This is a genomic window from Rhizobium sp. BR 249, from assembly GCF_047445895.1.
GTDB lineage: Bacteria > Pseudomonadota > Alphaproteobacteria > Rhizobiales > Rhizobiaceae > Rhizobium.
In genome coordinates this window covers 1-113,554 of the sequence record NZ_JARWKX010000016.1, presented here as the reverse complement: position 1 = coordinate 113,554, position 113,554 = coordinate 1, and the positions used below count along the sequence as shown (strand labels likewise).

Here is a 113,554-nt window from a genome sequence, read left to right as displayed (position 1 = left end):
GCCCTTCCGGAACTGGAGTCGGCGGGACGTTCCGTCGCCGCGGTGACGACCGCCACGTTCCCATCATTCTCATACCGACCGATGAGGATGCCACCTGTCTCCTTGTCAGTCGACGTAAGAGCCTCCGTCTCGATCAATCGCAGGGCGGTATCCGTCAGACGAACTTCGACAGTCGCATTCACAGCTTGAAATGCCACCATAATCTTCTCATCCATTGAGCCTCTCCACAGTGCCATCAAATCCCTGCCGGAAATATTGGCAGCGGCGTTTCGGCAATCTGATTGCCTCTAGGATGGTTGTTGTTGCCACAGCACCCCACATGCGGACATCTGCGGCCGTTGCCGGAAACACTGGATGCCAGCAGCCGATCCCTTCCATGTAGGCGTCGCCGAAATCGGTCGGTGGCACATTCATCTCGTTGAAGCTTTCCTTCGCATCGATTGCCGGGAATGTGGCCTCGGAGGCAGTGAACACGAGAAGTCCCTCGGCCCGCCAGGTCATCGCCAGACTGATGAAGATCTTCTCACCGCCCCAGTCGAACTCGGCCATGGCATCAAGGACCGCATCCGATCCGGTGCAGTCGATGATAACATCGAACGAACGCAGTTCCTCCGCGAGTTCATCCGTACCCGGAGGGAAGCGGGCAACTACACCTGTGACATTGGCATCTGGCATGGCCAGCGACAGAGCGTGCGCAAGCGCGGTAGCCTTGTCATGGCCGACCGCACCCATGCCAAGCACATGCCGCGTCAGGTTGCCGACATCCAACACGTCAGGATCGAGAATACCCATCCTTGTCACGCCCATGCGGACGAGATTTTCCGACACTGCGCCACCGAGTGACCCGGCACCGAGAACCAGCACCCTCTTGGAAACCATTCCGGTGCCAAAGCCGGAGCGCGTCCGGATCTGGTCGGGTTCCCAATTGACCGTCCGCAACCAAGTCAATGAAGAATTCGCTGTCGGTCGATTGCGATCGATGAGCCGATGCACCCGCTCGTTCGCGCGGAAGCCATTTTTCTTCGTCTTCCGATCCGACAGTTCGACCGAACCGACAGCGATCCAATGGTACTTCGAGGGAGCCTCGCCGATCAATTCCGCCGTCGGGAATCCGAGGAGCAGCGTGACCGTTCCGCGATCGTCCTTCCGACGCCGGCGATCGGCGCCAGCGAGCTCGAACACGTCAGCCAGCTGAACGCCCTGACCAGCGAGCTGAGCGGAAAGATCCGCCCACGTTCGTGGCAATTCCCAAGGCGCCAGCACTGGCAGGTTGTCGAGCGCGATCCAGAGGCCAGTTTTTGCCACGGCGGCTTGAGCTATTGTCCGCCCCCATGGCGACTCTCTGATCGGCGCAGATTGGTGGTCACGGAACGTCGTCATTGCATAGCTGGTTTTGGCCGCTGGAAGCTTGGCTAAATCGACCCATCCCCATTCATTGGTCCGGCCTTGCCAGAATGTCAGATCGTCGCCAGCGCCAATGAAGCCGACCACCGGAAAGTTTGTCTGCCCCGGCCCGGGCGGCAGCTCCAGTGGCTCGCCATCGATCGCCAGCTCGCCCATAGCGGCCGCGTCAATCCACATAAGCAGTCGTTCCAGATGCCAGATGATCTTCTCGTCGATCTCATCGGGCTGGCCATTCCACGAGGCGCGCCCGAATATGGCCGCCGGGCGATCAAGGCAGGGATTTCCCAGCCTCCACGGCAGCGAGCCACCTCCTTCGCTATTGAAGGACTGGTGCTGGAAGGTTGCCGAAACTCCACCGATCATCGCCGGGTAAACGGTGACGTCTTTCGTCCGCGGAATGAACACGACGTACCAAGCCGTCGCGGCCGAGATGAACTCGGTCGGATCGGCACTCAGGAGGGCCACGAAGGGCAGGAACCAGCGACCCTTCGAATCCGATGACCAGGCGTTGGTACATCGGAGTCGAGGATGATCCGCAAGTCGGTCGGCAATGCTCTGAAGTACCTCAGGGACAAACAACTAGAAGTACCTCACGCGAACCGATCAGTCCTCCGTGGCTCAGCAGGCTGTGATGGAGGAATGAAGAAGCCAGGCTTACGATCGCCACCGTTCGGTCCGGGAAGCGGGAACTTCGTTCCGAACAGCTTTTGCCACAACTGGCCGCTCTTCTGCGCATCGTCCGAATCCAGCGCCTCTCGCGCCTGTCCGGCCGCGGTCGTGATTGCAGCATGGAAAGACTTGAAGTCGTCCGCGGAGAGTCGTTTCAAGACATTGTGCTCTGGCACGCCGTGGTCAGGCAGTTCTGGAACTTGCTCGATCATTGCGTGAATCCGCCAATCGTCCCTCATGGATTCCAGTGCCTGGACGAAGCCGGTGGCAACCGAGGTGGTTCCGTTTTTGAGAACGTGCCCGATCATGTGTTCAAGCGGATAGCCCTTCGGATATTTCGGCACGATAAGCGCATTCTGCCGCCACCACTTGGTAGCTCGTACCAGGTTCACGTAGTGGCCATTGCATGCTCGGTTCTTCGCCGCCGTCCACTGGATCTGGGCGAGAGGATGGGTGCGGCCCCAGGTTCCGACATCGCGGTCTGGCAGAAACAGCGGATTCGGACGCCAGTTGCCTGTCGGCGCGTCCTCCATTTCCAGCGGCTGTGAACCGAATGGCGTTGGCTTCCAGCTCTCGTTGAGGCGCCAACTCGTGTCTTCTTCCAGGGTATCTGTCGTGAGAACCGACTGTGATCGATACAATTTCTCCATCGCCTGCCGGGACGCGGGATCGGTCGGCAGCGCTGTGATGACCAGGTCAATATCGACGTAGGTCAGTTCGATGCCAAACGATCGTCCCTGCGGACGCCATTTGCCCGGGTAGTGGCGTTCGAGAAATGGAACAAACTTGTCCATCGCTTGCTTTGGTGTCGTCGCGTGATAGTCGATATCAGTCACCACAACGATATCAACATCGGGCCGCTTGTCTCCGGTCGGCCGGATCGCGGTCGAGCGCCGAATGCTTCCTTGTAGGAAGGTGGCGACGACTATCTTGCTCAAGGCCTCGTCAGCCGCGAGGCGCGAGCGGAGCGTGCTCGCTCCCGCTTTCCAACTTTCCTTCTGCCGATCCGTAGGACGGATCTCGCGGAGAAACTCTGTGAATTGCGATTTAAGTTCCATTACTCAACCAATCCTGAAAGAGGGGTGGTAGCTGCCATCTACGACACCCTTGAAATCGAACTCGTACAGCGTGACTGGCCCCATCGAGTCCCGATGCTGGCCCATAAAGAAGGTGAATGCGTTCGGCCCCGATATGAAGAAATGGCGCCGGGCACCGAAGGCCGGACGAAGGGCTTTCACGGCTCCTGCTATCTGGTCTGCAAGGTCCGCCGCGTGCTCGCCGCCGACCAAGGACTTTTGGCTGGTACCGTTTTCCGGGACGACATGAAGAATACGTCCAATGTCTGGAACCTTTGCCCTAACGTATTCCTCTACATCCGCGATGGCATCACGAGAGAAGCTGACGGCGACCGCGACGTCCGGGCCATCGCCAATATCGATAACCGAAGTCACCGCGCGGGGACCGGTCTTGTCGTCATCAGCCCGCCAGACCGTCGTCGGCCCGCGCCCTTTCTGATTCAGCTCCACATGCGTGTTCGTCTTGAAGCCGAGCAAGGCGCCCGCAAGGAAGGCGACCGAGGAATGGCTGTCGAGGAACAGGCGGATGTTTTTGTCGGTTTCGCGAACACGGAAAATGAATTCTTCCACCGCAGGCCGGACATCCGTGTTCCAGTCCGCGCCCGGCTGGAGATGCCGTACGTCGAACATGTGGTGCAGCGACAAGGTGTTTTCTGGCGCGGCATCAAGGTAGTCGGTCGGGCCGTCGCTGAATGAGCGGATGGAGATGTTCTTCCTGTTGTCCGCCAGCGGAGGCTTGATCCAACCCTGCTCGACGCAAATTTCCTCGAATGTCTGCCTTGTGAGGACATTGCGTTGCGTAGCCTTGAGCTTTCTGGCCGCGCCGTCGTATTTATACTCAAGGCTGTTGCCGCCAGCGGCGAGGCCGACGAGCTTGAAATAGAGGTCGACGTTCTCCCGCATCGCCTCGAGCGAGTGATAGCAATCGATGATGTGAAACGTCTCAACGATAGCCTTCAGTTCGTCGTTGTCGTTGAGGCCAAGATGCTCACGCCACAGTTTACGGATCTTGCCCATTGCACTGCGGTCAGTAGTGCCATCGAACAGCTTGTCCGTGTTAAGCGCTTTATCACTTTGCCGAATTAGCCCATTCAGAGGATCGTCGTCGAAAATGCGATCGGTGGTCACCAATGTGAACGTCGAGCCGGCAGGCGCCTTTTTTACTGCGTCGCGGAGTCGCTCCAGGATAGAGATCTTCTCCGCCCCAATGAAATCAGGTTCGATCAGATCGGCGTAGCCGAAGCGGCCAGCTTGGTTGACGTGAAACTTGACCTGGTGATGCGCTGTCATAATCCTGAACGGGCGGCGGCTCTCCATCCCGGGGTCGTAGCGCACGACAACGTCATCGAAACCCTTCGGCCCGTCGGCCTCGTATGAGACCTCAACGACATGGGCCTTCTCCGGGTCGCGCAGACCGGAAGCATGTATCCAGAAGAAGCGGGCCTGATAGTCGTGCCCGTCCCAGTTTGCAATCACTGCGTCTGCCATACTCGAATTCCGTGCCTGTCTAGTTGATTCCTGTTTTGTTCCTTAAGGCATTTTCCGGGCACCGAGATGCCCGGAAGGTTTTGCGCTTTGACCAAAATGGCCGACTTAATGTCATTCTCAGCGGCGCAATGAAGAACTCAATGGCGCGCTACATCATCGCCAAACTTTCCTCAGCTGCACCCACTCGTAGCCCCACAAGTATCGCACTTCTCGCAAGTCCCGTTCCGCACCATCGTGAAGTTCTGGCACTCCGAGCACATGTTGCCCGTGTAACCCTGCATGATCGAGCGCTGGCGGCGTTCGGCTTCCATTTTCTTGGCTTCCGTCTTGGCCGAGGCGGCGTCGGCTGCGGCCTTGTCGGAGAAGAGGGCGGTCGCGTCGCTGGTGATTTCCTCGGTCACCTCTTCGGCGATCTCTTCCGCCAATTCCTTGGCGCGTTCCTCGTAATCGCGCTTGAAGGCGACGATTTCGGAGGTGGAGATGGCAACCGTCGGCTCCAGCTTGCGGGCAGCGCTGCCGGCAAAGGCGGTCACGGTGCCGGTGGAGGCGGCGCGGGCAGGGGCTGCGGTGGCGGCACCCTTGGGTTCGCCCGCCTGGCGCTCGCCGCCAGTGCCGGATACCAGCGTCGGCTTGTAGCCGCGGGTCCAGCCGGTGGAGAGCAGGTTGGTCTTGCCTTCCTGGATGCCCTTGCCGAGTGCCGTGTTCGAGAAATCAGACGTATCGACATGCGCGAGATCGTGCCGGCCGAGATAGGAGACGGCGAGTTCGCGGAAGACGTAGTCGAGGATCGAGGTGGCGTTCTTGATCGCATCATTGCCGATGACCATGCCGGCCGGCTCGAACTTGGTGAAGGTGAAGGCCTCGACATATTCTTCGAGCGGCACGCCATATTGCAGGCCGAGCGAGATGGCGATGGCGAAGTTGTTCATCATCGCACGGAAGGCAGCACCTTCCTTGTGCATGTCGATGAAGATCTCGCCGAGGCGGCCGTCGCCGAATTCGCCGGTTCTGAGATAGACCTTGTGTCCGCCGACGGCGGCCTTCTGGGTGTAGCCCTGGCGGCGGTTCGGCAGCTTCTCGCGTTCACGCGAAACACGCTCGATCACCCGTTCGATGATCTTCTCGGTGACGGTGACGGCCTGGGCGGCGACGGGCGCCTGCAGCAGTTCCTCCAGCGCATCCTCGTCGTTCTCGTCTTCGATCAGCGAGGCGTTGAGCGGCTGCGAGAGCTTCGAGCCGTCACGGTAGAGGGCGTTCGCCTTCAGGCCGAGCTTCCAGGAGAGCATATAGGCGTTCTTGCAATCCTCGACGGTCGCCTCGTTCGGCATGTTGATCGTCTTGGAAATCGCACCCGAGATGAAGGGCTGGGCAGCCGCCATCATGCGGATATGGCTTTCTACCGAGAGGTAGCGCTTGCCGATCTTGCCGCAGGGATTGGCGCAATCGAAGACCGGCAGATGCTCGGCCTTGAGGAAGGGCGCGCCTTCCAGCGTCATCGCGCCGCAGACATGGATGTTGGCGGCTTCGATGTCCTTCTTCGAGAAGCCCATATGGTCGAGCAGGTTGAAGCTCATGTCGGAGAGCTGCTCGTCGGAAACCTTCAGCGTCTCCTTCAGGAAGTCGGCGCCGAGCGTCCACTGGTTGAAGACGAACTTGATGTCGAAGGCGCTCTTCAGCGCGGCGTTGACGGCTTCCACCTTCTCGTCGGTCAGGCCCTTGGCCTTCAGCGTCGACGGGTTGATCGCCGGCGCCTGGTTCAGGTTGCCATGGCCGACGGCATAGGCTTCGATCTCGGCGATTTGGCTTTCCGAATAGCCGAGTGTGCGCAGCGCTTCCGGCACGGCGCGGTTGATGATCTTGAAGTAGCCGCCGCCGGCGAGCTTCTTGAACTTGACGAGGGCGAAGTCAGGCTCGATGCCCGTGGTGTCGCAATCCATGACGAGGCCGATCGTGCCGGTGGGGGCGATGACCGAAACCTGGGCATTGCGGTAGCCGTGCTTTTCGCCGAGCTCGAGAGCCTTGTCCCAGGCCGATTTGGCATGGGCGGCAAGATCCTGGTCCGGGTTTTCCGAATGGATCAGCGCGACCGGATCGATCGACAGCGCCTCATAGCCGGAGGTTTCGCCGTAAGCGGCGCGGCGATGGTTGCGGATGACCCGCAGCATGCTTTCGCGGTTCGGTGCGAAGTTCGGGAAGGGGCCGAGTTCGCCGGCGATTTCGGCCGAGGTCGCATAGCAGATGCCGGTCATGATCGCCGTCAGCGAACCGGCGATGGCGCGGGCCTCGGTGGAGTCGTAGGGAATGCCCGACGACATCAGCAGGCCGCCGATATTGGCGTAGCCGAGGCCGAGCGTGCGGTATTCGTAGGAGAGTTCGGCAATGCGCTTCGACGGGAACTGCGCCATCATGACCGAGATTTCGAGCACGACGGTCCACAGGCGAACGGCATGTTCGTAGTCGCCGATATTGATGCGCTTGGTGGCCTTGTCCTTGAACTGCAAGAGGTTCAGCGAAGCGAGGTTGCAGGCCGTGTCGTCGAGGAACATGTATTCCGAGCACGGGTTCGAGCCGCGGATCGGGCCGCCGGCCGGCGAGGTGTGCCAGTCGTTCATCGTCGTGTTGAAGTGGATGCCCGGATCGGCCGAAGCCCAGGCGGCATAGGAAATCGTTTCCCAGAGGTCGCGCGCCTTCAGCGTCTTCATCACCCGGCCGTCCTTGCGGGCGGTCAGCTTCCATTCGCCGTCATTCTCGACCGCGCGCAGGAAGTCGTCCTTGATCGAGACGGAGTTGTTGGAGTTCTGGCCCGATACCGTGAGGTAAGCTTCCGAATCCCAGTCCGTGTCGTAGGTCTTGAATTCGAGATCCTTGTAGCCCTGGCGGGCGAACTGGATGACGCGCTGGACGTAGTTTTCCGGAACCTGGTCCTTCTTGGCGGCGCGGATCTCGCGCTTCAGGGCAGGGTTCTTGGCCGGGTCGAAGCAATCGCCGCTATCGCCGCCTTCGCAATTGAAGCAGGCCTTCATGATCGCCTTCAGGTGCCTGGCGACGATCTTGGAGCCGGTGACGAGGGCGGCGACCTTCTGCTCTTCCTTGACCTTCCAGTTGATGTATTCCTCGATATCGGGATGGTCGATGTCGACGACAACCATCTTGGCGGCGCGGCGCGTCGTGCCGCCCGATTTGATGGCGCCGGCGGCGCGGTCGCCGATCTTCAGGAAGCTCATCAGGCCGGAGGAGCGGCCGCCGCCGGAAAGCTTTTCGCCTTCGCCGCGCAGCATGGAGAAGTTGGAGCCGGTGCCGGAGCCGTATTTGAAGAGGCGGGCTTCACGCACCCAGAGATCCATGATGCCGCCTTCGTTGACGAGGTCGTCTTCGACGGACTGGATGAAGCAGGCATGCGGCTGCGGATGTTCGTAGGCGGACTTCGACTTGGTCAGCTTGCCGGTGAAGGGGTCGACGTAAAAATGGCCCTGGCCCGGGCCGTCGATGCCATAGGCCCAGTGCAGGCCGGTGTTGAACCACTGCGGGGAGTTCGGCGCGACGCGCTGGGTGGCGAGCATATAGGCAAGCTCGTCCTTGAAGGCTGCCGCATCTTCTTCCGAAGAGAAATAGCCGCCCTTCCAGCCCCAATAGGTCCAGGTGCCGGCGAGACGATCGAAGACCTGGCGCGCATCGATTTCGGAGCCGGTCTGCTCCTCCTTCGGCAGGTTCTTCAGCGCGGCATCATCGGGAACGGAGCGCCACAGGAAGGAAGGAACGTCGTTTTCCTCGACCTTCTTCAGACGGGTGGGAACGCCGGCCTTGCGGAAATACTTCTGCGCCAGAACGTCGGTGGCGACCTGCGAGAACTGCGCGGGGACATCGATATTCTCGAGGCGGAAGACGATCGACCCATCCGGGTTCTTGATCTCGCTCGTCGCCTTGCGGAATTCGATATCCGCATAGGCGCCTTGGCCGGCCTTCGTGAAACGACGTTCGATGCGCATAGTCTTGACCTCGCGTTGGCGCCCGTCCCCGGGGCGCAAATTTCCTATCCGGCGGCAGATTATCGTCGTGCAGCCAGCCTCGTTTCCGTATTGTGACAGGGGTGTCATCCGGAGAGATGTCTTCCTGTATCTTGTGGTGATGGTGGCTGCAAACGCTAAATATAGTATTAACAGCTTATTATCGCCAGTCCCGACGCCGCTTTTTTTGGAGGCTGAAAACCGCGCAAAAATCCTGTCGGGCCTGAACCGCTCCCGGTGCAAAACCCTGATTCTGCGTCCTGTTTTTCAAAAGGGAACCGGGCTCGTTACCTCCGGTCCTGTCGCCGCCGCAACATCAGTCACAATAAAGTTTGAAACAGGTGATTCCGTCAAGGGCTGGCTCTTAATTGAATGGTAACCACAACATATTGTGGATGCGCCTGTGGAGATTGGGGAAAGCCGGGGAATGTTGAAATTACAATGGCTTGCAGGTGCTGCCGGCTAAGGAAAACGGCGCGGCGGCAAAAAAGCGCCTTGCGGCAAATCTTGTGATGGCATTTTCGATGCAAATGCGCATACCGATTCGCCCCGCCTGCGAGCGCCCTCAGAGCGCATCGATGGCGATGGTGACGATCGCCACGCCGATCGGCCTGTCCGCTTCGTCGAGGACGACGAAGCTCGCCTGGGTTTCGAGCATCTGCGTGGATTCGTTGCGTTCCGCCCGGTCGATGAAGATCTCGCGGGAGCCGTTGGCGAAGGTTTTGAGGTATTTCTCCTCGTCGCCCTGCCAGTAGTCGGCGGTGATGATGCTCTGCCCGACATTCAGCCCATGCGCGTCGGTGACGAAAAATTCGACGATCGCCCCTTGCGAAGCGTCCTGCCTGGCCTTCAGGTAGTGCGAGACCGATTTGTCGAGCAGCAGCTTGACCATCTGCAGGTGGTCCTGACCGATCTCCGACCGGTAGGCTTCGTCGAGAACCCGCATATCCATTTCGCTGACATTGACGAACTTCGCATTCTGCTCGGCAATGGCGCTCAGCACCAGCGGCGTCTCGACCAAGGGCCTGATCCGCTGTTCGACATAGTCGCGCACGAGGGGCACATAGGCAGATTCGGCGTGGGCGGGAAAAACACATGCCGCCAGCCCGACCGACAGAATTGCTCCGAGATGCCCCCACCGCGCCATTTTGCTTCCCCGTATCGCATCATCAGTTTGCACGTTTTAAGCGCAACCTGACACGATTCTCAAACCACCGCGTCTATGAGAAGAAAATAAAATAGGTGTGGGAATCCCGGTAGCGGAATCAGGCAACCCCGCGGACAAAATCTGGAACAATTTCAAGTGGTAATTGCGAGGATCACGCGCCGCTGCCGGCGGCGGTCAGCGTGCGCCCTTGGCGATCGGCTCCTGATAGGTGAAGCCCATGTCCCAGGGGAAATAGATCCAGGTATCCTGGCTGACCTCGGTGACGAAGGTGTCGACGGTCGGCACGCCCTTCGGCTTGGCGTAGACGCAGGCGAAATGCGCCTTCGGCAGCATGGCGCGCACCTGTGCCGCGGTCTTGCCGGTATCGGTCAGGTCGTCGATGACGAGCACGCCTTCGCCGTCATTTTCGGTCAGCTCGGGCGTGATCCCCTTGAGCAGCACCATGTCGCCCTGGTTCACATAGTCATGATAGGAGGCGACGCAGACAGTCTCGATCAGCCGGATGTTCAGTTCGCGCGAAATGATCGCGGCCGGAACGAGGCCGCCGCGAGTGATGCAGACGATCGCCTTGAAGGTTTGGCCGAGGCCGGCAAGGCGCCAGGCAAGCGCACGCGCATCGCGGTGGAACTGATCCCAGGAAACGGGAAAGGCTTTATCGGGAAGGGACATCGGGCTGCTCCGCGGCATGATGGAAACGACACGCCGTTTACCGGCGACCGGACGGGCTTGACGCGGCGATCGGCAAAACGGGAAATCGCGCAAGATGCTGCTGCGCGAGATCGCGAGCTGCAGCGCGCGAGCTGTGCCGAGGCGCGAAGCCGTCATCGGTCGCCGCTATTAGCGGGATTTGCCGGCAAAACGCAAGAGCAACGGTTATCGCGACAACAGGGTCAGCGCCGTCATCGATTGCAGCACGGTTTTCGTCGTGCCCCCGAAGATCGTCTGCCAGAGCCAGGAATGCGTGTAGGCGCCCATGACGAGAAGATCGATGCTGCTGTCGGAAAGCCGGTTCTCGATGACATCAGACGTGTGCTTGTCGATACTCTCCGCCGTGGAAAGCGTCGCCTTTACCCCGTGACGGGCAAGCGTGGCGGCGATCTCGGCGCCTGCCGTCAACGGCGATTGCAGCGCCGTGTCGGCCGGATCGACCGAAAAGATTTCCACCTCGTCGGCCGCTTTCAGGATCGGCAGCGCGTCGAAGGTCGCGCGCGCCGCCTCCTTCGAGCCGTTCCAGGCGATCAGCACACGCTTGATCGGCTTGGGCTGGCGAATGATATAGGGGATCATCAGCACCGGCCGGCCGGTCTCGAAGAGGAAGCTGTTGACGTCGACGTGGCTGTCGGAGGGTTTGGCGGGATCGGCCTGCGAGGCGATCAGCAGATCGGCACTGCGGGCGCTTTCGAGCAGCGGTGAGGAGCCGTAGCCGGTTGATGTGGCGAAGCTGCGCCACTCGAAAGAGCCGCCGGCTGCGGCCGCTTTCTCCCGGAAGATGCGCTCCACCGCGACTGTTTCGCTGTGCGCCATGTCCTGCAGCGCCTGCACGGCGACGGGGTCGGGAATTTCCATCGGCGCTACAAGCGGCACGGCGGAGATGGTTTCGGCATGAAGGCCGATCACATGGGCGCCGCTTTCGGCGGCGATGGCAAAGGCGAAATCGGCAACGGCGCCGCTATTGTCCGCCGTATCGAGAATGGCGAGAATGGTTTTGTAGGACATATCAATTCTCCTTGCGCTGAAATGGTTTGCGCGAGGAAAGGAATGCACCGGACCCTTCTCCAGTTCCTTGATGTCAATCAAGGATGGTCGGCTCTCCTAAGCCTCGGCGGAATGATTTTCGGCGATATCCTTCCTCCGGCGGATGGTCTCGATCATCGCCTGCACCTCGGCGCCGGCCGCATCGATCACCGCCTGCGAACGGCCGCGCACGACGATCTCGGTGAAGAATTTCTGGCCGACATATCGGGGGTAGGAACCGATGCTGGTTTCCGGATGCGCTTTCTGGATCGCCGTCAGCGGCGTGCCGATCTCGCCTTCGCCGTAAGGGCAGGCGATCGCCAGCGAAAGCACGGGCGTGCCGGTCCGAAGCGTCGGCAGCACGTTGTCGACCATCGCCTGGAAGACCTGCGGCACGCCGGCCATGACATAGACATTGCCGATGATGAAGCCCGGCGCCGTCGAGACGGGATTGGCGATATGAGCTGCACCCCGCGGCATGCGCGCCATGCGCTGGCGCGCCTCGGTGAACTCCATCTCGCGGCGCTTGTACATATCGGCAAGCAGCGCCATTGCCGCTTCGTCATATTCGCAGGGCACGCCGAAAGCCTTGGAGATGGCATCGGCCGTGATGTCGTCATGCGTCGGCCCGATGCCGCCTGACGTGAAGACGTAGTCGTATCTGCCGCGAAGCGCGTTCAGCGCCTCGACGATCGCCTCCTCTTCGTCGGCGACGATGCGCACCTCCTTGAGGTCGATGCCGGAAAGGGTGAGCAGATCGGCGAGATGGCCGATATTCTTGTCCTTGGTGCGCCCGGAAAGAAGCTCGTCGCCGATGGCGAGCATGGCGGCGGTGACGATGTCGTGGCTCATGGGATGTTCCGTGATGTGAAGCTCGCAAATAGGTAGCGTCCTTCGGCCGCTTTGCAAACAGCCGCCCAATGCGTTCGAATGAGGCATGATTTTTACGCCTCGCGGCTCTTCCCATCGCCAATGACGCAAGATATTGAAAACGCAGCAAGCGGGCGTGGCGAAACTGGTAGACGCAAGGGACTTAAAATCCCTCGGCCTTGGCTGTACGGGTTCGATCCCCGTCGCCCGCACCACCTTCGTAATCCCATTTGAATAGGCTGCTATTGAATATGCCTGTATATTGTGCATAAAGGCGGGTTATCGCTTGACAAAGGCATTTTCGGTGCAAGCATTGCGCCGCGACGGTTGAGTAAGTGTTGTCTTGTGGGGAGTAAGGCGATGGTTTACGATTGGAGTGGGACTAAGACTCGGCGCATCCGGATCTTCAAAACCAGTGCCGCGCTTGTTCTGGGAACTGCGATGGCCGCGATATCGCTGTTCTTCTGGGCGGTTCAACTGCGCGGTTTCTAGATCGTCCTTAGCGCATCCCAGGAAGACGCGCTAAGGACGATCTATCACGTTTCAATCCGCACATCCCGAATTCGATCTTCGGGATTGTGCGTGCTCCGTCGCTGACGATAATTACTGTTCTGCCAGCGGAAGCGCTCTCGCCTCGCGCCATTTGTTGATCACCCAGCCGGCCACGAGCCCGATGGCGGCGCCCACTGCCTTGATGCCGGCATCATGCAGGCGCGCATGGCGGGTCGGCGCGAAATATTGCAGATATTCAATGGCGACAGCGCCGACGATCAGTAGCGCCGCCACCGTTTTCCATTGTTTCGGATAGGCAAGCGCAAAGGCGAGCCCGAGGACCACATAGGCGCCGGCGCGGTCGGTATTGACGGTCGTCACGGTTTCCGGCCTCAACCCGATGGGCGAGACGGTCATGAAGATGATCGAGGCGAGCAGGAGCCAGGCGAGCGGTCTTGCGAATTTGAGTGTCGTCATGGCCTCATATTAATGGCCGGCCCTTTCATTGACAGTTAAAATCAGTTCATGTGCCGCCAATTTCGCGATTGGTTTAAGAAAGCCTTTCGGCGAGTGAGATCGCTCCGGGGCGGGAACCGGTCGCGAACGAACCGCAAGCGGGTGAAACGGGCTTTCTTTTGCCGGCCGGGCTGTGCGATAGCGGGGTGGCTAAATGTAAGATTGGACCACGCCCGTGACGAGACTTGATGTCGAAAGCGCCGAACAGGCAATGCGCAGCCTCTTTCCGGCAACGCCGCTGCAGCTCAACGATCATCTCTCTGCCCGTTACGGGGCCGATATCTGGCTGAAGCGGGAAGACCTGTCGCCGGTACGCTCCTACAAGATCCGCGGCGCCTTCAACTTCTTCCGCAAGGCGATCGGGCAGGGGGCTTCGGCCAAGACCTTCGTCTGCGCCTCGGCCGGCAATCATGCCCAGGGCTTTGCCTATGTCTGCCGCCATTTCGGCGTGCCGGGCGTTGTCTTCATGCCGGTGACGACACCGCAGCAGAAGATCGACAAGACCCGCATGTTCGGCGCCGAATTCATCACCATCCGGTTGTTCGGCGACTTTTTCGACCAGTGCTACCAGGCGGCGCGCGAGCACGTGGAGGCGGTCGGCGGCGTCATGGTGCCGCCCTTCGACCATGCCGATATCATCGAGGGACAGGCGACGGTCGCAGCCGAAATCATGCAGCAATTGCCGCAGGGAACAGTGCCCGACATGGTCGTCCTGCCGGTCGGCGGCGGTGGCCTTGCCGCCGGCATCACCGGTTATCTCGACGGCACCGTGCCGAAATCCGCCTTCGTCTTCGCCGAGCCCGCTGGTGCGCCGAGCTTGAGGCGCAGCATCGAGGCGGGGGAGGTGACGACGCTTGCCAAGGTCGATAATTTCGTCGATGGCGCCGCGGTGGCGCGCATCGGCGACCTGAACTTTGCGGCACTCCGCGATTTTCCGGCCGAGCAGGTGCGGCTGATGCCGGAAAATGCCATCTGCGTCACCATTCAGGAGATGCTGAACGTCGAGGGTGTCGTGCTGGAGCCGGCAGGCGCGCTGTCGCTGACGGCGATCGCCGCGATGGACGCCCAAGCGATCCGCGGCAGGACGATCGTCGCCGTCGTCTCCGGCGGCAATTTCGATTTCGAGCGTCTGCCTGACGTGAAGGAAAGAGCCATGCGTTACGCAGGGCTGAAGAAATACTTCATCCTGCGGCTTGCCCAGCGTCCCGGCGCGCTTCGGGATTTCCTCAATCTGCTCGGCCCCGACGACGATATCGCCCGTTTCGAATATCTGAAGAAATCGGCGCGCAATTTCGGCTCGATCCTGATCGGCATCGAAACCAAGGCGCCGGACAATTTCGCCCGGCTGGTCGCAAATTTCGAAGCTGCGGGCATGGGTTACGAGGATATCACCGAAAACGAGATCCTCGCCAACCTGATCATTTGACTTGGCGACTGCGCCGCCGCCGTGCTAGAGACGGCTCATGGCTTCGTTCATTTCAAATATCATTTCGATGTTCTCCGGCGGCGGCAAACCGGCTGCGGAAGCGGCAGGCCCTTCCGGCGAGCCGCAGCTTTACGCCGATTGCACGATCTATGCCGAACCGCGCAAGGAAGGTGGCCAGTATCGCCTTGCCGGCCGCATCGAAAAGAAGGTCGGCGACGAGGTGCTGGTGCGCAATTTCATCCGCGCCGACATGTTTTCCTCCTCCGATGATGCGATCGAATGCACGGTGCGCAAGGCGCAGCAGATCATCGATCAGCACGGTTCGTCGCTTTTTGGCGACGGCGAGAAGGTTCGCCAGGTCTGAAATCGGGTTCCGGATAGGATCGGGATCGTACCGGCCGGAAATTTCCTTGCTTTTCAAGCCTATGAGCCGGCTGCTCATCCGAGCCGCGTGATCTTGCATACCTAATCTTAAAGGATTGCGGTGAAAGATGCCGCCTGCAGGATTTGCAGGGCTGCCCTCGTGTTTCACTTTTTCGGACGATCGACCACAGGAACCGCCGCCGCGATCGCCACGCCGGCAGGGGGCTGGCAGCGCCCGCCGGAAGCCGGGGTGTCGTAATGGCGACGCTCAACCTCGCTCTCTTCGTCGTCGAAGCGGTCGCCTATTTCGTGCTGATGGTGACGCTGCTGCATTTTCGCCACCGGCTCGGCCTCGGGGTTTTCCTGACGGCGCTCGGCGTCATGCATTTCATGGAAACCTATCTGGCGGCGGTCTTCTACGTCTCGCTGCCGTTCGGAAACGTGTCGCCCGGCTCATCCGTCTTCTTCTCCGGCAAGCTGATGATGATCCTGATGCTCTATCTGCAGGAGGATGCCGCGACGGTGCGCCAGCCGATCTACGGCCTCTTCCTCGGCAATCTCCTGACGGTCGGGATCGCCTGGGTGCTGCAGATACATCAGCCGCTGCAGATGTCGGCGGGCCACACGCCCGACGTCGATTTCCTCAAGGAGATGGGCTGGCTGATGATCTGGGGCACGGCGCTGCTCTATATCGATTCGCTCGGCATCATCCTGCTCTACGAAAAGCTCGGGGATTTTTTCCGCCGGCGTGTCGTTCTGCGTTTCATGATCTCGGGCTTTGCGCTGCTGACCTTCGATCAGGTCGGCTTTTTCGCCGCGCTGCATTACTTCCTGGACGTGCCGGCCGCCGTATTCTGGGGCGGCTGGAAGGCGAAGATGCTTGCCGTCTGCCTCTATGCGGCAATGTTTGCGATCTACGAATATCACATCCGTCGCGTCGGCGCGGACGCCTCCGCCCGATCCATCAGCGACGTGTTCGGCGACCTGACCTTCCGCGAGCGCTACAACGATCTTCTGGAACGCACCGGCCGCGACATGCTCACCGGCGTCTACGATCGTACCCGCATGGAGCTGGAGGCGCCGTTGATGGTCGGCGAGGCGTTGAGGCAGGGACTATCCGCCACCGTCCTCATCATCGATGCCGACCACTTCAAGGACGTCAATGACGGCTACGGTCATCTCCAGGGCGATGAGGTGCTGAAGGCGATCGCCACTCGGCTGGGCACGACGCTGCGCTCCAGCGACCGTATCTTCCGCTTCGGCGGCGAAGAGTTCGTCGCCGTCTGCCCCGGTACGAACCATGAGGAAGGGCTGCTGCTTGCCGAGCGCCTGCGCTGGACGATCGCGACCAGCGTCAAGACGCCGGATGACAAGCCGGTGACGGTCAGCATCGGCGTTGCCACCGCCGATGAGGACGGTAGCAGCTTCACCACGGTGCTCTCGGCGGCCGACGGCAGGCTCTATGCAGCCAAGAAGAGCGGCCGCAACTGCGTCGTCGGCCGTTCCGGCGTGGTGAGGCTCGGTTAGCCCGGGCAAGCTCGTCTTGCCCAGGCAAGTTTGTCTTGCCCAGGCAAGCTCGTCTTGCCCGTGCAAGCTTGCCTTGCCCCGGTAAGCTTCCCATTTGGCAGCAACCCCGCCAGCCCATAGATATTCTTCCAAGTACGGCGCGCCGCCCCAGCAAGGGAGCGGACGAGTCGCCCCTCCAGCATGTCGATCGGATGGAGTGCTCGCCATGGTGTTGACGATGTTGAGTAAACAGAAATTTTCTCCTTAGGAATGTCGTCTTTTCAATAGGTTACGGGTACTATGAAAACGGCTTGTTAGGAAAATACAAACGTGATCTCCATTGCCGCACATTCCGATGAATTGTCTTGCGAGGGGCTTGGAAACATGAGTGATGCGGTTGCACAGCAGCGGGTCGATGGCGGCGAATTTGCCGTTTTGTGTATCGGAGGGTTTCTCCTTTCGATCGCCTATGGCGTAACCTTCCTGATCCCCATGCTGGTGGGCCAGCGGGGCGGGGACGAGGCGCTGGCCGGTCTGATCATCTCGGCGGCGACCGTCAGCACCGTCATTCTCGTCATCCTGTCCGGTCACATCGCGGATGCCATCGGCTCTGCGCGGGCAGTGGCGTTTTCCGGGCTGTTTCTTGCTGCATCCGGCTTGGGATTTGCCATGGTCCCGTCAGCGGGATTGAGCCTGATGGCCGTCGGTTTCATTCTCGGGATAGGCTGGGGCACATTCTATGCGCTCGGCCCCTTGCTGGTCGCCGCGATCGTCGAGCCGGAGCACCGGATCAGGTTTTTTGCGCTGCTTTCCGGATCGATGATGTCGGGCATCGGCGCTGGCCCGATCATCGGCCGTTTTGCTACCGGCTGGTCCATGCCGATCGAGACGGCCTTCATGTTTGCGTCCCTTTCCAGCCTTGCCGGCGGCGCACTTTACTTCCTGCTCCACATCAGGCTGACCAATGCCGGCAAGATTTTGCCCCATGTCAATAAGATCTCGTTTGGCGCGGCGCGCCAGGTGATCGCTTCTCGGGCTATGTACTCCATCGTCATGGTCGGCATCGGCGGCGCGATTTTCGGCGGATTGTCCAGCTTTCAGACCAGCTACGCCAAGGCGCATGGGTTCGACTACTCGCTTTTCTTCATTGGTTTCATGTCCTCCGCCATCTTGAGCCGGTTGTTCGTGGCGGGATATGTGGTCAAGAGAGACCCGTTCTATTCGCTTCTGGTTCTGACGAGCCTGACGCTGGCATCGATCGCGCTGTTCCTGACGGTGACATCGAGTCATCTGGTCTATCTGGGGGCGGCGGCGATGCTGGGGCTGGGATATGGGCTGACCTATTCCGTCATCAACGGCCTTGCCGCAAATGAAGCGCCGGCCGGCCTCATGCCGCAATCGCTGCTGCTATTCTCGCTGGCCTATTTCATCGGCGTCTTCGGTTTTCCGCTGATCGCCGGCAAACTCATCGTTTCATCAGGCATTCAGACCATGCTGTACGTGTTGCTCCTGCTTGCCATGCTGAATTTTGGGATCGTCCTGTTTCGGGTTGCCCATCGTGCAATCCATGTAAGCTAAGGCGGAGCATTCGCGGGGCCGGACAGGTTCGACTTGCCCGGCCCTGCTTGTTCAGGCAGCGCGGAAGATCTTGGCGCCGGAGGGCGCGCTCGTCATGCCGCCGTCGACAGTGATTTCGATGCCGGTGACATTGGCTGAATCGTCAGAGGCCAGATAGAGCGCTGCCTTGGCGATTTCGTCGGCTTCGCTCATGCGGCCAAGCGGGCTGAGGCCGCCCATACGGGTCTCGAGCACCGACATTGCGTCTTCCGTTGGCGCCATCGGCGACCAGATCGGCGTCTTCGTGGCGCCTGGAGTGACCTGGTTGACGCGGATGCCGCGCGGCGCGAGTTCTGACGCCATGTTGCGCGTCATCGCCCGGACCGCCGCCTTGGTGGCCGCATAGGCGGACCAGCCGGGAGCTCCGAGCACGGCATGCACCGAACCGTTGAGGATGACGGAACCGCCGTCATTGAGATACGGCAGGGCCGCCTGCACGGTGAAGAAGACCGCTGTCAGATTGGTGGTGATGATCCGGTTGAACTGCTCCGGCGAGGTGTCACCGAGCGGTGTCGCGCCGCCGATGCCGGCATTGGCGAAGACGATGTCGAACTTGCCGACCTTTGCGGCGGCTTCCGCGAAGGCCTTTTCGGTGGCGGCGGCATCGGTGACATCGACCTGCAACGCCAAAACGCCGGCGCCGAGCGTCTTTTCGGCGGCAGCGAGCGTTTCCGGATTGCGGCCGGTGATGACGACCCTGGCGCCCTCATCGATGAAGACCTTGGCGGTCGCAAGACCGATGCCGCTGTTACCGCCGGTAATCAGGGCGACCTTGTTTCTTAGACGCATGATTCATGCTCCTCTTGGAAATGACAACGATCTGGATTATGATCGTTATCTATAAGGATTATGACTGTAATCTTTTTGAGTCAAGAGGCACTCCCAGGAGAATTGCGATGGGTCGTTCGCAGCTGGAAAAACAGAAGACGCATGAGAAGATCGTCGAAACCGCATCAAAGCGGCTGCGCGAGGAGGGGCTTGAGGGCATCGGCGTCGCCGACCTGATGAAGGAAGCCGGGCTGACCGTCGGCGGCTTCTACAAGCACTTTGCCTCCCGTGACGATCTGGTCGCCGAGGCGATCGGGTCCGCCTTCGATTCGTGGGGGCGCGGGCTGGAAGCCGAGGGCGTGGACCCGGCGAAGATGACGGCTGCCGATGTGGCCGATCGCTATGTCAGCGCCTATCACCGCGACAATCCCGGCGAAGGCTGCCCCTTTGCCGCGCTGACCTCTGATATCGCTCGCAGCGGCGAGAAGGCGCGGGGCATTGCGACGGAGCGGCTCGAACGCAATTTCGAGGCTTTGGCCAGCAAGGCTGCGGGAACGGATGAGGGGGAAAGACGACGAAAGGCGATCATGGCTTTCGCGATGATGGCAGGTGGCGTCGGCCTTGCCAGGATTTCCCTGGACGAAGCTCTCTCGGCCGAAATCCTGGCGACGATCCGGGATTTTGTCGCCAATATCGATAAATGACAACGGCCGGCGAAAGCCGGCCGTTCCACAAAAGATTCGAAAGCCGATCAGGCGGCGAGCGCGATTTCCTGGACGCGCGACTTGGCTGCGTCGATGGCCTTTTCAGCGGCTTCCGGACCGAAGGCGAGGCCCTCGACATAGATGGTTTCGACATCGGTGATGCCGAGGAAGCCGAGAACCGACTTCAGGTACGGAACGGCGTGGTTCAGAGGAGCGGCCGGTCCCTGCGAGTAGACGCCGCCCGAGGTGAGCACGACATAAACCTTCTTGCCGGTCAGGAGGCCGACCGGGCCGCTTTCCGTGTACTTGAAGGTCACGCCGGCGCGAGCGACGTTATCGATCCAGGTCTTCAGCGACGAATAGATGTTGAAGTTGATAAGGCCGGTGCTGATGACGATCGTGTCGGCAGCAAACAGTTCGGCGACGAGTTCGTCGGAGGTCTTGATGGCTGCGATTTCTTCGGCGGTGCGAGCTTCGGCCGGCTTGCGGATCGCGCCGGTGAAGAGGTCGTCGATATGCGGCAGCGGGTTGGCGGCGAGGTCGCGGCGGACGAGAGCGCTGCCCGGCTTCTGGTTTTTCAGCTTTTCGGCGAGATCGGCGGCGATCGGCGTCGAGAGCGATTCGGCACGCGGGCTGGACGTCAGAAGAAGGATGGACGACATGGTGCATTTCCTTTCGAATTGAACGGGACGGCCCGGTGTTGGGAGGTGAGCCGCAGTGTCGAGGAGGAAAATAAGGCTGGCCAGCTATCGAAAAAACGGAGATAATGTCGATCAAAATTATCGATGGAATGGATGGAAGATGCTTCCGAACCCGACTCTGGATCAATTGCAGGTGTTTCTGACCGTTGCCGAGACCGGCAGCTTCTCGGCCGCTTCGCGCGTGCTGAACCGCGCGCAGTCGGTCGTCAGCTATACGATCGCCAATCTGGAAGCCCAGCTTGAGATGCCGCTTTTCGAGCGTTCCGGCGCCCGACAGCCGAAGCTGACGGAAGCGGGCAAGGCGATGCTGGAAGATGCGCGCCGAATTCTCGGCGACCTGCAGGTCATGCGGGCGCGGGTCAAGAGCCTGAAGGAAGGGCTCGAAGCCGAGGTTTCCGTCGCCATCAGCGTCATGGTGCCGTCAAAAGCCGTGGTGGATGTGCTCCACGAATTCCGCGAGATGTTTCCGTCCGTTTCCCTGAACCTCAACGTCGGCGAGCTCGGAATGGTGATGGATCTGGTTTTGAGCGGCAAGGCGACGATCGGGATCGGCGGCGCGGTCCTGAAGCAGGACGATTCGGTCGTCACCGAGCGGATCGGTCATTCCTTCATGCTGCCGGTTGCCGCCAGCAATCACCCGCTGGCCGGGCTCGGCCGGCCGCTGACGCTCGGTGATGTGCGCGAGGAAGTGCAGCTCGTCGTCACCGACGCGTCGGGCCTGACGAAGGGGCGGGATTTCAACGTCCTGTCCTACAAGACATGGCGCGTCAGCGATATCGCCACGAAGCATCAGCTCATCAAGGCTGGCCTCGGCTGGGGCGGCCTTCCGGCCTCCCTGATCCATGACGATCTCCTCAGCGGCGCGCTCGTCCATCTCGATCTGGATGCCTATGAGCAGGGAGAATATGCCATCTATTCGATGCGCCGGCTCGCCAATCCGCCCGGACCTGCCGCCACCTGGATGATCGACGCGTTCCGCTCGCGGCTTACCCATTGCCCGAGCCAAGCGGATTTCCACGCCCGCATCGCCGAACTGCGTGAGCCCGCAATCCCGCTTGCGGCCGAATGAGGAAGGCGCGAGTGCGCCTTCCTCGAAATTGCCTTGCCCTTACAGGACGAGCCTGAACTTCGAGAAGCCGTCGGCTCCTTCGCCGGCTTCCTCGATCTTGACGCTCTTGACCGCGGCAAGGAACTGCTTTGCCTTCGGGCCGCTCTCGAACGTCGCCGTCGTGCCCGGCAGCGGCTTGAAGGTCCAGTTCGCGTCCGCCGACGGATTGATCGTGCCCTGGTCGTGGACATAGCGGACGATGACGTCGCGGTTGGTATCCGGCGCCTGGAAGATTACCTTGTCCGCGGCAATCTCCGGGAAATTACCGCCGCCGCCGGCGCGGTAATTGTTGGTGACGACGACGAATTTCTGGGCGGGATCGATCGGCTTGCCGCCGAAGGCCAGATTCTGGATGCGGTTGGCATCCGGATTGATCGGCTTGCCGGATGAGTCATATTTCGGCGGCTGCGACAGGTCGATCTGGTAGGTCACGCCGTCGATGACATCGAAGTTGTAGGACGGGAAGTCGTTGTTGAGCAGCGCCGCATCCTTCGAGCCGGCTGCGATGTGATTGAACATGCCGGCCGACATTTCCAGCCAGTTCTTCACCTGCACGCCGGTGATGACAACGGCCTGCACCGTGTTCGGATAGAGATAGAGATCGGCGACGTTCTTGATGGCGATGTCGCCGGCCGGAACGTCGGTATAGTAGTCCGCGCCGCCGCGTCCGCCGGCCTTGAAGGGAGCAGCGGCCGAAAGCACCGGCAGGTCCTTGTACTCGGTGTCGGCGAGCATCTGCTTGATGTACCAGGTCTGGGCCTGGCTGACGACCTGCACGGAAGGATCGTCGGCGACGAGGGCGAAGTAGGAGTAGAGCGGCGCGGAGGTCTTGCCGACGGGCGTGCGAACATAGGCGAGCGTCGCCTCGTGTTCTGACTTGGCAGCCTCGACCACTTCCTTCTTGTCGGCGTAGTCGGCAACGACTTTCTTCTTGTCGTCGCGATGATAGATCGGCCGCGCTTCCGAGGTGAAGTCGACGATCTTCCAGCTGTTGCCGTCCTTTTCGAGCAGCAGGTCGATGAGGCCGAGATGCGAGCCCCAGAAGCCGGCCATCACAGCGGGCTTGCCATGCAGCGTGCCCTTGACGGGATCCGCATTGGCGATGCCGTCCCAGCTCTTCGGGCCGGGGAAGACGAGATGCTGGTGGCCGGTGAAGATCGCATCGATCCCCTCGACGGCGGCCAGATGCAGCGATGCGTTTTCCATCTTTTCGGACGGCGTGGCTCCGTCGATGCCGGAATGGGAGAGGGCGATGACGATATCGGCGCCGGCTTCCTTCATGGCGGGAACCCAGGCCTTGGCGGCTTCGACGATGTCACGCGTCTGCGCCTTGCCCTCGAGGTTCTTGATGTCCCAGAGCATGATCTGCGGCGGCACGAAGCCGATGAAGCCGATCTTGACCGGGCTCTCCTTGCCGGCGCCGTCCTTGATCTGCTTTTCCACGATGACATAGGGTTTGAAGAAGAGCTCGTCCTGCTTCGGGTCGGAAGCGAGCTGGCCCTTGGTCAGGTTGGCGCAGACGAAGGGGAAGTTCGCGCCCGACAGGACCTTGAACATGAAGTCGAGGCCGTAGTTGAACTCGTGATTGCCGAGCGTCCCGACGGTATAGCCGAGCGTGTTCATCGCCTTGATCACCGGATGGACGTCGCCGTCCTTCATCCCGTGCTGGTAGGCCATGTAGTCGCCCATCGGATTGCCCTGCAGCACGTCGCCATTGTCGATCAGCAGCGAGTTGGCAGCTTCCGCACGGATATTGTCGATGATCGTCCCGGTGCGCGAAAGGCCCATCGTGTCGTTCGGCTTGTCGGCATAATAGTCATAGGGGAAGACGTTGACGTGAATGTCAGTCGTTTCCATCAGCCGGAGATGCGCCTGATTGGCATTGGCGCGCGCGCTGAAAGGGTGCAGCAGAACCAGGGCGGAGGTGGCGGCGAGACCGCCGAGCAGCGAGCGGCGGCTCATGACGCCGACATCGAAAATGGAAGACATGGAAAGCTCTCCTTCAAAGATCATGCATCGTCCGGCGCATCAGAATTAGGACGATTTCGCGAGGAGTACACGTCAAAAATGACGGGACGGCAAAACAATCCGAGGGAAAGGCCGCGTGGTTTTAAAATACAATTTATGGTAAAGTGGCGCGACTGAGATCGATAGGGGGATCGGGATCATGAGCAGGGTCGTCATCGCAATGGTCGGAGGTTTCGGAGGCACGGCGCCCAGTCTGGTCGACAAGGCGCAGGCGCTCTATAGCGGCGACGTGGAGAAATGGCTGACGACGACGGCAAATCCGTGGATCTCAGTTGCCTGCGCGGTCGGCGCCATCGCGGTCTTCTTCATCATCGGCGCCGCAATCGCCCTGATCTATCGCGAACAACAGCTGCAAAAGGCGCTTCTTCTCGGCATCGGCGCGCCGGCCCTCATCATGGCGGCCGCGCAAGGCAGCTCAACCAGCCCGAGGCCGATCGAGGTCAAACCGCCGGTCTCCGGCCTTTTTTCCATCGTCGGCGCCGCTTATGCCCAGGACCGCTCGCTGCCGCCGCGTGTCGAACTGAAGGTCAATCCCGGCTGGACGCAGGGCGAATGCCAGACCTGCGATATCAAGTTCCTCGGCCGAGACGGCCAGCTCATATCAAGCGAGCCGCTCTCGGCGAGCCCCGCGCCCGGCGGTGTCAACGTGCCCTTGGGCACGGAGACGATCGTACTGTCGGGCGCCAACGCCAACAGCGCTGCCATCGACGTCAAGGATCTGGGCGCCAGGCTGCCGGAGAGGCAAGGCCCCGTCACCCTCGACGTCAACGTCAACCGCAGCTACTGGAACGATCTCAGTCGCTCCTTCGGCGCCAAGGCGGTGCAGCCTTATGATTTCAGCGTCGATGTCGCCAGGTGAGGTCTGTTGTTGCCGCTCGGATGGGCTGTGACCAGCTGGCGTACCGCCAGCACCGGCCGTATTTCCTTATGGAAAAAGCGGAAATAGGAGGAGACCTGCGCCCGCGCATTCGAGTTCACGTCGAACTGAATGCCGATACGGCCGTTATGTTTCCAGCGGATGATGCCTTCGAGCATGCCGAGGTTCTCGGCCTCGATCCGCACCTTGCTGCCGGAGGCGGCATGGACAGGCCCCTTCGTCTCCAGCGCGGCGCCGGTTGCCGACAGGTTGAGAATGCGGACATCCACCTGGGTGTTCAGATATTTCATGTTGCCGAAGACACGACAGTTTTTGCGGTCGGCCTTTCGGGCCGTAATATTCAGGTTGCGCGTCATATTGTCTCCCTTGGACATCGCCGGAGAAACATAGCAGCCGAAAATTGAAATGGTTTTAGGAGCTTGGCTAAAATTGCAATGAAACGTCAGCTGGTTTTAGCGTTTCTGCGCCCCACCACATGCTCGCGCCAGACGGTGAAGATGCCGGCTCCAACCACGATGACCGAGCCGACGATCATGTTGAAGCTCAGCGTTTCTCCATAGATCGTCACGCCGATGATCGAGGCGTAGACAAGCGACAGATAGGTCAGCGGCTGGACGGCTGCGGCATCGAGAATGTCGTAGGCGCGGATCAGGAAATAATGGCTGGAAATGCTGGTCACGCAGACGAGCGCCATCCAGCCCCAGTCGCCTGGTGACATCCAGCTCCAGTAGAACGGCCCGATCAGCGTCATCGTCACGGCGCCGACGACGCCGGTATAGAAGAAGCTGGTCGTCGAGGAATCGTCGCGGCTGACGAGACGGGTGATGATGACGTAGAAGGCGAAGTTGAAGCAGGAAAGGACGGCGAGAAGCAGCTTCACGTCGAAAAAATCGCCTTCCGGCTTCAGGATCAGCAACACGCCGAAAAGTCCGGCGCCGATCGCCGTCCATCGCCGCCATCCGACCCGCTCTCCGAGGATCGGCATCGCCAGCAGCGCGATCAGGATCGGTGTGGCGGAAAAGATCGCCTGCGAACGGGCAAGGCCGATCAGGGCAAAACAGGTGATGGCCAGCACCACCTGCACCGCAAGCAGAACGCCGCGCGCCACTTGCAGGGCGGGGCGCTTGGTGCGGGCCGTCGCCTTGAGGCCGCCGCGCATCTTCGAAGCGAGAATGATCGTGAAGAGCCCGAAGGCCCAATAGCGGATCATCGTCACGAAGATCGGCGGATAGGCGGATGCCAGGTGTTTGGAGATGGCGTCCTGCAGCGAAAAGATGGTGAGCGCCAGCAGGGCGAAAATATAGCCTTGGGACTTCGATTTCATCACATGCCAATAAGCGGGAAACGCCCGCGCGCGACCGAAGTCTGGTCAGGCTTTCCGTGAATATGCAAGGCCTCAAAGCCCGACATTCGGCCTGTCGATGATTTCTCGGAGCGCAAAACTGGAATTGATCTTGAAGACGTGGGGAAGGGCCGACAGCCAGTCGCGGTGGATGCGCTCGTAATCTTCCAGGTCGCGGGCGGCGACCCTGAGGATATAGTCGTATTCGCCCGACATCAGGTAGCAAACGAGCACGTTCGGGCAGAGCTTTACCGCCGCCTCGAATTCCGCGAGCGTCTTGGCGAACTGGCCGGAGAGCGAGATATGTACGATGGCGATCATCTTGTAGTCGAGCGCCTTGTGCGAAAGCCGCGCATGATAGCCGCCGATGACGCCGCTTCGCTCGAGGATGTCGAGCCGGCGCGAACAGGCCGAAGGCGACAATCCGATCTTTTCGGCAAGCTCGGCATTGGTGATGCGGGCATTGGCCTGCAGCACCTTGAGAATCGCAAGATCGATGGTATCGAGATCGGCCATTCGCAGAACCTTCGAAAAAGGGCGGAAGATACGCAATAATCTCCGAAAAGTGGCCTTCTGGCAAATCGTCTTTGCAAGGACATTTCGCGGTCTTGGTGGTTGGATTCATCGTCAGAGGAGATCCGCGACCGCGGAGACAAAATGAGAGGAACGCCAATGCGTGTCGGTTGCCCGAAGGAAATCAAGAATCATGAATATCGCGTCGGTCTGACGCCGGCTTCTGTGCGCGAATATGTGGCCCACGGCCACGAGGTCTGGGTGGAGACCAAGGCGGGCGCCGGCATCGGCGCCGATGACGCCGCCTATGCCGCGGCTGGCGCGAAGATCGCCACCTCCGCCAAGGATATTTTCGAAAAGTGCGACATGGTCGTCAAGGTGAAGGAGCCGCAGCCTTCCGAATGGGCGCAGCTTCGCGACGGCCAGCTTCTCTACACCTATCTGCACCTGGCGCCCGATCCCGATCAGACCAAGGGGCTTCTCGCCTCCGGCGTCACCGCGATCGCTTATGAGACGGTGACCGACGAGCGTGGCGGCTTGCCGCTGCTGGCGCCGATGTCGGAAGTGGCTGGACGCCTGTCGATCCAGGCGGGAGCGACCGCGCTGCAGAAGGCCAATGGCGGTCTCGGCGTCCTGCTTGGCGGCGTGCCTGGCGTATTGCCGGCTAAGGTTGCGATCATCGGTGGCGGCGTCGTCGGCCTGCATGCCGCCCGGATGGCCGCCGGCCTCGGCGCCGATGTCAGCATTCTCGACAGGTCGCTGCCGCGCCTGCGACAACTCGACGACATTTTCGCGGGCCGCGTCCATACCCGCTATTCCAGCATCCAGGCGCTGGAGGAGGAGGTCTTCTCGGCCGACCTCGTCATCGGCGCCGTGCTGATCCCCGGTGCCGCCGCTCCGAAGCTCGTCACCCGCGAGATGCTGTCCGGCATGAAGAAGGGTTCCGTCATCGTCGACGTCGCCATCGACCAGGGCGGCTGTTTCGAGACCTCGCATGCGACCACCCATTCCGATCCGACCTATGAGGTCGACGGCGTGGTGCATTATTGCGTCGCCAACATGCCGGGTGCAGTGCCGGTTACTTCGGCGCACGCGCTGAACAACGCCACGTTGGTCCACGGCCTCGCGCTTGCCGATCGCGGCCTGCGCGCCATCGCCGAAGACAAGCATCTGAGGAACGGCCTCAACGTTCACAAGGGCCGCATCACCAACAAGCCGGTCGCCGAAGCGCTCGGCTACGAAGCCTTCGCGCCGGAGAGCGTGCTGAACGTAGCGTAAGTTCGCTGACTCTAGGTTAGGCGCCGGTCTCCACGAGGGCCGGCGCCTTTATCTTGTCGATCCGGCACTGGAAGCAGTTGTTGCGCGCGGAGCGCACATGCACATAGGCAATGTCCCGCCGCGCCAGCAGCTTTTCCCCATAGGCCGCAATCTCGCCGATGAGGGTTACGGCACCAGTGCCATAGACGATGCGGTTGTTCTCATTGTAGCCGCGGACGATGAAGTCGCGGCTCGTCGTCAGCACCGGCGGCAGGATCTCTTCGGCGGCATAGCGCCGGCAGGGCTGCTTATGCAGGAAGATCGGCCCGGTTTCGGCATAGGGCTGCAGTTCCGGAAAGGGGCGGTAGGCAAAGACCAGCATCTCCTCGCCCTCTTCGATATTCTGCAGGCAATGGCGGCAGGGGTTGCCGTCACCATCTGATATCATCGTCTCGGGCAGTCTGTCATAGGCGTCGCGGCCGCCGTTCCAGAGGTGTTCGGCGTCGGCAGTCGGCATAGCGGTAAAACGAATGGCGGTCATGGCAGATCTCCTTTGTGATCGCCATGAAATTGCACTCGGACCATCGGCCAAGCCACCCGTTTCTTGCGCTTATTGCTTGCCGGGATCGCGGCTGCAAACTCGCTTCTCACGACGGCAGGCATGCCAACGTATTGAGAGAAATTCCACCTCTCTTCCCTCATTCTGTGCTTGTCACAGGAATCCAGTGCGCCCAAGTCATTCACCGCGCCGACGCGCGGTGGCTGGATTCCTGTGACAGGCACAGGAATGAGGGAGGCGAAAAAGGGACGTTTCACCGCATCGCCTGACATACCTGACGTGGACACGCAGACAGCGCCCGGACGAGGAAACGAACCCGTCAGCTTTTCCGCGCAAGCTCCAGCAACTCCTTGTCACTCAGCGGCCGGACGATGCCGGTGCCCGTGGACACGGGAGAGAAGCCGAACATCTGGTAGAGCTGCAGCGCGCGGGGATGGTCGAGATTGTTGGTGGTGGTGGTGACGCGCTGCGGATTGAGCGTCCAGATGGCGTAGAGCGCCTGCAGCAGAAACCATTTGCCGATGCCGAGGCCGAGTGCGTGTTCGATCAGGCCGAAATGGCTGAGCTCGATCGTGTCCTCGTCCTCGCAGAAATATTCATAGAAACCGGCGGGTGCGCCGTTCACGTAGAGGACGCTGATATTGTTGCGCTTGTCGTTCAGCGTGCCGGCAAGCTGCTCATCGCTCATGCGCAGCCGGTCCACCCATTGCCAGCGCGCGCCCACCTGCCGGTAGAGGTAGCGGTAGAAGGGCAGCGGTATTTCAGGCGCGCGCATGATCGCGGTCTGGATGTTGACGGGCACCGGCAGGCTCGCCTTCGGCGGCGCCGTCATTTCGAGCCGGGTGATATGAGCTTTCAGCGAAGCGGGCGTCTTCCCCATGGCGATCAGGCTTTATCAGGCGTCGGCGGGCCGGTGACGATGGGCGTATCCTCGCGGCTGCCCCATTCGCTCCATGAGCCGTCGTAAAGCTTGTTGTCGTGATGGCCGAGGGATTCCAGCGCCAGCGTGATGATCGCGGCTGTTATGCCCGAGCCGCAGGATGTCACGACGGGCTTGGAAAGATCGATGCCGGCATCCTCGATCGTCTGCCTGAGTTCAGGCAGCGACTTGAACCGGCCCTGGTTGGCGAATGTACCGGAAGGCAGGCTGCGGGCGCCGGGCATATGGCCGGAGCGCATGCCGGCACGCGGCTCAGGCTCGGTGGCGGCAAAGCGGCCGGCGCTGCGGGCATCGGCGATCTGCATCGCGCCGCTCGAGACGATTTCGCGCATCGTTTCGAGCGTCACCACGCGGCTCTCGTCGAAGTCAGGCGTGAAGGTCGCCGGCGCATGGTTGGGCGCGGTGGTTTCCAGCGGCCGGCCCTCGGCCTTCCAGCCGTCGAGACCGCCGTCGAGCACGAAGACGTTCTTCGCGCCCATCACCCGGAACAGCCACCAGACGCGCGGCGAGGCGAACATGCCGATGCCGTCATAGACGACGATGCGGTCGTTCTCGCCGATGCCGAGCTTGCCGACCTCGGTGGCGAAATCATCGGGCGAGGGGATCGTGTGCGGCAGCGACGTCGAATGATCGGCGATCTTGTCCTGGTCGAAGCGGATGGCGCCGGGAATGTGGCCGGCCGCATATTCGGCATCGGCATCGCGCTTCTGCGCCGGCAGATAGAAGGAGGCGTCCAGCACGCGCAAATCCGGCTTGCCGAGTTCGGCCTGCAGCCAGTCGGCCGAGACGACGAAACGGCTCTTGGTCTCACTCATTATGGTCTCCCTTGATGGTCAGGCTTCGTCGCCGGGCGTACCGAAGCGGATGCGGAAGCGCCGGTTCTCCTTGCCCTTCTTCTCGATCTTGGCGATGTGAATCTGGCCGACTTCCTGTGTCTCGGAAACATGTGTGCCGCCGCAGGGCTGGCTGTCAATCGAGGAGTTCTCGCCGATGCAGACGAGGCTCACGCGCCCGAGCCCGATCGGCGGCCGCACGTTCTTCGATTTGACGATATCGGGGTTGGCCGCAAGCTCGTCGTCGGTGATCCACTGGAGATAAACTGGATGGTTCTGGCCGACCAGTTCCATCAGCTTTGATGTCACCTCGTCCTTGTCGATCGTCTCGCTCATGTCGAAATCGACGCGGCTTTCCTCCTCGCCGACGGCTGCTCCCGTTATCGGATAGGAGCAGACGACGGATAGCAGGTGGCAGGCCGTGTGCATGCGCATCAGCCTGTAGCGGCGCGGCCAGTCGACATGCAGCACCAGCGTCTCGCCGATTTCAGGCCGCGCCTCGCCGTCGCGCGGCACATGGATGATGATATCCTTGCTCGCACCGTGCTTGGTATGGCCGAGCGCGATCTTGCTGCCGTCGGCGCGCTCCAGCTCTCCGGTATCTCCCGGCTGACCGCCTGACGTCGCATAGAAACAGGTTTGATCCAGTTCGATGCCCCCGTCCTCGTGAATGGCGGTGACGACCGCCTCGCATGTCGAGAGATAGAAATCGTCACGATAGAGGGCATTGACGGGCATGGGGTCTCACGCGGGTTCGTAAGGAACGTCTATCTCAGGTGACTTCGCCATCCAGCCCGGAACGGGCAGGCCCTTCGACACCAGGAAATCCGGGTTGAAGAGCTTCGACTGATAGCGGTTGCCGTAATCGCAGAGGATCGTCACGACCGTATGGCCGGGTCCGAGATCCCGGGCGAGCTTGACTGCGCCGGCGATGTTGATCGCCGTCGAGCCGCCGAGGCACAGGCCTTCGTTCTCGACGAGGTCGAAAAGATAGGGAAGCGCTTCGGCATCGGAGACACGATAGGAGAAATCAGGCGTGAAGCCTTCGAGATTGGCGGTGATGCGGCCCTGGCCGATGCCCTCGGTGATTGAGGAGCCCTCGGATTTCAGCGTGCCGTTCTGGTAGAATTCAAAGAGAGCCGCGCCATCGGGATCGGCGATGCCGATCTTGACGTCTGCATTGAAAGCCTTGAGGCCGGCGGCAACGCCCGCCAGAGTGCCGCCGGAGCCGACGGAGCAAATGAAGCCGTCGATCTTGCCGTCGGTGTCTTTCCAGATTTCCCTGGCGGTCGTTTCGATATGCGCCTGGCGATTGGCGACGTTGTCGAACTGGTTTGCCCAGATCGCGCCGTTCGGCTCGGTCTTCGCCATCTGCTCGGCGAGCCGCCCGGATACCTTCACGTAGTTGTTCGGGTTCTTGTAGGGAACGGCGGGCACTTCGACGAGTTCGGCGCCGAGCAGCTTCAGCGCGTCCTTCTTTTCCTGGCTCTGCGTTTCCGGGATGACGATGACGGTGCGGTAGCCGAGCGCCTTGGCCACCAAGGTCAGCCCGATGCCGGTATTGCCGGCCGTGCCTTCGACGATGACGCCGCCGGGCCGAAGCAGGCCCTTCCGCTCCGCGTCGCGGATGATGTAGAGCGCGGCGCGATCCTTGACCGACTGGCCGGGGTTCAGGAACTCCGCCTTGCCGAGAATGGTGCAGCCTGTCGCCGCGGAAGCGCCCTTCAGTTTGATCAGGGGCGTATTGCCGATGGCTTCGAGGACGGAGGGGTGGAAGGTCATGGAATCTGCCTCTATTCGAACTCTTACTTTAGGAACGGTCTTTTCCCTTCACAAGGCTGTGTTGGCAAGAAATGCTATTCCATGCCTTTGGCGCACGCGATAAAATTTCGCTTTCCTTCCCTGAAATGCGTGGGGCCTGCAATAAGCCTCCGTCCGGGTGATCCGAAGATTGACTTTCCCCGTACGGATGACGACAAAGCCAAGCGGGGCGGCAACAGGGCGTGACCGAAACACAGATGGTTCACGGGCATATCGACACGATCGATGCATTGATGGCGCATTATGTGGCCGGCACTTTGCCTGAGCCGGCGCGTGTGCTCGTTCGGTCCCATCTCGAAATGAAAGCGCACAATCGCAGCTTTGTGAACGGCCTGGAACTGCTGGCCGGAGAGGCGCTGGAAAACGCTGCTGGAATTGCCATTGCCGAGCGGGACAAGCGGCTTCAGGCGATTTTTGCTTCCGCTTCTCCCATTCCCGAACCACCTACCTCCGCACGGCCGAAACCTGCGCTGTTTCCACGGGCATTGCGTGATCTCGTCGGCTTCGAAGCCGAGGACGTGCCCTGGCGGAAACGGCTGCCGGGCTTCAAGGAATATTCTCTCGACAGGGACGGCTGCGAGGTCAATCTGATGTGGATCCGCCCGGGCCGCGCCTTGCCGGCCCATACCCACAAAGGCATGGAGCTGATCCTCATCCTCGACGGCGCCTTCAACGATGAACGCGGCCATTTCGGCCCCGGCGACATCTCCATTGCCGACGAGACGGTCGAACACCGGCCGGTCGCCGAAGCGGACAGGCCCTGCATCGCCTTCGCCGTTTCGGATGGCCCGGTCAGGCTCACGGGATCATTTCGTCAGATGATGATCGACCTCATCGGCTGAAAGCAGCCACAATGGTGTGATAGAGCCATAAATCCGGGAGATGAGAGAACTTCCGGACCTGTTTTCGTGTTGATCAAGCAGAGCAGGAGGAACATGTCATGCGTGATTTCATCGCCCGTCCCGAACATGGAATCGTCTGGATCTCGGGCGCGAGTTCCGGCATCGGCCGGGCGCTCGCGCTGACGCTCGCCGCCGAAGGATACAAGGTCGCCGTCACCGCGCGGAGACATGAGGAGTTGGTCGAGCTGCAGGCCGAGGCCAGCGGCCTTTCCGGCAGCATCATCGTGCTCGACGGCGACGTTACCGATGCCGAGGACATGGAACATGTCATGGCCTCCATCGAATACGAGCATGGCACGCTCGCCATGGCGATCTTCAATGCCGGCGTCTATGTGCCTGTTCATGCCGAGGATTTGCACCGCGCCGATTTCGAAAGGAGCTTCGCCGTCAATCTTTCCGGCGTCGTCAACTGCCTGTTGCCGGCGATCCGCCATATGAAGGCGAAAGGGCAGGGACAGATCGCCATCGTCTCCTCCGTCACAGGCTATGGCGGCCTGCCGACGGGTGCTGCCTATGGCGCCACCAAGGCGGCGCTGATCAACATGACCGAGAGCCTGAAATTCGATCTCGACAAGATGGGCATCCGCATCCAGCTCGTCAGCCCGGGTTTCGTCGACACGCCGGCGATGAGGAAAAAAAACGCTTTTCCCATGCCGGCCCTGATATCGGCCGAAGAAGCCGCCCGGCAGATTGCCGCCGGATTGAAATCGCAGGCCTTCGAGATCAGTTTCCCCAAGCGCTTCACCACGCCGCTGAAGCTGGCGCGGCTGCTTCCCTACGGTGCTTACTTCGCGCTCGTGAACCGTATGACCGGCTGGCGGGAACGGCCGGCGGCGACTGGTCGCCATCCGGCGACACCGCATCCGGTGAAATGATCAACGGCGCGAGAACACGACCTGGCGCACATCGATGTTGCGGGCGCGGAAGCCGGCTTCGCAATAGAACAGATAGAATTCCCAGAGCCGCTTGAAGCGATCGTCGAAGCCCATCGGGCGGATGCGTTCCCAGACCGACCAGAACCGCTCGCGCCATTCGGCCAGCGTCCGGGCATAATCGAGCCCGAAGCTGAAGTCCCTGACCAGTGACAGGTCGACCTTGCCGGCGAGGTCGGCGAGATGGTTGCGCGTCGGCAGCATGCCGCCGGGGAAGACATATTTCTGGATGAAATCGGGATTGCTGCGATACTGGTCGAAGGATTCTGCGCTGATCGTGATGATCTGCAGGCCGGCCTTGCCGCCCGGCTTCAGACATTGCCGGAGCTTGGAGAAATAGGACGGCCAGTATTTTTCACCGACCGCCTCGAACATCTCGATCGAAACGATCCGGTCGTAAAGCCCAGCCTCGTCACGATAGTCCTGGAAACGGAATTCGACGCGATCCTCGAGGCCGGCTTTACGGATGCGCTCTTCGGCGAAGGAGAGCTGCTCGCGGCTGATGGTCAGCCCCGTTACCTTGCAGTTCAGCTCGCCGGCGGCGAATTCGGCAAAACCGCCCCAGCCGCAGCCGATCTCCAGCACGTGATCCCCGGGCCTGATGCCGGTCGCCTCGGCGAGCGCGCGGTACTTGGCGTTCTGCGCCGATTGCAGGTCGTTGGCGCCTGTGGAGTAGAGCGCGGAGGAGTACGTCATGCTCGGGTCGAGCCATTGCTTGTAGAAATCGTTGCCGAGATCGTAATGGGCCGAGATGTTGCGCTTGGAGCCCGTCTTGGTGTTGGCGTTCATCCAGTGGCGCACACGCTCGACGAGGCGGCCGACGCCATGCTTGCCATGCGCATAGCTGAACGCGGCCTCGCCGTTGACGAGGAAGAGTTCGAGGAAGGCGGTGATGTCGGGACTGTCCCAGTCGCCGTCCATATAGGTCTCGGCGACCCCGATCGTCCCGCTCGTCAGCGCCCGGTAGGCAAGGTTCCAGTTGTGGAGGCTGAGTGCCGCCTTCGGCCCGGCCTTCTTTCCTTCGATCAGCAGCCTGCGGCCGTCGGGCAGGGTCACGGCAAGCGAACCGTGCTGCATGCGCAGAAGCCCGCGTAGCGCCAGCTTTGCTTTGAACGGCAGACCCTTCACGAGACGGGATATGTTTTCGGCCGTGAGCGTCACCGCGTCCCGGGCCAGCAGATTCCAGTCCTGCGCCTTGCTCATCTTCCTCCTCCAGCATTTTTTGCCGGTTAAGGACGATGACACATCCCTGACGATGTGCTCGGGCGGCCTCCGGCCATTACTTGAACGTTAATGTTATTCCGCTGCGTCCGCAAGTATATGGGGCCGGAGCCGATGACGGTGATCTTCAGCCGAGGCGGAGCGGGACGAAAATTGCTTCATGCGGCATCCCTCGTGGCTTTATAGGCCGCGAGCGCCCGGTCGCGGGCGCGGGCATGATCGACGATCGGTTCAGGATAGGTCTGGCCGAGGATGATGCCGGCCTCGTCGAGTACGCTCTTCGGCGCCTCGAAGGGCCGGTGAATGTATTTTGCCGCAAGTCCTCGAAGTTCCGGCACGTGAGCCCTGACATAATCGCCGGCGGGATCGAATTTTTCCCCCTGCAGCACCGGATTGAAGATGCGGAAGAAAGGCGAGGCGTCCGCTCCCGAGCCCGCCACCCATTGCCAGCTTGCCGCATTGTTAGCCGGGTCGGCATCGACAAGCGTATCCCGAAACCAGGCTTCGCCCCGGCGCCAGTCGATCATCAGGTCCTTGATGAGAAAGGAAGCAGCGATCATGCGCACGCGATTGTGCATCCAGCCGTGGCGCCAGAGCTGGCGCATGCCGGCATCGACGATCGGATAGCCGGTCATGCCGCGCCGCCATGCTTCGAAACCCTCGCCATCATCGCGCCATTCGAAGCCGTCGAAGCGATCGTTCCAGTTGGCCGAGGCAAGTCGCGGGAAATGGAAGAGCAGGTGATAGGAAAATTCGCGCCAGGCGATCTCCTTGCGGAAGTGCACGATGTCGGATGCCGGCACGCGTCTCGACAGGCCGCGCGTCGCATCCCATATGCGGGCAGGGGAAATCTCGCCGAGCGCCAGATGCGGCGACAGCATTGAAGTCGCTTGCTTGGCAGGATAGTCGCGGTTTTCTTTGTAACCGTCGAGAGCTTCCTCCACGAAAGAGCCGAGCCTCTCCTGCGCGCCTTCTTCGCCTGGCGTCCATAGATCGACGAAATCTCTTGCCCAATCCGGCTTCGTCGGCAGCAGCTTCCAGCTTGCCAGGCTTTCCGACGCCGGAAGTTTTGATGCCAGCCGCAGCTTTGATGGCGCGTCCAGCGGCGGCTTCGGTTCGCCGGTCTTCTCCAGCGCCCGCCAGAACGGCGTGTAGACGCGATAGGGGGCGCCGCTGCCGGTCATCAGCCTGGAGGGTTCATGCAGCAACTGACCGCCGAAGCTCCTTGCATCTATCGCCTGCTTTTCCAGCTCGTGCTTGATGCGGATGTCGACGGCGATCCCCGGCGGATCGTAACGCCGGTTCCAAAAGACGGCTTCGGCACCGCTATCCCTGATGATGGTGCAGAGCACCTCCAGCGCCTGGCCGCTTGCAAGGAGCAGTCGTCCGCCCCGCTTGAGCAGCGACCCGTCGAGTGCTTCGAGCGAATGGTGCAGCCACCATGCCTGGGCAGCGCCGAGCGGAGCGGCGCCTGTTTCGGCTTCTCTGATAAAAAGCGGGATGACCGGCCGCCCCGAGAGGTGGGCAGCGTTGAGAGCTTGGTTGTCGTCAAGGCGCAAGTCATTGCGAAACCAGAGAATAACCGGTTTTGACCCGTCCTTTGCCAATGAAGCCGTTCCCCCTATTTGTGCGACATCCTACGGATGTACGGAACGCCCGGATCAAAAGTTTCATCCGGAACGACGTTCTTCATCACCGTCACGACGGAAAAAAGGCCGGCGTGAACCGGCCTTTTACGCAAGCGAAGGTCGGCTTGCTCAGTTGTCGTATTCGCGGCAGGCTTCGCTGATCGATGCGCCGCTCTGGCCGCCGCGCGTGTCGACGCCCGACATCTGCTGGGGCATGCCAGGGCATTCCATCGCCTGCGGTCGGCCGATGCTCTGTGTCGTCATCGGATCGACCGGGGCGACACGCACCGGATACATGCCGTTGTCATCATTGGTGTAATCGGATGAATAGTTACCCGAACTCGGATCGGTCGAGCCGCCATTCGTCGGCCCGATGGGATCCGGGTTCGACTGGGCAAAGGCTGACGATGCCATGCCGATCGCGAGCAGCGAAGCGGCAATAAGGGATTTGGTCATAAGGATATCCTCCTTTGATTTTCATCTGGGATGACCTTTGGGTAACTGCCCCTCGGAATCATTGTTCCGAAATTTCTGAAAAACCTGCGCTGGTGCCCGCATGCCGGCGCATGGTTAGGCGTAAACCTTAACGGGTGAAGCCGCTGGATCGGCGCTGTCGCCTGCCTTAGTGGCATGACAGAACCCAATCCGCAGCATGAGGCCGCAATGTTCGTTTCCCTGCGCGAGGCCGCAGATCTCTGTCTCCAGATCGCCCTTGCCATCGCCTTTACGGCAAGCGGCATGGCGATCGCCTCATGTGCCTTGGGCGGCGAAAAGGCCGGCATATCGGCGCTCGATGTCAGCCGCCCCTCGCTTTGGACCGCCGTCCCCATGCGTGTCGATCCGGTCGCGCAGGCCTATCTGCGCGCCGATGCTCCCGCCGAACTGGAACTTGCCGCTGGCGCCGATGAACTGTGTCACGACCAGATTGGCTTGCGCCTCTCCTGCGACCTGATCGCCACCGGCACAGCCTTTTAGGCGCCCTCAGCGCCACAGCTATAGCGACTATGAGGCGTTGGGCTCGCCGGCCCGACGAAGTGGGTACGCTCGCTGACGGGTTCGCTGAAGCTGCTGCGTTGATGAATGTCTCCGGATGGAGATATGGCTGGCATCTCCGGGCGAAAGCTTGCAAACGGCAATGATTTACCGTTTGATCGGGCGATAGTGACATTCATCCGATGCTCTTCCCTAAAAAGGATCCGCCTTTGTCCCTGCCGATGCCCCGCGGCTTCGAGAAGCCTTATGCCGCCTTCCTGTTCGATATGGACGGCACCATCCTCAACTCGATCCGTGCGGCTGAACGCGTGTGGAGCGACTGGGCAAGACGCCATGGCCTCGATGTCGTGGACTTTTTGCCGAAGATGCACGGCTCGCGCGGCATCGATACGATCACCCGGCTGAACCTGCCCGGGGTCGATCCCGAACACGAAGCAAGACTGGTGACAGAGGCTGAGATCGCCGATGTCGGCGATGTCGTTGCCATTCCGGGGGCAGCGGCATTCCTGAGTTCGCTGCCGCCGGATCGCTGGGCGATTGTCACGTCCTCGCCCTTGCGCCTTGCCCGCCGGCGGCTGGAAGCGGCAGGCCTGCCGCAGCCGAAATTCATGGTGACGGCGGAGGACGTGAAGGCCGGAAAACCCGATCCGCAATGTTACATTCTGGGCGCTGAACGCCTGGGTGTCAGGACGCGCGATTGCCTGGTGTTCGAAGACGTCGCCGCCGGAATTGCAGCCGGCGAGGCGGCCGGCGCCGATGTCATGGTCGTCACGGCAACCCATCAGCACGAGATGGAGACGGCCCATCCGACCCTCTCGTCCTATGACAAGTTTTCCGTCCGCATTGACGCCGATCGTAAAATGCTGATCGTCTCGAACGCGGCCTGACGGCAGGCCGCGCGGTTTCACTCCGCGGCCGCGGCAAGACAGCGATCGATGATCCTGCCGATTTCGCTGCGGCAGGAGCCGCAATTGGTTCCAGCGCTCGTTTCCTTGCCGACCGCTTCGACGCTGTGGCATCCGCCGCGCACGGCGGCGGCGATCTGATTGACCCCGACGCTGAAGCACGAGCAGACGGTCGCACCCGGATCCGGCCTGCCGGCCCCGGGACGGCCTGCGACGAGCGCGAAGCGCTTCCTGAGGTCGCCATGAGAGATGGTAAGCTGCGAGATCGCCCAGTTGCGCGCGACGGCGACCGGTTCGCGTGCGAGGAACAGCGCGGCAAGCAGGGTCTCGCCATCGAAGAAGGCAAGCCTGAGGTCGCCGGATTGCCGATCGGCATAGCCGAGCGGCTCGATTTCATCAGGAATGGCAAAGACCGCGCGGCACCAGGCTACCCAGTCTTCGACGGCTTCGCTGAAAGCAAGCTCCAGCCGCCAGCCGCCGACAGCTTTGGCCAGCGCCCAATAGCCGGCGTCGGACATAGCAGGTTTTACGGCCGAGACGGCGAAACCGTAATGGGTGGCGCCAAAGGGGCGAATGGCGACGGCGACGTTCTTCGAGGCCGGCTGACCGGAAAAGGGGTCGGTGATCGGTGCGACCAAAGCGTCGATCCGCGCTTTTGCCGCGAACTGATCGTTCCAGTGCATCGGCGTAAAGATGCCGCCACGCGCCTGGCGATCGGTCACTAGGGCGCGGACGACAGCCTTGCCATGGGAGCTTTCGATCTCGACGAGACCGGCGCTTGATATGCCGTTCTCCATCGCGTCGCGAGGATGGATTTCCGCGAAAGGCTCGGCGATATGGGCCGAGAGCCGCGCGCTCTTTCCGGTCCGCGTCATCGTGTGCCACTGATCGCGGATGCGCCCGGTATTCATCGTGAAGGGGAAATCGGCATTGGTGCGATCTGTTGCGGGCGGCTGCACCGCGACGAAGCGCGCCTTGCGGTCGGGATGGAAGAAGCCGCCTTCGGCGAAGAAACGGGTGACGCCGGGTGCGGCTCCTGCCGGCTGCGGCCACTGGAAAGGTGAAAGCTCGTCATAGGCGCCGCCGGCAATATCGGCGCGGGCGCCGATGTCGAAATCGCGGCTGCCGTCATTTTCGAAGGCGGAGAGGGCGGCATGTTCCGCAAAGATCCCGACCGGCGCATCGAAGTCGAAGGCGTCGGCGAATCCCATGCGGCGGGCGACTTCCGCAAGCTGCCACCAATCGGCCTTTGCATCGCCGGGGACGTCAAGGAATGGCCGCTGCCGTGAGATGCGCCGCTCGGAATTGGTGACGGTGCCGTCCTTCTCGCCCCAGCCGAGCGAGGGTAGAAGCACATGCGCGTGCCGGGTCGTATCCGTCTCTTTCAGGATGTCGGATACGACGACGAAGGGACAGGCGGCGATCGCGCTTTCGACGCTGTCGGCATCCGGCATCGAGACGACGGGATTGGTGGCCATGACCCAGAGCGCCTTGATGCGCCCGTCGGCGACCGCGCGGAACATGTCGACCGCCTTCAGGCCGGGCTTGGCGGCGATGACCGGCGAGTTCCAGAAGCGCTGCACACGGTCGCGATCCTCAGGATTCTCGATCGCCATATGGGCGGCGAGCATGTTGGCAAGGCCGCCGACCTCGCGGCCGCCCATGGCGTTCGGCTGGCCGGTCAGCGAGAACGGTCCCATGCCCGGCCGGCCGATGCGGCCGGTCGCGAGATGACAGTTGAGGATCGCATTGACCTTGTCGGTGCCGGAGGAGGACTGGTTGACGCCCTGGCTGTAGCAGGTCACGACTTTCTCGGTCGTCTCGAACAGCCGGAAAAATTCCCGGATCTGCATGGCCGGCAGGCCGGTCCGTTCCAGGAGATCGTTGATATCGAGCGTTGTGGCGGCCGCAAAAGCTTCGGCGAAACCTTCCGTATGGGCAGCGATATAGTTCTGGTCGATGGCCGGGCTCGTTGCGAGATGGGCAAGCAGTCCCATGAACAGCGCGACGTCGCCATCCGGGCGGATTGCCAGATGCAGGTCAGCGATATCGCATGTCATCGTTCGGCGCGGATCGATGACGACGATCCGCATGCTTGGCCGCGCCGCCTTTGCGGCTGCAAGCCGCTGGTAGATGACGGGATGGCACCAGGCAAGGTTGGAACCGGTCAGGACCACCAGATCCGCCAGTTCGATATCCTCATAGGTGCCGGGCACCGTATCGGCGCCGAAGGCGCGGCGATGCCCCGCCACGGAGGAGGACATGCAGAGCCGCGAGTTGGTGTCGATGTTGGCCGAGCCGATGAAACCCTTCATCAGCTTGTTGGCGAGGTAATAATCTTCGGTCAGCAACTGGCCCGAGACGTAGAAGGCAACCGAATCCGGCCCGTATTTGGCGATCGTTTCGGAAAAACGCCGGGCAACGAGATCAAGCGCCTCGTCCCAGCCGCTCTTTTCGCCTGATATTTCGGGGTAGAGAAGCCGGCCGTCGAGATCGATCGTCTCGGCAAGCGCCGAGCCCTTCGAGCAGAGCCGGCCGAAATTCGACGGATGCTCGGGATCGCCCTTGACGCTGACCGTGCCGGCCTCGTCGACCGTGGCGAGCACGCCGCATCCGACGCCGCAGTAGGGACAGGTGGTCTTGACCTCTGTCGTCATCTATTCCGCCGCCATCATCAGGCTTTCGAGCGCGATGAAGAGGGCGCCGTCTTCATTGCGGATCGGTATGGTCCGCACCGCGCCCTCGTCGGCGCCGAGCGCCTTGCCGGTTTCGAGAGAGATCACCCAGTTGTGCAGCGGGCAGGTGACGGCCTTGGCATGCACGATGCCCTGGGAGAGCGGGCCGCCCTTGTGCGGGCAGTGATCCTCAATGGCGAAGACCTCGTTTTCGGCCGTGCGGAAGACGGCGATCTTGCCCTGCGGCGTCTTCACGCAGCGCGCGCCGCGCAGCGGGATGTCGGAGATGTCACCGATCGGATGCCAGTTTTCATTGGGCCAGGTCATATCAATCTCCTTACTCGGCAGCCTGCGGATAGCCGACCGTCGCCATCGGCTTGAATTCATGCTTGTCCTTGCCGGAAACGCGCTCCGACCAGGGATCGACCTGTGCGAATTTCTGGCTGAAGACGAAGCGGTCGTAATAGGCTTTGCGCTTCTCGCCGTCGTCCATGATCTGGCGGCGGATTTCATCGAGGCCGACGCGCTTGGCCCACTTGTAGATGCGCTCGAGGTAGCGGGCCTGCTCGCGGTACATCTGCGTCAAAGCCACGATATGCTCCAGCGCTTCGTCCTCGCTCTTCACGAGGCCGAGCACCTCAGTGCCCTTGATGTCGAGACCGGCAGCGCCTGCGAAATGGATCTCGAAACCGGAATCGACGCAAATGACCCCGATATCCTTGCAGGTGGCCTCGGCGCAGTTTCGCGGACAGCCGGAGACGGCCATCTTGAGCTTGGCCGGCGTCCAGGAACCCCACATGAATTTCTCGATGCGGATGCCGAGCCCGGTGGAATCCTGCGTGCCGAAGCGGCACCAGTCGGAGCCGACACAGGTCTTCACCGTGCGCAGGCCCTTGGCATAGGCTTGCCCTGAGATGAAGCCAGCCTTGCCGAGGTCGGCCCAGACGGCGGGCAGATCTTCCTTCTCGATGCCGAGCAGGTCGATGCGCTGGCCGCCCGTCACCTTGACCAGCGGGATCTCGAACTTGTCGACGACATCGGCGATGGCGCGAAGCTCGTTCGAATTGGTGACGCCGCCCCACATGCGGGGAACGACGGAATAGGTGCCGTCCTTCTGAATGTTGGCATGCACACGCTCATTGATGAAGCGCGACTGGTAGTCGTCGGCATATTCGTCCGGCCAGTCGCAGACGAGGTAATAGTTGAGCGCCGGCCGGCATTTGGCGCAGCCGCAGGAGGTCTTCCATTCCAGCTCCTGCATGACGGCCGGAATGGTCTTCAGCCCCTTCGCCTTGATCAGCCGGCGGACATCGTCATGGCCGAGTTCGGTGCAGTTGCACATCGGCTGCACGGCAGCCGGATTGTAGCTGTCGCCGAGCGTCAGCGCCATCAACTGCTCGACGAGGCCGGTGCAGGAGCCGCACGAGGCGGATGCCTTGGTATGGGCGCGCACGTCATCGAGCGACGTCAGCCCCTTGCTGGTGATGGTCGAGGTGATCTTACCCTTGCAGACGCCGTTGCAGCCACAGATCTCCGCGTCATCCGGCAAGGCTGCAACGGCCGCCATAGGGTCCAGCGGCGACCCTCCCTGATAGGCCTGTCCGAAGATAAGCGTCTCGCGCATCTCGGAAATGTCGGTGGCCTTCTTCTTCAGATCGTTGAACCAGGCGCCATCGGCGGTTTCGCCGTAAAGCACGGTGCCGATGATCTTGTTGTCCTTCAGCACCAGGCGCTTGTAGACGCCGGCGCTGGCATCGCGCAGCACGATCTCCTCGCGGTCGTCGCCATCGGCGAAATCGCCGAGCGAATAGAGCTCGATGCCGGTGACCTTGAGTTTGGTTGGCGTGTCCGCGTGGACGAAGGCCGGCGAGCGATCGCCGGAGAGATGCGCGGCGGCGATACGGGCCATTTCATAGAGCGGCGCGACGAGGCCGTAGACCATGCCGCCCACCTCGGCGCATTCGCCGAGCGCCAGGATATCGCCATCCGAAGTCTGCATGCCGGCATCGACGACGATGCCGCGATTGACCGCAAGGCCGGCGTCTTTCGCCAGGCCGACACTCGGGCGAATGCCGACTGCCATCACGACGAGCGTTGCCGGGATGATGCGGCCGTCGTCGAGTTCGATGCCCTCGACCTTGCCGTTGCCGATGATCGCCTTGGTGTTGGCCTTGCAGATCACCTTGATGCCGCGTTCCTCGACCGCTTTCTGCAGGAGATAGCCGGCTGCCGGATCGAGCTGGCGCTCCATCAGCGTCGGCATGACGTGCAGTACGGTGACGTCCATGCCGCGCTGGGCAAGGCCGGCCGCCGCCTCAAGGCCGAGCAGGCCGCCGCCGATGACGACTGCCTTTTCACGCGACTGGGCGGCAAGCAGCATGGCCTGCACGTCGTCGAGGTCGCGATAGGTGATGACGCCGGGCAGGTCCTTGCCGGGAACCGGGATGATGAAGGGCACGGAGCCGGTGGCGATCACCAGCTTGTCGTAGCTTTCGGTGACGCCATGGTCTGACGTGACGGTCTTGGCGTCACGGTCGATGTTGATGATCCTATGGCCTTTGTAGAGCGTGATGCCGTGCTTGATATACCAGCCGTCACCATGAATGATGATCTGCTCGTAGTCCTTTTCGCCCGAGAGAACAGGCGACAGCATGATGCGGTCGTAGTTGACGCGCGGCTCGGCATTGAAGATCGTAACTTCATAGCGACCGGGCGACTGCTCGAAGAGGTGCTCCAGCATGCGCCCCGGGGCCATGCCATTGCCGATGATGACGAGTTTTTCAGTCATATGTCCAAGTCCTTGGATTAGGTTGCAGCCACGGGCGCCGAGTGCGCCCGGCGCGACAGTTGCTTGACGGACAGGTGCATCCAGATGAGCGAGATGGCGACGATTGCGAAGAGCAGCAGGAAGCAGCTGGACCAGAGGCCGGTCATGTCCTTCAGGAGGCCGAAGGCGATCGGCAGGATGAAGCCGCCGAGGCCGCCCATCATCCCGACGACGCCGCCGACGGCGCCGACGCTTTCAGGGTAGTAGGCCGGAATGTGCTTGTAGACGGCAGCCTTGCCGAGGCTCATGAAGAAGCCGAGCACGAAGATGACGACGATGAAGACCACAGGCGTGATGGTCGAAGCCGGCAGCGACAGGACGAGCGTGGCGACCGCCGACACGGCAAACATCGCATACATGACGCTGCGCGCGCCCTTCTTGTCCGACAGCACGCCGCCGAAGGCGCGGAAGATGCTGCCCGGAATGGAGTAGGCGGCTGCGACCATGCCGGCGGTTTCCAGGTTGAAGCCGTAGACGCCGACCAGATAGCGCGGCAGCCACAAGGACAGGGCGACGAAGCCTCCGAAGGCGAAGAAATAGTAGAGCGAGAAGCGCCAGACCTGAACGTTCTGCAGCGGTGCGAATTCCTGGGCAAGGCTCTTGGAAGCGGCGCCGCGTTCGCGGCGAAGACGGAAAGCCGGATCATCGGTCGTGGTGAACCAGAAGACGATCGCCATCAGCGCGAGGCCAACGGCCCAGATCTGCGCGACCGCCTGCCAGCCCCATGCGATCAGCACGAAGGGAGCGGCGAATTTGGTCACGGCTGCGCCGACATTGCCGGCGCCGAAGACGCCGAGCGCGGTTCCCTGCTTCTCCGCAGGGAAGAAGGGCGAGACATAGGCGACGCCGACTGCAAAGGAGCCGCCGGCAAGGCCGACGCCGAGGCCGGCGATCAGCATCTGCGGATAGGTTTGAGCGTAGGAGAGAAGAAAGGTCGCCAGGGCGGCGGAAAGCATGGTCAGCGTGTAGACGAGACGGCCGCCGTAGCGCCCCGTCCAGATGCCGAGGACGATGCGCACGAGCGAACCGGTCAGCACGGGTGTGCCGACCAGCAATCCGAATTCGGCTTCGTTCAAACCGAGGTCCTGCTTGATGCGAATGCCGATGATCGCGAAGATCGTCCAGACGGCAAAACAGAGGGTGAAAGCAAGAGTGGAGATCCACAATGCTTTGGCTGGTTCGCCGGCAGACATGGGCTGCGCTTTCTCGATGACAGACATGGCTTCTCCGTGGCCCGACAAGGTCGTGCCGATCCATTGCTGAGGGTTAAAACAAAAAGCCGCTGATCAGGATGCGCTTGCACGAGGCGCGCGAATTATCCTGATCAGCGGCTTTGCTGGTGGCGCCCGCCGTTGGGCGCCCAATCATTGGCCTTCCGGCCTATCTATCTCAATGCAATCCCGATGCCGGGTTGCCGAACATTTGATCCATTGCGACTTACCTTCGCGTCGCAGCGTAACTCCCGTGTCCCTTATGGGCGCTTTCGCGTGCCCATTCTGCGCCGATCGCCGTTGATCCGTGCAGTATTATCAAAGCAAGCCCCGTGCCAATTCTCTTGAATTTTTGCAATCAATTGAAATCAAAGGATTTTCTGGCAAACTGCTTCCTGCCTGTTTTTCATGCTGGCGGTAGGTGTGCAAATCTTTTGTGCGCCGCGGTAGGGCGAGTGCCGATCGTTGCTGGCGTTTTGTGCAGACCGGCCCGGCATCAGATTTCGTCGCTGCCGGGGGTGAAGGACAGGGCGCTCCTGACGGCAAAGCCTGCGACGTAACCCGGCAGCTCTGTGGGATCGAAGACCTTGCCGTCCATGAAGCGGTCGCCCTCTTCGCTGCCCTCGATGCGGATATCGGCGTCATCGGGTGCGTTCTTGTCGCCGAGAGCTGCACGGTAGAGATCCGGACGGTAGGCGGACGTCGCGGCCCGTGCCTTGTTGAGGCTGGTCTCCGCCTGTCCCCAGCGGATCATCTGACTGTAGATCCACAAGGCATGGCTCGGTCTTGGATAATTGGCGAAGCCGGCATGGAACTGGAAATAATCCGGGATGACGCGCCGGTTGCTCTTGGCGTCGAGGCTGAATTCGCCGGCGAGCACGCGGCGGATGATGTCGACCGGGGCGGCGATATAGCGGGGGTCGGCAAGCGCTGCCGCCAGCGCGTCGTGATTCTCCGACCGGTCGCACCAGCGGGCCGCCGCATCGAGCGCCACGATCAGCCGGGAAACGGTTTCCGGATGGCTTTCCGTCCAATCCGGCCGCATTCCGATCACCTTTTCCGGAGCCGAAGGCCAGATGTCCTGTTTGGCGGCGACGATACGGCCGAGGCCCCGCTCCGAGGCGACCATGTTCCACGGAGCGCCGACGCAGAATCCGTCGATCGCGCCGGCCGCCAGCGCATCCGAAGTCATGGGCGGCGGTACGACGACCAGCTTGACGTCCCTGTCGGGATCGATGCCGCCGGCTGCCAGCCAGTAACGGAATTCGTAATTGTGCGAGGAGAAGGGATACGTAACCCCGAAGGTCGGCATCGGCTCTCCGCGCGCCTTCATTGCCGCCAGTACCGTTGCCAGCGCACGGGCATTGTCGAGGGCGTTTGCCGCTTCCGCCAATCCGGCCTCATTCCGCATCCGATCGAAAAGCCGCGCCGACAGCGTGATCGCGTTACCGCCGCGGCCCAGCGAGAAGGGCGTAATCGTCGGCGAGGGATTGGAGCCGAGGCCAAGCATGGAAGCGACGGGCATCGGCGACAGCATATGAGCGATATCGAATTGACGGAACGCCAGCCGATCGCGAACATTCGCCCAGGAGACGTCCTTGACGAGATCGAGCGTCAGGCCTTCCTTCCTGATAAATCCGAATTCCACCGCAGCGATCAGCACCGATGCATCGACGAGCGGAATGAAGCCCGCCCGCAGCACTTTCGACCCTTCACTGTTCACACGTGCGGGCGAGGGCAGCCCGCCGCTGAAATTGGCGGTATTAGTCATCATATCCACTCCGGTTTCCTCCGGAAATTCGCCAGTTCGGTCATCACATCAGAAGTCCCGCGGCGGTGACGACGCTCTGGGCAATTTCCGACATCTTCTTCTTTTCGTTCATCGCCGTCTGGCGCAGCAGGGCGAAGGCCTCCTCTTCGGACAGGCCGCGCATCTTCATGAGTATGCCCTTGGCGCGCTCGATCAGCTTGCGTTCCTCAAGCGCCGAGCGGGCATCTGCGAGTTCCCGCCGCAGCCGGCTGAAGGCGTTGAAGCGGCTGACGGCCATGTCGAGGATCGGCTTGACGCGTTCCTTCTTCAAGCCGTCGACGATATAGGCCGAGACACCGGCATCGACGGCGGCCTCGATCGAGGCCGTATCGGAGCGATCGACGAACATGGCGATCGGCCGGCTGACCGTGCGCGTCAGCTGGAACAGATGCTCCATCATGTCGCGGTTGGGGTTCTCGATATCGATGATGATCACGTCGGGCATCAGCGTTTCGATGATTCGAGCGATCCCGTTTACCTCGTGCACCACGGTGACGCGCACATGCCCTGCCTCGCGCAGTCCTTCCTCGATGATGGAAGCGCGGATGGCATTTTCGTCGATCACCAGTATTGTCAGATCGCGGTGCGTCATCGTCTATTTATGACGCGCTGCAGCAATTTTGGCAAGGCATAAGCCTGAAAATTGTGCACAAATAGATATGCCTAAAAATTAATCGATATGCCGCAGTTTCAGGCGCACGGCAAAGCCGGAATTCTTCACCGTGCTGTCGGCACTTGTCCTGAGCTTGGCGTGATGGCGGTGCTAAGTTGCCTCTTCGATCGCGCATCTGCCGGAAAAATAATGCCGCAGCAGCCCGGAAATCGAAAGAGCATGCCTTCGGTTATCGTGATATATAATCTAGTTAAAATCCTGGAATGGGAAGTTTAACCGTCGGTTGGCGCTTGCCTTGATGATTGCATCCTCGCGACCGCTTCCGGCGGATGGTCCCATGGCCTCGATTTGAGATGAACGAGATTTAACACAAGGCTTTGGAGGGCCGACCATGAGCTTGCGTATCAACGATATTGCCCCCGATTTTACCGCCGACACCACGCAGGGACCAATCAGCTTCCACGATTGGATCGGCAACGGCTGGGCCGTCCTGTTCTCCCACCCGAAGAATTTCACGCCCGTCTGCACGACGGAGCTCGGCGCGATGGCCGGCCTTGCGGGGGAATTTTCCAAGCGTGGCGCCAAGATCATCGGCATCTCCGTCGATCCCGTCGAAAGCCATGCCAAGTGGAAGGGCGACATCAAGACGGCAACCGGCTTCGACGTCGAATATCCGCTGATCGGCGACAAGGACCTCAAGGTCGCCAAGCTCTACGACATGCTGCCGGCCGGCGCCGGCGACAGCTCCGAAGGCCGCACGCCTGCCGACAATGCGACGGTGCGTTCGGTTTTCATCATCGGCCCGGATAAGAAGATCAAGCTGATCCTGACCTACCCGATGACGACGGGCCGGAATTTCAACGAGATCCTGCGCGCCATCGATTCCATCCAGCTGACGGCCAAGCATCAGGTGGCGACGCCGGCGAACTGGAACCAGGGCGAGGACGTCATCATCACTGCCGCCGTTTCCAACGAAGACGCGATCACGCGGTTCGGCTCCTTCGATACGGTTCTGCCCTATCTCAGGAAGACGAAGCAGCCGACGGCCTGATCGTTGGTTCAAGCTGTTCCTCAAGCCGCCGCGGCCATATGGTCCGGCGGCTTTTTCGTATCAGCTTGAATTCAGGCGCAGATATGGAATTGGGGAAGCGTCGAGACGTCATCGATGCTATCTAGGATTCAGCGTCGCGATGGAAGGTCGAACCTGCTGAGATCCGATGAGAGGGCGAAAGCGTCAGTCCGGCATTGGGAGAAGATCGGCGAAGGCCCTGCTTTCGCTCTGCCTCCTATTTTCTCAGGACACGGGAAAGGCCCAGCCGGAAGGCGGCGATGCGTCGCCGGCCTGTCTCTATTCGGGGCCTTCGGCGTCGGCATCGGGCGAGACGCTCTGTATCCGCAAGGAGAGCTTCAATTACGATCTCTGCGTGGCGATCGAGCATTTCGCCGAGGCCAATCAATTGCCGCCGGATTATTTTGCCCGTCTCATCTGGCGGGAGAGCACCTTTCGCCCCGATGCGGTCAGCATCAAAGGCGCGCAGGGGATTGCACAGTTCATGCCGGGAACGGCAAAGCTCCGCGGCCTCGAAGACAGCTATCAGGTGTTGGAAGCGCTCAGGAAATCGGCGCAATATCTCGATGAATTGCGCAACCGTTTCGGCAATCTCGGCCTTGCCGCCGCTGCTTACAATGCCGGCGAAAGCGGTCTCGCCTCCTATCTTACGTCAGGAAGATTACCTTACGAGACGCGCAGCTATGTCGTGGCGATCACGGCGCACACGGTCGAGGAATGGAAGGATAACCCGCCGGAAGAAGCGGCTGCCCCGCTCGACAAGGACAAGTCCTTCCTCGACAGCTGCGTGGCGCTTGCCGAAAGGCGGACTTTGAGAGACGCGCCCTGGCGTCCGGAAGGCGATTGGGCTCCGTGGGGCGTCCAGCTTGCGGCGCATGCCGATGTCGCGATGGCCCGGCGCCTGTTCCTCGATGCCGTGCAGGATCTGCCCGCGCCCTTGAATGCGGAGCAGCCGCTGATTCTCCGCCAGCGCGACCGCAGCTTCGGTTTTCGCCCGCGTTATGTTGCCCGCATCGCCAGGCAGACACGCGTGGAAGCCAATGACGTCTGCACCCAGATCCGCAAGCGTGGCGGCACCTGCCTCGTATTTAAGAATAGATAGCGCTGCCGTTCCACCCGTTTCCGATGACGAAATGTCTCCTTGCAGAACCGCGCAGCCACGCCACATATTCGACGCGGATCATGCCAAGGGAGGAATGGTGATGCGGGTTTTGGTAATCGGAGCGACGGGCCATGTCGGCACCTATCTCGTGCCCCGCCTGGTCGAGGCAGGTCACGAGGTCATCACCATCAGCCGCGGCGCGGCGAAGCCCTATACGGCAAACCGCGCCTGGGCCTCTGTCGATCAGCGGCAGATGGATCGGGCGGCAATGGAGCGGACCGGTGAATTTGGCCCGGCCGTACGCGGAGTGAAAGCCGATATCGTCATCGACATGATCTGCTTCACGCTGGAAAGCGCAAAACAGCTGGTGACGGCGCTGTCAGGCCATGTTGGCCATTTCCTGCATACCGGCACGATCTGGACGCATGGCTACCCCGTGGCCGTGCCGACGAGGGAAGATGCGCCGAAGTCTCCCTTCGGTGACTATGGCGTTCAGAAGGCGGCGATCGAGGCCTATCTGCTGCAGCAGGCAAGACTTCAGGCATTTCCCGCGACCATCATTCATCCCGGCCACATCGTCGGCCCCGGATGGGCGCCGCTCAATCCGGCCGGCAATTTCAACCTGCAGGTTTTTTCCACCCTTGCCCGGGGCGAGACGCTGGCTCTGCCCAATTTCGGCCTGGAGACCGTTCATCACGTCCATGCCGACGACGTGGCCGCCATGTTCATGGGTGCGATCGCCAATTGGAATGCCTCGACCGGCGAGAGTTTCCATGCGGTTTCGGAGCAGGCGCTGACACTTCGCGGCTACGCGGAGGCCATGTCGCGATGGTTCGGGCACGAGCCGAAGCTCACCTTCTCGCCATTCGATCACTGGGCCGAAGGCCAGGTGGCCGAGGATGCGGAAGCGACATGGGAGCATATCGCCCGCAGCCCGAATTGCTCGATTGCCAAAGCCGGCCGCTTGTTAGGCTATACCCCGAGATATACATCCCTGCAGGCGGTGCAGGAGTCGGTCGGCTGGCTCGTCGGGCAGGGGCGGATCGAGACCTAAAGCATGTCGCGCAAAAGTGTGCAGCGGTTTTGCGGCAACGACATGCGTAAAACAAGGACCTAAAGCGCAAGGAGCGAATCAGAAAGATCGCGATGCGCTTTAGCGGATCAGGATCACCCTGAAATCATTGACGTTGGTTCCTGTCGGCCCGGTCTCGAAGAGATCGCCGATGGCCTTGAAACCGGAATAGCTGTCATTGCCGTCGAGCAGGCGGCGGGGATCGAGGCCGGCGGCGCGCAGGCGCTTCACGGTGCCGCCATCGGCAAAAGCGCCGGCATTGTCCTCCGATCCGTCGATGCCGTCCGTATCGGCCGCCAGGAGATGAATGTTCTCATGCCCGTCGATCGCGAGCGCCGCAGCGAGCGTGAATTCGCCGTTGCGTCCGCCCTTGCCGCCCTTGGCTCTCAGCGTCACCGTGGTCTCTCCGCCGGAGAGGATGACGACGGGCTTCGAAAACGGCCGGTCTCGGCCCAGAACTTCGCGCGCGATCGCCGCATGCACCAGCGCCACCTCACGCGCTTCTCCCTCGATAGCATCCGAAAGGATGACTGCTTCGAGCCCCTGCGCCTTCGCCACGGCAGCCGCCGCCTCTAGTGAGACGCCGGCCGAGGCGATGATGTGATGTTCGTGCCGCGAAAAGACCGGATCGTCCGGTTGTGGTGCATCTGCCTTCGGTGAGTTCAGATGGTCGAGCGCTGCCTGCGGCAGCTGCAATCCGTATTGCCTGATAATCTCAAGCGCATCGTACCGCGTCGAACCGTCAGGCACCGTCGGCCCGGAGGCGACATGGGCAGGATCGTCTCCCGGAATGTCGGAGACGATCAGGCTGACGACCCTCGCTTTGGTCGCCGCCGCAAGTCTGCCGCCCTTGATGGTGGAGAGATGCTTGCGCACGACGTTCATTGCCGAAATCGGTGCGCCGGAGGCAAGCAGCATTTCGTTGAGCGCGATTTCGTCTTCGAGCGTCAATCTCTCCGGCGGGGAGGGCAGCAGCGCCGAGCCGCCGCCGCAGATCAGCGCGATGACCAGATCGTCTTCGGAAAGGCCGCGCACGGTTTCCATCAGCCGCCTTGCTGCGACAAGTCCTGCGGCATCCGGCACCGGATGCGCCGCCTCGATGATCTCGATGTCGCGGGTCTCGCAGCCATAGCCGTAGCGGGTGACGACAAGCCCTTCGAGCTTTTCGTCCCAGGCGCTTTCCAGCGCCTGCGCCATCTGCGCCGCGCCCTTGCCGGCGCCGATCACCACGGTCCTTCCTTTCGGCTTGGCAGGCAGATGCGCCTTGATGCCCGTCAGTGGATCGGCGGCGCGAACCGCCGCGTCGAACAGGCTTCTCAGGAAATCACGGGGAGCGGTTATCGTCATCGGCGGTCTCTGCAGCTTCAAATATCGATCGTGACTCGAACTGTCGGCGCATCGGCGTGCCCGCGTCAAGGTCGAAGAGGGTGCAGATTGACAGTGCGGGCGTTCTTGAGCAGTCGCAGATGCGACACGAATAGAAAGCCTTAACCATACTCCCGTAGACATCGAATAGAATCAGAGGAACCTGTGTTCGATGGCTACTGACATGACCCGCCGCCCCGCCTCCAATGAAGGCAGGATTATTGCTTTTCCCTCCGCAACCGGACCGGCCAATATCGAGCGCTGCGCCCGTGAACTTGGCCGGCGACATGGCGCGGATGCACTGGAGTTCTGGAAGGCCGAATGCCGCAGGTTCGCCGATCAGCTTCTGACGGCCGGAATGCCGGAGAACGATGTCCGGCAGCGGGTGATGCAGTTTCAGGAAGATGTGCAGACCGAACTCGTCCTCAGCCACGAGAAGCGGGCCATCGCAAAATCGCAAAAGCGATAATGGCAATCGCGCCGGTTAATGAAAGAGCCGGACTTATTGTGGCCGCCATGAAAGGCGCGGGCCTTGGGTCCGCGCCCAAGCCCCATCCTAACGCCGCGAGGCAACGATCAGGTCTTCCTCTTCATCACGCTGCGATCCGCCAAGGGCTGCGGCGGCGGAGGCGATGAACGCTCCGATCAGAAGCGACAGCGAGCCGAGCAGAGCTGTGGTAGAGGCGGTCTTGCGCGCCTCGTCGGCCGCTTTCTGAGCGGCGACCTTGGCATCGTCTATGCGCTTGAGCACCGTATCGACGCGAGTGCGGGCATCCGCTTCGGAAAGGCCGGTCCGGGACGATATGATGGTAGCAAGATAGGCCTTGTCGTCGTCGGGGACTTGCCCCTCGGCAGCGCCGTTGAGCAGGATGCGGGATACTTCCGACGTAGCCGCAGCATTGTTGTCGGTTGCCTGCGCGCGAGCCTGTTCCGGACGCAACAACGCGTCGGTGAAATAGGCCGTGGACAGATCCACAGGCGAGGTTGCCGATGATGCGGCCGCCGCACCGGCGACGGTGGCGGTCGAGCCGACAGCCTGTGCTGCCGAACCCACGGCTTGCGCGCCTGCGCCGGCGAGCGATGTCAGCGATGACGTGAGAAATCCGGCGACGAATATCGTTGCCAGCGCCCAGCTTATGAAACCATGTGCTGTGTCGCGGAAGAAGACCTCGTCGGTGTGGACGGCCGCCCATTTCGTGCGCAGCCGACCCGTAATATAACCGCCGAGCGCTGAAGAGAGCCATTGCACGACGACAAGCCAGATCGCTGCCGTCACGCCGAGCGTGCCGAGCGAACTGCTTTCTCCCGACCAGGGAGACACCATCGTCAAGCCGACGCCGGAGCCCAGAAGCAAAAGGATGAGCGTCACTGCGATGGCGGCGGCCGCGCCTGCGAAGATCGGCCCCCATGTCATGGCGGATTTAGAGGATTCGACCGGAGCGACGACCTCTCCGGAACCTGTCATTGAAACCGACATGATCCGATCCTATCGCATAAACAGAGCCAGAAGGATGATGATTGGCAGTGGAACGCCAAGCAGCCAAAGTAGAATACCGCGACCCATGAGAGACCTCCTGTCAAAGCCGACGTTACGTGGTTGAGGCCATTTAACTTTTAACCCCGGCGTTTGTTCCCGACCGGTGTGGAGCGACCAAAGACGGCACGATCTCTTTAATCGCGCGGAAGCTTCCCGAGCAGAAGCAGATTGCCGGACCGGTTGCCGCATCCTCGGCACTTGAGGCGCTTGGCCAAGGTGGCGAGAGACAGCTCATCGCCGCAGCGCCGGGTAACGTCCCGCCGGTCGATCGGCGTTTGGTGACGACATGCCCGGCAGCGGGCATGAACGACGAACCATTGCGGCAGGGTCGCCAGGGTCTGCCTTTCGATTTCGATGGCATAACCAGCAGGGGGCTGAAGCTCGATACTGCGACGATGCTTCATCTTCGTTCGAAGGCCGGTGTCCACCCCCGCGTCATGCCGCGGCTCATCGCCCCCTCCGTCAGGGCAAGCTGAAGCCTGAGGTGGCGGCAATCGAGCAGCAAAGTCGTGATCGCGGCACGGACGTTCCCATCGTGAAAGGCGACGACTGCGTCGACCTCTCCTCTCAGCGCTTCGTCTGCCAGTTTTTCGGTAATCTCGGCGCGCACGGCCTCGCTCTCCTTCCAGAGTTTTCCTTACGCAAGTTTTCAGATTGGCGGCCGCCACGCCGAATGTTCTTATTATGTTCCGTTCGGCATTCGAGTCAAGAGTGGAGACACCCGCACGCTGCCCATCCCGTTATCGTCCTCGACGAAGCAGCGGAGCCGTTGCGGGAAAGCTGCGCAAAAGCGGGGAATCGTGCTGAAGATGAGAGATCGCGCAGAATGTGGGTGGGTGTGTGCGGAGACAGGAGGCTCCGTCCGCGCGATCTCCTCGATATCAACGATCGTCGGCAACCAAGGTTCCCGTAGGTTTGCAAACTGAAACAATCTCGAAAGCCGCTTGTCCGCCAGCAGTCAGCAACGCGGCAGCGAGGAGGCAAAGGCTCGTTCGAGCGGTGCTTCGTAGAGGCAAGAATTTTGCGCTTTGGGTGCTGACGCCGACCGAGGAGAGCGCATATATGTTCAGACGGAAGGTGATCGGCGCGCTCCATCCCCTCATTGGGAGGCTGCATCACCTGGCCGCAGTGTAATTGGAGACGCATTGATGAGCAGATTACGGGCATTTGTAGCAGTCGGCGCAATCGCTTTTGCCGCCATTACCTCGGCCTGCTCGACGCCTCCGAACTCCTATGGCTCGGCATCGGGATATGTGCCGGGCGATTCCATGAACCCGGCCTGTGCCGATGGCTTCCGGCCCCGGGAGGGCCGTGCGTGCAGCTACTAGAGCCGGCTGCCGGGCGACGCGTCCTGGGAACACTTAGCCCTCGTCTCCGTTCCTCCATTCCAACGATAGGAGGAAATACCCATGGATTGGAACCGTGTTGAAGGCAATTGGAAGCAGATGAAAGGCAAGGTGAAGGAGCAGTGGGGCAAGCTCACTGATGACGACCTTGATATCATCGACGGCAAGCGCGACCAGCTCGAAGGCAAGATCCAGGAGCGTTACGGCTACGAGAAAGACCGGGCCAGGAGAGACATCGACGACTGGTACGGCCGCCAGACGTGGTAATGGCAGCGCCTTGCACACGACGAGCCGTCGGCATTTGGCCGGCGGCTATGTGATGGTAGGGCGCCGATACGCGCTCGATCGCGTCTTGCGGCGACTGGGACCGGAGCGCTCACCGAACACCATAGGCCGGCGCGAGCACCACCAGCGGCACGCCGGCCGGCGTTTCTGGGATGCGCGGAGCCGTTCATCGGAGGTTAATCCTCATTAACCCAGAATCGCAGCCTGAAAGGATGCGCCGATGAAAATGCTTTTTTCCTCACTTGCAGCCATTGTCTTGTCTGCATCTTTCGCCCTGCCGCTGAACGCCAGGCCGATCGTCGTGCCGAACGCAGCGCAACTGCACACCTCAGACGTCGAGCAGGTCAAACACCGTCGTCACGGTCATGGACATGCGTATGGCCACTGGAAGAAACACCGGTACGCTCACCGCGACTGCCGGTATTACGGCTCGTGCTATCGTCCGCGGTATTACGGCAGTCGCGACTATTACGGCTATCGCGATGATTACTCCTATCGTCGTCGATCAGGTGTGACCGTCTATTTCGATTTTTAGTCGGCAGCGCCAGGGAACACCGACCTGGGAACTCAACAAGCGCACCGCCGGACTTACCGGCCGGCGCCAGAACGGTGTTGGATGAAAAGAAAGGGTCGGTGCGAAAATTCGCCCGACCCTTCTTTGATCGCATCAGCGCGGTGCCAGTACATCCGTGGTCACCAGCAAAAGCCATGTGATAGATTAATTTATGCGCCTCGCGGATTTGCGCAAGGAGTAGGACGGTGCTGATTTGGGGCTAGGCGAGGGGGCGGCCGGGTGGTTTTGCCGCCACAGCGACCCGTCGGCCTCACCAGTTGAGGTGGCAAACCTTTTAGGCCGTACGATTATCCACAGGAGTCGAACCGTAGAAAGGGCACTTCAAAAGTGGGGAGGGAAAGCGGAGAACTAAGTGCCTGCCTTCGGATTTCTCAACAAAAACAGGCACTTATTTCTAGAACTGGCTCCCCGGGCCGGATTCGAACCGGCGACCTGTCGATTAACAGTCGAATGCTCTACCGCTGAGCTACCAGGGATCACTGCTTGGCGCGGTGTGAGTGGGCTAATACAAATGCTTGCCCGATTTGCCAAGCGGTTTTTTCAAAAAAATGAAATGAACTTGTATTTGGGTCGCCTGTGCCCATCTGTGATGCATGACGAATGGGAATGATTGTGGACAGACGCGGGGCGGCGCGGAGCGCAAGGAGCGGGCAGGGCGCTTCGGTATCGATCACGCAAGCGGCAGGCTCGTGCTCGGTTCCTTCAGTTTCGGCATGCCGCGCTCGCGCCTTGCGCGGATGGCAATCGGCATTGCCCTGATTTTCTGCGGACTGCTGGGCTTCCTGCCCATCCTCGGTTTCTGGATGCTGCCGCTTGGCTTCCTGGTGCTCTCGCACGATCTGCCGCTCGCGCGCCGGCTTCGGCGGCGGCTGGCGGTCTGGTGGCACAGGCGGCGGAAACCGGCAGGCTGACGGTTATCCCCGCGGAACAGTGGATGGCTTTCCGCATTCATGGTTTATGGATGATAAAAAGCAAAGCTGCGCCAAGATGGTTCAGGTGAGGAAATGAAGGCATTTTTTGTTGCAGTGCTGTCAGCGGCGGCGATTCTCTCGAGCGTTCCCGCCGAAGCTCAGGTCGACAGCCGTGGTTTTGACGCTCGCGGCATCTGCCGCCGTCCCGAAGGCTGCGTCGTCGATCACGGTCAAGGCGGCAGCTATAACGGGCCTCGCAACTATCGCAATTTCAACGGCCGTAACGACCGAGACCAGAATGACCGCGACCGGGACAACCGCCGCTATCGCTCCCAAAACAGAAGCGACAATCTCGGCGATGATCGCGCCCCGCATGTCCGCTTGGCAATGACTGTCGGCTGATGTCGCAGCGGCGGCCGATTCGATGGAAATCCTGATCGCGTTTTCATTCTGTGGCGACGGCCTATGCGAATTCGTCTCTAGTTGGGCCTCAATTCGCTCGCCTCGAAAACTCCGTCATTGCCGGGATCGATTGTGGTGGCCATCAAAAGGCTGCAGGCGGCAATGAGGAAGGCGAGCTTCAGCCCGTAAGACGCCATGGAGCCACGCCGCCGGTGCCCCGGCGATACCCGGCAGGGCGCGATGTAATATTTATAGTAGAAGTGGGGATCGCTCGTTTCGAGCAGGTTCTGGTAGACGTGCGGCGGAATATCCGCATGTTTCACCGATCGGGAGCCAGGGAATTTTACCAGCAGATCCCGAGTTTCGGCATCGTATGCCGCGTGCATGTGCTTCGATTTGAGGGCGGCCCAATCCATCGCGGCTCCTACGCAGCTTTCATGCCCTCCCGATGAAATAAGATGTCCGGACGACGGTCGAAGTCAAGCTTAGGATTTGTGTCAAATATGATCCTTGGCCGGAAATGGAGCATCGTCACCTTATGGAAACCTTGGTTCGCGACGGATCGCTCCGGGATGGGAAAACGACCTTTTCGGCAGCAACTGAACGCCGTTTTTCCGAAATGCCCTCTTGCGATTTCCTTACGATCATTCTAAACGCTCGCCACGGCTCGGATAACGAGCGGGTGAGGCCTCGTGGCGGAGTGGTGACGCAGAGGACTGCAAATCCTTGTACCCCGGTTCAATTCCGGGCGAGGCCTCCAATATCTTCCACATGATACAATTTGGCTTTGAGACGCGGCACACGCGGGGATCTGCATCTGCCGATATGGCAGACGCCGTGCGGAGAATATGTTGAGGCGCTCGGCGCACTCGCTCTCAGGTCGCTTCGCCGTCCAGCAGCCCGCAGCAGAAGATACCGATCAGTGCTGCGAGGATGAAGAAATCGAACAGCGTCAGATATTCGAAAATCGCAGACATGGCCTGCTCCTCCTATTCCTCCATGAAAAATCATAGCACGAAGGGGCAGACGGTTCCACGCTGGAGTTGCAGCATGCCCATGCCTCCTGTGGCGCGGAAGAAGCGCGCGCCGGATTCTTTTCGCAGGCGGCTGGCAAGCCTTGAAAGCATTCGTGGCGGGGATTAAGAGACGGGGGACAGGAACCGCTTTCAAAGAGCGAGAGGACATGATGGATTTCGAAGCAGCGCGCGCAAAGATGGTCGACAACCAGGTTCGCACGACGGACGTTACCTCGCATTCCGTGCTGACGGCGTTTCTCACGGTGCCGCGCGAGGCTTTCGTGCCGGAAAAGGCGAAGGTGCTGGCTTATATCGATAACGACGTCGAGATCTCCGCCGCCGCGCCTGGAAAGCCGGCCCGCTTCCTGATGGAGGCGTCGCCGCTTGCCAAGCTGCTGCAGCTCGCCGCCATCACCAAGGATGATTTCGTCCTCGAAGTCGGCTGCGGCACGGGTTACACCTCGGCGCTGCTGTCGGTCGTCGCCGGTTCCGTTATCGCGCTCGAATGCGATGAGGCGCTGGCCGCCGAGGCGAAGGCGCAGCTTGCCGGCTACGGCAAGGTCGAAGTCGTGACCGGCCCGCTCGAAAAGGGCTACGCGGCCGGTGCTCCCTATGATCTGATCTTCGTCAACGGCGCTGTCGAAGAGGTTCCCGCAGCCCTTCTCGATCAATTGCGCGACGGCGGCCGTCTGGTCACGGTCGAGGGCTACGGCAATGCCGCCCGCGCCAAGGTCTTCGTCGCCGAACGCGGCGCCGTTTCGGAAAACGTCTTCTTCAACGCCTCCGTCAAGCCTCTGCCGGGTTTCGCCAAGGCGCGCGAATTCGTTTTCTGAGGCCGTCTTCATCGATGAAATTCTTAAGCGGGCGCCATCGGCGCCCGCTTTTTTGTCAGCGCCGTCGGAAAGCCTTCACAAACGCCGCCTATCCTGAATCCTCCGCGTCGAGCCGGATGGAATAGGGTGCGTTTCAGCTCTGTTTTACCCCTGTCGTCGCCGGGAAAATCATCATCGGCTTTCCGGCGGCAAACATTGGGTAACAAAACTGTGCATGGCCCCATTCATTTGATTCGCGATGATTTTTTTCACGCCTGGGGTATTCTAAGGTCGTGGTGATTCGGATGACCGCTCCACACCATCCGGTCGTTGTTTTGGGATAACGGGGATAGATATGGCTCAGCCAAGTGTAGCGCGTGAACCGTCCATGGAAGAAATTCTGGCCTCCATCCGCCAGATCATCGAAAGCAATGAGCCCGGCGCCGGCAAGGCGATTTCCGCATCTCTGCCGCCGGTCTACGGCGCCGACGAGGATGAGAACGGCTCCGAAATCCATCTGACGGTTGATGATACCTATGCCGGCGTCGAATTCCCCGAGCCGGTCGCACGCTCTTCTTCCGATCCGCGCTTCGTCGCCGCCAATTCGGCCGGCACCGCCCCCGAGCCTGAAGTGCCTGCCCGCGCGCTGTCGCTCGCCGATGTCGCCGCCCGCGTGCGCGCCGCCTCCGAGCGCAGTGCTGCGCAGGCCGGTCAGGCGCTGCGCGAAATTCCGAGCGCCTTCCGTCAGCCCGAACCGCAGCCGGCCGTGATGCCGGAGCCGCCGCGCGCCGCCGCGCCGCAGCCGCAGCCGCAACCGGTTCCGCCCGTTTTCCCGGTTGCTCCGGCGCCTGTTCAATATGCTCCGGTCCAACAGCAGCCGGCCGAGCCGGTGTTTGCGGAAGCGCCGAGAGTAGCCGTCGCCGAGCCGGAAGCTACCGTCGAAGTTGCGCCGCCGGCGCTGGAGCCTGCCGCAGAATCGTCGACCGAGCGTTTCCTTCCGAGCGTCATGGAAGAGGTCCAGCCGACGCTGCTCTCTGAGGATGCCGGCCTGCAGATCAGCCGCTCTTTCGAGGAACTCGCCGCCGCCATCGACGGCGCCGAGCGCCGCTCGCTGGATGAGATCGCAGAAGACATGCTGCGCCCGATGCTGCGCGAATGGCTGGATGATAATCTGCCGACGCTGGTCGAACGGCTGGTGCGTGAGGAAATCGAGCGCGTGGCGCGCGGCCCGCGCCGCTGATCGGATTGCTTTTTCCTGAAAAGCCGCTCCGGTCTCCGGGGCGGCTTTTTTATTGACTTGGCCGTGCCCATCCTATTTACAAAACCCCACCCTCGAACCTCGAAATTGGCCAGAAAATGCTCGACAAGACCTATGATTCCGCTGCCGTCGAACCGAAAATCGCCGCGAAATGGGATGAGGCGGACGCCTTCCGCGCCGGCGCGAACGCCAAGCCCGGGGCCGAGACCTTCACCATCGTGATCCCGCCGCCGAATGTCACCGGCTCGCTGCATATGGGCCACGCGCTCAACAACACGCTGCAGGACATCATGGTGCGCTTCGAGCGCATGCGCGGCAAGGACGTGCTCTGGCAGCCCGGCATGGACCATGCCGGCATCGCCACGCAGATGGTCGTTGAGCGCAAGCTGATGGAACAGCAGCTGCCGGGCCGCCGCGAGATGGGCCGCGAAGCCTTCATCGACAAGATCTGGGAGTGGAAGGCTGAATCGGGCGGGCTGATCTTCAACCAGTTGAAGCGTCTGGGCGCCTCATGTGACTGGTCGCGTGAACGCTTCACCATGGATGAGGGCCTGTCGAAAGCGGTCGTCGAGGTTTTCGTCGCGCTCTACAAGGAAGGCCTGATCTACAAGGACAAGCGCCTCGTCAACTGGGATCCGAAGCTCTTGACGGCGATCTCGGATCTCGAAGTCGAACAGCATGAGATCAAGGGCAATCTCTGGCATCTTCGTTATCCGCTGGAGCCGGGCGTCACCTATCAATACCCGGTTGCTTTCGACGAAGAAGGCAAGCCGACCGAATGGGAAACGCGGGACTATCTGGTCGTCGCCACCACGCGTCCGGAAACCATGCTGGGCGATACCGGTATTGCGGTCAATCCGGAGGATGAGCGTTACAAGTCGATCGTCGGCAAGCATGTCATCCTGCCGATCGTCGGCCGCCGTATTCCGATCGTTGCCGACAACTACGCCGATCCGACCGCCGGCACCGGCGCCGTCAAGGTCACGCCTGCGCATGACTTCAACGACTTCGACGTCGGCAAGCGAGCCGGCCTGCGTGCGATCAACATCATGAATATCGACGGCACGATCGCCATCAAGGACAATGAGGACTTCCTCGAAGGCCTCGACCATCCGGCCGCCCTGCACGGCGCCTGGGACCGCCTGGAAGGGCAGGACCGTTTCTACGCGCGCAAGGTCATCGTCGAAATCTTCGAAGAGGCAGGCCTGCTCGATAAGATCGAGCCGCACAAGCACATGGTCCCGCACGGCGACCGCGGCGGCGTGCCGATCGAGCCGCGGCTGACCGAACAATGGTATGTCGACGCCAAGACGCTCGCCGAACCGGCGATCGCCTCCGTGCGCGAAGGCCGCACCAGGATGGTGCCGAAGAGCTGGGACAAGACCTATTACGAATGGATGGAAAACATCCAGCCCTGGTGCGTCTCCCGCCAGCTCTGGTGGGGCCACCAGATTCCGGCCTGGTACGGCCCGGACGGCCAGGTCTTCGTCGAAAAGACCGAGGAAGAGGCGCTGCAGGCGGCGATCCAGCATTACCTCTCGCACGAAGGGCCGATGAAGGCCTATGTCGAGGACCTGCTGGAAAACTTCAAGCCGGGCGAGATCCTGACGCGCGACGAGGACGTGCTCGACACATGGTTCTCCTCCGCCCTCTGGCCGTTCTCGACACTCGGCTGGCCGGACGAGACGCCGGAGCTTGCACGTTATTATCCGACCAACGTTCTCGTCACCGGCTTCGACATCATCTTCTTCTGGGTCGCCCGCATGATGATGATGGGCCTGCACTTCATGAAGGACGAAGACGGCCAGCCCGTCGAACCCTTCAATACCGTCTATGTCCATGCGCTGGTGCGCGATAAGAACGGGCAGAAGATGTCGAAGTCGAAGGGCAACGTCATCGATCCCCTTGAACTGATCGACGAATACGGCGCCGATGCGCTGCGCTTCACCCTAGCGATCATGGCCGCGCAGGGTCGCGACGTGAAGCTTGATCCGGCCCGCATCGCCGGCTACCGCAACTTCGGCACCAAGCTCTGGAACGCCACGCGCTTCGCCGAGATGAACGGGGCGAAGAGCGACCCGCATTTCGTGCCTGAAGCCGCCGAGCTCACCATCAACCGCTGGATCCTGACGGAACTTGCCCGTACGGAACGTGACGTTACGGAAGCGCTCGAAGCCTTCCGCTTCAACGATGCGGCCGGCGCGCTCTACCGCTTCGTCTGGAACGAGGTCTGCGACTGGTATCTCGAGCTGTTGAAGCCGGTCTTCAACGGTGAGGACGAGGGCGCCAAGGCCGAAGCTCAGGCCTGCAGCGCCTATATTCTCGAAGAGATCTACAAGCTCTTGCATCCGTTCATGCCCTTCATGACCGAAGAGCTCTGGGCGCATACCGCAGGGGAAGGCAAGGAACGCGACACGCTGGTCTGCCATGCCGAATGGCCCGCACCCTCCTATGCCGATGACGCGGCCGCCGACGAGATCAACTGGCTGATCGACCTCGTCTCAGGCATCCGCTCGGTGCGCGCGGAAATGAACGTGCCGCCATCGGCGACCGCGCCGCTCGTCGTCGTCAAGGCCAACAACCTGACCCGCGAAAGGCTGTTCCGCCACGACGCCGCCATCAAGCGGCTTGCGCGCGTCGAGACGATATCGCTGGCCGATGATGCGCCGAAGGGTGCTGCACAGATCGTCGTCGCCGAGGCCACCATCTGCCTGCCGCTCGGCAAGCTGATTGACCTCTCCGCGGAAAAGGCTCGGCTTGAAAAGGCGATCGCCAAGATGGAAGGCGAGATCGCGCGCATCAACGGCAAGCTCTCCAACGAGAAGTTCGTCGCCAATGCCAACCCCGAAGTGGTCGAGGCCGAGCGCGAGCGTCTCGAGGAGCTGGAAGGTCAGATAGCGAGCTTGAGGATCGCTCTCTCCAGGGTCAGCGAAGCCGGGTAAGTTTCAGCAGTCATTTTGGCAAGATATTTCAAAGACGCGTCCTCGCGGGCGCGTCTTTTTTGCTGCTGGCTTGCGTGCGATTCGGCCTTGAAAGCGGCCAATTTCCGGCTTCCGCCCTGTGGATTGTGGCTTTATGGGCATGCCGCAGGCGAAAACTCGAACTGTTGTCGGATTGATACAGCTTTCACAATGTTTGGAATGAATGCCCCAAAAGCGCACTAAAATGGCGCCATCGGCGGAATAAAATTTTATTAACCAGATTTTTTGACGTGTCCGTCAATTTCTTTACGTAAATTAGCCGTTGCAGTGACTGGAGGCGCCGCCGTTGGGCGCGTTGCCATTTCCGGCGAACACTTACACAGTGTCGCCACATCAATTGCTGGAGTGGGGGAGACACAATGGCACCGCGTATGTTTTCCAAGGGCGTAACGTCGCTCGTTCTTCTTTCGTCGCTTGCCTCGCCGTCCTTTGCCGGTGGCCTGGAGCGTGGCGGATACAATATCGATCAGCTGTTCGACACGTCGCCTTTCTCGTTTCAGTCTGGTGTGATCTACGTCACGCCGCAGCGCAAGCTGAAGGACGTCCGAGACACGGATACGTCGGCAGCTCCAGGCGGGGGCAATCTGAACAGCCGTCCAGACACGGCTGACGATACCTCGAATTACACCATCCCCTATATCGGCTTTAAGGCCGGTTTCGCCGACACGATCGACTGCCTCGTCGACTATTCGGAGCCCTTCGGCGGGCATACCGACCCCGGGCTGAACTGGGCTGGCGCCAACAACAACATCGAGACGGAGATCAAGACCCGCAACTATGGCGGCACCTGCTCCTATCGTTTCGACGTCGGCCCTGGGCAGCTTCGCTTCATTGGCGGCGCCTTCTATCAGGAAGTCGAGGGCTTCAAGGAACGTCTGGTTTCAACGGTTCCGCTTCTGATCGGTACCGGAACCGGCGTCGGTCGCCTGGATCTCGAAGACAGCGGTTGGGGCTGGCGCGCCGGTCTCGCCTATGAGATCCCAGAATATGCGATGCGGGCGAGCCTCGTCTATAACAGCCGCGTAAAATACGACAATCTCACAGGTACGGTCGATCTGACGCAGGTGACTGCACCGTTCGCACCGCTGAATGGCGCGCCCTACGGAAGGGTCACGTCGGTCTTCGGCTCGGCCGAAGCGCCGGATTCGCTGGAGCTGAAGCTGCAAAGCGGCATTGCTCCGGATTGGCTTGCCTTCGGATCGGTCAAGTGGACGAACTGGAGTGTCCTCCAGTCTGTGCCTTTCTGCCCGACGTCGACGAAGGGCCTCGTCGCCTGCAGATCCGGCGGCGCCACGGAGCTGACCTCGCTCGATCTTCTTTATCGTGACGGCTGGACGATCAGCGGCGGTGTCGGCCACAAGTTCAACGATCAATGGGCCGGTGCGGTTAGCCTGACATGGGACCGCGGCACCAGTCACGGCTACGGCGCGCAGACCGATAGCTGGACGGTGGGCCTCGGTGCAGCCTACACGCCGACCGAACATATCGAATGGCGTTTTGCTGGTGCCGTGGGCGTGTTGACGAGTGGTTCGTCTGGCGCTGTGACCCAGAATGGGATCACCTACGGAGATGATGTCTCCTATTCCTTTGATAACGATCTGATCGCTGCACTGTCGACAAGCATAAAGATCAAGTTCTAATTCCACGATCTGAAGAATTGAGGAGCCCGGCACTGCCGGGCTCTTCTTTATGCGCGCCCGTTAATCATGTCATTTCCTGGCCCGTTTTGTGACGATTCAGCAACACTTTTTTACGACGGATGGCGTATGGTGGCGATGGGGCGAATTTGTCCATTTCCCGCCACAAAGAGAGCGCACCGATATTTGCGGGCGAGGTGATGGCAGACTTACGGTGCGTGTAATCAGTAGCATGGGTCGATTTTTTTCCGGTAACAGCAGATCGTACGGCGCAATTGGCGACAGCCGCCTGATTGCGCCCGTTTCTCTTTCCGGGCAGGGCTGTTCCGGCCGTAAATTCGATCTCACGATCATGCCGTCGATTCATTCAACGTCGTCGTTTTTTGCCCGTTCGCATAGGCAAGCGAGCTTCACCGGAGCTGTCGATACCGGTTTGGTCACATTTGCTATTTACGAATGCGATAAAGGCGGGAAGGCGGATGCCGCGCCCGCCGCAAGAGTGCCGGGAAGATTGCAGTCGGGCCGTGCCGCAAGCCGGGTGGTCCTGAATGATGCGCTGAAAATTCGGCCTTTGAAAAAAGGCCAGTGGGCTGGATGCGACGCGGGCAAAGGAGCCATGGAGCTCGCCGCGGGATCGCTCGCCTCGACGGGATACATCCGCGGGATGCACGGCCTGAGCGCCGTCACCTGCCAGGGATGAACGAGAGAAATCGGTTGAAATGGTGACGTCCGAGTTCAAACTGTTCAAATTCATGCTGATGGGCATGTCGGTGGCCGTTGCGCTGGCCATGACGTGTCCGGCTCGCGCCTTCGACATCAAGGCCGGCGTCAGCAAGGAATCCGGTCCTTTCGATCTCTTCAAGTTCGGCTTCAAGGCCTATAAGAACGGACAGAAGGAAGAGGCGGTCGAGGCCTATAAATACGCCGCCGAAAAAGGCCATACCGGTTCGCGCTGGGCGCTCGCCAACATGTATGCCGATGGCGACGGCGTCACGCAGGATGATTTCGAGGCCTTCAAGATCTATAGCGAGATCGCTCAGCAGGGCGTGGAACCCGGATCTGAAGATACCGGCTTCTTCGTCAACGCGCTGCTTTCGCTCGCCAACTATTACAAGCACGGCATATCGGGCAGCCCCGTCAAGATCGACCTGACCCAGGCGCGTCAGCTCTATTTCCAGGTGGCCTCCACCTTCGGCGTTCCCGAGGCGCAGTTCCAGCTGGCGCAGATGATGCTGGCCGGCGAGGGCGGCAGCGCCAGCCCGCAGCAGGCGAAGAAATGGCTGAACCAGGCCCGCAAGAGCGGCCATCCAGGCGCCATGGCCGTCTTCGGCAATATTCTTTTCGACGAAGGCCAGACGGCCCGTGGCCTGGCCCTGATGACGGCGGCGCTCGACCGCTGCAAGCCGAAGGATTGCAACTGGATGGAAGCGCTGCAGGAGCAGGCTTTCTCGGTTGCCAACGAAGCCGATCGGCGCACTGCGGTATCGCTGTCGCACGCCATTGCGAGCGGTTCCGACGATTGAGGTAAAGCCTCAGGCCGCGAAATCGAAATAGGCGATCACCGGCACGTGGTCCGACGGCTTCTCCCAGGCCCGCACATGTTTTTCCACCGCAGCCGACGTCATCCGGTCGGCCGCTTCCGGTGACAGCAGCAGGTGGTCGATCCGGATGCCGTTGTTCTTCGGCCATGCTCCGGCCTGATAATCCCAGAAGGAATAGAGCTGCGTCGCATCCGTCGTCGCCCGCACCGCATCGGTCAGGCCGAGATTTTCGAGCCTGCGGAACGCCTCCCGCGTCTGCGGCAGAAACAGCGCGTCATTTTCCCAGACCTTCGGATCGAAGCAGTCGTGCGGTTCGGGGATGACGTTGTAGTCGCCGGCAAGGATCAGCATCTCCTCATAGGCGAGCCGTTCGGCGGCAAAGGCCCGCAGACGTTCCATCCAGGCGAGCTTGTAGGGATATTTCTCGGTGTCGACAGGATTGCCGTTCGGCAGGTAGAGGCAGCAGACGCGCAGGATGCGCGTATCGGCGAGCGTGAACACCGCTTCGAGGAAGCGCGCCTGTTCGTCCAGCGGATCGCCGGGCAGGCCGCGATTGACTTCGAAAGGCGAGCTCTTGGAGAGGATCGCGACGCCGTTGAAGCCTTTCTGGCCGTGTGTTTCGATGTGATAGCCGAGCGCCTCGATCTCCAGCCGCGGAAAACCCTCGTCGACCGTCTTGATCTCCTGCAGGCAGACGATATCTGGATCGGAATCCTTGAGCCATTGCGTAAGATTATCGATGCGCGCCTTGACGCCGTTGATGTTCCAAGTCGCGATCTTCATCTCTTCGTCCTGTTGGCTCTCAGCATGTCGCGCAAAAGTGTGCCGCGATTTTGCGATGACGACATGCCGCAAAACCAAGGAGCTAAACCGCAGGCCAAGCGAATCTGAAAGATCGCGACGCGTTTTAGCGCGCTTCTTTTATCGCGGTCTTTCACCGGCGGACAAGACGGTAAACCGGCCGGAAGCAATTCTTCGGCCGGTTCGATGGGGACAATGCAATGGGTTGGAAGCTCAGATCGAGAAGCTGGTGCCGCAGCCGCAGCTTGCAACCGCGTTCGGGTTCTTGATCTGGAAAGATTGGCCAAGCAGATTATCGACGAAGTCGATCTCCGAACCCGCCATGTAGACGAGCGACAGGCTGTCGATCAGCACTTTGGCATCGTTCTTTTCGACGACGACGTCGTCGTCACCGGCGCCGTCGGCAAGGTCGAACTTATAGGAAAAACCCGAACAGCCGCCGCCTTCGACGGAAACGCGCAACGCGCTCTTGCCGGCCTCTGCACCGACGATCGCAGCGATGCGCTTTGCTGCGGCATCTGAAAGGGTTACACTCGTATCCGTCATGTTTCCTCCTGCCGGGGTCAAGATCCGGAGAGAATGGGTTTCGGCACTCGAATGTTCAAATGCCTGATATCAAAGAAACTTACCATGATCTTCGTTAAAAGGCCATGATGCGCCGAAGCGGTTGGGAACACGCCTCTTTGCCGTTTCATCGGGCTATAGGTATGAAGAGCGCAAAGCGGCGTCAATGGGCAGATGCGGCAACGGACAGAATGACGGTGAAGAATGACGATTGACAGACGTGCTTTGGGTTTCGGCGGTAGCGAGCGGGCGGTCTATGCGGCGGATCCCTGGACGACGCGCGGGCGCTTCTACCATGAGGATGGAAGTCCGACGCGTTCGGATTTCCAGCGCGACCGCGACCGCATCGTCCACACCACCGCCTTCCGCAGGCTCAAGCACAAGACCCAGGTCTTCATCGCCCAGGACGGCGATCATTACCGAACCCGCCTGACGCATACGATCGAGGTGGCGCAGATCGCCCGCGCGCTTGCCCGCGCCCTGAAGCTCGACGAGGACCTGGCCGAAGGCGTGGCGCTCGTCCATGATTTCGGCCATACGCCGTTCGGTCATACGGGTGAGGATGCGCTGCACGAGGTTCTGCTGCCCTATGGCGGCTTCGACCACAATGCCCAATCGCTGCGCATCGTGACCAAGCTGGAGCGGCGTTATGCCGAATTCGACGGCATCAACCTGACATGGGAAAGCCTCGAAGGCCTCGTCAAGCACAATGGTCCGCTGCTGACGGCGGAAGGGGTCGGCACGCGCGGCCCCGTTCCGCAGCCTATCCTCGATTATTGCGAATTGCACGATCTCGAACTCGCGACTTATGCCAGCCTGGAAGCCCAGGTCGCGGCGATCGCCGACGACATCGCTTATAACACTCACGATATCGACGACGGCCTGCGCTCGGGCTACCTGAATTTCGACATGCTGGAGGAAATTCCGTTCCTTGCCGGGCTGATGGCCGAGGTGAGGGAGCGATATCCCCATCTGGAGCCGAGCCGCTTCACCCATGAAATCATGCGCCGCCAGATCACCCGCATGGTCGAAGACGTGATCGGCGTCGCGCAACAGCGCCTTTCCCTGATCCGCCCGCAGAGCGCAGGCGACATCCGCGCGGCCGACCGGGTCATCGCCACCTTTTCCGAGGGGATGGCCGAAACCGACAGGCAAATCAAGGCGATGCTCTTCAAGCGCATCTACCGCAATCCCGACATCATGCGCATCCGCGCGGGTGCGGCCCAGATCGTCACTGATCTCTTTGCCGCCTACATGGCCAACCCGAAGGAGATGCAGAGCCATTACTGGGTCGATCATATCGCCGGTCTCTCCGACGCGCCGAAAGCCCGTCATGTCGGCGACTATTTGGCCGGCATGACGGATACCTATGCGATCAGCGCCCACAGGCGATTGTTTGACCACACTCCGGATTTGCGATAGGCAGCGGTCGCCCCGCCGAGGGCCGATTTGAGCCTTTGGCACAGCCTATGCATGGAAGAGTGCGATGAACCTTTTTACCGACTTCGAAGCCAGGATCAAAACCGCCCTTGAACAGATCGATCTGGTCAGGGAAAAGCGATCCGAGCTCGATTTCGGCCGCATCACCGTCGAGCCGCCGCGCGATGCGAGCCACGGCGACGTTGCGACCAATGCCGCGATGGTGCTGGCAAAACCGCTCGGAAGCAATCCGCGGGCGCTGGCCGACGTCATCATTGCCAAGCTGAAAGAGGATGCCGACGTCGCCGATGTCTCGGTCGCGGGCCCCGGTTTCATCAATATCCGTCTCTCCGTCGGCTACTGGCAGCGGGTCCTTGCCTCGATGATCGGCGCCGGCACGGATTACGGCCGTTCGACGCTCGGCGAGGGCCGCAAGGTCAATGTCGAATATGTCTCGGCCAATCCGACCGGCCCGATGCATGTCGGCCATTGCCGCGGCGCCGTGGTCGGCGACGCGCTCGCCAACCTGCTCGCTTTTGCCGGCTACGGCGTCGAGAAGGAATATTACATCAACGATGCGGGCTCGCAGATCGACGTGCTCGCTCGTTCCGTCTTCCTGCGTTATCGCGAAGCGCTCGGCGAAAAGATCGGCGAGATCCCCTCGGGTCTTTACCCGGGTGACTATCTCGTGCCGGTCGGCCAGTCGCTGGCCGCCGATTACGGCGTGCGGCTGCACAACATGCCGGAAGACCAATGGATGCCGATCGTCAAGGACCGCACGATCGATGCGATGATGGTCATGATCCGCGAGGATCTGGCGGCGCTGAACGTCCACCACGATATCTTCTTTTCCGAGCGCACCCTGCATGCCAATGGAGCGGCGGCCATCCGCACGGCGATCAACGACCTTACCTTCAAGGGTTACGTCTACAAGGGCACGCTGCCGCCGCCGAAGGGTCAGCTTCCCGAGGACTGGGAAGACCGCGAGCAGACGCTGTTCCGCTCGACCGAGGTAGGCGACGACATGGACCGGCCGCTGATCAAGTCGGACGGCTCCTACACCTATTTCGCCGCCGACGTCGCTTACTTCAAGAACAAGTTCGACCGCGGTTTCGACGAGATGATCTATGTGCTCGGCGCCGATCATGGCGGTTACGTCAAGCGCCTGGAAGCGGTTGCACGCGGCGTCTCGGAGGGTAAGGCGAAGCTGACGGTGCTGCTCTGCCAGCTCGTCAAGCTCTATCGCAACGGCGAGCCCGTGAAGATGTCGAAGCGCTCCGGCGATTTCGTCACGCTTCGGGACGTCGTCGAGGAAGTCGGCCGTGATTCGGTCCGCTTCATGATGCTTTACCGCAAGAATTCCGAACCGCTCGACTTCGATTTCGCCAAAGTGACGGAACAGTCGAAGGATAATCCCGTCTTCTACGTGCAGTACGCGCATGCCCGCTGCATGTCGGTCTTCCGGCAGGCGAGGGAGGCTTTTCCGGACCTCGATGTTTCGCCCGAGGATCTCGCGAAAACCGTTGCTGGCATTGGTGATCCGGCCGAATTGCAGCTTGTCGCCAAGCTTGCCGAATTCCCGCGTGTGGTCGAGGCGGCGGCCCAGTCGCAGGAGCCGCATCGCCTTGCTTTTTACCTCTACGACCTCGCCAGTTCGTTCCACGCGCACTGGAACAAAGGTAAAGATCAGCCGGAATTACGATTTGTTAATGATAAAAACCGAGAATCAAGTATTGCCAGACTTGGGCTGGTGTACGCCGTCGCGTCGGTTTTGAAGTCGGGACTCGCCATTACAGGCACTGCCGCACCTGACGAAATGCGATAACGTCACCATTTCCCCACAATGCGCTGGCATTTGAGCGTTGGCGTTTGCGAGTGGGATAGGCATGGCTGAGAAACAACTTGCGTATGATACGCGCGGAAAAGACGATCTGTTTGCTGACGACGATCCGTTGGCCGAACTTGCCCGTATCGTCGGTTTCGAACCGCGTGTTGCAGCGAATACGGTGACCGAGGCCACTCGGCGCGAGCCTGCCCTCGATCTCGAGGACGAGCTTGTGCGCGAGTTCGACCGTTACGATTCGCCGCGTCCGCTTGGCGAACTCGACCGGCCGGCTGAGCCGGTCGCTGGGGATATCGAGCCTGAGGATTATGTCGAGCCCGTTCTCGACACGGCCCCTGTTGCTGAAATCGCACCGGCTCCCGAGCCGGTTTCCGTCGCTTCCGTCGAAGAGGCGGCACCCGCCGCACAGGGCTGGGACGAGCAGGCTGTCGATTGGGCAACCGGTCCGCAGCAGCTTGCCGTCGATCCCGCTTTCGAAGCGCCGGTGCAATCGGCCTTTGGCGGTGCACGCGACCTGATCGAGGAGCTCGAGCTGTCGATCGGCGCAGCACCCGTTTCGTCAGTGCCGCAGCCTGCCAAGGCGCCGCAATGGTCGGCCGCCAGCATCAGGCTGCCGCTTGCCAATTTCCATGCGGCCAAACGCGAGGAACCGGTCGTTCAGCCGGAGCCGGCGGCCGAACCGGAGGTCGAGCCCGTGGCCGAGGCGTCGCTCGCGGATATTCCCGAGGTCGAGCCGCAGCCCGTAATCGAGCAGCCGGCGCCCGTCGCCGCTGTCGAGCCTTCCGAGGAATTCGAATCCGCGGCTCCGTCGCTTGGCTTTCCCGCCGAACTCGATCGCCATGAAGAGATGGCAGCGCCGGAAGTGACCGGCGAGGCCGAGGAATTCGTCGAGATCGAGGAAGAGCTTGAGGATTTCGAATCCGATGCCGGTTTCGATCTGATAGCCGCTGCCGTCGAAGGCGAGATCCAGGCCGATGCCGCGCTGACGGAAGTCGTTCCGGAAGTACCGCACACTGCCGGCACTTTCGATCTTGACGATCTGCTCGCCGACGTCTCGCGCTATCCCGTGCCAAACCCGGTAATGAAGCGTGCCAATCCGGTGGCGGTTGCGCCGCAGCCGGCGCCGATCGAGGCCGCGCCCGTTGTCGCCGTCGCACCTGTTGAGCCCGAGCCGATCATGTTTGCTCCGGTCGAGCCGCCTCCAGCCTATGTTGCTGAAGCCCCAAGGCCTATTGCGCCGCAGCTTGCCGAGGTCGCTCCGCAGCAGCCTGCCGCGCCTGTTTATTCCCGGGCGCCGCAGCCGGTACAGGAAGCCGACGATCCCTTCGCCGGCCATGATTTCGAGCTGGATCTTGCCGGCATCGAACTGGAACTCTCCGATCTCGATTTTTCCGAGCCGGTCGAGCCCGCGCCGCAGCCAGAACCTCAGGCGTCGGTGACAGCGCCCCAGCCGATCACGCGTCCGCAGGCTGCTGCCGCGTCTGCGCAGCCCGCGCCAGTCTTCAATCCGGAGCCGCCGGCTCCAGCTCCGGCTCCGGCCTTCAACTGGGCGGCGCCGGTTGCCGATACGACCGAAGACCTGCCGTTCGATCCGGCGATGATCTCCGATCCGGAGGATCGTCCCGAGACCGTCGACGACATGCACGTGCCGGCCTTGCCGCCGGTCGAGCAGCCTGCGCCTGTTGCGAAAACCGCGGATTTCGACTTCGATCTCGATGCAGAAATCGCGAGCTTTTTCGAACCCGCCAAGCCGCGCGAAACGCCGGCGCCGGTGCGCGATACGGCCGCCGCCGCGGCAAAGCCGGTCAAGCCCACCATCGCCGATGGCCTCGATGACTTCGAGCGGGCGCTGGAGGAGGATTTCCGCCGCAGCGTGCGCGAACCCGTCGAGCGTCGTGAGAATGTTTCCGAAGTCCACATCGAATCGGCAAGCCAGGCCGCTGATTTCAGCCGCGCCCGTTCGATGCGCCGCCTGCTTGCCGGCGCCGTCGTGCTCGTGGTCTTCGCCGGCGTCGGTTATGGCGTCTATTCCTCCGTATGGAACGGGGAAGGGCTCGGCATCGTCGCATCGGGCGAACCGCGCGTGATCGTTGCCGATAAGGAGCCGGTCAAGGTCGTTCCGGAAAACCCGGGTGGCAAGACCGTGCCGAACCAGGACAAGGCCGTCTACGACCGCGTTGCGGGTTCTGCCGAGGAGCCGAAGCAGAAAGCGCTCGTTTCCTCCGATGAAGCGCCCGTCGATGTCGTCCAGCGCACGCTGACACCGGAAGCGCTGCCGGAGGACGACGAGACCGCCGGCGCCAACGATCAGATCACGCCGACCGCAGTCGGCGAGACGGAGGATCCGCGTCTGCTGCCGAACCAGGACAGCGCCGACAGCGGTTCCGCAAGCGATGCCGACAAGGCGCCGTCGGTTTCGCCGCGCAAGGTCCGCACGATGATCGTCAAGCCGGATGGTACCTTGGTTGCCCGCGAGGAACTCGCGCCCGCCGATCAGCCGACGCAGCCCGCCCAGGCGGCACCGCAGGCTCAGCCGGCCTTGGCCGCCCAGTCGACCCCGGCTGCGCCGTCGGTTCCGGCCGTGCCTCCGGTCGGCGGATCGGCCGCAAGCTTCCCGGCAAGCGCCGAGGTTGCTTCCGCCGATGCTCGTTCCGCGGCACCTGCCGAAGCCGCGCCGGCACAGCCGACGCCCGTAGCAACGGTCGATACGCCGGCCGCAAATGCTGCCCCGGCCGATGCGCCTGTCCGTCCGGTCAAGACCACTGAGATCACCGATACCGCTCCGGTTCCGATCGCCCGCCCGGCCGAACAGCCTGTCAACATCGTCGGCACCGTGACCGAGAAGGGCAATGTCCGCCCGTCCGCACAGCAGCCGAAGACGACTGAGGTCGCGGCCGCTACACCGGCTGCCGCAAAGCCGCAGCAGGCGGCGTCCGCCGGCGGCTACGGCATCCAGATCGCCTCGCTGCCATCGGAAGACGAAGCGAACAAATCCTACGCCAGCCTGTCGAAGAAGTTCGCCGGCGTGCTTGGTGGCCGCGCTCATGAGATCCGCAAGGCCGATATCGCCGGCAAGGGCACTTTCTACCGTGTCCGCATCCCGGCCGGCTCCAAGGATGAGGCCGTGGCACTCTGCGAACAATATCGCGCGGCTGGCGGAAGCTGCCTGATTTCCAAGTAACGGCAGATCGTTGAACAAAAAGAGCGGCGGGCCGGATAGGTCCGCCGCTCTTTTTTGTGCATCGCGCGTGACCTTGCTCGCATTTGGCGGGACCGGGTCTATGATTCTCACATGACCGAATCAAAAGCGATGATCCTTGGCTGCAGCGGCCTTGCCCTCACATCCGAAGAGAAAGCCTTTTACCGGGGCGAGCGCCCCTGGGGCTTCATCCTCTTCGGGCGCAACATCTCCGAAGCGGGGCAGATTTCCGATCTTGTCGCCGAACTGCGCGACAGCGTCGGCTGGCATGCACCGGTGCTGATCGACCAGGAGGGCGGTCGCGTCCAGCGCATCCGCCCGCCCATTCTCTCCCGTTATCCTTCCGGCCAGGCGCTCGGCGATCTCTATCGCCGCGATCCGGCGCTCGGGCTTCGCGCCGCCTGGTTGATGTCGCGCCTGCACGCTTTCGACCTTTTGAACCTCGGCATCAATGTCGATTGCCTGCCGGTGCTCGATGTGCCGGTCGAGGGCAGCAGTAACGTCATCGGCGACCGCGCCTATGGCGGCGATCCCGGGACCGTTATCGCCATGGGCCGCGCGGCCGCCGAAGGGCTGAAGGCAGGCGGCCTGCTGCCTGTGATGAAGCATATGCCCGGCCACGGTCGCGGCTTTGCGGATTCGCATCTGGAACTGCCCGTCGTCACGGTCTCGCGCGATGAGCTGGAGGCCCATGATTTTCCGCCCTTCATCGCGATGAAGGACGAGCTGATGGCGATGACCTGCCATCTCGTCTTTACCGCTATCGATCCGGATAATCCGGCGACGACCTCACGCAAGGTCGTCGACGGCGTCATCCGCGAGCATATCGGTTTCAACGGTCTGCTGCTTTCCGACGACAGTTCGATGAACGCACTTTCGGGCACGATCGGTCAACGTGCGGCGAATATTATTGCAGGCGGATGCGATATCGTGCTGCATTGCAATGGCAAGATGGACGAGATGCTGGAAGTCGTGGCAAATGTTCCGCCACTCGCTGGCCAGTCGCTTGCCCGCGCAAAGGCGGTGGAGGCAGGCTTCACGGCGCCGGATGGGACGGATGAAGCGGAAACGAGGGCGGAGTTCGAGGCGATGTTTGCGACGGTCTGATCGTAAGGGAGCAGTTGAGTGAACACGGTCAAGGGCACGGAACGTCCGCAGGCGGCAACGCCGATGGACAAGCTGTGGCAGGATAACGGCACCGAGCGCGCCAGCCACGAGCCGGCGCTGGTGATCGACGTCGCCGGCTTCGAAGGCCCGCTCGATCTGTTGCTCTATCTTGCCCGCAACCAGAAGGTCGACCTGTCGCGCATTTCGGTGCTGGCACTCGCCGAGCAATATCTGCAGTTCGTCGAAAGCGCCCGGCGCATCCGCATCGAGCTTGCCGCCGATTATCTCGTCATGGCGGCCTGGCTTGCCTATCTCAAGTCGCGCCTGCTGATACCCCAGCAGATCAAGGACGACGGCCCTTCCGGCGAGGAAATGGCGGCGACGCTCGCCTTTCGCCTGAAACGCCTCGAAGCCATGCGCCAGGCGGCGGAAGGTCTCGTCAACCGCAACCGCCTCGGCCGCGATATCTTTGCCCGCGGCGCACCGGAGCATATTCCCGACCGGCAGCAATCCGCCTACGCGGCGAGCCTCTACGATCTCCTGACCGCCTATGCGGCGCTGCGCCAGCGTCACGCAGTCACCCAGGTGACGATCGAGCGGCGCAACGTCTGGTCGTTGACCGATGCCCGCGAATTGCTGACCCAGATGATCGGTGAGATCGGCGACTGGACGGCAATGGAGCATTATCTGCTGCGTTATCTCGCAGGGCCGGAGGAACGCGTCACGGCGATCGCCAGCGCCTTTGCCGCCTCGCTGGAGCTGGTGCGGGAGGGCAAGCTGGAAATCCGCCAGGATGGGGCGTTTCAGCCTATTTTCATGCGTCGCGGCCCCAAGCACGCCACGCTGCAGGTGGTTGAACAGGAGCGGCCGGCTTGATCGATCCGAAAAGCGAAGAGGATTTCGAAGGGGAATACCGCGACTTGCAGGCCGAGATCGAGGCCGAGCGCACGGCCGAGGCGCTGGTCTTCGCCTCCTCGCAGCCGGTTTCCGAAGCCTTCCTCGCCGAGCGCCTGCCGAGGGGCGCGGACGTGCGCGCGATCATGCTGCGCCTGAAGGAGCAATATGCCCCGCGTGGCGTCAATCTCGTCCAGGTCGAGGGCGCCTGGGCCTTCCGCACCGCCGCCGATCTTTCCTTCGTTATCCGCCGTGACGACAACGAAGTGAAGAAGCTCTCGCGCGCAGCATTGGAAGTGCTGGCGATCATTGCCTATCACCAGCCGGTGACGCGTGCCGAAATCGAGGACATCCGCGGCGTCCAGACCTCGCGCGGTACGCTCGATGTACTGATGGAAGCCGGCTGGGTGCGTTTTCGCGGCCGCAGGCGCACGCCGGGCCGGCCGGTGACGTTGGGCACGACGCGCGACTTTCTCGACCATTTCGGCCTCGAGGAGCTGCGCGATCTGCCCGGTCTCGAAGAATTGAAGGGCGCGGGCCTGCTGTCGGGCCGCATTCCGGCGAATTTCAATATTCCCTCGCCATTGATGAACGACGAGCTGACCGAGGACGAGGACCCGATCACCCAGATGGATCTCGAAGAACTCGGGTTGCTCGCCCCGCGCTCTACCTCCGAAGATTGAAGGACTTCGTCTTGCTTTTGCCATGCATGGCGAAAACAATGGTGCTCACCATTTTTCGGCGGGTCTGTGGCTTGTCACAAAGGGCGATACCGTGACATTAAGCTCAGTTCAAAGGGCTTGATGTTGGAAACGGTGTGGGAAATTCTTACATTAGGGAACATCACAACAGGGAGTTAGCGTAATGGGTTCTTTTAGCATGTGGCACTGGCTTATCGTTCTGGTCATCGTGCTGTTGTTGTTCGGTCGCGGCAAGATCCCGGAACTGATGGGCGACGTCGCCAAGGGCATCAAGAGCTTCAAGAAGGGCATGACGGACGAAGATGCGCCTGATACGGCGAAGACCGTCGATCACAAGGCCGACGAAACGAAGTAACCAAGTCCGGGAAAAGCGCAGCCCCCGCGCTTCCCGTCCAGGAGCCTTGCATGTTCGATATTGGCTGGACCGAGCTTTTGGTCATCGCGGTCGTACTGATCGTGGTTGTCGGTCCCAAGGATTTGCCGCCGATGCTGCGCGCTTTCGGCAAGATGACGCAGCGTGCCCGCAAGGTGGCGGGTGAATTCCGTGCGCAGTTCGACGAAGCGCTGCGCGAGGCCGAACTTGACGATGTCCGCCAGACGATCAGTGACGCCCAGAGGCTCAATCCGGTCAACAGTCTGCGCGAGGCGATGAATCCCCTTCGCCAGATGGGCAACGAGATCAAGGCGGACCTGCAGAAGGCGAGTACGCCTCCTGACAACAAGACCGAAGCGCCGCCGTCCGCCGTTTCCGCCCCGACGCCGTCGATGAGCCTGCCGGAAACGCCGCCGCTGGTGCAGGCGCCCGTAGCGGCGCCGGAACCCGTCGCCGCAGCGACCGTCCAGGCCGATACGGTTGCTGCCAAGCCGAAGGCGCAGCGCAAGCCGCGCGCCAAGGCTGCCGATAAGGCCGATGCCGCTGCCGCGGTTGCCGTGCCTGTAGAAAAGCCGAAACGCACGACGGCGGCCAGGAAGCCCGCAACGCCGAAGACGCCGGCGCAGACTGAGAAGAAGGACGAGGCATGAGCGGTGATATCGAAGACAAGCCGCAGCCGTTGATCGAGCACCTGATGGAGCTGCGCACGCGGCTGATGTGGTCGATCGGGGCGTTCTTCATCGCCTTTATCGTGTGCTTCTTTTTCGCCAAGCACATCTTCAATTACCTGGTCTATCCCTACAAGCTCGCCGTCAGCTGGGCCAATCTCGATGTCGAGAAGGCGCAGCTCATCTACACCGCGCCGCAGGAATTCTTCTTCACGCAGGTGAAGGTTGCGATGTTCGGCGGCCTTGTCATCGCTTTCCCGATCATCGCCGCGCAGATCTACAAGTTCGTCGCCCCGGGCCTCTATAAGAATGAACGGGCGGCCTTCCTGCCGTTCCTGATCGCTTCCCCGATTCTGTTCCTCCTGGGCGCGGCGCTCGTCTATTTCTTCTTCACGCCGATGGTCATGTGGTTCTTCCTGTCGATGCAGCAGGCGCCGGGCCATGATGAGGTAGCGATCTCGCTCCTGCCGAAGGTTTCGGAATATCTGAGCCTGATCATGACGCTGGTCTTCTCCTTCGGCCTCGTCTTCCAGCTTCCTGTGATTACCACGCTTCTTGCCCGCGTCGGGTTGCTCACGTCGCAATGGCTCGCCGAAAAGCGCAAATTCGCCATCGTGCTCGCCTTCGTCGTGGCCGCGGTTCTGACACCGCCCGATCCGATGTCCCAGATCGGCCTTGCGATACCGACGATCCTTCTCTACGAGATTTCCATCTACGCGGCACGACTCGTGGAGCGTCAGCGTTCCCAACAGGCACTTGAAGAGGCTTCTGGTTCCTCCGACGTCGCCAAGACGGACAGTGTCTGACCGGTTCCGGACTTTCCCTGAGGTCTGCCGTTTCCTGTCCGGCCGGTTTCTCTGGCCGGTCATTTCTATTGCAACGAGTTGGAACGACGATGCTCGATATTAAATGGATCCGTGAGAATCCCGAAGCGCTCGATGCCGCCCTTGCCAAGCGCGGTGCGGAGCCTCTGGCCCAGAGTCTCGTCACCCTCGATGAAAAGCGCCGCTCCGCCGTGCAGAAGGCACAGGATCTGCTCTCCCGCCGCAACGCCGCCTCCAAGGAGATCGGCGCGGCCATGGCGCAGAAGAACACCGAGCTTGCCGAAAAGCTGAAGGCCGAGGTCGCCGACATCAAGGAGACGCTGCCGGCCGCCGAGGAGGAGGAGCGCGCGCTCTCTGCCGAGCTCAACGACGCACTCTCGCGCATCCCGAACGTGCCCTTGGACGACGTTCCGGTCGGCAAGGACGAGCACGGCAATGTCGTTACCCGCATCGTCGGCGAAAAGCCGCGCTGGAACCATACGCCGAAAGAGCACTTCGAAATCGGCGAGGCGCTCGGCTACATGGATTTCGAGCGCGCCGCCAAGCTTTCCGGCTCGCGCTTCACGGTTCTGACCGCACAGGTTGCCAGGCTCGAGCGTGCTCTCGGCCAGTTCATGATCGATCTTCACACCAGCGAACACGGCTATACCGAAGTCAGTTCGCCGCTGATGGTGCGCGCCGAGGCGCTGTTTGGAACCGGCAATCTGCCGAAGTTCGAAGAGGATCTCTTCAAGACCACGGATGGCCGTTATCTCATTCCGACGGCCGAGGTGACGCTCACCAATCTGGTGCGCGAGGAAATCCTCGATCAGGAGAAACTGCCGCTGCGTTTCACGGCTTTGACGCCGTCCTTCCGCTCGGAAGCAGGTTCCGCCGGCCGCGACACCCGCGGCATGCTCCGCCAGCACCAGTTCTGGAAGTGCGAACTCGTCTCGATTACCGACGCGGAAAGCTCCATTGCCGAGCATGAGCGCATGACGGCCTGCGCCGAGGAGGTGCTGAAGCGCCTCGGCCTGCATTTCCGCACCATGACCCTTTGCACCGGCGACATGGGCTTCGGCTCGCGCAAGACCTACGATCTCGAAGTCTGGCTGCCGGGACAGAATGCCTTCCGTGAAATCTCCTCCTGCTCAGTCTGCGGCGATTTCCAGGCCCGGCGGATGAATGCGCGCTACCGCGGCAAGGACGACAAGAACAATAAATTCGTCCATACGCTGAACGGCTCCGGCACCGCCGTCGGCCGCTGCCTGATCGCCGTCCTCGAAAATTATCTGAATGAGGATGGTTCCGTCACGATTCCGGACGTTTTGCTGCCTTATATGGGCGGATTGACCAGAATCGAACGGGCGGCCTGAGGCGATGCGCATCCTGCTTACGAATGACGACGGCATTCATGCCGAAGGCCTCGCCGCGCTGGAGCGGATCGCGCGCACACTGTCCGACGACGTCTGGATCGTTGCGCCCGAGACCGACCAGAGCGGCCTTGCTCATTCGCTGAGCCTTTCCGAACCCCTTCGGCTGCGCAAGGTTTCCGACAAGCATTTCGCCTTGCGCGGTACGCCGACCGATTGCGTCATCATGGGCATCAAGCAGGTGATGGACATCAAGCCTGATCTCGTTCTCTCCGGCGTCAATTCCGGCTCGAACGTTGCCGACGACGTGACCTATTCCGGAACGATCGCCGGCGCCATCGAGGGCACGATGCAGGGCGTGCGCTCCTTCGCGCTGAGCCAGGCCTATCTCTACGAGGATGGTGCGCGCATTGTGCCCTGGGAGGTCTGCGAGATGCATGCGCCGGTCCTTTTGGAAAAGCTGATGGTGCTCGACCTGCCGGAGGGCACCTTCCTCAACCTGAACTTCCCGAACTGCCGTCCCGAGGACGTCGATGGCGCCGAAGTGACCATGCAGGGCAAGCTTGCCTTCAATCTGCAGGTCGACGCCCGCTCCGATGGCCGGGGTTTCCCTTACTACTGGCTGAAGTTCGGCGAACGCGCCGGCGCCTTTATCGAGGGCACCGATATTCACGCCTTGAAGCATAACAAGATTTCGGTAACGCCTTTGAAACTGGATCTGACCGATTATTCCGTGACGGACCGCGTGGCGCGGGCATTGGGATACGGAGCACAGGTTTGACGGCAAGACTGGCGGAGAAGGAGGGCTTTGCGGCGCTCGTCCTCAGATTGCGTGCCGAAGGCATCTCCGACCTCGACCTGCTGACGGCGGTCGAGCAGACGCAGCGCTCGCTCTTCGTGCCGGCGCAATTTTCCGACGATGCCTATTCGAGCCGGACGATACCGATCGAATGCGGCTCCTTCCTCGAAGGCATCGATTTTGCCGTCCGCATTCTGCATCACCTGAAACTCAAGCCGGGCCAGCGTGTCCTGGAAGTCGGCACCGGAAGCGGCTTCACCGCCGCCGTCATGGGCCGGCTCGCCGAGCGCGTCCTGTCCATCGACCGTTACAAGACGCTGACATCAGCCGCGCAACGGCGCATGGAATCGCTCAGCCTGCGCAACGTCGTCATCCGCCATGCCGACGGCAGCGCCGGCATGCAGGGGGAGGGCACCTTCGACCGCATTCTGGTGACGGCGGCCTTCAATTCTATGCCGCGCTTTTATACCGATCAGCTCGTTTCCGGCGGTTCGATGATCGCGCCGCTGATGATTTCCGAAAACGAGTGCCGCATGGTGCGGCTGACGAAAACCGGCAGCCGGTTCGAACGCGAGGAATTGTTCGAAGCCCCTTATCTGCCGATCGTTCCGCGCCTTGCCTCGCTGCTTTAGAGCCTTTCCGGGTTAGATTGCACCATTCTGTTGGCTCAAACGGAGTCGGATGGTCGACCGGCCGGCGCGCGTCGTAGCCCAGATCTACGGCCAAGCCGGCCGGCCGATCAGCCGGCCCGTTTCAGCCAACCCTCCCGCAGATTTGCCTGGCAAATCTGCAAGACTCTAAAATCGCCGGACGCACTTATCGCTTCGCCACGGCTAAGCGGTGCGGCCGGTGGGCCGGGCATGTTTCCGCCAGGATCAAAGGCGATCGGCTCGGACGTACCAGGAGGTATGCCCTTCGCCAATCGCCTTTGCCCTGACGAAAACCTGCTCCGGCAGAATGGTGCAATCTAACCCGGAAAGGCTCTAAGCACTGCGATTTTTCACCCGTAAGCTATGGTTAGCAACTTCTCAAAAATATCGCACTGATTCCAGCATCTTAACTGCGTGGTAACACTAACGCGCTTTAATAGACTCACAAATGGTTGCGTTCTCAGTGGGTCGAGTCATGCGTTTCAGTCTTTCGCCGAAGTTCGGGAAGTCGGCCAGTAATCTTCTGGTTGTTGGCTTGCTTGCAAGTGCCGCAACAGGCTGCAGTTCCGATGTGACACGGTTTGGCGGCTTGTTTTCCTCCTCAGGGCAGGATCAGATCACCACCAGTTCCATTCCGCGCAGCGGCGGCTCGCAGGGCGATCCGGTGCCGCGCGCCGATCTCGGCGGCTCCGCCGTTGCGAGCCAGCCGGGCTATGGTGGCGGCAATGATGCGATGAGCCAGTCTTATCCATCACGTCCGAGCTACGATCCGATCCGTACGTCGAACTCAAGCGCACGGATGGCTTCCGCGCCGGTTTCGGTGCAGCGTTCCGAGCTTGCTGCCCCGACGGCTGTTGCGCCGTCCCGCCAACGGGAGAAGGAAGTTGCGCTCGCCCAGCCTTTCCCGGCTTCTCCGCAGCCCGAAAAGCATCGCCTCGTGGCTCCGGCCGCTCCGAAAGGAACGCCTGATACTCTGACGACGGGCACGACGCCGAAGGTTTCCGGCTGGTCGGGGACCAACGCCCCGTCCGTGACGCTGCGTCCGGGTGAAAGCACCGCTACTCTCGCCAGACGCTACGGTGTTCCGGAAAAGGAAATCCTGCGCGTTAACGGCTTGAAGACGGCATCTGCCGCCCAGCCTGGTCAGGCGATCCTGATACCGACCCTCAACGGCGGCAATGCCGCCAAGGCGGCGTCGCAGGCAGCCGATCTTTCCAAGCCCGGCCAAATGCCGGAACCTGCCAAGGCGCCGGAGCAGAAGGTCGCCGTCGTTCCCGGCGCCAATTCCGCTCGCGACAAGACCATGGCGAGCGCCGATCCGACCGGCAAGATTCCAGCCGGCGCCGGCAAGGACCCGAAGGCGCCTGCCGGCAGTTATGTCGTCAAGCAGGGGGATTCGCTGGCAAGGATCGCCAAGGCGACCGGCACCAATATCGACGATCTCAAGGCTGCCAACAATCTCTCGGCGAATTCGCTCCGCGTCGGCCAGGCCCTGAAGATTCCGACGGCCACAGCCGATAATATGAAGACCGCTTCGATCCCGGCTGAGAAGGTCGATGCGAAGCCGGCTCAGCCGGCGCCTGCCCAGCAGGAGACGGCTTCCGTTCAGCCCGCGCCTTACAAGGCGCCGGCTGCCACCCAGACCGTCGACGATGTCGAGAAGAAGTCTGACGTGAGCTCCGCGGCCCCGGAATCGACCGGCATCGGCAAATACCGCTGGCCGGTCCGCGGCCAGGTGATTGCCGCCTATGGCGCCAACGTCAACGGCAACCGCAACGACGGCATCGATATCTCGGTGCCGCAGGGCACGCCGATCAAGGCCGCCGAAAACGGCGTCGTCATCTATGCCGGCAACGGCTTGAAGGAACTGGGCAATACGGTTCTCGTCCGCCACGACGACGGCACTGTCACCGTCTACGGCAACGCCGATACGCTGAGCGTTGCCCGCGGCCAGAAGATCCAGCGCGGCCAGACCGTCGCCGTCTCCGGCATGAGCGGCGACGTCAAGCAGCCGCAGGTCCATTTCGAGGTGCGCAAGGACGCGTCCCCGGTCAATCCGATGACTTTCCTGGAGTAGGTATAGCGTACCAGGAAGCGCAAAAGCCCGGCCATCCGCCGGGCTTTTGTCATTTGGGGAAGTGCAATTTCGGTCGCATCCGCCCATTGCGGGCATTGGGCAGAGGCCGATGACGCATTCTGCCTGACGTTCGGCGCATATGATGTCTACATTCCCAAAAGTTCAATTCACTATGCCTAGACCTTTTTAAAAACGGATAGGCAGCCCATGACGAATATCGCCCAGATGCAGGAACAGCGTCTCGAAGCACTCCGACTGACAAATTCGGGTGCGCCTGAGCTGCCGTCCAACCCGTTTTTCGGCGTCGGCCCGATCACGGATGCGACCACTGACGAAGTGGACAGCCGGCTGCGGCGCCTCGCCTTCGATGCCTGGATCGAAAAGACCTATCGCAAGTTCGACGACAAGGGCAACGATATCGGCGGATTCACCACCGCCGAGATTTCCCGCAGCATGCATCGCGGCTATCCGGCGGATAAAATCCTGACCGACATGATGCGGGCGATCCACACTTACTTCCATTTCCCGAAGACGAACCGCATGGCGGTGGGGCTCGGCGGCGGCCACAGCGGCTATACGGTCTGCGTCCAGCATCTGATGAATGCCAACGACGCCAACCAGCGCGTCTATGTCGATACGCCGCGCCCGGAAAGCGATCCGTCCCGGGCGGCCGGCTTCTTCCGTCAGTCCTGGGCCACGCAGCTGATCGAGATGCAGCGCTTCGCCGAAAAAGGCTGCGAGAGCCGTATCCATTTCGCTGCTTCCGAAGGGGTGATCCCGACGGCGGCCGAGCTCTCCGATCTTGGCGTGTCGATCTTCGTCGGCGTCGGCCACGAGACCACCGGCGCCAATGCGTATACGAGCCGCGAAATCCACGAGCTGCTGAACTGGATCGACCGCGATCCGGCAAACCGCCATGCGGTATTCGACGCCACGTCGATGCTCGGCGCCATGCCCTGGGAGCCCGAGCTGGTCGATGCGGTAATGGCAAAATGCTGCCTGTTCATGCCGTTCCAGAAGGCGATCGGTGGGATCTCCGGATATTTCGTCGCCTCCTTCACGCCGCATGCCCTGGCGCTTGTCGAGAAGAACCAGCAGGACCCAGCCTGGGCGATTCCGCGCCAGCTGAAGATCGCGCCGCCGATCGATGCGCGCCAGCCGCTTTCAGCCAAACGCTCCGTGGATGCCGGGCCGTTCTACGATGCCGGGGAAGACCGCATGCTCGGCGGCGTCATCAACACCTACAGCGCGCTCGCCTTTGCCGAGACCACGTTTGGCCTGCTGCAGTCAGAAGCGCGGGTCGGCTCGGTTGTCGAGCTCAACCGGCGCTCCGCCGCCAATCGGGCGGTGATCAACGAGTGGGTGAAGTCGCATCCGCTGCTGTCGCTGACCGTCACCGATGCCGAGCGGCGCGGTGCTGCGGTGACGCTTCTGAAGATCGAGGATGCCGGCATCACCGATCCCGCCATCCACGCCCGCATCATTGCGCGCTCGAAGCAGTTGCTCGGCTACGAGGGCATCACCCATCCGAACGGCGAATTCGAGCCCGGTCTCGACGCGGCGCGCTACGTCAATGCGTTCCCGGGAACGCCTGGCGACTACCGTGCCTGGGTCGGCGGCATCCGCGAGCCGGCAGATGTCGTGGCGCTGTTGGAAAACCTGCAATATGCCTATCTCAGAGCCAAGATCGTCGTTCTCGAAGAGGAACTTGCGAAAGAGGGCGTCACGTTTGACGCCTCCGCGAAGGCCGGAACAGCGGTCCGCAAGGACGATGCGCAACGCGCCTACAAGGTGCTGATCGCCGATCTGGTCGGCCTGCGCCTCGGCGCGGACGGCAAGCCCGACCACAGCGAAATCCGGGCCTACATCGAGGAAAAGGGTGGTGTTTTCCATGTCGGCCCGATCGGCGACGGTTCGGCGCTGGAGAAGGGCCGCATCCATTTCTTCTATCAGCCCGATCTCAGCACCGAGGCGGAAATCCTGCCGCAGACGGACAAGGGCCAGTATGACGCCTTGATCGCGGCGGCGACCTTCATCCCGAAGGCTTCCGTCTTCTCGCTCGGCGGCGTGCGTATCGGCGCGGGAACCGGCAACATGGGTTCGGCCTCCTGGGGCGGAGGCAACGGCGAAGGCGGTGAGGCGCCGCTGATGAACACCCCCGGCATCAACAGCCGGGCAACCGCCCAGATGGCTGTGAAGGCGATCCTCAAGGTCGTTCCCGACCTGCCGGTCGACAGGCTGCATCAGATGGTTGCCGGTGGCGATTTCGATACCGGTCGCCAGCTCAAGGATTTCCCGACCGCCAAGCTTGAGGGCCGGAAAATCGCCGTCCTCGGCTACGGCAATATCGGCCGCGAAGTCGCCAAGCTCGCCAAGGCCTTCGGCATGAAGGTGGCAATCTACGCCCGCCAGCATCACCAGCGCTGGATCGAGGCGGAAGGTTTTGACTATGCCGCAAACCCCGTCGAAGCAGCGACCGGTGCCGATGTGCTCTCCGTTCATATCGGTCTCGGCCGGCTGGACGCATCGACCGGCATCTACTCCAATGCCGGCACCGTCGATGCGAAGGTTCTCGGCGCCATGAAGGACGGCGCCGTGCTGGTCAATTACGACCGCGGCGAAGTCGTCGATGCCGGTGCGCTCGACGCAGCGCTTTCTTCCGGCAAGATCGCCCATGCAGCGATCGACGCCGACCTCTTCAAGGATGCCGCGACGGGCAAGCTCAGCGGACCGATGCTGCCCTATCTGCCGCTCGAAGAGCGCCACAAGGGCAAGCTGGAACTGCTGCCGCACGCCGCCGCCGATACCGATCATCCCTCGCGTGTGACCGGCGCCAAGCAGGCGGTCGACCAGATCTTCGATGTCATCCGCTTCAAGTCCGTCACCAATCTCAAGGGCGATCTGCCCGAGGGGTACGTCTCGGTAGGCGGGCGCACGCCAGCCGGAATCGGCAAGGTGACGAAGCGGGTGGTGGGCGAGATCGGCGACAAGTCTGCACTGCTCGACGAATTGCGGCAGACCTCGGAAAAGGTCGCGGCCATTATCGGTGCGCTGTCCGCCGTCTCCGACCCGAACCACCGCAACCGGATCGTCGACCGCTACACAGGTCTGCTGGTCGAAAGCGCCGGCCGGCAGCGAGTCCTTCTCGAGCGGCTTGCGCTCTACGGACCGGCGGGAGAGTAAAACATGGCGGCGTTGGATAAACGCTGACCGGCCTTCGGGTGTTGCTTGCAATGCCCGAGGCCTTGAGTATGGCTGAAGCGCGTCGCACCGAACCTTGTTCATGCGGCGCGCTTCGGCTTTCAGGCCCTGTCGATATGGACGCGCATGCGCCCGGCCAGGTCCTGAATATACTGCCAGGCGACGCGGCCGGAGCGCGCGCCGCGCGTCGTCGCCCATTCCAGCGCTTCGGCATGCATCTTGTCGCGTTCGAGCCCGAGCTTGAAGTGATCGGCATAGCCGTCGATCATGCCAAGATAATCCTCCTGGCTGCATTTGTGGAAGCCGAGCCAGAGGCCGAAGCGGTCGGACAGCGAAACCTTCTCCTCCACGGCCTCCGACGGATTGATCGCCGTCGACTGCTCGTTTTCCATCATGTGGCGCGGCAGGAGATGGCGCCGGTTTGAAGTGGCGTAAAAGAGCACATTGTCCGGCCGTCCTTCGACGCCGCCGTCGAGCGCTGCCTTCAGCGACTTGTAAGCGGTGTCGTCGTGATCGAAGGAGAGGTCGTCGCAGAAGACGATGACGCGGTAGGGCGTGTCCTTCAGGAGATCGAGCAGGGTGGGGAGGCTCGCTATATCCTCGCGATGAACTTCCACCAACTTCAACGCAACACCGCTTTCGCCCCTGACATCCTCATGCACGGCTTTGACAAGTGAGGATTTTCCCATGCCGCGCGCGCCCCAGAGCAGCACGTTGTTGGCGGCATAGCCTTCGGCGAAACGCACCGTATTCTCATGCAGGATATCGCGCACGTGATCGACGCCGCGGATGAGCTTCAGCGCCACCCGGTTGGGCCGCTTGACCGGCTGCAGATGCTGGCGCAGCGGCGCCCAGACGAAACAGTCGGCGGCATCCCAGTCGTTGACGGCTGGCGCCGGTCCGGCAAGACGCTCGACCGCGTCGGCCAGCCGTTTGATTTCGGCAAGCAGGACGGTGTTGATTTCCTCGGTCACGCAAGCCTCCTGTTTTTCGCTGCGGCAATCCACTTTGGTCTTTCCGTGCGGCCTAGCATGGCGTTTTAAAGCCGGAAAGGTTATGAGGCAGCGGAATCGGTACGGTTTCCGGCTGTTTCTGTTGCATTCATCGAAGCCGTAACTATAGTCCGGCAACCTGAAAAGAGAGGCGGAGTTCCGCCGCCCAAGCCTGAGGAGTTTAGCATGTTCATCACCCCGGCATTCGCGCAGAGCGCGACCGACACCACATCGGCATTCGGCGGCTCCGGTTTCGAAATGATCATCCTGTTCGTGCCGCTGATGGTCGTCTGGTACTTCCTGCTGATCCGCCCGCAGCGCGCCCAGGCCAAGAAGCGTGAGGAAACCCTGAAGGCGATCCGTCGTGGCGATCAGGTCGTGACCGGCGGCGGCCTCGTCGGCAAGGTCACCAAGGTCGTCGACGACAAGGAACTGGAAGTCGAGATTGCAGAAGGCGTTCGCGTGCGCATCGTCCGCAGCGGCATTTCCGATGTTCGCGTCAAGGGTGAACCTGTTAAGGCCGACGCGGCATAATAAGCGATAACGGCAGGACCGCCGGATCGGAAGATCGTCGAGAGAATGTTGCATTTTTCCCGTTGGAAAACACTTCTGATCTGGCTGGTCGCGTTTGCGGCGATCATCGTCGCTGCGCCCAATCTGCTGACTGAGGCGCAGCGTGCCTCTCTGCCGGCCCTGCTGCGGCATGACCGTATGACGCTCGGCCTCGACCTTCAGGGCGGCTCGCATATCGTTCTGAAGGTCGAGCGGTCCGATATCGTCAAGGACCAGCTGGAAGAGGCCGTCGCAAATGTGCGCAACGCACTGCGCGGCGCGGGCATCCGCTATACCGGGCTGACCGGCAACGACCAGACCGTCACGGTGCGGATCACCGATCCGGCCGAGACGCAGAAGGCGGTCGACCTCCTGAAGCCTCTGACGGCACCCGATGGGCATTCGGGACCGGACATGGCGCTTCAGCAGGGCGCGGACGGGCAGCTTTCGCTACAGATTTCCGATGCAGGCATTGCCGCCGACATCGCCTCCGCCCAGACCCGTTCGCTCGAGATCGTCAGCCGCCGCATCGCGGGCTTCGGCTATGACAATTTCATCGTCCGTCCCGATGGCGCCGACCGGATCGTCGTGCGGGTGCTGGGAGCGGTCGATCCGGAGCGATTGAAGAATCTTCTCAACCAGCCGGCCAAGCTTTCCTTTCATCTGATCGATGAAAGTATGTCCGGACAGGAGGCGCTGAACGGCCGCTGGCCGGTGACCTCTGAGGTCCTCTATTCGCTGGACGATCCGCCGGTTCCCTATCTCGTCGACCGCACCGCTTTCGCCACGGCCGGTAACATGGTGCATATCGAGCCGGTCATCGACCCGCAGACGCAGGACACGTCGATCGCGTATCGTCTCGACGCGGAAGGCACAGCGCGGCTGGCTGAGGTGACGGGGCGGAATGTCGGCAAACACCTGGCCATCGTCTTCGACGACCAGGTGATGTCGGCACCAAGCATCGAAGCGCCGATTACCGGTGGCGAGGGCCGGATTTCGGCGAATTTCTCCGAGGATGGCGTTCGCGACCTTGCGGTGATGCTGCGCGCCGGGGCCTTGCCGGCGACGCTGACGAGCGTCGAGGAGCGCAGCGTCAGCCCGAGCTTTGGCGGAGAATCCATCTTCTCCGGTCTCATTGCCGGTCTCGTCGCCGTCGTGCTGGTCGCGGCGCTGATGATCACGCTCTATCGCATCCTCGGCGCCATCGCCGTGGTCTCGCTCTTCTTCAACCTGATCCTCATCGTGGCGGCGCTCAGCCTTGCCGGCGCGACGCTCACCTTGCCCGGCATTGCCGGCATCGTGCTGATCGTCGGCATGGCGGTGGATTCGAACGTGCTGATCTACGAGCGCATTCGGGAAGAGGAAAAGGCTACCCATTCCTTTGCCGAGGCCGTCAACCGTGGTTTTTCGCGCGCATTCGCAACCATCGTCGATGCGAATGTCACCATCTTCATCGCCGCGGTCATCCTCTTCTTCCTCGGCAGTGAATCCATCCGCGGTTTCGCGGTAACGCTGGCGGTCGGTATCCTGACGACCGTCTTCACGGCCTTCACGCTGACACGCTCGATCGTCGCCGTCTGGCTGCGGCGACGTCACCCCCGGCATCTGCCGAAGAGCGTCCTGACGCATCTTTTCGAACACGCCAATATTCGCTTCATGGGGATACGCCGCTATGTCTTTACGACGTCGGCGGTCGTCTCGCTGATCGCCATGGCAGCTTTTGCCACCGTCGGCCTGCATCTCGGCATCGATTTCACCGGCGGCTCGCTCATCGAGGTCACGGCGAAGCAGGGCAATGCCGACATCGCCGATCTCAGTTCGCGCCTCAACGACCTCAATCTCGGCGATGTCAGGGTCGAGCCCACGGGCGGGCCGTCGAATGCGCGAATCCGCATCGCCTCCCAGGGCGGTGGTGAGAATGCCGAGCAGTCGGCGGCGACGCTGGTGCGCGGCGAGCTCGAGAGCGATTATGATTTCCGTCGCGTCGAGGTCGTCGGCCCCTCCATTTCTGGCGAGCTGACGCTGATGGCGACGCTCGGCGTGCTGGCAGCCCTTGCGGCGATTTTGGTCTACATCTGGATTCGCTTCGAATGGCAGTTCGCGGTCGGCGCCATCATTGCCACGCTGCATGACGTCATCATCATGCTCGGTCTCTTCGTGCTCACCGGCATCGAGTTCAACCTGACGAGCATCGCCGCCGTGCTCACCGTCGTCGGCTATTCCCTCAACGACACTGTCGTGGTCTATGACCGTATGCGCGAAAATCTCCAGCGATACAGGAAGATGCCGTTGCCGATCCTGATCGATGCCTCGATCAATCAGACGCTGTCGCGCACCATCCTGACTGCGGCGACCACGCTGCTCGCCTTGCTGGCGCTGTGTCTCTTCGGCGGCGAAGTCATCCGCTCCTTCTCCTTTGCGATGCTTTTCGGCGTTGCGCTCGGCACCTTCTCTTCGATCTATATCGCCGCTCCTGTATTGATCGTCTTCCGGCTGCGGCCGGACGCTCCGGATGGAGAAGAGAGCAACAAGACGGATGCTGGTGTAAGATCCGGCACGGTGGTTTAAAAATATGGCAAAAGGCATAGAAATCCGCGCGGCGCATTTTCCCGGCCGCGCCCCGATCGATACCTACGGCAATGGCGGCTTCCGCTTTGCCGACATGTCGCATCGCGGCTCGATCCTCTGCCTGCCCTCCGGCATTCACGGCTGGGACATGGATATGTCGAAGCCGCTTTCGGCCGAAAATTTCCGCCGCGTGCTGGATGAGGCTGATGATATCGAGGTTCTGCTCGTCGGCACCGGAACCGAACTCCGCCGTCTGCCGGAGGAATTGAAGCAGGCGCTGAAGGCGCGCGGCATCGCCTCCGATCCGATGAGCACGGGTGCAGCGGTGCGCACCTTCAACATCATGCTCGCGGAGCAGCGCGCCGTTGCCGCGGCATTGATTGCGGTCTGACGATGACGGAAGCCGCTATTGCGACGAACCAGGACATCTGCCTGGCGATGCTGCGCGACAATGATCGCGACCGCTATCTCGCCTGCCTTCTCTCACCGGAGGAAAAGCGCGGCGCGCTTGCCGCCCTTTATGCCTTCAATGCCGAGCTTGCCCGTGTCCGCGATCTCGTGCACGAGCCGTTGCCGGGAGAGGTGCGCATGCAATATTGGCGCGACCTGCTGGAAGGCAGCGCGCATGGCTCGACGGCGGCAAATCCCGTCGCCGCCGGACTTCTGACGGCGATCGAAACCCATCGCCTGCCGCGCAAGACGCTGATCGACATGATCGAGGCTCGCACCTTCGATCTCTACGACGATCCGATGGAAACGCGCCTTTCGCTCGAAGGCTACGCCGGCGAGACGGCATCCGCCCTGATCCAGCTCGCAAGCCTCGTGCTCTCGCCGGAGGAGGCCGCCCGATCGGCCACTGCCGCCGGCCATGCCGGCGTCGCCCAGGCGGTTGCGGGCCTGTTGCTGCTGATGCCGCTGCATCGCCGCCGTGGTCAGGTTTATATTCCGCTGCAGATCCTCTCGGCGACCGGTCTCGACCGCGATGCCTTTCTCGCCGGGCAAGACAAGCCGCGTATCTCTGCCGCCATCGAAGCCTTTGCCGGTCTCGGCCGGGAGCATCTGGTAAAGGCGAGGGGAGCGGGGCCGATCGCGCCGGCCGTTTTTCCAGCCTTCCTGCCGGCAACACTTGCCGAACCGGTGCTCCTGAAGGCCCAGAAGCGGGGGCACTTGCTGTTCGACCGGCCGCTGCAGCCGCCGCAATGGCGCCGTCAGCTCCGCATGGCGCTCTCCGCAGCCCGCAGAAAAATCTGATACCGGTCAAACTCGCGCAAGTCTCGCGCGTTACAAGGCTGGAACCGCTACCCTTATGAACGGAGACTCGGCGTGGGCATTATCGTCTGGTGTGTTCTTTTCGCCATCGTCATTTTCTTTGCCTTCGTGGTGACGCGCATGGCCGCGCAGAACAAGGAAGACGGCCTGCACGACACGGGCCTCGCCATCATCGAATTCGGCCGCGCCTTTCCGAACGAGGCGATCCGCCAGTTGCAGGCGACGGAAAACGGCCAGGCGATCTTCGTGCGCCTGCATGACAACAAGGCAGGCGTCATGCGCAATATGTCACGCCATTTCGCATGCCATCTGATCGAGCCCGGCCGCGTGCGCGTCGTCAGCTCGAAGACGGGCAGGGGGCTGGTGATCGATTTCCTCGATGCGGCCCATCATAACGGCGATTTCGAGTTCGCTTCCGCCAAGGAGGCCTCGGAAGTTGCGCTCTGGCTGCTCGGCAATTACATCGCCGAGCCGGATAAGGACCTGCCATCCGGCCATATTTCCGCGGCCAACAAACAGTAGAGCGGCTGCTCAGGCGCTTTCGGCAAGCGGCGAATTCTGGCCGAGCCAGGCAGCGCAGTCGGCAAGCGCGCGGCGCGCGATCAACTGCCGCTTCATGATCGTCTTATCCTTGCCGCGGAAGCGCTTGACGCCCTCGGGCTTGACGATCGAACCGGGCTGAAGCTCCGGAAACAGCCCGAAATTGATGTTCATCGGCTGGAACGAACGCTTGCCCGGCTCCTCGTCGGTGACGATGTGTCCGCCGGTGATATGGCCGAGCAGCGAGCCGAGCGCCGTCGTTGCCGGCGGCAGCGAGACCGCCTCACCCTTGCGTTCGGCGGCGGCGAAACGACCGGCCAGCAGCCCGACGCTGGCGCTTTCCACATAACCCTCGCAACCGGTGATCTGGCCGGCGAAACGTAGGCCTGGGCGCGATTTCAGCGTCAGCGACGGATCGAGCAGGGTGGGGGAATTGATGTAGGTATTGCGGTGCAGGCCGCCGAGACGGGCAAATTCGGCATTTTCCAAGCCAGGGATCAGCCGGAAGATCTCAGCCTGCGCGCCATATTTCAGCTTCGTCTGGAAACCGACCATATTGTAGAGCGAGCCGAGCGCATTGTCCTGCCGCAGCTGCACGACGGCATAGGCCTTGACCGTCGGGTTATGCGCATTCGTCAGCCCCATCGGCTTCATCGGGCCGTGGCGCAGCGTCTCGCGGCCGCGTTCGGCCATCACCTCGATCGGCAGGCAGCCGTCGAAATAGGGCGTGCCTTCCCATTCCTTGAAGCCGACAGTGTCGCCTGCGATCAACGCATCGACGAAGGCATTGTATTGCGCCTCATCCATCGGGCAGTTGATGTAATCCTTGCCGGTGCCGCCGGGGCCGACCTTGTCGTAGCGCGACTGATACCAGCAGATATCCATGTCGATGCTCTCGCGATAGACGATCGGCGCAATGGCGTCGAAGAAGGCGAGAGACTCTTTACCGGTCTCCGCCTGGATGGCGCTTGCGAGCGACGGCGCCGTCAGAGGTCCGGTGGCGACGATGGCAAGATCCCAGTCGCGCGGCGGCAAGCCGGTGATCTCTTCTCGTACGACGGTGATGAGAGGATGGTCGTGGATTGCCTTAGTGACGGCCTCGGAGAAGCCGTCGCGATCGACGGCGAGCGCGCCGCCCGCGGGCACCTGATGCCGATCGGCCGCGGCCATGATCAGCGAGCCCGCCATGCGCATCTCGGCGTGGATGACACCGACCGCATTGCTGGTCGCATCGTCGGAGCGGAAGGAATTGGAGCAGACCAGTTCGGCCAGGCCATCGGTCTTGTGCGCATCCGTGCCGCGCACACCGCGCATTTCATGCAGGATGACCGGGACGCCGGAACTGGCGATCTGCCAGGCGGCTTCCGAACCGGCAAGCCCGCCGCCGACGACATGAATGGGAGAATAGGAGGAGATCGTGTTCATCCCGGGCTGATATCATGTCGGCAGATGTGATCCAACACCTGGAATCAAAAACGGCGCCTCATGGCGCCGTCTTGGAAGCATCGCGCTCGTATTAACGCCCGCTATTAGCGGAACGAGCGGGATGCGATATTGCGGATGTCGTAGCGGCTGACGCCGATGTCGGACAGGGTCTGGTTGGACAGGCTGCCGAGTTCGGTAAGCGTACGGCGGTAGCTGAGCCAGCTTTTTGCAATGCGGATCGGGTTCATGGTCTTTTTCCTCAAACAAGTGTCCGCTGGATGGCGGGATCGCTATCTCTCTGCGGTTGATGTTTATATAGGCGATCTCAGTCCCATTGTGCAGTGCAAATAAAAGGCGTCTGCCATGCAATTGTGCACTATGATGCTCTCAAAATGAGCGGTGAATATTTTTTGAGCGGGCTAAGGAAGCCGGAAAACATGCAATCGTTGGAGGTTGCACGCAGACAAAAAGAAAACGCCCGCTGGGATACAGCGGGCGTTTCGATCGAGGACGATACTGCCTGGGAGGAAGCAGCGATCGCCTTGAATTAGCGCGAAGAAGCTTCGCGAGCGACGCGATGGATGTCCGAACGGTCGATACCGAGGTCGTGCAATTCGCGGTTGCTCATGCGGCCGAGTTCGGTGACGGTCTGACGATATTTGCGCCAGTTGTTGAAAGAGCGAGTGATGTTCATGTTGAGCCCCTTTCCGAGGATTTCATCTGCCAGCAGCCACCCATCGGCGCTGACCTCTATTTGATGACTGGAATATATGTTGCAGCGCGGAAGAGGAAAACAGCCAAGTTTTCAGATCACCTATGCGAAGTATGCAATGCTTTCGGTATGTTTGACACGGTCTTACCGCTTTCTGGTCAACGAATAGGCAGAATGGTTTCCTGGGAAGTCGACTGGACGACGTGCTCATCGAAGCGTCGCTACGCGAAATCCCGCCTTTCGGGACGTTTCGGCTGCTCCATCACCTGGACAACGCGTTCCGTTCTGGCCTGGGCTCGTCCGACCGATCGGCCACTCGGGGTTGTCGCTACCGTGGCGCGATTGTGTCAGGCGACGAAAGTCCTTGGACGGCCAATGCGTTAATCAAATAAAACGCCCGCCGGGGGAGGATCCGGCGGGCGCATTAAAGTGACTGGCAACTGGGAGGAGGAGTTGTTGCCAGTCTATCGCAGCGCGCTTGGGAGGAGGAGTGCACAGCTGCGAATCTCGTCACGGAAACCAAATCCGCGGGCATCCGGCGGAGCCGGGCCGGGGCGCCATCCCCGTGCTTTGGTGAGTCAATAAATAGTATGACTAATGAGTTTTTTGCAGTGCAATAAATTCATGAGGGGTATGCGTCACGCGCATGCCTCTCCGGACATGCAGCTATATTAGCAATACTGACGTTAGCGGCCGGTTAACACTCGCCCCAATTTAGACCAATGAGGATTTTGCATATTTGTCGCGAGGGCGTTTGCGAAGGCCTGTGCTGCGTCTATAACGACGGAAGCCGCAACGCCGTGCAAGTGTTGCGGAAATGAGGGGTGGAACATGTATCGCGGCAGATTGCAGCGGGATCTCTCGCTCTGGGTGGGCAAGGGCTTGCTCGGAGAGGAAACGGCGGCCAAGCTTCTCGCCGAATATGACAGCCGCCCTGCGAGCTTCAGCCTCGGCCGGGTGCTGATGGCGCTGGCGGCCGTGCTGCTTGCGGCCGCCGTCCTGCTGGTCGTCGCGTCCAACTGGGAGGCTATCCCTCGTCTGGTGCGCGTGGGCGCCATCCTTGCTTTGATCTGGGCCGTGCACATCGCCGCCGCCTTGATGCTCGCCCGTGGCGCGTCCGCGGCGGCGAGCGGCTTGCTGGTCATCGGCGCGCTGAGCTTCGGCGGCGCCATCTCGCTAGTCGGGCAGATGTATCACCTCTCCGGCGACCAGCAGACGGTGATGTATCTCTGGTTTGCGATCGCGACGGTCTCGGCGATCCTGTTCCGTTCGGGCGCCGTCGTCGTCGTCGCCGGCTTCCTCTCCTGGGCGTCCTTCGCCGTCTATCTTGAGGGTAACGACAATCATTGGATCGGGCTCGATCCCTGGATGGCGCCGGTCATGGCGGCGATCGTGATCGGGCTGGTGCGTTACACCGGCGCCGAGCGCGCCCGGCATCTCGCCTATCTGCTGCTGATCGGCTGGCTCGCCTGGCTCTATACTCTTCATGAGGAAATCACCGTTGCGCTCGCCTTCGCGATCGGCGGTATTGCGGGCGTCGTCCTGACGGCGGCGCCGATGACGCAGATTGCCTATCTCGTCCGAAGCGCCGGCGCGGCTCCGGCCTTCTACAGCTTCCTCATCGCCGCGATCGGCTTCCTGTTGCTGCATATCGAAATCGAGAGCGGCTGGCGGCTGGCAGTGCTCGGTGTGGTGACGCTTGCGGCTTCCGTCCTGGCGATCGTCCTGCATGGCAGAGACAACGGCGCTGTCCGTTATCTCGCCTATCTGACCTTCGCAGCTGAGATGCTCTATCTTGCCTCCGTCACCATTGGCTCGATCCTCGGCACGTCGAGCCTCTTCCTCTTCTCCGGCCTCGTGGTGGCGCTGGTCGCCTGGATCGTGATCCGTCTCGAGCGGCGCTTTTCCGCTCATGCACGGGAGGAGCGCGCATGACCTCCTTCGTGGCAAGACTTCAGTCCGGCAAGGGTTATCTGATTTCGGCGATCATCGTCGCCGGCCTGCAGACCTTGATCCTCGGCACGATCATTCAGAGCCGGGCTTCGATCCTGCGTGACGGCGCCGAGGTGCTGCTGAAAACGGCTCCCGTCGACCCGCGCGATTTTCTGCGCGGTGATTATGTCATCCTGAACTACGACATATCTTCGGTGCCGGTGCAGACCATTGCCGGCGGCATTCCGGCCGAGCCTGGCGAGCTTACACTGTGGGTCCGGCTGAAGAGGCAGCCGGACGGTTTCTGGACGATCGTCGAATCATCCTTCCAGGCGCTGCCGCCGCAGCCGGAGACCGTGGTGCTGCGCAGCCTGCCGTTCTACAGCAGCGGACCTAGCGCCATCGACAGCATCCGTGTCGAATACGGCATCGAGCGCTACTACGTTCCGGAAGGCGAGGGAAAGCCGATCGAAGAGGCCCGCAATGACGGCAACGTCGCCATATCAGTGCGCGTCTCGCCATCGGGAGGCGCACAGATCCGCAGCCTGCTCGTCGACGGCAAGCCGGTTTACGAAGAGCCGCTTTACTGATCCTCGAACCCTTTGGGGAAGGGCGGCTTTCCCCTGTCATTGGACGTTCATTTTTCCTTTGCCTCGACCAAATCGGGTGATATAGAGACGCCGCGCTCCGGAAGGCCTCATGCGCAGGCATAGGCATGCGGTTCTGTGAACGCGGGTATGGTGAAATTGGTAGACACGCCAGATTTAGGTTCTGGTGCCGCAAGGCGTGGGAGTTCAAGTCTCTCTACCCGCACCAGGCTGTTTGCAGGGGGAGACTAAGAATTTAGTTGTCCCGGACGACCGCAAGGTTGGCCAGATACCCGGAAGCGAGTGCCGTTCCCCCTTGGGTGGAATGATGCAGGAATTGGGAAAAGCCACGCGCGGCACGCTGCCGGCGTCGTGCTCATAGAAACGAACGGCGTCTGGGCACGGCCGCCACGACATGAAGGTAGGAAGACATGCAGGTTATCGAAACGCTCGCTGAAGGGCTGAAGCGCGAAATCAAGGTCGTTATCCCGGCCAAGGACATGGAAGACAAGATGAATGAGCGTCTTGCCGACGTGAAGGACAAGGTCCGCATCAACGGCTTCCGTCCGGGCAAGGTCCCCGCTGCTCACCTGAAGAAGGTCTATGGCAAGTCGATCATGGCCGAGCTCGTCAACGAGATCGTCCGCGAGCAGCCGGCTGCCATCCTGTCCAGCCGCGGCGAAAAGTCGGCCACCCAGCCGGAAATCGCCATGACCGAGGACAAGGACGAAGCCGACAAGATCCTCTCCGCCCAGCAGGATTTCGAATTCACGCTCTCCTACGAAGTTCTGCCGCCGATCGAGCTGAAGTCCGTCAAGGGCATCAAGGTTACGCGCGAAGTCATCGACATCTCGGATGACGAAGTCAACGAGCAGGTCCTGAAGGTCGCTGAAAGCGCCCGCTCTTACGAGAGCAAGACCGGCAAGGCCGCCAACGGCGACCGCATCACCATGGATTATGTCGGCAAGGTCGACGGCGAAGCCTTCGAAGGCGGCACCGACCAGGGCGCTGAGCTCGTGATCGGCTCCGGCCGCTTCATTCCGGGCTTCGAAGACCAGCTCGTCGGCGTCAAGGCCGGCGAAGAGAAGACCATCACCGTGACCTTCCCGGCCGACTATCCGGCCAAGAACCTTGCCGGCAAGGAAGCGACCTTCGACATCACTGTCAAGGATGTTGCAGCCCCCGGCGCCGTCGAAATCAACGACGAACTCGCGTCCAAGCTCGGCATCGAATCCGCCGACCGCCTGAAGGAGATCGTCCGTGGCCAGATCGAATCGCAGTACGGCTCGCTGACCCGCCAGAAGCTGAAGCGCCAGATCCTCGACCAGCTCGACGAGATGTACAAGTTCGACACCCCGGCTTCGCTCGTCGATGCCGAGTACAACGGCATCTGGAGCCAGGTGAACAACGATCTCGCCCAGTCCGGCAAGACCTTCGAAGACGAAGACACGACTGAGGAGAAGGCACGCGAGGAATACAAGACGCTCGCCGAGCGCCGCGTCCGCCTCGGCCTCGTTCTCTCCGAAATCGGCGAAAAGGCCGGCGTCGAAGTCACCGAAGACGAAATGCAGCGCGCTATCTACGATCAGCTGCGTCAGTATCCGGGCCAGGAAAAGCAGATCCTCGAATTCTTCCGCAGCCAGCCGGGCGCCGCCGCTTCGATCCGCGCGCCGATCTTCGAAGAGAAGGTCATCGACCATCTGCTGACCGAAATCGACGTCACCGACAAGAAGGTGACGAAGGAAGAACTGCTCGCCGAGGAAGAAGGCGAAGCCAAGGCTGAAACCAAGAAGGCCGCTCCGAAGAAGAAAGCTGCCGCCAAGGCTGAAGCTGCCGACGCCGGCGAAGGCGAGGAAGCTGCCCCGAAGAAGAAGGCCGCTCCGAAGAAGAAGGCTTCCGAGGACAGCGCCGAGTAATCGCTCGCTCGTTCTGAAAGTTTGGAAGGCCCCGCCATCGCGCGGGGTCTTTTCTTTTTCGGGTCATTTGGGCAGTTCATTCTCAGGCCCGCCTTCGTTGTGGTGTCATCTTTATCTCCGGCAACAAATAGTTGAATTAAAGTATAATTCGGCGCAGATTTTGCTTCGGTGTGGGAGGAGCTGAATATGACTGAGAAACATGACATGAAGAAGCTGGTAGAGGAAATCTATGCTGTGCGTGACCGCGGCGATATAGAGGGCACGCTGGCGCTGATCGGTGACGATTGCACTTTCCGAATGGTCGGCAATACACGGCTGAAGCCTTTAACGACGGAAGCCGGCGGACATGCCTTTCGCCAAGCGATAACGCAGCTTATTACGATGTGGGATCTATCCAACGTCAAGACAGCCGGCATCTATGTGGACGAGGACGAGCATATGGTCTTCGCCCATCGCGAAGGCGAGGTCAGGCACATCCCATCGGGTGTGAGCTTCTATACGGAGTTCGTCGACAAGATCCATTTCAAGGATGGGAAACCGGTCAAGATCGTCGAATTCGTCGACACGCTGCAAGTGGCCGAGACGACGAAGATGATCCAAATCGCCTGAACGGCCGCCAAAGTCGGAGCCTCCAGGCTTCGACTTTGATGCCCCTGTCCTTTCGCCCAAGAGGCATCAGCCGCCGTCGCGGGAATTGCAGCTCAATGCGCGGTCCGTGTCAGTTCCGCGACCTTCCTGACATGGCTCACGGCTGCGGTTCCGCCTGCTGTTTTGGTGAAGAGGCTGAGCGTCTCTTCTTCGTCATCCGCGACCGGCGTCAGCGCCTGGTCCATATATGTTTTCGTCTTCGCATCCCTTGAGATCAGGAACGCCGAGATCGTCAGCCCGATGATCGTGCCGGCGAGGGAAGCATGTTTGCGGACGGTTTCCCAGGCAAAGCGCGGCCAGAAGAGCAGCGGATGTTCGCGCGGCAGTTCCGGACGCCGCTCCGACGGCGTCTTCAGGCGCAAGAGGCCGCTCTGCAGCGGATGCACGTTTTCCAGCGGCACAGTGGTTGCGAAGGAAACGAGAACCTTGACGAGCCTTGCCAGCGGCACCCCGGTCGCCACGGCGCGGCGCAGCAGCGTCTTCATATGAGCAGGCGAATAATAGAGCGACCAAGCCTCATGGTAGATGTCTTCCCATTCCTGCTTGCTCATCTTGGGATGGGCGGTGCAGACATGCTCGACATCATAGATATTGAGGTCGCCGTTCATTTCGACGCCCTTCTTCCAGAGAACCTGATGGTCCTCGGAGCCGGGAAGCGGCGTCAGGATGAAGAATTCGATGACGTCGAGCGGCAGCTCTTCCTGGATGATGGCAATGTCGCGGCGGATCGATTCCGGCGTATCGGCCGGGAAACCCAGGATATAGCCGGCGAGCGTCATGATGCCCTGCGCCTTCCAGGCAAGCAGCATCTTGCGGTATTCGGTGATCTTGTTCTGGTTCTTCTTGGCGGCCGTCAGATTGTCGGGATTGACGTTTTCGAGACCGATGAAGACGCGGGTGACGCCGGCGCGCTTGGATTTCTCGATGAAATTCGGAATCTTGTGGCAGAGCGTATCGACCTGGATCATCAGGCCGAGCGGTATGCCGTCCCGTTCCTTGAGCTCGATCAGCCGGTCGAAGATCGCTTCCCAATCCTTGTTACGGGCGAAATTGTCGTCGGTGATGAAGAATTTGTGGATGCCCTGCGCCCAGTTCATCCGCACGAGCCTCTCGACGTCGTCGGCCGAGCGGAAGCGCGATTTGCGCCCCTGCACGTTGATGATGGTGCAGAAGGAGCACTGGTAGGGACAGCCGCGCCCGGCGTCGAAGCTGGTGCTGAGGCCGAGCGTGCGCTGGATATTGTCCTTCGGCAGGAAGGGAACCGGCGTGCCGCCGATGCCGGGAAGGTCGTTCATGAAATTATAGAGCGGCTTCAGCTCGCCGGCGGCGGCATCGCGCAGCACCATGTCGAGCCGCCCCTCGGCCTCGCCGGCGAACATCGAGATGCCCATATCGCGGCAGGCGTCGAGCCCGACCGCCTTGCCGTCAAGCATCGACAGGCAGCCGGAAACATGGAAGCCGCCCATCGAGACCGGCAGGCCGGCATCGCGGAAGGGCCGGGCGATGTCGAGCGCGCGCGGATACTGGTTGGACTGGACGCCGACCAGCGCGATCATGCCGAAATTGTCGTGACGCTTGAACTGGGCGAGCAGCCGGGCAAAATCGATCCGTGTATTGGTTTCGTCGATCACGGTGATGTCGATCGCCGTATCGGGACCGAGCACTTTACGCTCAGCGCATTCGGCGGCGATGCCGTAGAGAGCCGCGAGCGAATTGGAGGGGATCATCGCCCGCCACCAGCGGATGACGTAGCCGTCATCGTCATAATGCGACGGCTTGATCAGAATGAGCTGAAAACGTCTGCGCGCGGCTTCCGGGATATGGGACAAGAGTGTCAATCTTTCTTTAGAAGCTTTTGCCTGGAGACAAAATGGCGTTGAAGGCAAATATCGGGCACGTCGTAAGGATGCGAACTACCGGGCTTCAAACTCGGGCATAAAAATCAGCACCGGCGGGATACTCCACGCAGGCTCTCAACCATCAATATACTACATGATATCGAGCAGCAATGCGCGGTGGTCCGAGACCTCCGGCGCCGCGACCACCTCGAATTTGGCAATATTCAACCCCGGTGTCACAAGCATATAGTCGGCATATCGACCCTCCTTCAGATAGTAGGAGGTTCGCGTGTCTACAAGGCCGTTTCCAGTGACGAGATCGGCAAGCCCTAATCTGGCGAGAATCCTGAAGGTCGCGCTGTCAGGCAGCACGTTGAAATCGCCGCAGACGACAAGCCCTTCGTCGCCCGGCCAGACGCGCTCGATCAGCCTGACCAGCGCTTCGGCCTGTTCTTCGCGTGCCGCTGTGTCGCCCTTGCCCGCGGGATCACGCAGGCCATGCATATGGGCGATGGTCACGCTGGAAGCCTGTTCATGGCTAAAGAGGTGGATGCAATGGGCATTTCGCGGCCGCGGATGGTCGCCCCAGCCCTCGGGCGAAAAGCGGCCGTGCACGAAGTCCAGCCCCTGGGCGATGATGGAATGTGATTTTCGCACAAAGGTCGCCAAGCCGAATTCGGCGGCAATGGCGGTGTCGCCGTCGAAGAGTTGCCCTCTCGATGTCGGGCAGAAGACGCCGTCATGGCCGGGCAGGGCGGCGCCGATCTCATCGAAGAGATTGGCGCGCTGCGGCAGTTCCAGCCCCGCATCTCGATAGATCGACCATCCCGGAGCCGCACCCGGCGCCCGCAGCACCTCCTGCAGGCACAGCACATCGGGATCGGCCTGCCTGACATAGCTGATCAGGGCTTCATGCAGCCTGCCGCCCCATGCGTTCAGCGAAATGATGCGCAATGTCGTTCGGCTCCGTTTTCGCGGCCGGATTTAAACCACAGCTCTCATGCGGCGGGTTTAGAGTTCCGACTTGATGTCGCCCATCCGGTTCCATGCGTCGAGGCCGGCGATCTTGTAGGCTTCGGCGAGCGTCGGGTAATTGAACGTATTTTCCACGAAATATTCGACCGTCCCTTTGAGATTGAGCACGGCCTGGCCGATATGCACGAGTTCGGTCGCACCTTCGCCGACGATATGCACGCCGAGCAGGCGCCGCGTCTTCAGCGAGAAGATCAGTTTCAGCAACCCGGTATCGAGCCCCATGATATGACCGCGCGACGTCTCGCGGAAGCGGGCGATGCCGCATTCATAGGGAATGCCGCGCTCCTTCATTTCCTCTTCGGTCAGGCCGCAGGTCGAAATCTCCGGCACGGCATAGATGCCGTAGGGGAAATATTTCTGCGGCTCCTTCGCGACCGCGCCGATCGCGACGCGCGCGGCGATGCGGCCCTGTTCCATCGAGGTCGAGGCAAGGCTCGGAAAGCCGACGACGTCGCCGGCGGCATAGACATTGGGTACGGAGGTCTGGAAGGTCTCGGGATTGACCTTGAGGCGGCCGCGGCTGTCCGGCTCGAGGCCGATGGCCGGCAGGTTGAGCGTATCGGTCGCGCCCATACGCCCGGCGGCAAAAAGCACCATGTCGGTCACGAGATGACGGCCGTTGTCGAGCGTCAGCTGGACCTTGCCGGTATCCAGCCGCTCGACCTTATCGGCCTTCGTGCCCAGCAGCAGCTTCATGTTGCGGTCGCGCAGCTGATAGCTGAAATCCTCGACGATTTCCTTGTCGATGAAGTCGAGCATGGTCGATTTTGGATCGATGACGGTGACGGCCGTATCCAGCGCCGAAAAGATCGTTGCATATTCGATGCCGATAACGCCGGCGCCGATGACGACCATCGTGCGCGGCAGCTCCTCCATATCGAGCAATTCGTCGCTGTCGAGAACGGTCTTGCCGTCGAAGGGCATGTAATCCGGCCGGAAAGGCTTGGTGCCGACCGCAAGCAGAATGCTGGCGCCGCTCACCGTCATGGCTTCGCCGTCGTCCTTGATGACTTGCAAAGTGGTGGAATCGATGAAATTCGCCTTGCCGCGGACATGGTGGACGCGGTTGCGGGCAAACTGATGTTCAAGCACTTCCACTTCATGGTCGAGCGTGATCAGCAGGCGGCGACGCAGGTCTTCGGCGCTGATTTCCTGCTTCACACGGTAGCTGCGGCCATAAAAGCCGCGCTCGCGCCAGCCGGAAAGATTGAGCGCTGTCTCGCGCAGCGTCTTCGAGGGAATGGTGCCGGTATGGACGGACACGCCGCCGACACGTTTGCCCTGCTCGATGACCAGCACTTTCTTGCCGAGTTTCGCAGCCTGGATCGCGCCGCGGCGCCCCGCGGGACCGCTGCCCACTACAACGAGATCGTACTGAAACATCATCAAGCCCCGAATTGGAAATGGAATCATTTGCGACAAAAATGTCGCTCCTCTATCGGTAGTCGGTCAATGTTACAGATTGTTTTACGAGCGCCGAATCCCGCTGAGGTGTGGTTTTCAGATCAGCTTCAGCCCTTTCAAGCTGACATGGCTGTCCTTGCTGCTGCTGATGTGGTCGTAGGCAGTGATATCAAGTGCCTTGGCCGCGTCGATGATCACCTTCGTCATATCGATGTCAGCGCGCGACGGTTGTTCATGCGCGAGTGATGTAGTCCGTGGAAATATCGGTCACTCTGGTAACGCCGAGCAACGCCATATTGCTATGCAGTTCCGTCTTCAGGATATCCGCCGCTCTGAGCACGCCCGGTAATCCCGCGACGGCCGCAGCATAAAGGAACGGCCTGCCCACGAACACGAAACAGGCGCCAAGCGCGAGCGCCTTCATGATATCCGTTCCGCGCCGGATGCCGCCGTCGATCATGACGGCAATGCTGTCTCCAACACGTGCCGCAATTTCCGGAAGGACCTGAAGGGGAGAGGCGGTGCCGTCGAGCTGGCGGCCGCCATGATTGGAGACGATCACTCCATCCGCCCCGGTATCTGCAGCCCGCGCCGCGTCTTCGGGATGCATGATCCCCTTGACCACGAGCTTGCCGGACCACCGCTTGCGTATCCGCTCCAAATGGCTCCAGTTGAGATGGTCACGCTTGCCGAAATCGCGTGTGACGTTGGACGAGATGATCGGCGCGCCTCTTGTGGCGTAGGAGTTTTCAAAATGCGGAATGCCGTGCCGGGCGATCGTGCGCAGGAATGTACCGGTTGTCCAGCGGGGATGCGAGATGCCCTGCCATGCCAAGCGGAGCCCGGGACGCAAAGGCGTCGAAAATCCCGCCCTTACATTATTTTCGCGATTGGGCAGCGTGGCCGTATCCACGGTCAGCAAAAGTGTACCGATGCCGGCCGCAGCGACCCGATCGATGAGAGCGTCGATACGGTCGGGTTCGCCGGGGAGATAGGCCTGAAACCATGCTTGTGGTGAAACCGCAGCTATCTCTTCCAGGGGGATGAGTGACGAACCGCTTATAATCATCGGGATTCCCGATTGATCGGCTCCTTGCGCGAGCACGATGTCCCCCCGATAGGCCATCAGCGCGCTGATCCCCATCGGCGCGATGCCGAACGGTGCGGCATGGCTCTTGCCGAAGAGGCTCGTCTCGGTACTGCGCCTCGAGACGTCCCGAAGCACACGAGGCCGAAAGGCAAAGGCCTGGAAGGCCTCTGCGTTATGCCGCAGCGACGCATTGGTCTCGGTCGCGCCGGCGATATAACCGAACAGAGGCTTCGGCAAATGACGCCGCGCCCTCACTTCAAAATCATCGAGGCAGAGCACATCGCGGCAGAGCCGGCTCGATCGATCAGTCTTACCGCTGGAGATCGTCATGAAGCTTTATCTTCTCGGTATTTCGGGCGGGCATTATTCAGCGAGTGGCGGCGCAGGATTACATAGAATCCCGCGCCAGCGATTGCTGTCAACTCCAGCTTTCCCCAGTCTTCGCTTGCCTCTGATGCTTCGTCGGCGATCGGCCCATTGCCTGTTCAGATCAGCTTCAGCCCCTTCAGGCTGACATGGCCGTCCTTGCCGATGATGACGTGGTCGTGGACGGTGATGTCGAGCGCCTTGGCCGCGTCGATGATCACCTTCGTCATCTCGATATCGGCGCGCGATGGCGTCGGGTCGCCGGAGGGGTGGTTGTGCACGAGGATCATCGCCGTTGCCGAAAGCTCGAGCGCCCGTTTCACCACCTCGCGCGGATAGACCGGCGTGTGGTCCACCGTCCCGCGGCCCTGCACCTCATCGGCGATCAGCACGTTGCGCTTGTCGAGGAAGAGGATACGGAACTGTTCGCGCGTCTCATGCGCCATCGCCGCATGGCAATACTGGATGACCGACGACCAGGAGGAGAGCACCTGCTTGCTTCTGAGCTCGCTCTTCAGCGTCCGGTGGGCCACGGTGGAGATCAGCTTCAGATCGAGCGCCACAGCCTCGCCGACACCCTTCACCTCCGTCAGCAGCGCCGCCGGCGCGCCGAAGACGCCGGCGAGTGAGCCGAACCGTTCGATGAGCGCCTTGGCGATCGGCTTGGTGTCGCGCCGCGGAATCAGGCGGAAAAGCAGGAGTTCGAGGATTTCGTAATCGGCAAGGGCGGTGTCGCCGTGCTCGCGGAAACGGTCCCGCAAGCGCTCTCGATGGCCGTGGTAATGCTCCTGCACCCCAAGCGAGGCGGGCAGGGCAGTCCTGGGCGCGGATGATTTACCAGGCTGGCCGAAGAACGAGCGTTCGTCCGCGGCGACAGGTTCCTCGAAAGGCAGTTCGTCGTCGGACGATCTCGAAACAGGCCCTTTCGCCATCGGATCGTCACCCGTTGAACGGCGGCAGGCCGGGGCGGTCGAGGCCATCAGGCGACAGCGTGAAGATCTCGCAGCCATTGGCGGTGACGCCGACGGTATGTTCGTACTGGGCCGAAAGCGAGCGGTCGCGGGTGACCGCCGTCCAGCCGTCGGCGAGCACCTTCACATGCGGCCGGCCGAGATTGATCATCGGCTCGATGGTGAAGATCATGCCTTCACGCAGCTCCGGCCCTTCATTGGCGCGGCCGTAGTGCAGGATATTAGGCGAATCGTGGAACAGCCGGCCGACGCCATGGCCGCAGAAATCGCGAACCACCGAGCAGCGCTCGGCCTCCGCATAGGCCTGGATCGCCTCGCCGATCGCGCCGGTGCGCGCACCCGGCCGGACGGCGGCGATGCCGCGCATCAGCGACTCATAGGTAACTTCGAGCAGCCGCTCGGCAGCGCGCTTGACCGTGCCGACGGGGTACATCCGGCTTGAATCGCCGTGCCAGCCGTCGAGCACGAAGGTGACGTCGATATTGACGATATCGCCTTCGCGCAGCGGCTTGTCGTTCGGAATGCCGTGGCAGACGACGTGGTTGATCGAAGTGCAGGTCGATTTGGTGTAGCCGCGATAATTCAGCGTCGCCGGTTGGGCGCCGTGATCCATCCCGAAATCGAAGACGAACCGGTCGATGTCATCGGTCACCAGCCCCGGCTTGACGATAGCGGCGAGCGCATCGAGACAGCGCGCGGTTAGCTGGCAGGCCCTGCGCATGCCCTCGAATGCTTCCGAGTCGTAAAGCCGGATGGCGCCTGTATTCTTCGGGGGCGCGGAAGAGGCTTCGATATAGTTCACCATTGCAGGGCCTTAGCGGAGATTGTTAGATTTGTTCATAATGCAGCTATGCCGGGTTCGTCCATCGTGATCAACCGCAACGACGACATTTCTGGACGGGTCCGACCCGTCGAATGTGCAGTTTTCGCGTGCCGGCGTGTGGCCAATCAGCGGTCCGGGCCGAATATCCACAATCTTCCCAAGGAGATAGGATTGATCGGATGAAATCCCCCAGCTACTCACCGATTGGTGACAGCGGGGAAGGGTCGGTCATGCTGAATGAAGCCGTAGAAACTGAAATTTTGCCCGAGGCCGGCGCGGAACCGGAGCGGCGCGTGCGTGATCGCGGCGCCACCGAACGCGCCATCCTGGCCGCCGCCAAGAACCTGCTGGCCGAGGAGGGTTTCCAGAACTTCGGCATCAATGCAGTCGCCCGCCGCGCCGGCTGCGACAAGCAGTTGATCTATCGTTATTATGGCGGGCTCGACGGACTGGTCGAGGCGATCGGCGCCGATCTCGGGAACTGGGTGAGGGACCGTATCCCGGAAGATACCGGCGGCATGTTCCTGCTCACTTATGGCGACCTGATGGAGCGGCTGGCGCTTCTTCTCCTCGAAGCTTTGAGAAACGATTCGCTGATGCGCCGCATCCTCGCCTGGGAGGTATCGGAGAACACCGAGCAGGTGAGGCGGCTTTCCGAAGCGCGCTCGAAAGCCCTTGCTCTCTGGCTGGAGCGCATGCGCGGCTCGCTGGCGCCGCCGAAGGGCGTGGATGCAGCCGCCGTCAACGCCGTCATCATTGCTGCGATCCAGCATCTCGTGCTTTCAGGCGCGGCAGGCGGGCAGTGTGCCGGCCTGTCGCTGAAGACGGCGAAGGACTGGGAGAAGGCGGCAACCGCGCTGAAGCGCATCGTGCGCGGCGTCTACGGCTGACATCTGCTTCATCCACAGGAGGCGGCTTCGGCGTTAACCTTAACGAATGGTTTACGTTGCGTGGATCTGGTTAACCCGACAGTGTTGATGTCAGCAGAGATGATACGAGTAGAGTCCCGAGTTGACGTCCATGGGAGCCAAAATCGCCAAAGCCTTGTTGCTCGTGACGGCCATGATGTTTTTCGCGGCCTTGGCGCTGGATATCGCGGTTCCCACGCTGGTGCTTTGCATCATGGCGTTGTCGACCCGGTTGGTCTCTTTCGATCTGCCCGTTGCGCGCAAGCATGGAGGAGAGGCCGCATGAAGTGGTTTCTGATCTTCTGGGCCGGCCCCATCGTCTTCCTGGGCGGATGGTACTGGCTTTCCTATTACGACATGAACTTCGGCATCTTCATGCTGACCCGGCAGGTCCATGATCTGACGTTCCAGCTATATGGCGAGGCGTTGGGCGTTCCGCCGGAGACGATTCCGCCGCTCGTTGCCCGCGCCATCGCAGTCGATAGCCTCGTCGTCTTCGCCATTCTCGGCTTCAGGAAGCGCAAGTCGATCATCGCCTGGTGGAAGGCGCGTCAGGCGCTGAACTCGTCTCCAGCAGACCTTGCCAGCAAGGAAAGCCTGTCGAGGGCGCCCTGAAGGATGAAGCTTGCCGCGGCCGAATCGATCCGTTCGGCCCGCTTGGCGCGTGAGACGTCCATTTCCAGCAGCGCCCGTTCCGCCGCAACCGTCGAAAGCCGCTCGTCCCAGTAAATGAAGGGCAGCGCCGTCTTCTGTTCCATGTTGCGCACGAAGGCGCGCGTCGCCTGCACACGCGGACCCGCCGATCCGTCCATATTCATCGGCAAGCCGATGACGAAGCCCGCAATCTTTTCGGCTGAGGCGAAATCCAGCAGTGCCTGCGCATCGATGGTGAACTTGACCCGGCGGATCACCGGGCGCGGCGTGGCGAAACGCCGCCCGAGATCGGACATGGAAAGCCCGATCGTCTTGGTGCCGAGATCGAGGCCGGCGATAGCCTGTCCCGGGGGGAGCATCCCAGCCATTTCCTCGATCGTCAGCACCGTCATCGCCGTTTCGTCCCGTCAAAAGAAATTGAAGTCGCCGCCGCTTTCCTTTGCGGGCGCATGAGATATGTCCTTAGCATCGATATCGGCTTTTGCATCACGTAATAAAGGAGAGATTTCATGAAGATCACCTGGCTCGGCCATTCCGCCTTCCGCATCGAGACCGGAAAGGCGAAGATCCTGCTCGATCCCTTCCTCAGCTATAACGCCTCCTTTTCCGGCCAGGATATCAAGGACGTTTCGGCAGGCATCACCCACATCCTGCTGACGCATGGCCATGGCGACCATGTCGGCGATACCGTGGCGCTTGCCAAGGAAACCGGCGCTGTCGTTCTCGCCAATGCCGATCTCGCCGCCTGGCTCGGCTCCAAGGGCGTCGACAGGATCGAGATGGGCAATACCGGCGGCACGGTTGCGCTCGGCAGCTTCTCGGCAACCTTCACCAATGCACTGCATTCGTCTGCCCAGATCACCGAGGACGGCGTCTCGCATGCGCTCGGCAACGCCAACGGCCTGATGCTGCATTTCGAAGACGAGGCCTCGATTCTGGCCATGGGCGATACCGACATCTTCTCCGACATGGCGCTGATCAACGAATTGCACCAGCCCGACATCGGTCTCGTGCCGGTCGGCGACCGCTTCACCATGGGCGGCGCGGTGGCGGCCCTGGCGTGCCGGCGCTATTTCAACTTCAAGACCGCGATCCCCTGCCACTTCGGCACCTTCCCGATCATCGATCAGACGGCCGATAAATTCGTGGTCGGCATGGAGGGATCGAAGACGGAAGCGAAGCCGCTCAAGCCATCCGAGAGCCTGTCGATCTGACGAAACCCCGTTGCGTCAGGCGGACATGGCCTTTATAGCGGGTAGGAAAAATCCCACCCGGAGAATGCCATGTCCGTCGATCTCGCCACCGTGAAGCGCGTCGCCAAACTTGCCCGTATTGCCGTCTCCGAGGACGAGGCAAATCGCATGGTCGGCGAGCTGAACGGCATTCTCGGCTTCGTCGAGCAGCTCTCCGAGGTCAATGTCGATGGCATCGAAGCGATGACATCGGTTACGCCGATGGCGATGAAGAAGCGCACCGACGAGGTGAGCGATGGCAACAAGGCGGCTGACGTCGTCGCCAATGCGCCCGTCACCGACCATAATTTCTTCCTGGTGCCGAAAGTCGTCGAATAGGGCTTCGAAAGCCTCTTTCCGACCCTGTTGCCATTTTAAAGACCTGAAGCGAAAACACGATGAGCGAACTCACCAGCCTGACCATTGCCGAAGCCCGCCAGAAGCTGCGCGCCAAGGAAATCACCGCAATCGAACTGACCGATGCCTATATTTCGGCGATCGATGCGGCCAATGACCGGCTGAACGCCTATATCAAGACGACGCCGGATCTCGCTCGCGTCATGGCCCGGAAGTCCGACGAGCGCATCGCTAGCGGTAAGGCGGGCGAGCTCGAAGGCATTCCGCTCGGCATCAAGGATCTCTTCGCCACCGTCGGCGTCCACACCCAGGCCTGCAGCCACATTCTCGATGGTTTCGAGCCGCGCTATGAATCGACCGTGACGCAGAACCTGTGGGATGATGGCGCCGTCATGCTCGGCAAGCTCAACATGGACGAGTTCGCCATGGGCTCCTCCAACGAGACTTCCTATTATGGCCCGGTGATCAATCCCTGGCGGGCAGGCGGCTCCAACCAGCAGCTCGTTCCGGGCGGCTCTTCCGGCGGCTCGGCCGCAGCCGTCGCCGCGCATCTCTGCGCCGGCGCCACGGCGACCGATACCGGTGGCTCGATCCGTCAGCCGGCCGCCTTCACCGGCACGGTCGGCATCAAGCCGACCTATGGCCGCTGCTCGCGCTGGGGTACCGTTGCTTTCGCCTCCTCGCTCGACCAGGCAGGCCCGATCGCCCGCGACGTGCGCGATGCCGCGATCCTTCTGAAGTCGATGGCGAGCGTCGATGCGAAGGACACGACGTCTGTCGATCTGCCCGTGCCGGATTACGAGGCCGTCCTCGGCCAGTCGCTGAAGGGCATGAAGATCGGCATTCCGAATGAATATCGCGTCGACGGCATGCCTGAGGAGATCGAGACCCTCTGGCGCCAGGGCATTGCCTGGCTGAAGGATGCCGGCGCCGAAATCGTCGACATCTCACTGCCGCACACGAAATACGCCCTTCCGGCCTATTATATCGTCGCACCGGCCGAGGCATCCTCGAACCTCGCTCGTTACGACGGCGTGCGCTACGGCCTGCGCGTCGACGGCAAGGATATCGTCGACATGTACGAGAAGACGCGCGCCGCCGGCTTCGGCAAGGAAGTCAAGCGCCGCATCATGATCGGCACCTATGTGCTGTCGGCCGGCTATTACGACGCCTATTACATCCGCGCCCAGAAGGTCCGCACGCTGATCAAGCGCGATTTCGAACTGGCCTTCGACGCCGGCGTCGATGCCATCCTGACGCCCGCCACGCCATCCTCGGCCTTCGGCATCGCCGATGAGAACCTCGCGGCCGATCCGGTGAAGATGTATCTGAACGACATCTTCACGGTGACGGTCAACATGGCGGGCCTTCCCGGCATCGCCGTGCCCGCCGGCCTCGACCAGAAGGGCCTGCCGCTCGGCCTGCAGCTCATCGGCAAGGCCTTCGACGAGGAAACCCTCTTCAAGACCGCTTACGTCATTGAGCAGGCCGCCGGCAAGTTCACCCCGGCCAAGTGGTGGTAACGGACTTCGCGATCCGAAAAATAACGTCCGCCGACCACCAAACGGTCGGCGCCGTCGGCTTCGCCGCATGGGCCGCGGGCGCTGCGTTCGAGGACAGCTATCGCGATCCCGATGTGATTGCCAAAGTGCAGCATGAGTTCGGCGTCTTTCCCAGGGAGACGAAAGGCGAGAGCTTCGTTGCCGAACGGCAACCTGCTGTCGCGCACAAGGATCGGCGCCAAGACCATCAGCTATGACGCCAACGGCAACATGCTGTCGGACGGCACCCGCGCGCTGAGCTGGGATGCATCGAACCGGCTGTCGACGGTGACCCAGAACGGCGCGACGGTGACGCTTGCCTATGGACCGGACGGAGCCCGGGTGAAGAAGAGCTGGTCCTTCGGCACGACGCTCTATCCCGACGCCAATGTCGAGATCGACCGGACGACGCCGGGCACCGATATCTACACCCTCTATCCGCATCCCGACGCCAAGATCGTCATCACCGCAGGCAGCACCACGCAGGATAAGTCCTTCCTGCACCGCGATCATCTGGCCTCGGTGCGGCAGGTGACGAACGAAAGCGGCACCCTCGTCGAGCAGACCGGCTATGCCGCCTTTTGGCGAAGCCACCAACACGACCTTCCAGACCAAGAAGAGTTATATCGGCGAACGCTTCGATCCGGAAACCGGGCTGATGTATCTCAATGCCAGATATTACGATCCGGCGTTCGGGCGGTTCATCTCGCCGGATGATTGGGATCCGACGAAGGAAGGCGTCGGGACGAACCGATATGCCTACTCCGAAAACGATCCCGTTAATAAGTCAGATCCGAACGGGCACCAATGGGGCCAACTCAGCGGAACTAGCACAACGGGCTTCTTTAGCGATTTTATCAGCAGCCTTTACGGTCAAAATCCTCATAGTCGGCAAAGTGATCAAGTGCTGGCTGACCGGGCCGGGAAAGACGTGCAGGCAGCAGCGATGACAGTCGCGAAGACAGCTGCAGATCAAACAGGTCTACCGGATATCTACGATGGAATACGCAACAGGAGTGCGTTAAAGGTAGGTGCTGGCGTTCTTACACTCGTCACACTAGGAGCGATCGACATTCAGGATTCCCAAATCAGTTGATGACTGATTCATAGCGCACCGTGTTGAGCACGGAGACCTTTGATGGGTGTGAAGCGATACGAGTTGAACGAGGCGCAGTGGTCGAAGATTGTTCTTTTGCTGCCGGGCAAGGCCAGCGATCCAGGTCGGACAGGTGCGGATAATCGTCTATTCGTGAATGGTTGTCTGTGGGTTCTACGCTCAGGCGCACATTGGCGGGACCTGCCTGAGCGCTACG

At 61.3% G+C, this 113,554-nt stretch carries 109 protein-coding genes, 4 tRNA genes and 1 pseudogene (1 of these 114 cut by a window edge); 64 read left to right on the top strand and 50 right to left on the bottom strand.

The genetic code is table 11. The features are described from left to right. From QD408_RS16590 to QD408_RS16550, 9 genes are all read right to left on the bottom strand, one after another. Window positions 1-215: the start of a Mov34/MPN/PAD-1 family protein gene (locus QD408_RS16590; RefSeq protein ID WP_414140050.1), read on the bottom strand. Its footprint begins 337 nt before the window's first position; 215 of the gene's 552 nt are visible here — the first part of the coding sequence; the start codon lies at window positions 213-215; its stop codon lies off the left edge, out of view. Further along, window positions 208-1,983 (bottom strand): HesA/MoeB/ThiF family protein, encoded by a 1,776-nt coding sequence (locus tag QD408_RS16585; protein ID WP_414140049.1) that lies wholly within the window; start codon window positions 1,981-1,983, stop codon window positions 208-210. Before QD408_RS16585 ends, QD408_RS16590 begins: the two co-directional genes overlap by 8 nt. An 11-nt stretch (window positions 1,984-1,994) precedes the next feature. Continuing rightward, window positions 1,995-3,131, bottom strand: coding sequence for an SMODS domain-containing nucleotidyltransferase (locus tag QD408_RS16580; RefSeq protein WP_414140048.1), 1,137 nt, complete (start codon window positions 3,129-3,131; stop codon window positions 1,995-1,997). A 3-nt stretch (window positions 3,132-3,134) separates the two neighbouring features. Further along, window positions 3,135-4,637, bottom strand: a complete 1,503-nt coding sequence (locus tag QD408_RS16575) for an SAVED domain-containing protein (RefSeq protein ID WP_414140047.1) — start codon at window positions 4,635-4,637, stop codon at window positions 3,135-3,137. A gap of 170 nt (window positions 4,638-4,807) precedes the next feature. After that, a complete protein-coding gene (locus QD408_RS16570) occupies window positions 4,808-8,623 on the bottom strand; it encodes a vitamin B12-dependent ribonucleotide reductase (protein WP_414140046.1) in 3,816 nt (1,271 codons plus the stop codon). 583 nt (window positions 8,624-9,206) lie between these two features. Further along, window positions 9,207-9,788, bottom strand: a complete 582-nt coding sequence (locus QD408_RS16565) for a hypothetical protein (RefSeq protein WP_414140045.1) — start codon at window positions 9,786-9,788, stop codon at window positions 9,207-9,209. Window positions 9,789-9,983: 195 nt separating this feature from the next. Next, window positions 9,984-10,478, bottom strand: a complete 495-nt coding sequence (gene gpt, locus QD408_RS16560) for a xanthine phosphoribosyltransferase (RefSeq protein WP_088681043.1) — start codon at window positions 10,476-10,478, stop codon at window positions 9,984-9,986. 204 nt (window positions 10,479-10,682) lie between these two features. Beyond that, entirely contained in the window at window positions 10,683-11,525 is an 843-nt protein-coding gene (locus QD408_RS16555) for a universal stress protein (RefSeq protein WP_414140044.1), read from the bottom strand. A gap of 96 nt (window positions 11,526-11,621) precedes the next feature. After that, window positions 11,622-12,395: a competence/damage-inducible protein A gene (locus QD408_RS16550; RefSeq protein WP_414140043.1), complete on the bottom strand. Its 774-nt coding sequence runs from the start codon at window positions 12,393-12,395 to the stop codon at window positions 11,622-11,624. Between the two features lie 148 nt (window positions 12,396-12,543). Here QD408_RS16550 and QD408_RS16545 point away from each other — a divergent pair. Further along, a tRNA-Leu gene (locus tag QD408_RS16545) sits at window positions 12,544-12,628 on the top strand. Between the two features lie 388 nt (window positions 12,629-13,016). Here QD408_RS16545 and QD408_RS16540 read toward each other — a convergent pair. Then, window positions 13,017-13,382, bottom strand: coding sequence for a VanZ family protein (locus tag QD408_RS16540; RefSeq protein WP_088680997.1), 366 nt, complete (start codon window positions 13,380-13,382; stop codon window positions 13,017-13,019). A 214-nt stretch (window positions 13,383-13,596) separates the two neighbouring features. Between QD408_RS16540 and ilvA the strand changes: the two genes are divergently transcribed. From ilvA to QD408_RS16520, 4 genes are all read left to right on the top strand, one after another. After that, window positions 13,597-14,847, top strand: a complete 1,251-nt coding sequence (ilvA, locus tag QD408_RS16535; RefSeq protein ID WP_414140042.1) for a threonine ammonia-lyase — start codon at window positions 13,597-13,599, stop codon at window positions 14,845-14,847. Between the two features lie 37 nt (window positions 14,848-14,884). Continuing rightward, window positions 14,885-15,211, top strand: a complete 327-nt coding sequence (locus QD408_RS16530; RefSeq protein ID WP_088680995.1) for an HlyU family transcriptional regulator — start codon at window positions 14,885-14,887, stop codon at window positions 15,209-15,211. A gap of 257 nt (window positions 15,212-15,468) precedes the next feature. Then, the gene (locus QD408_RS16525; protein WP_414140041.1) at window positions 15,469-16,737 is read left to right on the top strand and encodes a diguanylate cyclase; all 1,269 of its coding nucleotides are present in this window, start codon (window positions 15,469-15,471) and stop codon (window positions 16,735-16,737) included. 363 nt (window positions 16,738-17,100) lie between these two features. Next, on the top strand, window positions 17,101-18,294 hold the full coding sequence (locus tag QD408_RS16520) for an MFS transporter (RefSeq protein ID WP_088681042.1): 1,194 nt from the start codon (window positions 17,101-17,103) through the stop codon (window positions 18,292-18,294). 51 nt (window positions 18,295-18,345) lie between these two features. Here QD408_RS16520 and QD408_RS16515 read toward each other — a convergent pair whose 3' ends face one another. Beyond that, the gene (locus tag QD408_RS16515; protein WP_088680993.1) at window positions 18,346-19,122 is read right to left on the bottom strand and encodes a glucose 1-dehydrogenase; all 777 of its coding nucleotides are present in this window, start codon (window positions 19,120-19,122) and stop codon (window positions 18,346-18,348) included. Window positions 19,123-19,229: 107 nt separating this feature from the next. Here QD408_RS16515 and QD408_RS16510 point away from each other — a divergent pair, with 107 nt between their 5' ends. Further along, complete coding sequence (locus QD408_RS16510; RefSeq protein ID WP_088680992.1) at window positions 19,230-19,805, top strand: TetR/AcrR family transcriptional regulator; 576 nt, start codon at window positions 19,230-19,232, stop codon at window positions 19,803-19,805. A gap of 47 nt (window positions 19,806-19,852) precedes the next feature. On the opposite strand, the gene QD408_RS16505 is transcribed toward QD408_RS16510, so the two are convergent. Beyond that, entirely contained in the window at window positions 19,853-20,467 is a 615-nt protein-coding gene (locus QD408_RS16505) for an FMN-dependent NADH-azoreductase (protein WP_088680991.1), read from the bottom strand. Window positions 20,468-20,606: 139 nt separating this feature from the next. On the opposite strand from QD408_RS16505, the gene QD408_RS16500 reads away from it, so the two are divergent. Beyond that, window positions 20,607-21,575, top strand: coding sequence for a LysR family transcriptional regulator (locus QD408_RS16500; RefSeq protein ID WP_088680990.1), 969 nt, complete (start codon window positions 20,607-20,609; stop codon window positions 21,573-21,575). A gap of 39 nt (window positions 21,576-21,614) precedes the next feature. Here the strand turns inward: QD408_RS16500 and QD408_RS16495 are convergent, their stop codons facing one another. Further along, window positions 21,615-23,603 (bottom strand): bifunctional 2',3'-cyclic-nucleotide 2'-phosphodiesterase/3'-nucleotidase, encoded by a 1,989-nt coding sequence (locus tag QD408_RS16495; protein ID WP_414140040.1) that lies wholly within the window; start codon window positions 23,601-23,603, stop codon window positions 21,615-21,617. Window positions 23,604-23,781: 178 nt separating this feature from the next. Here QD408_RS16495 and QD408_RS16490 point away from each other — a divergent pair, with 178 nt between their 5' ends. After that, the gene (locus tag QD408_RS16490; protein WP_088680989.1) at window positions 23,782-24,501 is read left to right on the top strand and encodes a hypothetical protein; all 720 of its coding nucleotides are present in this window, start codon (window positions 23,782-23,784) and stop codon (window positions 24,499-24,501) included. Here the strand turns inward: QD408_RS16490 and QD408_RS16485 are convergent. The 3 genes from QD408_RS16485 to QD408_RS16475 form a co-directional block, all read right to left on the bottom strand. Further along, complete coding sequence (locus QD408_RS16485; RefSeq protein WP_088680988.1) at window positions 24,471-24,875, bottom strand: PilZ domain-containing protein; 405 nt, start codon at window positions 24,873-24,875, stop codon at window positions 24,471-24,473. The two genes, QD408_RS16490 and QD408_RS16485, sit on opposite strands and share 31 nt — an antisense overlap. 86 nt (window positions 24,876-24,961) lie before the next feature. After that, window positions 24,962-25,843 (bottom strand): DMT family transporter, encoded by an 882-nt coding sequence (locus tag QD408_RS16480; protein ID WP_414140039.1) that lies wholly within the window; start codon window positions 25,841-25,843, stop codon window positions 24,962-24,964. 72 nt (window positions 25,844-25,915) lie between these two features. Next, complete coding sequence (locus tag QD408_RS16475; protein ID WP_414140038.1) at window positions 25,916-26,377, bottom strand: Lrp/AsnC family transcriptional regulator; 462 nt, start codon at window positions 26,375-26,377, stop codon at window positions 25,916-25,918. Between the two features lie 156 nt (window positions 26,378-26,533). Here QD408_RS16475 and ald point away from each other — a divergent pair, with 156 nt between their 5' ends. Further along, window positions 26,534-27,652, top strand: coding sequence for an alanine dehydrogenase (ald, locus tag QD408_RS16470; protein ID WP_414140076.1), 1,119 nt, complete (start codon window positions 26,534-26,536; stop codon window positions 27,650-27,652). A 16-nt stretch (window positions 27,653-27,668) separates the two neighbouring features. Here ald and QD408_RS16465 read toward each other — a convergent pair whose 3' ends face one another. From QD408_RS16465 to QD408_RS16445, 5 genes are all read right to left on the bottom strand, one after another. Next, window positions 27,669-28,172 (bottom strand): DUF1203 domain-containing protein, encoded by a 504-nt coding sequence (locus QD408_RS16465; protein ID WP_414140037.1) that lies wholly within the window; start codon window positions 28,170-28,172, stop codon window positions 27,669-27,671. Window positions 28,173-28,509: 337 nt separating this feature from the next. After that, window positions 28,510-29,070 carry a GNAT family N-acetyltransferase gene (locus QD408_RS16460; RefSeq protein WP_088680983.1) on the bottom strand — a complete coding sequence of 187 codons (561 nt, stop codon included), beginning with the start codon at window positions 29,068-29,070 and terminating at the stop codon, window positions 28,510-28,512. A gap of 5 nt (window positions 29,071-29,075) precedes the next feature. Beyond that, on the bottom strand, window positions 29,076-29,945 hold the full coding sequence (gene sseA / locus QD408_RS16455) for a 3-mercaptopyruvate sulfurtransferase (RefSeq protein WP_414140036.1): 870 nt from the start codon (window positions 29,943-29,945) through the stop codon (window positions 29,076-29,078). Window positions 29,946-29,963: 18 nt separating this feature from the next. Further along, complete coding sequence (locus QD408_RS16450) at window positions 29,964-30,701, bottom strand: alanyl-tRNA editing protein (RefSeq protein ID WP_088680981.1); 738 nt, start codon at window positions 30,699-30,701, stop codon at window positions 29,964-29,966. A 6-nt stretch (window positions 30,702-30,707) separates the two neighbouring features. After that, window positions 30,708-31,745, bottom strand: coding sequence for a cysteine synthase A (locus QD408_RS16445; protein ID WP_088680980.1), 1,038 nt, complete (start codon window positions 31,743-31,745; stop codon window positions 30,708-30,710). Between the two features lie 221 nt (window positions 31,746-31,966). Here QD408_RS16445 and QD408_RS16440 point away from each other — a divergent pair, with 221 nt between their 5' ends. Together QD408_RS16440 and QD408_RS16435 are read left to right on the top strand one after the other, a co-directional pair. Then, the gene (locus tag QD408_RS16440) at window positions 31,967-32,626 is read left to right on the top strand and encodes a ChrR family anti-sigma-E factor (protein WP_414140035.1); all 660 of its coding nucleotides are present in this window, start codon (window positions 31,967-31,969) and stop codon (window positions 32,624-32,626) included. A 98-nt stretch (window positions 32,627-32,724) separates the two neighbouring features. Continuing rightward, a complete protein-coding gene (locus QD408_RS16435) occupies window positions 32,725-33,561 on the top strand; it encodes an SDR family NAD(P)-dependent oxidoreductase (protein WP_414140034.1) in 837 nt (278 codons plus the stop codon). On the opposite strand, the gene QD408_RS16430 is transcribed toward QD408_RS16435, so the two are convergent. From QD408_RS16430 to QD408_RS16420, 3 genes are all read right to left on the bottom strand, one after another. Next, entirely contained in the window at window positions 33,562-34,821 is a 1,260-nt protein-coding gene (locus QD408_RS16430) for a class I SAM-dependent methyltransferase (protein WP_414140033.1), read from the bottom strand. Between the two features lie 176 nt (window positions 34,822-34,997). Continuing rightward, on the bottom strand, window positions 34,998-36,446 hold the full coding sequence (locus QD408_RS16425) for a cryptochrome/photolyase family protein (RefSeq protein ID WP_414140032.1): 1,449 nt from the start codon (window positions 36,444-36,446) through the stop codon (window positions 34,998-35,000). 150 nt (window positions 36,447-36,596) lie between these two features. Next, window positions 36,597-36,923 (bottom strand): hypothetical protein, encoded by a 327-nt coding sequence (locus QD408_RS16420; protein WP_414140031.1) that lies wholly within the window; start codon window positions 36,921-36,923, stop codon window positions 36,597-36,599. A 207-nt stretch (window positions 36,924-37,130) separates the two neighbouring features. Between QD408_RS16420 and QD408_RS16415 the strand changes: the two genes are divergently transcribed. Further along, on the top strand, window positions 37,131-37,442 hold the full coding sequence (locus tag QD408_RS16415) for a hypothetical protein (RefSeq protein ID WP_414140030.1): 312 nt from the start codon (window positions 37,131-37,133) through the stop codon (window positions 37,440-37,442). Between the two features lie 227 nt (window positions 37,443-37,669). Then, window positions 37,670-38,347 carry an HAD-IA family hydrolase gene (locus QD408_RS16410; RefSeq protein WP_414140029.1) on the top strand — a complete coding sequence of 226 codons (678 nt, stop codon included), beginning with the start codon at window positions 37,670-37,672 and terminating at the stop codon, window positions 38,345-38,347. Window positions 38,348-38,364: 17 nt separating this feature from the next. Here the strand turns inward: QD408_RS16410 and QD408_RS16405 are convergent, their stop codons facing one another. The 6 genes from QD408_RS16405 to QD408_RS16380 form a co-directional block, all read right to left on the bottom strand. After that, a complete protein-coding gene (locus QD408_RS16405) occupies window positions 38,365-41,022 on the bottom strand; it encodes a molybdopterin-dependent oxidoreductase (protein WP_414140028.1) in 2,658 nt (885 codons plus the stop codon). After that, on the bottom strand, window positions 41,023-41,367 hold the full coding sequence (gene nirD, locus QD408_RS16400) for a nitrite reductase small subunit NirD (protein ID WP_088680971.1): 345 nt from the start codon (window positions 41,365-41,367) through the stop codon (window positions 41,023-41,025). Window positions 41,368-41,377: 10 nt separating this feature from the next. Next, window positions 41,378-43,828: a nitrite reductase large subunit NirB gene (gene nirB / locus QD408_RS16395; protein ID WP_414140027.1), complete on the bottom strand. Its 2,451-nt coding sequence runs from the start codon at window positions 43,826-43,828 to the stop codon at window positions 41,378-41,380. A gap of 17 nt (window positions 43,829-43,845) precedes the next feature. Continuing rightward, window positions 43,846-45,087 carry an MFS transporter gene (locus tag QD408_RS16390; RefSeq protein WP_088680969.1) on the bottom strand — a complete coding sequence of 414 codons (1,242 nt, stop codon included), beginning with the start codon at window positions 45,085-45,087 and terminating at the stop codon, window positions 43,846-43,848. A gap of 487 nt (window positions 45,088-45,574) precedes the next feature. Then, window positions 45,575-46,858 (bottom strand): CmpA/NrtA family ABC transporter substrate-binding protein, encoded by a 1,284-nt coding sequence (locus QD408_RS16385; RefSeq protein ID WP_190237378.1) that lies wholly within the window; start codon window positions 46,856-46,858, stop codon window positions 45,575-45,577. A gap of 34 nt (window positions 46,859-46,892) precedes the next feature. Then, a complete protein-coding gene (locus QD408_RS16380; protein ID WP_414140026.1) occupies window positions 46,893-47,480 on the bottom strand; it encodes an ANTAR domain-containing response regulator in 588 nt (195 codons plus the stop codon). 412 nt (window positions 47,481-47,892) lie between these two features. Here QD408_RS16380 and QD408_RS16375 point away from each other — a divergent pair, with 412 nt between their 5' ends. From QD408_RS16375 to QD408_RS16365, 3 genes are all read left to right on the top strand, one after another. After that, window positions 47,893-48,552, top strand: a complete 660-nt coding sequence (locus QD408_RS16375; RefSeq protein ID WP_088680966.1) for a peroxiredoxin — start codon at window positions 47,893-47,895, stop codon at window positions 48,550-48,552. A 166-nt stretch (window positions 48,553-48,718) separates the two neighbouring features. Next, on the top strand, window positions 48,719-49,672 hold the full coding sequence (locus QD408_RS16370) for a lytic transglycosylase domain-containing protein (RefSeq protein WP_414140025.1): 954 nt from the start codon (window positions 48,719-48,721) through the stop codon (window positions 49,670-49,672). 100 nt (window positions 49,673-49,772) lie between these two features. Then, entirely contained in the window at window positions 49,773-50,726 is a 954-nt protein-coding gene (locus QD408_RS16365) for an NAD-dependent epimerase/dehydratase family protein (protein WP_088680964.1), read from the top strand. Between the two features lie 99 nt (window positions 50,727-50,825). Here QD408_RS16365 and QD408_RS16360 read toward each other — a convergent pair whose 3' ends face one another. Further along, window positions 50,826-52,091, bottom strand: coding sequence for a glycerate kinase type-2 family protein (locus QD408_RS16360; RefSeq protein ID WP_414140024.1), 1,266 nt, complete (start codon window positions 52,089-52,091; stop codon window positions 50,826-50,828). Window positions 52,092-52,281: 190 nt separating this feature from the next. Between QD408_RS16360 and QD408_RS16355 the strand changes: the two genes are divergently transcribed. Then, a complete protein-coding gene (locus QD408_RS16355) occupies window positions 52,282-52,578 on the top strand; it encodes a DUF6074 family protein (protein ID WP_414140023.1) in 297 nt (98 codons plus the stop codon). A gap of 87 nt (window positions 52,579-52,665) precedes the next feature. Here QD408_RS16355 and QD408_RS16350 read toward each other — a convergent pair whose 3' ends face one another. From QD408_RS16350 to QD408_RS16340, 3 genes are all read right to left on the bottom strand, one after another. After that, window positions 52,666-53,586 (bottom strand): hypothetical protein, encoded by a 921-nt coding sequence (locus QD408_RS16350; RefSeq protein ID WP_414140022.1) that lies wholly within the window; start codon window positions 53,584-53,586, stop codon window positions 52,666-52,668. 194 nt (window positions 53,587-53,780) lie between these two features. Beyond that, window positions 53,781-54,050: a hypothetical protein gene (locus tag QD408_RS16345; protein ID WP_088680960.1), complete on the bottom strand. Its 270-nt coding sequence runs from the start codon at window positions 54,048-54,050 to the stop codon at window positions 53,781-53,783. After that, window positions 54,047-54,256, bottom strand: a complete 210-nt coding sequence (locus tag QD408_RS16340; protein ID WP_088680959.1) for a hypothetical protein — start codon at window positions 54,254-54,256, stop codon at window positions 54,047-54,049. The genes QD408_RS16345 and QD408_RS16340 overlap by 4 nt, the downstream gene beginning before the upstream one ends. 538 nt (window positions 54,257-54,794) lie before the next feature. Between QD408_RS16340 and QD408_RS16335 the strand changes: the two genes are divergently transcribed. From QD408_RS16335 to QD408_RS16325, 3 genes are all read left to right on the top strand, one after another. Next, a complete protein-coding gene (locus QD408_RS16335; protein WP_088680958.1) occupies window positions 54,795-54,974 on the top strand; it encodes a hypothetical protein in 180 nt (59 codons plus the stop codon). An 81-nt stretch (window positions 54,975-55,055) separates the two neighbouring features. Next, on the top strand, window positions 55,056-55,259 hold the full coding sequence (locus QD408_RS16330; protein WP_088680957.1) for a CsbD family protein: 204 nt from the start codon (window positions 55,056-55,058) through the stop codon (window positions 55,257-55,259). Between the two features lie 238 nt (window positions 55,260-55,497). Next, window positions 55,498-55,812, top strand: a complete 315-nt coding sequence (locus QD408_RS16325) for a hypothetical protein (protein ID WP_088680956.1) — start codon at window positions 55,498-55,500, stop codon at window positions 55,810-55,812. 440 nt (window positions 55,813-56,252) lie between these two features. Here the strand turns inward: QD408_RS16325 and QD408_RS16320 are convergent. Then, window positions 56,253-56,327: transfer RNA gene (locus tag QD408_RS16320), tRNA-Asn, on the bottom strand. A gap of 117 nt (window positions 56,328-56,444) precedes the next feature. Here QD408_RS16320 and QD408_RS16315 point away from each other — a divergent pair. Further along, window positions 56,445-56,762: a hypothetical protein gene (locus QD408_RS16315; RefSeq protein WP_088680955.1), complete on the top strand. Its 318-nt coding sequence runs from the start codon at window positions 56,445-56,447 to the stop codon at window positions 56,760-56,762. Window positions 56,763-56,855: 93 nt separating this feature from the next. After that, a complete protein-coding gene (locus QD408_RS16310) occupies window positions 56,856-57,164 on the top strand; it encodes a hypothetical protein (RefSeq protein WP_414140021.1) in 309 nt (102 codons plus the stop codon). Window positions 57,165-57,241: 77 nt separating this feature from the next. On the opposite strand, the gene QD408_RS16305 is transcribed toward QD408_RS16310, so the two are convergent. After that, window positions 57,242-57,580 (bottom strand): KTSC domain-containing protein, encoded by a 339-nt coding sequence (locus QD408_RS16305; RefSeq protein WP_414140020.1) that lies wholly within the window; start codon window positions 57,578-57,580, stop codon window positions 57,242-57,244. Between the two features lie 270 nt (window positions 57,581-57,850). Here QD408_RS16305 and QD408_RS16300 point away from each other — a divergent pair. From QD408_RS16300 to exoR, 7 genes are all read left to right on the top strand, one after another. After that, window positions 57,851-57,924 (top strand) — tRNA-Cys (locus tag QD408_RS16300). Window positions 57,925-58,347: 423 nt separating this feature from the next. Next, window positions 58,348-59,013 (top strand): protein-L-isoaspartate O-methyltransferase family protein, encoded by a 666-nt coding sequence (locus QD408_RS16295; protein ID WP_190237377.1) that lies wholly within the window; start codon window positions 58,348-58,350, stop codon window positions 59,011-59,013. Window positions 59,014-59,347: 334 nt separating this feature from the next. Continuing rightward, complete coding sequence (locus QD408_RS16290; protein WP_414140019.1) at window positions 59,348-60,232, top strand: PopZ family protein; 885 nt, start codon at window positions 59,348-59,350, stop codon at window positions 60,230-60,232. A gap of 116 nt (window positions 60,233-60,348) precedes the next feature. After that, window positions 60,349-63,192 (top strand): valine--tRNA ligase, encoded by a 2,844-nt coding sequence (locus tag QD408_RS16285; RefSeq protein WP_414140018.1) that lies wholly within the window; start codon window positions 60,349-60,351, stop codon window positions 63,190-63,192. A gap of 398 nt (window positions 63,193-63,590) precedes the next feature. Beyond that, window positions 63,591-64,871: an OmpP1/FadL family transporter gene (locus QD408_RS16280; RefSeq protein ID WP_088680949.1), complete on the top strand. Its 1,281-nt coding sequence runs from the start codon at window positions 63,591-63,593 to the stop codon at window positions 64,869-64,871. A 229-nt stretch (window positions 64,872-65,100) separates the two neighbouring features. After that, a complete protein-coding gene (locus tag QD408_RS16275; protein WP_088680948.1) occupies window positions 65,101-65,568 on the top strand; it encodes a hypothetical protein in 468 nt (155 codons plus the stop codon). A gap of 19 nt (window positions 65,569-65,587) precedes the next feature. Continuing rightward, on the top strand, window positions 65,588-66,391 hold the full coding sequence (gene exoR, locus QD408_RS16270; RefSeq protein WP_414140017.1) for an exopolysaccharide production regulator ExoR: 804 nt from the start codon (window positions 65,588-65,590) through the stop codon (window positions 66,389-66,391). Between the two features lie 9 nt (window positions 66,392-66,400). On the opposite strand, the gene xth is transcribed toward exoR, so the two are convergent. Both xth and erpA read right to left on the bottom strand, forming a co-directional pair. Beyond that, window positions 66,401-67,192, bottom strand: coding sequence for an exodeoxyribonuclease III (gene xth / locus QD408_RS16265; RefSeq protein WP_414140016.1), 792 nt, complete (start codon window positions 67,190-67,192; stop codon window positions 66,401-66,403). A 231-nt stretch (window positions 67,193-67,423) separates the two neighbouring features. Continuing rightward, window positions 67,424-67,756 carry an iron-sulfur cluster insertion protein ErpA gene (gene erpA / locus QD408_RS16260; protein ID WP_088680945.1) on the bottom strand — a complete coding sequence of 111 codons (333 nt, stop codon included), beginning with the start codon at window positions 67,754-67,756 and terminating at the stop codon, window positions 67,424-67,426. 222 nt (window positions 67,757-67,978) lie between these two features. Here erpA and QD408_RS16255 point away from each other — a divergent pair, with 222 nt between their 5' ends. From QD408_RS16255 to QD408_RS16190, 14 genes are all read left to right on the top strand, one after another. Next, on the top strand, window positions 67,979-69,196 hold the full coding sequence (locus QD408_RS16255; RefSeq protein ID WP_414140015.1) for a deoxyguanosinetriphosphate triphosphohydrolase: 1,218 nt from the start codon (window positions 67,979-67,981) through the stop codon (window positions 69,194-69,196). A gap of 64 nt (window positions 69,197-69,260) precedes the next feature. Further along, complete coding sequence (gene argS / locus QD408_RS16250) at window positions 69,261-71,018, top strand: arginine--tRNA ligase (protein WP_414140014.1); 1,758 nt, start codon at window positions 69,261-69,263, stop codon at window positions 71,016-71,018. A gap of 61 nt (window positions 71,019-71,079) precedes the next feature. Then, window positions 71,080-74,217, top strand: a complete 3,138-nt coding sequence (locus tag QD408_RS16245) for an SPOR domain-containing protein (RefSeq protein ID WP_414140013.1) — start codon at window positions 71,080-71,082, stop codon at window positions 74,215-74,217. Window positions 74,218-74,328: 111 nt separating this feature from the next. Further along, window positions 74,329-75,342 carry a beta-N-acetylhexosaminidase gene (gene nagZ / locus QD408_RS16240; protein ID WP_414140012.1) on the top strand — a complete coding sequence of 338 codons (1,014 nt, stop codon included), beginning with the start codon at window positions 74,329-74,331 and terminating at the stop codon, window positions 75,340-75,342. An 18-nt stretch (window positions 75,343-75,360) separates the two neighbouring features. Further along, window positions 75,361-76,218 carry a segregation and condensation protein A gene (locus tag QD408_RS16235; RefSeq protein WP_088680940.1) on the top strand — a complete coding sequence of 286 codons (858 nt, stop codon included), beginning with the start codon at window positions 75,361-75,363 and terminating at the stop codon, window positions 76,216-76,218. Further along, complete coding sequence (scpB, locus tag QD408_RS16230) at window positions 76,215-76,919, top strand: SMC-Scp complex subunit ScpB (protein ID WP_088680939.1); 705 nt, start codon at window positions 76,215-76,217, stop codon at window positions 76,917-76,919. Before QD408_RS16235 ends, scpB begins: the two co-directional genes overlap by 4 nt. A gap of 181 nt (window positions 76,920-77,100) precedes the next feature. Further along, window positions 77,101-77,292 (top strand): twin-arginine translocase TatA/TatE family subunit, encoded by a 192-nt coding sequence (locus QD408_RS16225; protein ID WP_003538990.1) that lies wholly within the window; start codon window positions 77,101-77,103, stop codon window positions 77,290-77,292. Between the two features lie 50 nt (window positions 77,293-77,342). Then, a complete protein-coding gene (tatB, locus tag QD408_RS16220; RefSeq protein ID WP_414140011.1) occupies window positions 77,343-77,960 on the top strand; it encodes a Sec-independent protein translocase protein TatB in 618 nt (205 codons plus the stop codon). Further along, window positions 77,957-78,784, top strand: a complete 828-nt coding sequence (tatC, locus tag QD408_RS16215) for a twin-arginine translocase subunit TatC (RefSeq protein WP_414140010.1) — start codon at window positions 77,957-77,959, stop codon at window positions 78,782-78,784. Before tatB ends, tatC begins: the two co-directional genes overlap by 4 nt. Window positions 78,785-78,873: 89 nt before the next feature. Further along, window positions 78,874-80,157 carry a serine--tRNA ligase gene (gene serS / locus QD408_RS16210; protein ID WP_414140009.1) on the top strand — a complete coding sequence of 428 codons (1,284 nt, stop codon included), beginning with the start codon at window positions 78,874-78,876 and terminating at the stop codon, window positions 80,155-80,157. Between the two features lie 4 nt (window positions 80,158-80,161). After that, a complete protein-coding gene (gene surE, locus QD408_RS16205; RefSeq protein WP_414140008.1) occupies window positions 80,162-80,935 on the top strand; it encodes a 5'/3'-nucleotidase SurE in 774 nt (257 codons plus the stop codon). Next, complete coding sequence (locus QD408_RS16200; RefSeq protein WP_088680934.1) at window positions 80,932-81,585, top strand: protein-L-isoaspartate(D-aspartate) O-methyltransferase; 654 nt, start codon at window positions 80,932-80,934, stop codon at window positions 81,583-81,585. The genes surE and QD408_RS16200 overlap by 4 nt, the downstream gene beginning before the upstream one ends. 493 nt (window positions 81,586-82,078) lie before the next feature. After that, the gene (locus QD408_RS16195) at window positions 82,079-83,680 is read left to right on the top strand and encodes a peptidoglycan DD-metalloendopeptidase family protein (protein WP_414140007.1); all 1,602 of its coding nucleotides are present in this window, start codon (window positions 82,079-82,081) and stop codon (window positions 83,678-83,680) included. A 207-nt stretch (window positions 83,681-83,887) separates the two neighbouring features. Next, entirely contained in the window at window positions 83,888-86,863 is a 2,976-nt protein-coding gene (locus tag QD408_RS16190; protein ID WP_414140006.1) for an NAD(P)-dependent oxidoreductase, read from the top strand. Window positions 86,864-86,982: 119 nt separating this feature from the next. Here QD408_RS16190 and QD408_RS16185 read toward each other — a convergent pair whose 3' ends face one another. After that, entirely contained in the window at window positions 86,983-87,855 is an 873-nt protein-coding gene (locus QD408_RS16185) for an ATP-binding protein (protein ID WP_088680931.1), read from the bottom strand. Window positions 87,856-88,059: 204 nt separating this feature from the next. Between QD408_RS16185 and yajC the strand changes: the two genes are divergently transcribed. The 5 genes from yajC to QD408_RS16160 all read left to right on the top strand — a co-directional run bounded on the left by yajC (window position 88,060) and on the right by QD408_RS16160 (window position 92,784). Further along, on the top strand, window positions 88,060-88,407 hold the full coding sequence (yajC, locus tag QD408_RS16180) for a preprotein translocase subunit YajC (protein ID WP_088680930.1): 348 nt from the start codon (window positions 88,060-88,062) through the stop codon (window positions 88,405-88,407). Between the two features lie 45 nt (window positions 88,408-88,452). Then, window positions 88,453-90,993: a protein translocase subunit SecDF gene (gene secDF, locus QD408_RS16175; RefSeq protein ID WP_414140005.1), complete on the top strand. Its 2,541-nt coding sequence runs from the start codon at window positions 88,453-88,455 to the stop codon at window positions 90,991-90,993. Between the two features lie 4 nt (window positions 90,994-90,997). Then, window positions 90,998-91,384, top strand: a complete 387-nt coding sequence (locus QD408_RS16170; RefSeq protein ID WP_088680928.1) for an Mth938-like domain-containing protein — start codon at window positions 90,998-91,000, stop codon at window positions 91,382-91,384. A 2-nt stretch (window positions 91,385-91,386) separates the two neighbouring features. Next, a complete protein-coding gene (locus tag QD408_RS16165) occupies window positions 91,387-92,244 on the top strand; it encodes a phytoene/squalene synthase family protein (RefSeq protein ID WP_088680927.1) in 858 nt (285 codons plus the stop codon). 72 nt (window positions 92,245-92,316) lie between these two features. After that, a complete protein-coding gene (locus tag QD408_RS16160) occupies window positions 92,317-92,784 on the top strand; it encodes a hypothetical protein (protein WP_088680926.1) in 468 nt (155 codons plus the stop codon). A gap of 9 nt (window positions 92,785-92,793) precedes the next feature. On the opposite strand, the gene trmFO is transcribed toward QD408_RS16160, so the two are convergent. Both trmFO and QD408_RS16150 read right to left on the bottom strand, forming a co-directional pair. After that, the gene (gene trmFO, locus QD408_RS16155) at window positions 92,794-94,227 is read right to left on the bottom strand and encodes a methylenetetrahydrofolate--tRNA-(uracil(54)-C(5))-methyltransferase (FADH(2)-oxidizing) TrmFO (protein ID WP_414140004.1); all 1,434 of its coding nucleotides are present in this window, start codon (window positions 94,225-94,227) and stop codon (window positions 92,794-92,796) included. Between the two features lie 104 nt (window positions 94,228-94,331). Continuing rightward, window positions 94,332-94,475, bottom strand: coding sequence for a DUF1127 domain-containing protein (locus QD408_RS16150; RefSeq protein ID WP_088680924.1), 144 nt, complete (start codon window positions 94,473-94,475; stop codon window positions 94,332-94,334). Between the two features lie 144 nt (window positions 94,476-94,619). Here QD408_RS16150 and QD408_RS16145 point away from each other — a divergent pair, with 144 nt between their 5' ends. Continuing rightward, window positions 94,620-94,778 (top strand): hypothetical protein, encoded by a 159-nt coding sequence (locus tag QD408_RS16145; protein WP_414140003.1) that lies wholly within the window; start codon window positions 94,620-94,622, stop codon window positions 94,776-94,778. Here QD408_RS16145 and QD408_RS16140 read toward each other — a convergent pair. Then, window positions 94,775-94,921: a DUF1127 domain-containing protein gene (locus tag QD408_RS16140; protein WP_008527135.1), complete on the bottom strand. Its 147-nt coding sequence runs from the start codon at window positions 94,919-94,921 to the stop codon at window positions 94,775-94,777. The two genes, QD408_RS16145 and QD408_RS16140, sit on opposite strands and share 4 nt — an antisense overlap. 849 nt (window positions 94,922-95,770) lie before the next feature. Between QD408_RS16140 and QD408_RS16135 the strand changes: the two genes are divergently transcribed. From QD408_RS16135 to QD408_RS16115, 5 genes are all read left to right on the top strand, one after another. After that, window positions 95,771-96,874: a DUF2157 domain-containing protein gene (locus tag QD408_RS16135; protein WP_414140002.1), complete on the top strand. Its 1,104-nt coding sequence runs from the start codon at window positions 95,771-95,773 to the stop codon at window positions 96,872-96,874. Next, a complete protein-coding gene (locus QD408_RS16130; protein ID WP_088680922.1) occupies window positions 96,871-97,461 on the top strand; it encodes a GDYXXLXY domain-containing protein in 591 nt (196 codons plus the stop codon). The genes QD408_RS16135 and QD408_RS16130 overlap by 4 nt, the downstream gene beginning before the upstream one ends. Before the next feature lie 141 nt (window positions 97,462-97,602). Continuing rightward, a tRNA-Leu gene (locus QD408_RS16125) sits at window positions 97,603-97,687 on the top strand. A gap of 202 nt (window positions 97,688-97,889) precedes the next feature. Continuing rightward, a complete protein-coding gene (gene tig, locus QD408_RS16120) occupies window positions 97,890-99,374 on the top strand; it encodes a trigger factor (RefSeq protein WP_088680921.1) in 1,485 nt (494 codons plus the stop codon). Window positions 99,375-99,560: 186 nt separating this feature from the next. Next, a complete protein-coding gene (locus QD408_RS16115; RefSeq protein ID WP_414140001.1) occupies window positions 99,561-99,983 on the top strand; it encodes a nuclear transport factor 2 family protein in 423 nt (140 codons plus the stop codon). 92 nt (window positions 99,984-100,075) lie between these two features. Here the strand turns inward: QD408_RS16115 and QD408_RS16110 are convergent, their stop codons facing one another. The 7 genes and pseudogenes from QD408_RS16110 to map form a co-directional block, all read right to left on the bottom strand. Continuing rightward, window positions 100,076-101,851, bottom strand: a complete 1,776-nt coding sequence (locus QD408_RS16110) for a B12-binding domain-containing radical SAM protein (protein ID WP_414140075.1) — start codon at window positions 101,849-101,851, stop codon at window positions 100,076-100,078. 159 nt (window positions 101,852-102,010) lie between these two features. Further along, window positions 102,011-102,814 (bottom strand): endonuclease/exonuclease/phosphatase family protein, encoded by an 804-nt coding sequence (locus tag QD408_RS16105; RefSeq protein WP_414140000.1) that lies wholly within the window; start codon window positions 102,812-102,814, stop codon window positions 102,011-102,013. Window positions 102,815-102,871: 57 nt separating this feature from the next. Next, on the bottom strand, window positions 102,872-104,278 hold the full coding sequence (gene sthA, locus QD408_RS16100) for a Si-specific NAD(P)(+) transhydrogenase (RefSeq protein ID WP_414139999.1): 1,407 nt from the start codon (window positions 104,276-104,278) through the stop codon (window positions 102,872-102,874). A gap of 117 nt (window positions 104,279-104,395) precedes the next feature. After that, window positions 104,396-104,527 (bottom strand): annotated as a pseudogene (locus QD408_RS16095) (JAB domain-containing protein); the annotation flags it as partial. A 4-nt stretch (window positions 104,528-104,531) separates the two neighbouring features. Next, a complete protein-coding gene (locus tag QD408_RS16090) occupies window positions 104,532-105,719 on the bottom strand; it encodes an alpha-hydroxy acid oxidase (protein WP_088680917.1) in 1,188 nt (395 codons plus the stop codon). Window positions 105,720-105,874: 155 nt separating this feature from the next. Further along, on the bottom strand, window positions 105,875-106,687 hold the full coding sequence (gene radC / locus QD408_RS16085) for a RadC family protein (RefSeq protein WP_414139998.1): 813 nt from the start codon (window positions 106,685-106,687) through the stop codon (window positions 105,875-105,877). A 7-nt stretch (window positions 106,688-106,694) separates the two neighbouring features. Further along, a complete protein-coding gene (map, locus tag QD408_RS16080; protein WP_088680916.1) occupies window positions 106,695-107,531 on the bottom strand; it encodes a type I methionyl aminopeptidase in 837 nt (278 codons plus the stop codon). Between the two features lie 248 nt (window positions 107,532-107,779). Between map and QD408_RS16075 the strand changes: the two genes are divergently transcribed. From QD408_RS16075 to QD408_RS16065, 3 genes are all read left to right on the top strand, one after another. Continuing rightward, window positions 107,780-108,439 carry a TetR/AcrR family transcriptional regulator gene (locus QD408_RS16075; RefSeq protein WP_414139997.1) on the top strand — a complete coding sequence of 220 codons (660 nt, stop codon included), beginning with the start codon at window positions 107,780-107,782 and terminating at the stop codon, window positions 108,437-108,439. A gap of 130 nt (window positions 108,440-108,569) precedes the next feature. Next, window positions 108,570-108,743, top strand: coding sequence for a hypothetical protein (locus tag QD408_RS16070; protein ID WP_414139996.1), 174 nt, complete (start codon window positions 108,570-108,572; stop codon window positions 108,741-108,743). Next, entirely contained in the window at window positions 108,740-109,072 is a 333-nt protein-coding gene (locus tag QD408_RS16065) for a DUF6105 family protein (protein ID WP_088680914.1), read from the top strand. The genes QD408_RS16070 and QD408_RS16065 overlap by 4 nt, the downstream gene beginning before the upstream one ends. Here QD408_RS16065 and ruvX read toward each other — a convergent pair. Continuing rightward, window positions 109,009-109,503, bottom strand: a complete 495-nt coding sequence (gene ruvX / locus QD408_RS16060; RefSeq protein WP_414139995.1) for a Holliday junction resolvase RuvX — start codon at window positions 109,501-109,503, stop codon at window positions 109,009-109,011. The genes QD408_RS16065 and ruvX overlap by 64 nt on opposite strands. A 117-nt stretch (window positions 109,504-109,620) precedes the next feature. Between ruvX and QD408_RS16055 the strand changes: the two genes are divergently transcribed. The 7 genes from QD408_RS16055 to QD408_RS16025 all read left to right on the top strand — a co-directional run. After that, complete coding sequence (locus QD408_RS16055) at window positions 109,621-110,325, top strand: metal-dependent hydrolase (protein ID WP_414139994.1); 705 nt, start codon at window positions 109,621-109,623, stop codon at window positions 110,323-110,325. Between the two features lie 69 nt (window positions 110,326-110,394). Then, entirely contained in the window at window positions 110,395-110,682 is a 288-nt protein-coding gene (gene gatC, locus QD408_RS16050) for an Asp-tRNA(Asn)/Glu-tRNA(Gln) amidotransferase subunit GatC (RefSeq protein WP_414139993.1), read from the top strand. A 59-nt stretch (window positions 110,683-110,741) separates the two neighbouring features. After that, the gene (gene gatA / locus QD408_RS16045; protein ID WP_414139992.1) at window positions 110,742-112,223 is read left to right on the top strand and encodes an Asp-tRNA(Asn)/Glu-tRNA(Gln) amidotransferase subunit GatA; all 1,482 of its coding nucleotides are present in this window, start codon (window positions 110,742-110,744) and stop codon (window positions 112,221-112,223) included. Then, the gene (locus tag QD408_RS16040; RefSeq protein ID WP_414139991.1) at window positions 112,217-112,459 is read left to right on the top strand and encodes a hypothetical protein; all 243 of its coding nucleotides are present in this window, start codon (window positions 112,217-112,219) and stop codon (window positions 112,457-112,459) included. The genes gatA and QD408_RS16040 overlap by 7 nt, the downstream gene beginning before the upstream one ends. Further along, window positions 112,401-112,958: a hypothetical protein gene (locus QD408_RS16035; protein WP_414140078.1), complete on the top strand. Its 558-nt coding sequence runs from the start codon at window positions 112,401-112,403 to the stop codon at window positions 112,956-112,958. Before QD408_RS16040 ends, QD408_RS16035 begins: the two co-directional genes overlap by 59 nt. After that, complete coding sequence (locus QD408_RS16030; RefSeq protein ID WP_414140074.1) at window positions 112,867-113,337, top strand: RHS repeat-associated core domain-containing protein; 471 nt, start codon at window positions 112,867-112,869, stop codon at window positions 113,335-113,337. The genes QD408_RS16035 and QD408_RS16030 overlap by 92 nt, the downstream gene beginning before the upstream one ends. A 48-nt stretch (window positions 113,338-113,385) precedes the next feature. Further along, window positions 113,386-113,554: transposase (locus tag QD408_RS16025; RefSeq protein ID WP_414139895.1), on the top strand; the 169-nt coding region annotated here is incomplete at its 3' end.

What these genes read in the sequence shown, in the direction of transcription:
- QD408_RS16580 (WP_414140048.1), bottom strand. Translation starts at nt 3,131, where the DNA reads ATGGAACTTAAATCGCAATTCACAGAGTTTCTCCGCGAGATCCGTCCT.
- QD408_RS16575 (WP_414140047.1), bottom strand. Translation starts at nt 4,637, where the DNA reads ATGGCAGACGCAGTGATTGCAAACTGGGACGGGCACGACTATCAGGCC.
- QD408_RS16570 (WP_414140046.1), bottom strand. Translation starts at nt 8,623, where the DNA reads ATGCGCATCGAACGTCGTTTCACGAAGGCCGGCCAAGGCGCCTATGCG.
- QD408_RS16565 (WP_414140045.1), bottom strand. Translation starts at nt 9,788, where the DNA reads ATGGCGCGGTGGGGGCATCTCGGAGCAATTCTGTCGGTCGGGCTGGCG.
- gpt (WP_088681043.1), bottom strand. Translation starts at nt 10,478, where the DNA reads ATGTCCCTTCCCGATAAAGCCTTTCCCGTTTCCTGGGATCAGTTCCAC.
- QD408_RS16555 (WP_414140044.1), bottom strand. Translation starts at nt 11,525, where the DNA reads ATGTCCTACAAAACCATTCTCGCCATTCTCGATACGGCGGACAATAGC.
- QD408_RS16550 (WP_414140043.1), bottom strand. Translation starts at nt 12,395, where the DNA reads ATGAGCCACGACATCGTCACCGCCGCCATGCTCGCCATCGGCGACGAG.
- QD408_RS16540 (WP_088680997.1), bottom strand. Translation starts at nt 13,382, where the DNA reads ATGACGACACTCAAATTCGCAAGACCGCTCGCCTGGCTCCTGCTCGCC.
- QD408_RS16530 (WP_088680995.1), top strand. Translation starts at nt 14,885, where the DNA reads ATGGCTTCGTTCATTTCAAATATCATTTCGATGTTCTCCGGCGGCGGC.
- QD408_RS16525 (WP_414140041.1), top strand. Translation starts at nt 15,469, where the DNA reads ATGGCGACGCTCAACCTCGCTCTCTTCGTCGTCGAAGCGGTCGCCTAT.
- QD408_RS16520 (WP_088681042.1), top strand. Translation starts at nt 17,101, where the DNA reads ATGAGTGATGCGGTTGCACAGCAGCGGGTCGATGGCGGCGAATTTGCC.
- QD408_RS16515 (WP_088680993.1), bottom strand. Translation starts at nt 19,122, where the DNA reads ATGCGTCTAAGAAACAAGGTCGCCCTGATTACCGGCGGTAACAGCGGC.
- QD408_RS16510 (WP_088680992.1), top strand. Translation starts at nt 19,230, where the DNA reads ATGGGTCGTTCGCAGCTGGAAAAACAGAAGACGCATGAGAAGATCGTC.
- QD408_RS16505 (WP_088680991.1), bottom strand. Translation starts at nt 20,467, where the DNA reads ATGTCGTCCATCCTTCTTCTGACGTCCAGCCCGCGTGCCGAATCGCTC.
- QD408_RS16500 (WP_088680990.1), top strand. Translation starts at nt 20,607, where the DNA reads ATGCTTCCGAACCCGACTCTGGATCAATTGCAGGTGTTTCTGACCGTT.
- QD408_RS16495 (WP_414140040.1), bottom strand. Translation starts at nt 23,603, where the DNA reads ATGTCTTCCATTTTCGATGTCGGCGTCATGAGCCGCCGCTCGCTGCTC.
- QD408_RS16490 (WP_088680989.1), top strand. Translation starts at nt 23,782, where the DNA reads ATGAGCAGGGTCGTCATCGCAATGGTCGGAGGTTTCGGAGGCACGGCG.
- QD408_RS16485 (WP_088680988.1), bottom strand. Translation starts at nt 24,875, where the DNA reads ATGACGCGCAACCTGAATATTACGGCCCGAAAGGCCGACCGCAAAAAC.
- QD408_RS16480 (WP_414140039.1), bottom strand. Translation starts at nt 25,843, where the DNA reads ATGAAATCGAAGTCCCAAGGCTATATTTTCGCCCTGCTGGCGCTCACC.
- QD408_RS16475 (WP_414140038.1), bottom strand. Translation starts at nt 26,377, where the DNA reads ATGGCCGATCTCGATACCATCGATCTTGCGATTCTCAAGGTGCTGCAG.
- ald (WP_414140076.1), top strand. Translation starts at nt 26,534, where the DNA reads ATGCGTGTCGGTTGCCCGAAGGAAATCAAGAATCATGAATATCGCGTC.
- QD408_RS16465 (WP_414140037.1), bottom strand. Translation starts at nt 28,172, where the DNA reads ATGACCGCCATTCGTTTTACCGCTATGCCGACTGCCGACGCCGAACAC.
- QD408_RS16460 (WP_088680983.1), bottom strand. Translation starts at nt 29,070, where the DNA reads ATGGGGAAGACGCCCGCTTCGCTGAAAGCTCATATCACCCGGCTCGAA.
- sseA (WP_414140036.1), bottom strand. Translation starts at nt 29,945, where the DNA reads ATGAGTGAGACCAAGAGCCGTTTCGTCGTCTCGGCCGACTGGCTGCAG.
- QD408_RS16450 (WP_088680981.1), bottom strand. Translation starts at nt 30,701, where the DNA reads ATGCCCGTCAATGCCCTCTATCGTGACGATTTCTATCTCTCGACATGC.
- QD408_RS16445 (WP_088680980.1), bottom strand. Translation starts at nt 31,745, where the DNA reads ATGACCTTCCACCCCTCCGTCCTCGAAGCCATCGGCAATACGCCCCTG.
- QD408_RS16435 (WP_414140034.1), top strand. Translation starts at nt 32,725, where the DNA reads ATGCGTGATTTCATCGCCCGTCCCGAACATGGAATCGTCTGGATCTCG.
- QD408_RS16430 (WP_414140033.1), bottom strand. Translation starts at nt 34,821, where the DNA reads ATGAGCAAGGCGCAGGACTGGAATCTGCTGGCCCGGGACGCGGTGACG.
- QD408_RS16420 (WP_414140031.1), bottom strand. Translation starts at nt 36,923, where the DNA reads ATGACCAAATCCCTTATTGCCGCTTCGCTGCTCGCGATCGGCATGGCA.
- QD408_RS16415 (WP_414140030.1), top strand. Translation starts at nt 37,131, where the DNA reads ATGTTCGTTTCCCTGCGCGAGGCCGCAGATCTCTGTCTCCAGATCGCC.
- QD408_RS16405 (WP_414140028.1), bottom strand. Translation starts at nt 41,022, where the DNA reads ATGACGACAGAGGTCAAGACCACCTGTCCCTACTGCGGCGTCGGATGC.
- nirD (WP_088680971.1), bottom strand. Translation starts at nt 41,367, where the DNA reads ATGACCTGGCCCAATGAAAACTGGCATCCGATCGGTGACATCTCCGAC.
- nirB (WP_414140027.1), bottom strand. Translation starts at nt 43,828, where the DNA reads ATGACTGAAAAACTCGTCATCATCGGCAATGGCATGGCCCCGGGGCGC.
- QD408_RS16390 (WP_088680969.1), bottom strand. Translation starts at nt 45,087, where the DNA reads ATGTCTGTCATCGAGAAAGCGCAGCCCATGTCTGCCGGCGAACCAGCC.
- QD408_RS16380 (WP_414140026.1), bottom strand. Translation starts at nt 47,480, where the DNA reads ATGACGCACCGCGATCTGACAATACTGGTGATCGACGAAAATGCCATC.
- QD408_RS16375 (WP_088680966.1), top strand. Translation starts at nt 47,893, where the DNA reads ATGAGCTTGCGTATCAACGATATTGCCCCCGATTTTACCGCCGACACC.
- QD408_RS16370 (WP_414140025.1), top strand. Translation starts at nt 48,719, where the DNA reads ATGAGAGGGCGAAAGCGTCAGTCCGGCATTGGGAGAAGATCGGCGAAG.
- QD408_RS16365 (WP_088680964.1), top strand. Translation starts at nt 49,773, where the DNA reads ATGCGGGTTTTGGTAATCGGAGCGACGGGCCATGTCGGCACCTATCTC.
- QD408_RS16360 (WP_414140024.1), bottom strand. Translation starts at nt 52,091, where the DNA reads ATGACGATAACCGCTCCCCGTGATTTCCTGAGAAGCCTGTTCGACGCG.
- QD408_RS16355 (WP_414140023.1), top strand. Translation starts at nt 52,282, where the DNA reads ATGGCTACTGACATGACCCGCCGCCCCGCCTCCAATGAAGGCAGGATT.
- QD408_RS16350 (WP_414140022.1), bottom strand. Translation starts at nt 53,586, where the DNA reads ATGTCGGTTTCAATGACAGGTTCCGGAGAGGTCGTCGCTCCGGTCGAA.
- QD408_RS16345 (WP_088680960.1), bottom strand. Translation starts at nt 54,050, where the DNA reads ATGAAGCATCGTCGCAGTATCGAGCTTCAGCCCCCTGCTGGTTATGCC.
- QD408_RS16335 (WP_088680958.1), top strand. Translation starts at nt 54,795, where the DNA reads ATGAGCAGATTACGGGCATTTGTAGCAGTCGGCGCAATCGCTTTTGCC.
- QD408_RS16330 (WP_088680957.1), top strand. Translation starts at nt 55,056, where the DNA reads ATGGATTGGAACCGTGTTGAAGGCAATTGGAAGCAGATGAAAGGCAAG.
- QD408_RS16325 (WP_088680956.1), top strand. Translation starts at nt 55,498, where the DNA reads ATGAAAATGCTTTTTTCCTCACTTGCAGCCATTGTCTTGTCTGCATCT.
- QD408_RS16315 (WP_088680955.1), top strand. Translation starts at nt 56,445, where the DNA reads ATGACGAATGGGAATGATTGTGGACAGACGCGGGGCGGCGCGGAGCGC.
- QD408_RS16310 (WP_414140021.1), top strand. Translation starts at nt 56,856, where the DNA reads ATGAAGGCATTTTTTGTTGCAGTGCTGTCAGCGGCGGCGATTCTCTCG.
- QD408_RS16305 (WP_414140020.1), bottom strand. Translation starts at nt 57,580, where the DNA reads ATGGATTGGGCCGCCCTCAAATCGAAGCACATGCACGCGGCATACGAT.
- QD408_RS16295 (WP_190237377.1), top strand. Translation starts at nt 58,348, where the DNA reads ATGATGGATTTCGAAGCAGCGCGCGCAAAGATGGTCGACAACCAGGTT.
- QD408_RS16290 (WP_414140019.1), top strand. Translation starts at nt 59,348, where the DNA reads ATGGCTCAGCCAAGTGTAGCGCGTGAACCGTCCATGGAAGAAATTCTG.
- QD408_RS16285 (WP_414140018.1), top strand. Translation starts at nt 60,349, where the DNA reads ATGCTCGACAAGACCTATGATTCCGCTGCCGTCGAACCGAAAATCGCC.
- QD408_RS16280 (WP_088680949.1), top strand. Translation starts at nt 63,591, where the DNA reads ATGGCACCGCGTATGTTTTCCAAGGGCGTAACGTCGCTCGTTCTTCTT.
- QD408_RS16275 (WP_088680948.1), top strand. Translation starts at nt 65,101, where the DNA reads ATGGGTCGATTTTTTTCCGGTAACAGCAGATCGTACGGCGCAATTGGC.
- exoR (WP_414140017.1), top strand. Translation starts at nt 65,588, where the DNA reads ATGGTGACGTCCGAGTTCAAACTGTTCAAATTCATGCTGATGGGCATG.
- xth (WP_414140016.1), bottom strand. Translation starts at nt 67,192, where the DNA reads ATGAAGATCGCGACTTGGAACATCAACGGCGTCAAGGCGCGCATCGAT.
- erpA (WP_088680945.1), bottom strand. Translation starts at nt 67,756, where the DNA reads ATGACGGATACGAGTGTAACCCTTTCAGATGCCGCAGCAAAGCGCATC.
- QD408_RS16255 (WP_414140015.1), top strand. Translation starts at nt 67,979, where the DNA reads ATGACGATTGACAGACGTGCTTTGGGTTTCGGCGGTAGCGAGCGGGCG.
- argS (WP_414140014.1), top strand. Translation starts at nt 69,261, where the DNA reads ATGAACCTTTTTACCGACTTCGAAGCCAGGATCAAAACCGCCCTTGAA.
- QD408_RS16245 (WP_414140013.1), top strand. Translation starts at nt 71,080, where the DNA reads ATGGCTGAGAAACAACTTGCGTATGATACGCGCGGAAAAGACGATCTG.
- nagZ (WP_414140012.1), top strand. Translation starts at nt 74,329, where the DNA reads ATGACCGAATCAAAAGCGATGATCCTTGGCTGCAGCGGCCTTGCCCTC.
- QD408_RS16225 (WP_003538990.1), top strand. Translation starts at nt 77,101, where the DNA reads ATGGGTTCTTTTAGCATGTGGCACTGGCTTATCGTTCTGGTCATCGTG.
- tatB (WP_414140011.1), top strand. Translation starts at nt 77,343, where the DNA reads ATGTTCGATATTGGCTGGACCGAGCTTTTGGTCATCGCGGTCGTACTG.
- tatC (WP_414140010.1), top strand. Translation starts at nt 77,957, where the DNA reads ATGAGCGGTGATATCGAAGACAAGCCGCAGCCGTTGATCGAGCACCTG.
- serS (WP_414140009.1), top strand. Translation starts at nt 78,874, where the DNA reads ATGCTCGATATTAAATGGATCCGTGAGAATCCCGAAGCGCTCGATGCC.
- surE (WP_414140008.1), top strand. Translation starts at nt 80,162, where the DNA reads ATGCGCATCCTGCTTACGAATGACGACGGCATTCATGCCGAAGGCCTC.
- QD408_RS16195 (WP_414140007.1), top strand. Translation starts at nt 82,079, where the DNA reads ATGCGTTTCAGTCTTTCGCCGAAGTTCGGGAAGTCGGCCAGTAATCTT.
- QD408_RS16190 (WP_414140006.1), top strand. Translation starts at nt 83,888, where the DNA reads ATGACGAATATCGCCCAGATGCAGGAACAGCGTCTCGAAGCACTCCGA.
- yajC (WP_088680930.1), top strand. Translation starts at nt 88,060, where the DNA reads ATGTTCATCACCCCGGCATTCGCGCAGAGCGCGACCGACACCACATCG.
- secDF (WP_414140005.1), top strand. Translation starts at nt 88,453, where the DNA reads ATGTTGCATTTTTCCCGTTGGAAAACACTTCTGATCTGGCTGGTCGCG.
- QD408_RS16170 (WP_088680928.1), top strand. Translation starts at nt 90,998, where the DNA reads ATGGCAAAAGGCATAGAAATCCGCGCGGCGCATTTTCCCGGCCGCGCC.
- QD408_RS16165 (WP_088680927.1), top strand. Translation starts at nt 91,387, where the DNA reads ATGACGGAAGCCGCTATTGCGACGAACCAGGACATCTGCCTGGCGATG.
- trmFO (WP_414140004.1), bottom strand. Translation starts at nt 94,227, where the DNA reads ATGAACACGATCTCCTCCTATTCTCCCATTCATGTCGTCGGCGGCGGG.
- QD408_RS16150 (WP_088680924.1), bottom strand. Translation starts at nt 94,475, where the DNA reads ATGAACCCGATCCGCATTGCAAAAAGCTGGCTCAGCTACCGCCGTACG.
- QD408_RS16145 (WP_414140003.1), top strand. Translation starts at nt 94,620, where the DNA reads ATGAGCGGTGAATATTTTTTGAGCGGGCTAAGGAAGCCGGAAAACATG.
- QD408_RS16140 (WP_008527135.1), bottom strand. Translation starts at nt 94,921, where the DNA reads ATGAACATCACTCGCTCTTTCAACAACTGGCGCAAATATCGTCAGACC.
- QD408_RS16135 (WP_414140002.1), top strand. Translation starts at nt 95,771, where the DNA reads ATGTATCGCGGCAGATTGCAGCGGGATCTCTCGCTCTGGGTGGGCAAG.
- QD408_RS16130 (WP_088680922.1), top strand. Translation starts at nt 96,871, where the DNA reads ATGACCTCCTTCGTGGCAAGACTTCAGTCCGGCAAGGGTTATCTGATT.
- tig (WP_088680921.1), top strand. Translation starts at nt 97,890, where the DNA reads ATGCAGGTTATCGAAACGCTCGCTGAAGGGCTGAAGCGCGAAATCAAG.
- QD408_RS16115 (WP_414140001.1), top strand. Translation starts at nt 99,561, where the DNA reads ATGACTGAGAAACATGACATGAAGAAGCTGGTAGAGGAAATCTATGCT.
- sthA (WP_414139999.1), bottom strand. Translation starts at nt 104,278, where the DNA reads ATGTTTCAGTACGATCTCGTTGTAGTGGGCAGCGGTCCCGCGGGGCGC.
- QD408_RS16090 (WP_088680917.1), bottom strand. Translation starts at nt 105,719, where the DNA reads ATGACGATCTCCAGCGGTAAGACTGATCGATCGAGCCGGCTCTGCCGC.
- radC (WP_414139998.1), bottom strand. Translation starts at nt 106,687, where the DNA reads ATGGCGAAAGGGCCTGTTTCGAGATCGTCCGACGACGAACTGCCTTTC.
- map (WP_088680916.1), bottom strand. Translation starts at nt 107,531, where the DNA reads ATGGTGAACTATATCGAAGCCTCTTCCGCGCCCCCGAAGAATACAGGC.
- QD408_RS16075 (WP_414139997.1), top strand. Translation starts at nt 107,780, where the DNA reads ATGCTGAATGAAGCCGTAGAAACTGAAATTTTGCCCGAGGCCGGCGCG.
- QD408_RS16070 (WP_414139996.1), top strand. Translation starts at nt 108,570, where the DNA reads ATGGGAGCCAAAATCGCCAAAGCCTTGTTGCTCGTGACGGCCATGATG.
- QD408_RS16065 (WP_088680914.1), top strand. Translation starts at nt 108,740, where the DNA reads ATGAAGTGGTTTCTGATCTTCTGGGCCGGCCCCATCGTCTTCCTGGGC.
- ruvX (WP_414139995.1), bottom strand. Translation starts at nt 109,503, where the DNA reads ATGACGGTGCTGACGATCGAGGAAATGGCTGGGATGCTCCCCCCGGGA.
- QD408_RS16055 (WP_414139994.1), top strand. Translation starts at nt 109,621, where the DNA reads ATGAAGATCACCTGGCTCGGCCATTCCGCCTTCCGCATCGAGACCGGA.
- gatC (WP_414139993.1), top strand. Translation starts at nt 110,395, where the DNA reads ATGTCCGTCGATCTCGCCACCGTGAAGCGCGTCGCCAAACTTGCCCGT.
- gatA (WP_414139992.1), top strand. Translation starts at nt 110,742, where the DNA reads ATGAGCGAACTCACCAGCCTGACCATTGCCGAAGCCCGCCAGAAGCTG.